Source organism: Salmonella sp. SAL00672 (assembly GCF_046552175.1).
Taxonomy (GTDB): Bacteria; Pseudomonadota; Gammaproteobacteria; order Enterobacterales; family Enterobacteriaceae; genus Salmonella; species Salmonella enterica.
Genome location: NZ_JBGDUQ010000001.1, coordinates 1 through 114,143 on the forward strand (window position 1 = coordinate 1; position 114,143 = coordinate 114,143).

The 114,143-nt window shown below is 51.2% G+C and carries 118 protein-coding genes and 2 tRNA genes; 69 read left to right on the forward strand and 51 right to left on the reverse strand.

What is annotated here, in order from left to right:
• Positions 1-124: 124 nt before the first annotated feature.
• Positions 125-212: transfer RNA gene (locus ACLJTG_RS00005), tRNA-Ser, on the reverse strand.
• A 235-nt stretch (positions 213-447) separates the two neighbouring features.
• Between ACLJTG_RS00005 and ghrA the strand changes: the two genes are divergently transcribed.
• The 4 genes from ghrA to ACLJTG_RS00025 all read left to right on the forward strand — a co-directional run bounded on the left by ghrA (position 448) and on the right by ACLJTG_RS00025 (position 3,369).
• Positions 448-1,386 (forward strand): glyoxylate/hydroxypyruvate reductase GhrA, encoded by a 939-nt coding sequence (gene ghrA, locus ACLJTG_RS00010; protein WP_000402551.1) that lies wholly within the window; start codon positions 448-450, stop codon positions 1,384-1,386.
• An 84-nt stretch (positions 1,387-1,470) separates the two neighbouring features.
• Positions 1,471-2,208, forward strand: a complete 738-nt coding sequence (locus ACLJTG_RS00015) for a phosphatase (protein WP_000283643.1) — start codon at positions 1,471-1,473, stop codon at positions 2,206-2,208.
• Positions 2,209-2,231: 23 nt separating this feature from the next.
• Positions 2,232-2,786, forward strand: coding sequence for a molecular chaperone (locus tag ACLJTG_RS00020; protein ID WP_001001883.1), 555 nt, complete (start codon positions 2,232-2,234; stop codon positions 2,784-2,786).
• A 100-nt stretch (positions 2,787-2,886) separates the two neighbouring features.
• Positions 2,887-3,369 (forward strand): DUF1097 domain-containing protein, encoded by a 483-nt coding sequence (locus tag ACLJTG_RS00025; RefSeq protein WP_001670718.1) that lies wholly within the window; start codon positions 2,887-2,889, stop codon positions 3,367-3,369.
• A 38-nt stretch (positions 3,370-3,407) separates the two neighbouring features.
• Here ACLJTG_RS00025 and csgG read toward each other — a convergent pair whose 3' ends face one another.
• From csgG to csgD, 4 genes are read right to left on the reverse strand one after another with little or no spacing between them, the layout of a single operon-like run.
• Positions 3,408-4,241, reverse strand: a complete 834-nt coding sequence (gene csgG, locus ACLJTG_RS00030; protein ID WP_001137620.1) for a curli production assembly/transport protein CsgG — start codon at positions 4,239-4,241, stop codon at positions 3,408-3,410.
• Between the two features lie 26 nt (positions 4,242-4,267).
• Complete coding sequence (csgF, locus tag ACLJTG_RS00035) at positions 4,268-4,684, reverse strand: curli production assembly/transport protein CsgF (RefSeq protein ID WP_001264073.1); 417 nt, start codon at positions 4,682-4,684, stop codon at positions 4,268-4,270.
• 26 nt (positions 4,685-4,710) lie between these two features.
• Complete coding sequence (gene csgE, locus ACLJTG_RS00040) at positions 4,711-5,106, reverse strand: curli production assembly/transport protein CsgE (RefSeq protein ID WP_000833307.1); 396 nt, start codon at positions 5,104-5,106, stop codon at positions 4,711-4,713.
• A gap of 4 nt (positions 5,107-5,110) precedes the next feature.
• On the reverse strand, positions 5,111-5,761 hold the full coding sequence (gene csgD / locus ACLJTG_RS00045; protein WP_000481519.1) for a biofilm master transcriptional regulator CsgD: 651 nt from the start codon (positions 5,759-5,761) through the stop codon (positions 5,111-5,113).
• Positions 5,762-6,515: 754 nt separating this feature from the next.
• Here csgD and csgB point away from each other — a divergent pair.
• The 6 genes from csgB to ACLJTG_RS00075 all read left to right on the forward strand — a co-directional run bounded on the left by csgB (position 6,516) and on the right by ACLJTG_RS00075 (position 10,355).
• Complete coding sequence (gene csgB / locus ACLJTG_RS00050; RefSeq protein WP_000791655.1) at positions 6,516-6,971, forward strand: curli minor subunit CsgB; 456 nt, start codon at positions 6,516-6,518, stop codon at positions 6,969-6,971.
• A gap of 41 nt (positions 6,972-7,012) precedes the next feature.
• The gene (csgA, locus tag ACLJTG_RS00055) at positions 7,013-7,468 is read left to right on the forward strand and encodes a curli major subunit CsgA (protein WP_000771416.1); all 456 of its coding nucleotides are present in this window, start codon (positions 7,013-7,015) and stop codon (positions 7,466-7,468) included.
• 61 nt (positions 7,469-7,529) lie between these two features.
• Complete coding sequence (csgC, locus tag ACLJTG_RS00060) at positions 7,530-7,856, forward strand: curli assembly chaperone CsgC (RefSeq protein ID WP_000557256.1); 327 nt, start codon at positions 7,530-7,532, stop codon at positions 7,854-7,856.
• A gap of 130 nt (positions 7,857-7,986) precedes the next feature.
• Positions 7,987-8,307, forward strand: a complete 321-nt coding sequence (locus ACLJTG_RS00065; protein ID WP_198898109.1) for a type 1 fimbrial protein — start codon at positions 7,987-7,989, stop codon at positions 8,305-8,307.
• A gap of 85 nt (positions 8,308-8,392) precedes the next feature.
• A complete protein-coding gene (gene ymdB, locus ACLJTG_RS00070) occupies positions 8,393-8,932 on the forward strand; it encodes an O-acetyl-ADP-ribose deacetylase (protein WP_000203941.1) in 540 nt (179 codons plus the stop codon).
• Entirely contained in the window at positions 8,868-10,355 is a 1,488-nt protein-coding gene (locus ACLJTG_RS00075; RefSeq protein WP_000976323.1) for a phospholipase D family protein, read from the forward strand. The genes ymdB and ACLJTG_RS00075 overlap by 65 nt, the downstream gene beginning before the upstream one ends.
• A 16-nt stretch (positions 10,356-10,371) precedes the next feature.
• Here ACLJTG_RS00075 and mdoC read toward each other — a convergent pair whose 3' ends face one another.
• Entirely contained in the window at positions 10,372-11,526 is a 1,155-nt protein-coding gene (gene mdoC / locus ACLJTG_RS00080) for a glucans biosynthesis protein MdoC (protein ID WP_000100055.1), read from the reverse strand.
• 271 nt (positions 11,527-11,797) lie between these two features.
• On the opposite strand from mdoC, the gene mdoG reads away from it, so the two are divergent.
• The 3 genes from mdoG (at position 11,798) to ACLJTG_RS00095 (ending at position 16,170) form a co-directional block, all read left to right on the forward strand.
• Positions 11,798-13,333: a glucans biosynthesis protein MdoG gene (gene mdoG, locus ACLJTG_RS00085; protein ID WP_001562609.1), complete on the forward strand. Its 1,536-nt coding sequence runs from the start codon at positions 11,798-11,800 to the stop codon at positions 13,331-13,333.
• Positions 13,326-15,869 (forward strand): glucans biosynthesis glucosyltransferase MdoH, encoded by a 2,544-nt coding sequence (gene mdoH, locus ACLJTG_RS00090; RefSeq protein WP_001044609.1) that lies wholly within the window; start codon positions 13,326-13,328, stop codon positions 15,867-15,869. Before mdoG ends, mdoH begins: the two co-directional genes overlap by 8 nt.
• A 73-nt stretch (positions 15,870-15,942) precedes the next feature.
• A complete protein-coding gene (locus ACLJTG_RS00095; protein ID WP_001217832.1) occupies positions 15,943-16,170 on the forward strand; it encodes a YceK/YidQ family lipoprotein in 228 nt (75 codons plus the stop codon).
• Here the strand turns inward: ACLJTG_RS00095 and ACLJTG_RS00100 are convergent, their stop codons facing one another.
• From ACLJTG_RS00100 to ACLJTG_RS00110, 3 genes are all read right to left on the reverse strand, one after another.
• Positions 16,171-16,545, reverse strand: coding sequence for a MysB family protein (locus tag ACLJTG_RS00100; RefSeq protein WP_000180050.1), 375 nt, complete (start codon positions 16,543-16,545; stop codon positions 16,171-16,173). It abuts the gene before it with no gap.
• Positions 16,546-16,626: 81 nt separating this feature from the next.
• A complete protein-coding gene (gene mdtG, locus ACLJTG_RS00105; RefSeq protein ID WP_000075053.1) occupies positions 16,627-17,841 on the reverse strand; it encodes a multidrug efflux MFS transporter MdtG in 1,215 nt (404 codons plus the stop codon).
• Between the two features lie 154 nt (positions 17,842-17,995).
• On the reverse strand, positions 17,996-18,916 hold the full coding sequence (locus tag ACLJTG_RS00110; RefSeq protein WP_000163977.1) for a Kdo(2)-lipid IV(A) acyltransferase: 921 nt from the start codon (positions 18,914-18,916) through the stop codon (positions 17,996-17,998).
• A 219-nt stretch (positions 18,917-19,135) separates the two neighbouring features.
• Between ACLJTG_RS00110 and ACLJTG_RS00115 the strand changes: the two genes are divergently transcribed.
• On the forward strand, positions 19,136-20,188 hold the full coding sequence (locus ACLJTG_RS00115) for a rhodanese-related sulfurtransferase (protein WP_001144623.1): 1,053 nt from the start codon (positions 19,136-19,138) through the stop codon (positions 20,186-20,188).
• Positions 20,189-20,239: 51 nt separating this feature from the next.
• Here the strand turns inward: ACLJTG_RS00115 and ACLJTG_RS00120 are convergent, their stop codons facing one another.
• The 10 genes from ACLJTG_RS00120 to mdtH form a co-directional block, all read right to left on the reverse strand.
• On the reverse strand, positions 20,240-20,815 hold the full coding sequence (locus ACLJTG_RS00120) for a YceI family protein (RefSeq protein ID WP_000739886.1): 576 nt from the start codon (positions 20,813-20,815) through the stop codon (positions 20,240-20,242).
• Entirely contained in the window at positions 20,812-21,384 is a 573-nt protein-coding gene (locus ACLJTG_RS00125; protein ID WP_001159796.1) for a cytochrome b, read from the reverse strand. The genes ACLJTG_RS00120 and ACLJTG_RS00125 overlap by 4 nt, the downstream gene beginning before the upstream one ends.
• Before the next feature lie 262 nt (positions 21,385-21,646).
• Positions 21,647-21,760 (reverse strand): YceO family protein, encoded by a 114-nt coding sequence (locus ACLJTG_RS00130; RefSeq protein ID WP_001253282.1) that lies wholly within the window; start codon positions 21,758-21,760, stop codon positions 21,647-21,649.
• 40 nt (positions 21,761-21,800) lie between these two features.
• Entirely contained in the window at positions 21,801-22,919 is a 1,119-nt protein-coding gene (solA, locus tag ACLJTG_RS00135) for an N-methyl-L-tryptophan oxidase (protein ID WP_000872776.1), read from the reverse strand.
• Positions 22,920-23,031: 112 nt separating this feature from the next.
• Complete coding sequence (gene bssS / locus ACLJTG_RS00140) at positions 23,032-23,286, reverse strand: biofilm formation regulator BssS (RefSeq protein ID WP_000414441.1); 255 nt, start codon at positions 23,284-23,286, stop codon at positions 23,032-23,034.
• A gap of 289 nt (positions 23,287-23,575) precedes the next feature.
• Positions 23,576-23,821 carry a DNA damage-inducible protein I gene (dinI, locus tag ACLJTG_RS00145; RefSeq protein ID WP_001217764.1) on the reverse strand — a complete coding sequence of 82 codons (246 nt, stop codon included), beginning with the start codon at positions 23,819-23,821 and terminating at the stop codon, positions 23,576-23,578.
• 73 nt (positions 23,822-23,894) lie between these two features.
• On the reverse strand, positions 23,895-24,941 hold the full coding sequence (gene pyrC / locus ACLJTG_RS00150; RefSeq protein ID WP_017466077.1) for a dihydroorotase: 1,047 nt from the start codon (positions 24,939-24,941) through the stop codon (positions 23,895-23,897).
• A gap of 103 nt (positions 24,942-25,044) precedes the next feature.
• A complete protein-coding gene (locus ACLJTG_RS00155) occupies positions 25,045-25,605 on the reverse strand; it encodes a lipoprotein (protein WP_000713057.1) in 561 nt (186 codons plus the stop codon).
• A gap of 124 nt (positions 25,606-25,729) precedes the next feature.
• On the reverse strand, positions 25,730-26,377 hold the full coding sequence (gene grxB / locus ACLJTG_RS00160; RefSeq protein ID WP_000780895.1) for a glutaredoxin 2: 648 nt from the start codon (positions 26,375-26,377) through the stop codon (positions 25,730-25,732).
• A 63-nt stretch (positions 26,378-26,440) separates the two neighbouring features.
• Positions 26,441-27,649, reverse strand: a complete 1,209-nt coding sequence (gene mdtH / locus ACLJTG_RS00165; protein ID WP_000092178.1) for a multidrug efflux MFS transporter MdtH — start codon at positions 27,647-27,649, stop codon at positions 26,441-26,443.
• Between the two features lie 236 nt (positions 27,650-27,885).
• Here mdtH and rimJ point away from each other — a divergent pair, with 236 nt between their 5' ends.
• The 4 genes from rimJ to murJ all read left to right on the forward strand — a co-directional run bounded on the left by rimJ (position 27,886) and on the right by murJ (position 31,917).
• The gene (gene rimJ / locus ACLJTG_RS00170; RefSeq protein ID WP_000468204.1) at positions 27,886-28,470 is read left to right on the forward strand and encodes a ribosomal protein S5-alanine N-acetyltransferase; all 585 of its coding nucleotides are present in this window, start codon (positions 27,886-27,888) and stop codon (positions 28,468-28,470) included.
• A gap of 35 nt (positions 28,471-28,505) precedes the next feature.
• The gene (locus tag ACLJTG_RS00175; protein WP_000873048.1) at positions 28,506-29,153 is read left to right on the forward strand and encodes a YceH family protein; all 648 of its coding nucleotides are present in this window, start codon (positions 28,506-28,508) and stop codon (positions 29,151-29,153) included.
• Between the two features lies 1 nt (position 29,154).
• A complete protein-coding gene (locus tag ACLJTG_RS00180; RefSeq protein WP_001259725.1) occupies positions 29,155-30,078 on the forward strand; it encodes a Gfo/Idh/MocA family protein in 924 nt (307 codons plus the stop codon).
• A 303-nt stretch (positions 30,079-30,381) separates the two neighbouring features.
• Positions 30,382-31,917 carry a murein biosynthesis integral membrane protein MurJ gene (gene murJ, locus ACLJTG_RS00185; RefSeq protein WP_001537775.1) on the forward strand — a complete coding sequence of 512 codons (1,536 nt, stop codon included), beginning with the start codon at positions 30,382-30,384 and terminating at the stop codon, positions 31,915-31,917.
• Positions 31,918-31,998: 81 nt separating this feature from the next.
• Here murJ and flgN read toward each other — a convergent pair whose 3' ends face one another.
• The 3 genes from flgN to flgA all read right to left on the reverse strand — a co-directional run bounded on the left by flgN (position 31,999) and on the right by flgA (position 33,470).
• Entirely contained in the window at positions 31,999-32,421 is a 423-nt protein-coding gene (gene flgN, locus ACLJTG_RS00190) for a flagella biosynthesis chaperone FlgN (protein WP_079951267.1), read from the reverse strand.
• Between the two features lie 4 nt (positions 32,422-32,425).
• Entirely contained in the window at positions 32,426-32,719 is a 294-nt protein-coding gene (gene flgM, locus ACLJTG_RS00195) for a flagellar biosynthesis anti-sigma factor FlgM (RefSeq protein ID WP_000020893.1), read from the reverse strand.
• Positions 32,720-32,810: 91 nt separating this feature from the next.
• Positions 32,811-33,470, reverse strand: coding sequence for a flagellar basal body P-ring formation chaperone FlgA (flgA, locus tag ACLJTG_RS00200; RefSeq protein ID WP_001194082.1), 660 nt, complete (start codon positions 33,468-33,470; stop codon positions 32,811-32,813).
• A 156-nt stretch (positions 33,471-33,626) separates the two neighbouring features.
• Between flgA and flgB the strand changes: the two genes are divergently transcribed.
• From flgB to flgL, 11 genes are all read left to right on the forward strand, one after another.
• Positions 33,627-34,043: a flagellar basal body rod protein FlgB gene (gene flgB / locus ACLJTG_RS00205; RefSeq protein ID WP_000887043.1), complete on the forward strand. Its 417-nt coding sequence runs from the start codon at positions 33,627-33,629 to the stop codon at positions 34,041-34,043.
• A gap of 3 nt (positions 34,044-34,046) precedes the next feature.
• The gene (gene flgC, locus ACLJTG_RS00210; RefSeq protein WP_001196448.1) at positions 34,047-34,451 is read left to right on the forward strand and encodes a flagellar basal body rod protein FlgC; all 405 of its coding nucleotides are present in this window, start codon (positions 34,047-34,049) and stop codon (positions 34,449-34,451) included.
• Positions 34,452-34,462: 11 nt separating this feature from the next.
• Complete coding sequence (gene flgD, locus ACLJTG_RS00215) at positions 34,463-35,161, forward strand: flagellar hook assembly protein FlgD (RefSeq protein WP_000020450.1); 699 nt, start codon at positions 34,463-34,465, stop codon at positions 35,159-35,161.
• A 26-nt stretch (positions 35,162-35,187) separates the two neighbouring features.
• Entirely contained in the window at positions 35,188-36,399 is a 1,212-nt protein-coding gene (flgE, locus tag ACLJTG_RS00220; protein ID WP_000010562.1) for a flagellar hook protein FlgE, read from the forward strand.
• Between the two features lie 20 nt (positions 36,400-36,419).
• Complete coding sequence (locus ACLJTG_RS00225) at positions 36,420-37,175, forward strand: flagellar basal body rod protein FlgF (RefSeq protein ID WP_000349278.1); 756 nt, start codon at positions 36,420-36,422, stop codon at positions 37,173-37,175.
• Positions 37,176-37,188: 13 nt separating this feature from the next.
• Positions 37,189-37,971, forward strand: coding sequence for a flagellar basal-body rod protein FlgG (gene flgG / locus ACLJTG_RS00230; protein WP_000625851.1), 783 nt, complete (start codon positions 37,189-37,191; stop codon positions 37,969-37,971).
• Positions 37,972-38,025: 54 nt separating this feature from the next.
• On the forward strand, positions 38,026-38,724 hold the full coding sequence (gene flgH / locus ACLJTG_RS00235) for a flagellar basal body L-ring protein FlgH (protein ID WP_001174897.1): 699 nt from the start codon (positions 38,026-38,028) through the stop codon (positions 38,722-38,724).
• A gap of 11 nt (positions 38,725-38,735) precedes the next feature.
• Complete coding sequence (locus ACLJTG_RS00240) at positions 38,736-39,833, forward strand: flagellar basal body P-ring protein FlgI (protein WP_001518955.1); 1,098 nt, start codon at positions 38,736-38,738, stop codon at positions 39,831-39,833.
• Positions 39,833-40,783 carry a flagellar assembly peptidoglycan hydrolase FlgJ gene (gene flgJ / locus ACLJTG_RS00245; RefSeq protein WP_000578685.1) on the forward strand — a complete coding sequence of 317 codons (951 nt, stop codon included), beginning with the start codon at positions 39,833-39,835 and terminating at the stop codon, positions 40,781-40,783. The genes ACLJTG_RS00240 and flgJ overlap by 1 nt, the downstream gene beginning before the upstream one ends.
• A 64-nt stretch (positions 40,784-40,847) precedes the next feature.
• Positions 40,848-42,509 (forward strand): flagellar hook-associated protein FlgK, encoded by a 1,662-nt coding sequence (flgK, locus tag ACLJTG_RS00250; protein ID WP_000096425.1) that lies wholly within the window; start codon positions 40,848-40,850, stop codon positions 42,507-42,509.
• A 14-nt stretch (positions 42,510-42,523) separates the two neighbouring features.
• Positions 42,524-43,477 (forward strand): flagellar hook-associated protein FlgL, encoded by a 954-nt coding sequence (gene flgL / locus ACLJTG_RS00255; RefSeq protein ID WP_001223032.1) that lies wholly within the window; start codon positions 42,524-42,526, stop codon positions 43,475-43,477.
• Positions 43,478-43,733: 256 nt separating this feature from the next.
• Here flgL and rne read toward each other — a convergent pair whose 3' ends face one another.
• The gene (rne, locus tag ACLJTG_RS00260; protein WP_000827458.1) at positions 43,734-46,937 is read right to left on the reverse strand and encodes a ribonuclease E; all 3,204 of its coding nucleotides are present in this window, start codon (positions 46,935-46,937) and stop codon (positions 43,734-43,736) included.
• A gap of 573 nt (positions 46,938-47,510) precedes the next feature.
• Between rne and rluC the strand changes: the two genes are divergently transcribed.
• From rluC to ACLJTG_RS00275, 3 genes are all read left to right on the forward strand, one after another.
• Positions 47,511-48,470, forward strand: coding sequence for a 23S rRNA pseudouridine(955/2504/2580) synthase RluC (gene rluC, locus ACLJTG_RS00265; RefSeq protein ID WP_000846319.1), 960 nt, complete (start codon positions 47,511-47,513; stop codon positions 48,468-48,470).
• A 155-nt stretch (positions 48,471-48,625) separates the two neighbouring features.
• Positions 48,626-49,369, forward strand: a complete 744-nt coding sequence (locus ACLJTG_RS00270; RefSeq protein ID WP_198898152.1) for a DUF3053 family protein — start codon at positions 48,626-48,628, stop codon at positions 49,367-49,369.
• Between the two features lie 205 nt (positions 49,370-49,574).
• Positions 49,575-49,799: a hypothetical protein gene (locus ACLJTG_RS00275; protein WP_000528428.1), complete on the forward strand. Its 225-nt coding sequence runs from the start codon at positions 49,575-49,577 to the stop codon at positions 49,797-49,799.
• 71 nt (positions 49,800-49,870) lie between these two features.
• On the opposite strand, the gene ACLJTG_RS00280 is transcribed toward ACLJTG_RS00275, so the two are convergent.
• Positions 49,871-50,455 carry a Maf family protein gene (locus ACLJTG_RS00280; protein ID WP_001137607.1) on the reverse strand — a complete coding sequence of 195 codons (585 nt, stop codon included), beginning with the start codon at positions 50,453-50,455 and terminating at the stop codon, positions 49,871-49,873.
• A gap of 197 nt (positions 50,456-50,652) precedes the next feature.
• Between ACLJTG_RS00280 and yceD the strand changes: the two genes are divergently transcribed.
• The 14 genes from yceD (at position 50,653) to ptsG (ending at position 63,182) form a co-directional block, all read left to right on the forward strand.
• Entirely contained in the window at positions 50,653-51,174 is a 522-nt protein-coding gene (gene yceD, locus ACLJTG_RS00285) for a 23S rRNA accumulation protein YceD (protein WP_001174492.1), read from the forward strand.
• 51 nt (positions 51,175-51,225) lie between these two features.
• The gene (gene rpmF / locus ACLJTG_RS00290; RefSeq protein WP_000290727.1) at positions 51,226-51,399 is read left to right on the forward strand and encodes a 50S ribosomal protein L32; all 174 of its coding nucleotides are present in this window, start codon (positions 51,226-51,228) and stop codon (positions 51,397-51,399) included.
• Positions 51,400-51,532: 133 nt separating this feature from the next.
• The gene (gene plsX, locus ACLJTG_RS00295) at positions 51,533-52,612 is read left to right on the forward strand and encodes a phosphate acyltransferase PlsX (protein WP_001518286.1); all 1,080 of its coding nucleotides are present in this window, start codon (positions 51,533-51,535) and stop codon (positions 52,610-52,612) included.
• Between the two features lie 79 nt (positions 52,613-52,691).
• Entirely contained in the window at positions 52,692-53,645 is a 954-nt protein-coding gene (gene fabH / locus ACLJTG_RS00300; protein ID WP_000288148.1) for a beta-ketoacyl-ACP synthase III, read from the forward strand.
• A gap of 15 nt (positions 53,646-53,660) precedes the next feature.
• On the forward strand, positions 53,661-54,590 hold the full coding sequence (gene fabD / locus ACLJTG_RS00305) for an ACP S-malonyltransferase (RefSeq protein ID WP_000191343.1): 930 nt from the start codon (positions 53,661-53,663) through the stop codon (positions 54,588-54,590).
• Positions 54,591-54,602: 12 nt separating this feature from the next.
• Positions 54,603-55,337 (forward strand): 3-oxoacyl-ACP reductase FabG, encoded by a 735-nt coding sequence (gene fabG / locus ACLJTG_RS00310; protein ID WP_000007236.1) that lies wholly within the window; start codon positions 54,603-54,605, stop codon positions 55,335-55,337.
• 155 nt (positions 55,338-55,492) lie between these two features.
• A complete protein-coding gene (gene acpP, locus ACLJTG_RS00315; RefSeq protein ID WP_000103754.1) occupies positions 55,493-55,729 on the forward strand; it encodes an acyl carrier protein in 237 nt (78 codons plus the stop codon).
• 85 nt (positions 55,730-55,814) lie between these two features.
• A complete protein-coding gene (gene fabF, locus ACLJTG_RS00320; RefSeq protein ID WP_198898113.1) occupies positions 55,815-57,056 on the forward strand; it encodes a beta-ketoacyl-ACP synthase II in 1,242 nt (413 codons plus the stop codon).
• Between the two features lie 123 nt (positions 57,057-57,179).
• Positions 57,180-57,989: an aminodeoxychorismate lyase gene (gene pabC / locus ACLJTG_RS00325; protein ID WP_000478653.1), complete on the forward strand. Its 810-nt coding sequence runs from the start codon at positions 57,180-57,182 to the stop codon at positions 57,987-57,989.
• A 2-nt stretch (positions 57,990-57,991) separates the two neighbouring features.
• Entirely contained in the window at positions 57,992-59,014 is a 1,023-nt protein-coding gene (yceG, locus tag ACLJTG_RS00330; RefSeq protein WP_000736459.1) for a cell division protein YceG, read from the forward strand.
• Positions 59,004-59,645, forward strand: a complete 642-nt coding sequence (gene tmk / locus ACLJTG_RS00335; protein ID WP_000535396.1) for a dTMP kinase — start codon at positions 59,004-59,006, stop codon at positions 59,643-59,645. The genes yceG and tmk overlap by 11 nt, the downstream gene beginning before the upstream one ends.
• On the forward strand, positions 59,642-60,646 hold the full coding sequence (holB, locus tag ACLJTG_RS00340; RefSeq protein WP_061376519.1) for a DNA polymerase III subunit delta': 1,005 nt from the start codon (positions 59,642-59,644) through the stop codon (positions 60,644-60,646). The genes tmk and holB overlap by 4 nt, the downstream gene beginning before the upstream one ends.
• 10 nt (positions 60,647-60,656) lie before the next feature.
• On the forward strand, positions 60,657-61,454 hold the full coding sequence (locus ACLJTG_RS00345; protein ID WP_000480274.1) for a metal-dependent hydrolase: 798 nt from the start codon (positions 60,657-60,659) through the stop codon (positions 61,452-61,454).
• A gap of 294 nt (positions 61,455-61,748) precedes the next feature.
• On the forward strand, positions 61,749-63,182 hold the full coding sequence (ptsG, locus tag ACLJTG_RS00350; RefSeq protein WP_000475705.1) for a PTS glucose transporter subunit IIBC: 1,434 nt from the start codon (positions 61,749-61,751) through the stop codon (positions 63,180-63,182).
• Between the two features lie 84 nt (positions 63,183-63,266).
• Here ptsG and fhuE read toward each other — a convergent pair whose 3' ends face one another.
• Complete coding sequence (fhuE, locus tag ACLJTG_RS00355; protein WP_023182047.1) at positions 63,267-65,441, reverse strand: ferric-rhodotorulic acid/ferric-coprogen receptor FhuE; 2,175 nt, start codon at positions 65,439-65,441, stop codon at positions 63,267-63,269.
• Between the two features lie 341 nt (positions 65,442-65,782).
• On the opposite strand from fhuE, the gene hinT reads away from it, so the two are divergent.
• From hinT to ACLJTG_RS00395, 8 genes are all read left to right on the forward strand, one after another.
• Complete coding sequence (gene hinT, locus ACLJTG_RS00360; RefSeq protein WP_001532068.1) at positions 65,783-66,142, forward strand: purine nucleoside phosphoramidase; 360 nt, start codon at positions 65,783-65,785, stop codon at positions 66,140-66,142.
• Positions 66,143-66,144: 2 nt separating this feature from the next.
• The gene (locus tag ACLJTG_RS00365) at positions 66,145-66,519 is read left to right on the forward strand and encodes a YcfL family protein (protein ID WP_000589563.1); all 375 of its coding nucleotides are present in this window, start codon (positions 66,145-66,147) and stop codon (positions 66,517-66,519) included.
• 13 nt (positions 66,520-66,532) lie between these two features.
• Positions 66,533-67,171 carry a penicillin-binding protein activator LpoB gene (lpoB, locus tag ACLJTG_RS00370; protein ID WP_079951262.1) on the forward strand — a complete coding sequence of 213 codons (639 nt, stop codon included), beginning with the start codon at positions 66,533-66,535 and terminating at the stop codon, positions 67,169-67,171.
• Entirely contained in the window at positions 67,152-67,976 is an 825-nt protein-coding gene (thiK, locus tag ACLJTG_RS00375) for a thiamine kinase (RefSeq protein WP_198898114.1), read from the forward strand. Before lpoB ends, thiK begins: the two co-directional genes overlap by 20 nt.
• 10 nt (positions 67,977-67,986) lie before the next feature.
• Positions 67,987-69,012 (forward strand): beta-N-acetylhexosaminidase, encoded by a 1,026-nt coding sequence (gene nagZ / locus ACLJTG_RS00380; protein WP_000529340.1) that lies wholly within the window; start codon positions 67,987-67,989, stop codon positions 69,010-69,012.
• Positions 69,013-69,036: 24 nt separating this feature from the next.
• Positions 69,037-69,579: an alpha/beta hydrolase YcfP gene (ycfP, locus tag ACLJTG_RS00385; RefSeq protein WP_000587943.1), complete on the forward strand. Its 543-nt coding sequence runs from the start codon at positions 69,037-69,039 to the stop codon at positions 69,577-69,579.
• A 253-nt stretch (positions 69,580-69,832) separates the two neighbouring features.
• Positions 69,833-71,137: an NADH-quinone dehydrogenase gene (gene ndh / locus ACLJTG_RS00390; protein WP_000211053.1), complete on the forward strand. Its 1,305-nt coding sequence runs from the start codon at positions 69,833-69,835 to the stop codon at positions 71,135-71,137.
• Positions 71,138-71,315: 178 nt separating this feature from the next.
• Complete coding sequence (locus ACLJTG_RS00395; protein WP_001043449.1) at positions 71,316-71,855, forward strand: glycine zipper 2TM domain-containing protein; 540 nt, start codon at positions 71,316-71,318, stop codon at positions 71,853-71,855.
• 73 nt (positions 71,856-71,928) lie between these two features.
• Here the strand turns inward: ACLJTG_RS00395 and comR are convergent, their stop codons facing one another.
• Entirely contained in the window at positions 71,929-72,564 is a 636-nt protein-coding gene (gene comR, locus ACLJTG_RS00400; protein WP_000205985.1) for a TetR family copper-responsive transcriptional repressor ComR, read from the reverse strand.
• Positions 72,565-72,805: 241 nt separating this feature from the next.
• On the opposite strand from comR, the gene bhsA reads away from it, so the two are divergent.
• Complete coding sequence (gene bhsA, locus ACLJTG_RS00405) at positions 72,806-73,063, forward strand: multiple stress resistance protein BhsA (protein ID WP_000800133.1); 258 nt, start codon at positions 72,806-72,808, stop codon at positions 73,061-73,063.
• 96 nt (positions 73,064-73,159) lie between these two features.
• On the opposite strand, the gene ACLJTG_RS00410 is transcribed toward bhsA, so the two are convergent.
• Both ACLJTG_RS00410 and mfd read right to left on the reverse strand, forming a co-directional pair.
• Positions 73,160-74,125, reverse strand: a complete 966-nt coding sequence (locus ACLJTG_RS00410) for a L,D-transpeptidase family protein (protein ID WP_000482969.1) — start codon at positions 74,123-74,125, stop codon at positions 73,160-73,162.
• A 147-nt stretch (positions 74,126-74,272) separates the two neighbouring features.
• On the reverse strand, positions 74,273-77,719 hold the full coding sequence (mfd, locus tag ACLJTG_RS00415) for a transcription-repair coupling factor (RefSeq protein WP_410958874.1): 3,447 nt from the start codon (positions 77,717-77,719) through the stop codon (positions 74,273-74,275).
• 337 nt (positions 77,720-78,056) lie between these two features.
• Between mfd and lolC the strand changes: the two genes are divergently transcribed.
• From lolC to cobB, 5 genes are read left to right on the forward strand one after another with little or no spacing between them, the layout of a single operon-like run.
• Positions 78,057-79,256 (forward strand): lipoprotein-releasing ABC transporter permease subunit LolC, encoded by a 1,200-nt coding sequence (lolC, locus tag ACLJTG_RS00420; RefSeq protein WP_001518787.1) that lies wholly within the window; start codon positions 78,057-78,059, stop codon positions 79,254-79,256.
• Positions 79,249-79,950, forward strand: coding sequence for a lipoprotein-releasing ABC transporter ATP-binding protein LolD (gene lolD, locus ACLJTG_RS00425; RefSeq protein WP_001033714.1), 702 nt, complete (start codon positions 79,249-79,251; stop codon positions 79,948-79,950). The genes lolC and lolD overlap by 8 nt, the downstream gene beginning before the upstream one ends.
• Positions 79,950-81,194, forward strand: coding sequence for a lipoprotein-releasing ABC transporter permease subunit LolE (gene lolE / locus ACLJTG_RS00430; protein WP_000168091.1), 1,245 nt, complete (start codon positions 79,950-79,952; stop codon positions 81,192-81,194). Before lolD ends, lolE begins: the two co-directional genes overlap by 1 nt.
• 28 nt (positions 81,195-81,222) lie before the next feature.
• A complete protein-coding gene (gene nagK / locus ACLJTG_RS00435; RefSeq protein WP_000291331.1) occupies positions 81,223-82,134 on the forward strand; it encodes an N-acetylglucosamine kinase in 912 nt (303 codons plus the stop codon).
• An 18-nt stretch (positions 82,135-82,152) separates the two neighbouring features.
• Positions 82,153-82,974: a Sir2 family NAD+-dependent deacetylase gene (gene cobB, locus ACLJTG_RS00440; protein ID WP_198898115.1), complete on the forward strand. Its 822-nt coding sequence runs from the start codon at positions 82,153-82,155 to the stop codon at positions 82,972-82,974.
• A gap of 81 nt (positions 82,975-83,055) precedes the next feature.
• Here cobB and potD read toward each other — a convergent pair whose 3' ends face one another.
• The 5 genes from potD to potA all read right to left on the reverse strand — a co-directional run bounded on the left by potD (position 83,056) and on the right by potA (position 88,544).
• Positions 83,056-84,102 (reverse strand): spermidine/putrescine ABC transporter substrate-binding protein PotD, encoded by a 1,047-nt coding sequence (gene potD / locus ACLJTG_RS00445; RefSeq protein WP_000759329.1) that lies wholly within the window; start codon positions 84,100-84,102, stop codon positions 83,056-83,058.
• A 24-nt stretch (positions 84,103-84,126) separates the two neighbouring features.
• Positions 84,127-84,906, reverse strand: coding sequence for a spermidine/putrescine ABC transporter permease PotC (gene potC, locus ACLJTG_RS00450; RefSeq protein ID WP_000580299.1), 780 nt, complete (start codon positions 84,904-84,906; stop codon positions 84,127-84,129).
• A 315-nt stretch (positions 84,907-85,221) separates the two neighbouring features.
• Positions 85,222-86,232, reverse strand: coding sequence for an SPI-2 type III secretion system effector SifA (sifA, locus tag ACLJTG_RS00455; RefSeq protein WP_021000188.1), 1,011 nt, complete (start codon positions 86,230-86,232; stop codon positions 85,222-85,224).
• A 328-nt stretch (positions 86,233-86,560) separates the two neighbouring features.
• The gene (gene potB, locus ACLJTG_RS00460; protein ID WP_000799391.1) at positions 86,561-87,424 is read right to left on the reverse strand and encodes a spermidine/putrescine ABC transporter permease PotB; all 864 of its coding nucleotides are present in this window, start codon (positions 87,422-87,424) and stop codon (positions 86,561-86,563) included.
• Entirely contained in the window at positions 87,408-88,544 is a 1,137-nt protein-coding gene (gene potA, locus ACLJTG_RS00465; RefSeq protein ID WP_000531607.1) for a spermidine/putrescine ABC transporter ATP-binding protein PotA, read from the reverse strand. The genes potB and potA overlap by 17 nt, the downstream gene beginning before the upstream one ends.
• 250 nt (positions 88,545-88,794) lie before the next feature.
• Here potA and pepT point away from each other — a divergent pair, with 250 nt between their 5' ends.
• Together pepT and ACLJTG_RS00475 are read left to right on the forward strand one after the other, a co-directional pair.
• A complete protein-coding gene (pepT, locus tag ACLJTG_RS00470; RefSeq protein ID WP_000359414.1) occupies positions 88,795-90,024 on the forward strand; it encodes a peptidase T in 1,230 nt (409 codons plus the stop codon).
• Positions 90,025-90,027: 3 nt separating this feature from the next.
• On the forward strand, positions 90,028-91,362 hold the full coding sequence (locus ACLJTG_RS00475) for a hypothetical protein (protein WP_080102160.1): 1,335 nt from the start codon (positions 90,028-90,030) through the stop codon (positions 91,360-91,362).
• A gap of 39 nt (positions 91,363-91,401) precedes the next feature.
• Here the strand turns inward: ACLJTG_RS00475 and ACLJTG_RS00480 are convergent, their stop codons facing one another.
• From ACLJTG_RS00480 to rluE, 9 genes are all read right to left on the reverse strand, one after another.
• Positions 91,402-92,523, reverse strand: a complete 1,122-nt coding sequence (locus tag ACLJTG_RS00480) for a cupin domain-containing protein (protein WP_000456509.1) — start codon at positions 92,521-92,523, stop codon at positions 91,402-91,404.
• A gap of 80 nt (positions 92,524-92,603) precedes the next feature.
• Positions 92,604-94,067, reverse strand: a complete 1,464-nt coding sequence (phoQ, locus tag ACLJTG_RS00485; RefSeq protein ID WP_001031687.1) for a two-component system sensor histidine kinase PhoQ — start codon at positions 94,065-94,067, stop codon at positions 92,604-92,606.
• Complete coding sequence (gene phoP / locus ACLJTG_RS00490; RefSeq protein WP_001537766.1) at positions 94,067-94,738, reverse strand: two-component system response regulator PhoP; 672 nt, start codon at positions 94,736-94,738, stop codon at positions 94,067-94,069. The genes phoQ and phoP overlap by 1 nt, the downstream gene beginning before the upstream one ends.
• A gap of 126 nt (positions 94,739-94,864) precedes the next feature.
• The gene (purB, locus tag ACLJTG_RS00495; protein WP_198898116.1) at positions 94,865-96,235 is read right to left on the reverse strand and encodes an adenylosuccinate lyase; all 1,371 of its coding nucleotides are present in this window, start codon (positions 96,233-96,235) and stop codon (positions 94,865-94,867) included.
• 3 nt (positions 96,236-96,238) lie between these two features.
• A complete protein-coding gene (gene hflD / locus ACLJTG_RS00500; RefSeq protein ID WP_001519653.1) occupies positions 96,239-96,880 on the reverse strand; it encodes a high frequency lysogenization protein HflD in 642 nt (213 codons plus the stop codon).
• Positions 96,881-96,966: 86 nt separating this feature from the next.
• Positions 96,967-98,073, reverse strand: a complete 1,107-nt coding sequence (mnmA, locus tag ACLJTG_RS00505) for a tRNA 2-thiouridine(34) synthase MnmA (protein ID WP_000004540.1) — start codon at positions 98,071-98,073, stop codon at positions 96,967-96,969.
• A gap of 53 nt (positions 98,074-98,126) precedes the next feature.
• Complete coding sequence (locus tag ACLJTG_RS00510; protein WP_000476069.1) at positions 98,127-98,588, reverse strand: NUDIX hydrolase; 462 nt, start codon at positions 98,586-98,588, stop codon at positions 98,127-98,129.
• 11 nt (positions 98,589-98,599) lie between these two features.
• Entirely contained in the window at positions 98,600-98,929 is a 330-nt protein-coding gene (locus ACLJTG_RS00515) for a lysozyme inhibitor LprI family protein (RefSeq protein WP_000825956.1), read from the reverse strand.
• Positions 98,926-99,591, reverse strand: a complete 666-nt coding sequence (gene rluE, locus ACLJTG_RS00520; RefSeq protein WP_023208616.1) for a 23S rRNA pseudouridine(2457) synthase RluE — start codon at positions 99,589-99,591, stop codon at positions 98,926-98,928. Before rluE ends, ACLJTG_RS00515 begins: the two co-directional genes overlap by 4 nt.
• Before the next feature lie 171 nt (positions 99,592-99,762).
• On the opposite strand from rluE, the gene icd reads away from it, so the two are divergent.
• Together icd and sopF are read left to right on the forward strand one after the other, a co-directional pair.
• A complete protein-coding gene (gene icd, locus ACLJTG_RS00525; protein WP_000444506.1) occupies positions 99,763-101,013 on the forward strand; it encodes an NADP-dependent isocitrate dehydrogenase in 1,251 nt (416 codons plus the stop codon).
• A 447-nt stretch (positions 101,014-101,460) separates the two neighbouring features.
• The gene (gene sopF / locus ACLJTG_RS00530; protein ID WP_000917268.1) at positions 101,461-102,585 is read left to right on the forward strand and encodes a type III secretion system effector SopF; all 1,125 of its coding nucleotides are present in this window, start codon (positions 101,461-101,463) and stop codon (positions 102,583-102,585) included.
• 456 nt (positions 102,586-103,041) lie between these two features.
• On the opposite strand, the gene ACLJTG_RS00535 is transcribed toward sopF, so the two are convergent.
• From ACLJTG_RS00535 to pagD, 6 genes are all read right to left on the reverse strand, one after another.
• Positions 103,042-103,248: a hypothetical protein gene (locus tag ACLJTG_RS00535; RefSeq protein ID WP_000787625.1), complete on the reverse strand. Its 207-nt coding sequence runs from the start codon at positions 103,246-103,248 to the stop codon at positions 103,042-103,044.
• 321 nt (positions 103,249-103,569) lie between these two features.
• The gene (gene envF / locus ACLJTG_RS00540) at positions 103,570-104,358 is read right to left on the reverse strand and encodes a putative envelope lipoprotein EnvF (protein ID WP_001033398.1); all 789 of its coding nucleotides are present in this window, start codon (positions 104,356-104,358) and stop codon (positions 103,570-103,572) included.
• A 489-nt stretch (positions 104,359-104,847) separates the two neighbouring features.
• Positions 104,848-105,087, reverse strand: coding sequence for a virulence protein MsgA (msgA, locus tag ACLJTG_RS00545; RefSeq protein WP_000289207.1), 240 nt, complete (start codon positions 105,085-105,087; stop codon positions 104,848-104,850).
• 190 nt (positions 105,088-105,277) lie between these two features.
• Positions 105,278-105,799 (reverse strand): RICIN domain-containing protein, encoded by a 522-nt coding sequence (locus ACLJTG_RS00550; protein WP_001532066.1) that lies wholly within the window; start codon positions 105,797-105,799, stop codon positions 105,278-105,280.
• Between the two features lie 414 nt (positions 105,800-106,213).
• On the reverse strand, positions 106,214-106,426 hold the full coding sequence (cspF, locus tag ACLJTG_RS00555; protein WP_001537306.1) for a cold shock-like protein CspF: 213 nt from the start codon (positions 106,424-106,426) through the stop codon (positions 106,214-106,216).
• A gap of 131 nt (positions 106,427-106,557) precedes the next feature.
• Positions 106,558-106,821: a virulence protein PagD gene (pagD, locus tag ACLJTG_RS00560; protein WP_012664625.1), complete on the reverse strand. Its 264-nt coding sequence runs from the start codon at positions 106,819-106,821 to the stop codon at positions 106,558-106,560.
• Positions 106,822-107,632: 811 nt separating this feature from the next.
• On the opposite strand from pagD, the gene pagC reads away from it, so the two are divergent.
• Positions 107,633-108,190: a virulence membrane protein PagC gene (gene pagC / locus ACLJTG_RS00565; protein WP_000789471.1), complete on the forward strand. Its 558-nt coding sequence runs from the start codon at positions 107,633-107,635 to the stop codon at positions 108,188-108,190.
• A 390-nt stretch (positions 108,191-108,580) separates the two neighbouring features.
• Positions 108,581-108,657, forward strand: a tRNA-Arg gene (locus ACLJTG_RS00570).
• A gap of 754 nt (positions 108,658-109,411) precedes the next feature.
• Here the strand turns inward: ACLJTG_RS00570 and ACLJTG_RS00575 are convergent.
• Positions 109,412-109,756, reverse strand: a complete 345-nt coding sequence (locus tag ACLJTG_RS00575) for a c-type lysozyme inhibitor (RefSeq protein ID WP_000977724.1) — start codon at positions 109,754-109,756, stop codon at positions 109,412-109,414.
• Between the two features lie 702 nt (positions 109,757-110,458).
• Between ACLJTG_RS00575 and ACLJTG_RS00580 the strand changes: the two genes are divergently transcribed.
• The 3 genes from ACLJTG_RS00580 to ACLJTG_RS00590 all read left to right on the forward strand — a co-directional run bounded on the left by ACLJTG_RS00580 (position 110,459) and on the right by ACLJTG_RS00590 (position 112,733).
• Positions 110,459-110,731, forward strand: coding sequence for a hypothetical protein (locus ACLJTG_RS00580; RefSeq protein WP_000927827.1), 273 nt, complete (start codon positions 110,459-110,461; stop codon positions 110,729-110,731).
• Between the two features lie 152 nt (positions 110,732-110,883).
• Positions 110,884-111,351, forward strand: coding sequence for an Hsp20 family protein (locus ACLJTG_RS00585; RefSeq protein WP_001218120.1), 468 nt, complete (start codon positions 110,884-110,886; stop codon positions 111,349-111,351).
• Between the two features lie 338 nt (positions 111,352-111,689).
• Positions 111,690-112,733, forward strand: coding sequence for a sialidase family protein (locus tag ACLJTG_RS00590; protein WP_079951259.1), 1,044 nt, complete (start codon positions 111,690-111,692; stop codon positions 112,731-112,733).
• A gap of 82 nt (positions 112,734-112,815) precedes the next feature.
• Here the strand turns inward: ACLJTG_RS00590 and ACLJTG_RS00595 are convergent, their stop codons facing one another.
• Both ACLJTG_RS00595 and ACLJTG_RS00600 read right to left on the reverse strand, forming a co-directional pair.
• Entirely contained in the window at positions 112,816-113,346 is a 531-nt protein-coding gene (locus ACLJTG_RS00595; RefSeq protein WP_000929980.1) for a cytochrome b, read from the reverse strand.
• A gap of 148 nt (positions 113,347-113,494) precedes the next feature.
• Positions 113,495-113,809 carry a TRL-like family protein gene (locus ACLJTG_RS00600; RefSeq protein ID WP_000182479.1) on the reverse strand — a complete coding sequence of 105 codons (315 nt, stop codon included), beginning with the start codon at positions 113,807-113,809 and terminating at the stop codon, positions 113,495-113,497.
• Positions 113,810-114,143: the final 334 nt, after the last annotated feature.

A 114,143-nucleotide genomic window follows, 5' to 3' on the forward strand; every position in this document is an offset into this window, starting at 1 on the left:
GGTGCGTTTGAACTCAGTCATCATCACGTTCTCCGGATTTAAGTCTGGAACGTGTCAACGCTATTCAGGACGGGTCATTATGTAAAAAAAAGCCCGTACATTCGTACGAGCTCTTTCTTAAATATGGCGGTGAGGGGGGGATTCGAACCCCCGATACGTTGCCGTATACACACTTTCCAGGCGTGCTCCTTCAGCCACTCGGACACCTCACCAAATTGTCGCTCCAGCATTACTGGAACGGGCGCTAATGTAGGGAAATATCTTTTCTACGTCAATCAACTTTTTTAAAAAAAAGCGCGTTTATACAAACTTCCACCAATCTGTGGTTTTAATAAGCGAAAACTGCTTTTTTTGCCCGCGCCGGGAAATTTGCTATGCTGCACATCCCGTTGAAAACGCTGATAACAGGCGCAATCACATTCCGCACAATACTGCTCAGGAGATAACATGGAGATAATTTTTTATCACCCGACATTTAACGCCGCCTGGTGGGTAAATGCGCTGGAGAAGGCTCTCCCACATGCGCGCGTTCGTGAATGGAAGGTCGGTGATAACAACCCCGCAGACTATGCGCTTGTATGGCAGCCCCCGGTTGAAATGCTGGCCGGAAGACGCTTAAAAGCCGTCTTTGCGCTGGGCGCGGGGGTGGATGCAATTCTGAGTAAATTAAATGCGCATCCGGAAATGCTGGACGCCTCCATTCCTCTATTCCGTCTGGAAGATACCGGAATGGGCCTGCAAATGCAGGAGTATGCCGTCAGCCAGGTATTACACTGGTTCCGTCGTTTCGATGATTATCAGGCGCTGAAAAATCAGGCGCTATGGAAACCGTTGCCGGAATATACCCGCGAAGAGTTTAGCGTCGGTATCATGGGCGCAGGGGTACTGGGCGCAAAAGTGGCAGAAAGTCTACAGGCGTGGGGGTTCCCGTTACGTTGCTGGAGTCGTAGCCGCAAATCCTGGCCTGGCGTGGAAAGTTATGTTGGGCGTGAAGAGCTGCACGCTTTCCTGAACCAGACGCGGGTGCTGATTAATCTGCTGCCGAATACGGCCCAAACGGTAGGAATTATTAATAGCGAATTGTTGGATCAATTGCCGGATGGCGCTTACGTGTTGAATCTCGCGCGCGGCGTGCATGTTCAGGAGGCGGATCTGCTGGCTGCGCTTGATAGCGGTAAGCTAAAAGGCGCGATGTTGGATGTCTTTAGCCAGGAACCGTTACCGCAGGAAAGTCCATTATGGCGCCATCCGCGAGTCGCCATGACGCCGCACATTGCGGCAGTCACCCGTCCAGCGGAAGCCATCGATTATATTAGCCGCACCATTACCCAGCTGGAGAAGGGAGAGCCGGTGACGGGGCAGGTGGATCGGGCGAGAGGATATTGACATCAACCCGGCGCGGGCCGGGTTTCGCTAAAAAACGCTGGCGATACCTGCTATCCTTGTCGGAAATGACTACAGGAGAGAGCAATGTATCCCGTTGACCTGCATATGCATACCGTCGCCAGCACTCATGCCTACAGTACTCTGAGCGATTATATCGCGGAAGCCAAACGCAAAGGTATTAAACTTTTTGCGATTACCGATCATGGTCCGGACATGGAAGATGCGCCGCATCACTGGCATTTTATTAACATGCGCATCTGGCCGCGTCTGGTTGACGGCGTGGGGATACTGCGTGGCATTGAGGCGAATATCAAGAACATTAACGGTGAAATTGATTGTTCCGGAAAGATGTTCGACTCGCTGGATCTGATTATCGCAGGCTTCCATGAGCCCGTTTTTGCGCCACATGATAAAGAAACCAATACCCAGGCGATGATCGCGACCATCGCCAGCGGCAAGGTGCATATAATTAGTCACCCCGGAAATCCAAAGTATCCAGTGGAGGTTAAAGCCATCGCGCAGGCGGCGGCGAAACACCATGTAGCGCTGGAAATCAACAACTCTTCTTTTCTGCATTCGCGTAAAGGAAGCGAAGATAATTGCCGCGCGGTCGCTGCCGCCGTACGCGATGCGGGAGGCTGGGTAGCGTTAGGCTCTGATTCCCATACGGCCTTTACGCTTGGCGATTTCACCGAATGCCGGAAAATTCTGGATGCGGTGAATTTTCCGGAAGATCGAATCCTGAACGTCTCGCCGCAGCGCTTACTGGCCTTTCTCGAATCACGCGGTATGGCGCCTGTACCGGAATTTGCCGAACTTTAATCGTTATTTATGGGAAGATATCAATGAATGAGTTTTCAATCCTGTGCCGTGTGCTGGGATCGTTGTTTTACCGCCAACCGCAAGATCCTTTACTGGTTCCGCTGTTTACGTTAATCCGTGAAGGTAAACTGGCGGCAAACTGGCCGCTGGAGCAGGATGACATGCTGGCGCGTTTACAGAAAAGCTGCGATATCACGCAGATTTCCACTGATTACAATGCGTTATTTGTTGGGGAAGAGTGCGCGGTAGCGCCATACCGCAGTGCGTGGGTCGAAGGCGCGGAAGAGTCTGAGGTGCGCGCTTTTTTAACGTCGCGAGGGATGCCGCTGGCCGATACGCCTGCCGATCACATTGGCACTTTATTGCTCGCGGCCTCCTGGCTGGAAGATCAGTCTGCCGAAGATGAAAGTGAAGCGCTGGAAACCTTATTTGCCGATTATCTGCTTCCCTGGTGCAATACCTTCCTCGGTAAAGTTGAAGCCCATGCCGTTACGCCATTCTGGCGCACTCTGGCGCCGCTAACGCGTGATGCGATAGGGGCCATGTGGGATGAACTTCAGGAAGAAGATGAAGAATAATGTGATGTAAATCACCATTAACTGCAACGAGTTTTACATCATTGCATAAAATGTGTGCGCGATCTCATTAATGTGCCGCTTTTCTGTTATGATGCGCGCCATGAACATACTTCTTTCTATTGCTATCACGACGGGCATCCTTTCTGGAATATGGGGATGGGTGGCCGTCTCCCTGGGGTTACTAAGCTGGGCCGGTTTTTTAGGCTGTACGGCTTATTTCGCCTGTCCGAAGGGCGGCTTTAAGGGATTGTTGATTTCCGCCTGTACGCTGTTAAGCGGTATGGTGTGGGCGCTGGTCATTATTCACGGTAGCGCGCTGGCGCCGCATCTGGAAATTGTCAGTTACGTGTTGACGGGGATCGTGGCATTCCTGATGTGTATCCAGGCAAAGCAGCTATTGCTTTCTTTTGTTCCGGGAACATTTATCGGCGCCTGCGCGACATTTGCAGGGCAGGGTGACTGGCGGTTGGTATTACCGTCGCTGGCGCTGGGGCTAATCTTTGGCTATGCCATGAAAAATAGTGGGCTATGGCTGGCATCACGCCGCGAGCAACATTCAGCGAATACGGCGGTCACAAAATAAAAAAGCGTGGGGTTCTTCCCCACGCTTTGTCGTATTGATCAGGATTCTGGCGGTACTGACAGCTCACGGTATTTCACCAGAATATCATTTTGCCTGTCCGCTTTATTCTGCAAATCCCACAGTCCGCGATCGATACCATCATTAATGAGGAAGATAACGCCGGTTTCAATGGCTGACATCAGACACAGCATCACCGGTTCGTTCGAGGTATAGCCGATTTCGCCTTCCAGTAAGCGCTGGTAATCAATAAAACGGAACACGCCTGCCTGTACTTCATAGGAAAGGATCGTTTTACTGGTGTTCACCGAAGAAAGGATCTCGCCCGTACTGACGTTAACCACGCGCAGGTTGACAGCAATCTGATCCAGCTGATACTGCGTATCGGCGCCAATACCGAAATATCTTGCGCCGACCCCGCCGGATTTGACGTTACTTTCATAACCAATAATAGAACCTTCCACCATAATATTTGCCGCCGTCAGCGACTGAAGCGGGATACGGTTATTCATCGCCACGGTGCCGTTTTCCTGGGCTGCGCGAATAATTTTCCGTTCATTCAAAAGATTCTGTAAGCCTTGTCGTTCCAGCGGGATAAACCAGCGCGAATCTTTCAGCGCGGTGACCAACATAGCGGTGGCGCTCTGCGGCACAGCCGTAGAAAAGTTACTTGCCGGGTAAGGTTTAAATTGGCCCGTTTCATCCTGAATGTTATATACCGAAACAAAGATCTTACCGGTGGGAGCAGGTAAGTGCGTCAAATCTTTGTAACTTTGTGCGCGGGGCATTAATGTCGGTTTCGCAGCTTGTTTCGGCGGGGCAGTTAAGCATCCACTCAACAATAAAACGGCAACCAAAATAAGTAAGCGCGGCATGATTTATATCCTTTAGTGACTGTAGCTTAAAAATCGGTTGACTGAGTTTGTAAACCTGACACTTCGATGGTCGAGGTTCTTCCCGTTTTTCTGTCCGTGACGTTGAGCTGGAGCTGTCCGTCGCGATTAGCGATATCGATAATAAAATCGTTGGTCACCATACGTCCTGGTTTCCCGGTATTAATATTGGTCAACAAGCCGCCCAGAATTTGCGATTGAATAGCCTGCGTAAAGTTATCCAACGCTGAGGGGGTTTCGATACCAAAATCGTTATCATAAGCGGGGTCTTTATATGAATTTTGCGCCTGGGCGCTATTCAATAAAAAGGAACCGTTATTGGGGTTTCCACCAAAGTTAGGATTACGGAACTGGAACGTCATATTTCCAGCCCAGGTTAATGGCGAAAAAAGCATGAGCAGCACTACTGCATGTTTAACACGCATGACAGCCTCCGGATAAAAATCATGTTTTAGAATTCATCACGCGCTAAATCACTCGTACTTAATAGCGTTTGATCTATTTGTCGGCGATTTAATGCTTCCTCTGTTTGCGCTAATGCGAAGACGACGGTTTTCTCGAAGTCTCTTTTCATTGGAAATAAAAAGGTCTGGAAAATAACGTCCTGATTTACCGTTATGGTGATCCAGCTTCCCCAACGCGCACTGGGTCTTTCATTAATGGTCAGATTGCCGGTGTATTCGCTTTCCCATTTGTCGCTGAATGCACGATAGAATTCATGTCCTATCGAAGAGACGGTATGGTCGGTTAACAATCCGGGAACCTCGACTTCAACTTCATTGGCATGCAGGTTTCCGGTAGCGAACAGTAACTCTGCTGCTACAATCCAGGTCAGATAGCGTTTCATGGCCTTACCGCCTGAGATTATCGTTTGCCCATGAAACTGCCTGGGTGCGATTTTTGACAGCTATCTTTTTGAAAAGATTATAAAGATGTGTCTTAACCGTATTCTCGCTGATAAATAGCGACCTCGCGATTTCATTATTAGAGGCACCAATACGTAACTTATTGAGGATCTCTTTTTCGCGATGAGTGAGTAATGCGGACTCGGTGCTGTTGTAGCGGTAATTTCCTGAGTGCGTAATCAGGTAACTGGCTAATTTTTGTGAAAAATAGCATTCGCCACGCAGAATACCCTGTAATCCGCTGACCACGTGTTCCTGGTCTTCAGTGGCGTAAAACACGCCGTTAATATGAGGCCAGTTTTCAATTTCACGGTAGGGATAATCGTCAGGGGTATTTAACAATAATGTTTTTATATTATTGTTTTTGCGGCTTAAATTATCCTGCCAATAGTGGATAAGCTTCTTATCCGCTTCCATCATATCCATTAAAACAATGCAACTGGCTGAGATATCTTCCAGAGAACGTTGAATATTATGCAGTTTTCCGGTTATGGCCAGCGATTGCTTTAAATGTTGCAATAATGCCGTAGCTTGCAGAGATGGCTTTGTGATCAACAATAGTGTGTGACCATGACTACTATGGACTTCATTAAACATGATGAAACTCCACTTTTTTTAATCGCACATCTGACAGCTGCCCCCATAAAATAAAGGCACCAGAAGTACTGACAGATGTTGCACTGCTGTGGGTTGAAATAGCCCATTATCCAGAAAGAGAAAAATATTTACGAAAATACTTTTAACTGTTTTCAATCTAGCCATTACAAATCTTAAAGCAAGTGTTAAACTTGTAACAATATGTAAAAATATATATTAAAATGTTGTTTTTGGTTTTTTTTGAAGTTTAGATTTGATAGTAAAGTTGTACATTTCGCTGTTATTGCATAGATTTAAAAAATCATACAAATTATAATAATTCATTGATTTTTAATCATTTTAATTATTATATGTTATGTTTTGATTTTATTTTTTCTTAAAATTTGAGACGTGGCATTAACCTGGACAGCACAAAGACAAAAAAAACGAAGTGTGTCACGTCTTGTGCGTATTGCCCCACATGGGAAGCATAAGAACATCCCCATGGCGGCATAACACACACCAACACTTCATTTTTTAGGTGCGCGATACACTATCTTCTGTGGCCAAAAATCAATTATAAAAAATCACATGGCTATCGTTTTATTAGCACTTTGGTATGAGCTTAAATAACAAAATACCACGCGTGGGTGAGTTATTAAAAATGTTTCCACGGACATACTCTTCATCGTAACGACGCGTTAACAAAAAACGCATGTCGCTAACAAGGTAATAGATAATTTTCGCTATGTACGACCAGGTCCAGGGTGACAGCATGAAAAACAAATTGTTATTTATGATGTTGACAATACTGGGTGCGCCTGGGATTGCAACCGCGACAAATTATGATCTGGCTCGTTCAGAGTATAATTTTGCGGTAAATGAATTAAGCAAGTCTTCATTTAATCAGGCGGCCATTATTGGTCAAGTCGGCACGGATAATAGTGCCAGAGTACGCCAGGAAGGATCAAAACTATTGTCCGTTATTTCACAAGAAGGAGGAAATAATCGGGCGAAAGTCGACCAGGCAGGGAATTATAACTTTGCGTATATTGAGCAAACGGGCAATGCCAACGATGCCAGTATATCGCAAAGCGCTTACGGTAATAGTGCGGCTATTATCCAGAAAGGTTCTGGAAATAAGGCCAATATTACCCAGTACGGTACGCAGAAAACAGCAGTTGTAGTGCAGAAACAGTCGCATATGGCTATTCGCGTCACCCAACGCTAATACCGTTACGACTTTTAAATCAATCCGATGGGGGTTTTACCATGAAACTTTTAAAAGTGGCAGCATTCGCAGCAATCGTAGTTTCTGGCAGTGCTCTGGCTGGCGTCGTTCCACAATGGGGCGGCGGCGGTAATCATAACGGCGGCGGCAATAGTTCCGGCCCGGATTCCACGTTGAGCATTTATCAGTACGGTTCCGCTAACGCTGCGCTTGCTCTGCAAAGCGATGCCCGTAAATCTGAAACGACCATTACCCAGAGCGGTTATGGTAACGGCGCCGATGTAGGCCAGGGTGCGGATAACAGTACTATTGAACTGACTCAGAATGGTTTCAGAAACAATGCCACCATCGACCAGTGGAACGCTAAAAACTCCGATATTACTGTCGGTCAATACGGCGGTAATAACGCCGCGCTGGTTAATCAGACCGCATCTGATTCCAGCGTAATGGTGCGTCAGGTTGGTTTTGGCAACAACGCCACGGCTAACCAGTATTAATTTAGCGTCTGCGCTAATAAAAAAACAGGGCATAAGCCCTGTTTTTTTTCGGGAGGAAATTATGCATACTTTATTGCTCCTTGCCGCACTTTCAAATCAGATTACGTTTACCACGACTCAGCAAGGCGATATTTACACGGTGATCCCTCAGGTCACATTAAACGAACCCTGCGTCTGTCAGGTGCAAATTCTCTCTGTGCGCGACGGCGTCGGGGGACAAAGCCATACACAGCAAAAACAAACGCTATCTTTACCTGCTAATCAACCGATTGAGTTGTCTCGTCTTAGTGTAAATATATCTTCAGAGGACTCGGTTAAAATTATTGTTACTGTTTCGGACGGACAATCACTGCATTTATCACAACAATGGCCGCCTTCTGCACAGTAGTTTTTGATGGTGGCGGAAATGGATTGGCTGACCTGGGTATAAAGAGGCGATAAAAGCGTCTCATCGTCTCGGCATGTCGCTATAAGGTAACGCCGAACCCTCGAGGATGACTAATCATTGAGGAGTTAACATGTCCGTAATCAAGAAAAATATCCCTGCCGTAGGCCTGTGTATCTGCGCTTTTTTTATCCATTCTGCGGTAGGGCAACAAACGGTACAGGGCGGCGTTATCCATTTTCGCGGCGCGATTGTTGAGCCACTGTGCGATATTTCTACTCACGCCGAAAATATTGATTTAACCTGCCTGCGCGAAGGTAAAAAGCAAATGCACCGGATTGACCTTCGGCAGGCATCTGGATTACCGCAGGATATTCAGTCCATTGCGACGGTACGGCTGCATTATCTCGATGCGCAAAAAAGCCTGGCGGTGATGAATATTGAGTACCGTTAACGGCGGTGTCATAGATATAAAAAGAGCGACTCTGTTGAAAGCCCTGCTGTACACTTTGCAGATAAGGTGAGACAAAGGGGGGGTTATGACATCACGTCTTCAGGTCATACAGGGTGATATCACTCAACTTAGCGTCGATGCGATTGTGAATGCCGCTAACGCATCATTAATGGGCGGCGGTGGCGTAGACGGCGCGATTCATCGCGCGGCGGGGCCGGCATTGCTGGACGCCTGTAAACTCATCCGCCAGCAACAGGGCGAATGTCAGACGGGACATGCGGTTATCACGCCTGCCGGCAAGCTTTCGGCAAAGGCGGTTATTCACACAGTGGGGCCCGTCTGGCGAGGCGGCGAACACCAGGAAGCTGAGCTACTCGAAGAGGCATACCGGAATTGTTTGCTGCTTGCCGAGGCGAATCACTTTCGTTCCATCGCTTTTCCGGCAATCAGTACCGGCGTTTATGGCTATCCACGCGCCCAGGCCGCTGAGATCGCCGTCAGGACGGTTTCAGATTTTATTACCCGTTACGCTCTGCCTGAACAGGTATACTTTGTCTGTTATGATGAAGAAACTGCCCGGCTTTACGCAAGATTACTTACTCAGCAAGGCGACGACCCTGCCTGATAAAACACGCCTGGAGCGTGCCGTTGAACCGCTATGCGCGCGCCATCCCGGAGAGTGCGGCATTCTCGCGCTGGATAACAGTCTGGACGCTTTTGCCGCCCGCTACCGCCTGACCGAAATGGCGGCGCGGACGCTGGATGTGCAGTATTATATTTGGGAAGACGATATGTCCGGGCGACTGCTCTTTTCGGTACTGCTGTCGGCGGCGAAGCGCGGCGTTCATGTTCGTCTGCTGCTGGATGATAACAATACGCCTGGTCTGGATGATACGTTGCGCTTGCTGGATAGCCATCCTAATATCGAAGTTCGTCTGTTTAATCCTTTCTCTTTTCGTACGCTACGCGCGCTGGGATATTTGACGGATTTTGCGCGGCTGAATCGGCGGATGCACAATAAAAGTTACACTGCCGACGGCGTAGTGACGCTGGTCGGTGGGCGCAACATCGGCGATGCCTATTTCGGCGCTGGCGAGGAGCCGCTATTTTCCGATCTGGACGTGATGGCCATTGGCCCGGTGGTCAATGATGTCGCCAATGATTTTGAACGTTACTGGCGCTGTAGTTCAGTGTCGACATTGCAGCAAGTATTATCCCTTTCTGAGCAGGAACTGACGCAGCGTATCGAACTTCCCGAATCCTGGTATAACGATGAGATCACCCGCCGTTATCTGCATAAGCTGGAAACCAGCCAGTTTATGGCGGATCTCGATCGCGGAACGTTGCCGCTGATTTGGGCAAAAACACGCTTGCTTAGCGATGACCCTTCTAAAGGCGAGGGGAAGGCGCAGCGCCATTCGCTTCTTCCGCAGCGATTATTTGACGTGATGGGGTCGCCGACGGAGCGTATCGACATTATTTCCGCTTACTTTGTTCCTACGCGCGCAGGCGTGGCGCAGTTGCTTAATCTGGTCAGGAAAGGCGTGAAGATCGCCATCTTAACTAACTCTCTGGCGGCCAACGATGTGGCGGTCGTTCACGCAGGGTACGCGCGCTGGCGCAAGAAATTACTGCGCTATGGCGTGGAGCTCTACGAACTGAAACCGACCCGCGAACATGAAACCGCCGTACATGATCGCGGACTCACCGGGAACTCAGGTTCCAGCTTACATGCTAAAACGTTCAGTATTGATGGTAGTAAGGTGTTTATCGGGTCGCTTAATTTTGATCCCCGTTCAACGCTTTTAAATACCGAAATGGGCTTTGTCATTGAAAGTGAAACGCTGGCGACGCTTATCCATAAGCGTTTTACACAGAGCCAACGCGATGCGGCCTGGCAACTGCGGCTGGATCGCTGGGGACGAATTAACTGGATCGATCGTCAGCAAGAAGAGGAAAAGGTGTTAAAGAAAGAACCCGCTACGCGTTTCTGGCAACGAGTTCTGGTACGGTTGGCGGCAATTTTACCTGTGGAATGGTTGCTGTGAACCCACGCGCGGAAAACTACCCGATCGTGGCGCGACTTTCTCGTTTTACCGGCGGTTTACCTGAAAAGAGAAATTTCAGGAGCGGGATGCGTAAATGAATTTCATACAGAATTAACGCAATACCCATAACAAATATCAGCCCGCACAAGAACCCGATCAGGTTGGAGGAGATATGCGGCGTAATATACGCGCCAAAGAAAAGCGTTAAGGGATGATGCACCAGATAGATAAACAGCGAAGCATTCACGAAATAGGTGACACGCGCGGACTGAAAGTTTAACAAGCGATGCCCCAGTGAAAATACCACGTTCACCATCCATAGCCCCATTACCATCGTAATCACGGATTCGGTTTCGTACATCCAGGCGTCGCCGCTCCCATAACGTTGATTCAGCAGATACGCGATAAAAGCAACGGCAGCGCCTAAAGTGCATCCGCGTGAGGGCGTGGTGAAGCGCGCTTTCAGATCGGGGTGAATGAAGGCCAACGCGCCGAGAATAAAAAACGGCACATAAAATAGCGTTTGCATCACAATAAAATTGAACATGCCGTCACTGAGGATTGCCGGATATACGATGAATATAATGCGCCTGATAGCAGCGTAAGCCACCCCCAGCAGGAAAAAAATAAGAGAAAGTTTGGCCAGCGAAATAGCGGCGGGACGAGGCTTGCTTGTTTCCTGCCTTTTTTGGAACCAGGTAAAAATCCCGATGCTGACGGTGGTTAATATCACCAGCACCAGTAAAAACCACAGATGTGAAATGAGTTCCCACGCTAACGTATTATATTTTTCATAGGCAGAGAGTGTAGGCCAGTTCTCTGTTTTCTCTTTGACATATTGCAACAGGATAAATTGCGGCAAGGTAAGCAAAGGGATTGCGGTAAGCATGGGAATACCCACACGTTCTACCCGTACTTTCCACCAGTGTTTTAATGGATAACGTAAAAATAACATGTACGAAAAATAACCAGAAATAACAAAAAACACCTGCATACGAAAAGCGTGGATAAAATCGTTAAACAGGGTTAGCCACCACGATGGCGCGGCGCTATTGACATGCCAACTGTGAGTGGAATAGATCAACGAGATATGAAAGGGAATCCCTAACAACATCAGCCATGCGCGGATAGAGTCAAGAAAATATTCACGCGGCGCGGGTACAGAGCTCATATAAGGTCACGTATTCTCAGATTTTTCACCTTATCCATAAGGCGAATTATAGTTACATTCGGTAGCAACCCTACACCAACTCCGACAACCTGTCTCCAGGATAAGCACGCAAAGTGAAAACAGGCGCGGGAGGTGCTTAATCCATGAGCCAGCGCGCTGAACAAAGCCTGGATTCAGTTGTCGTAATGCCTGATTATCCATTAAAATGGATCGGATCGATATAAGCACACAAAGGGGGAAGTGCTTACTTATTATGAAACATAAACGACAAATGATGAAAATGCGTTGGTTGGGCGCAGCTATTATGTTAACGCTCTACGCATCATCGAGCTGGGCGTTCAGCATTGATGACGTGGCAAAACAAGCTCAATCTTTAGCCGGGAAAGGCTATGAGGCGCCTAAAAGCAACTTGCCCTCCGTTTTCCGCGACATGAAATATGCGGATTATCAGCAGATCCAGTTTAACAGCGATAAAGCCTACTGGAACAACTTAAAGACCCCTTTTAAGCTCGAATTTTACCATCAGGGGATGTACTTCGATACGCCGGTCAAGATTAACGAAGTGACGGCGACGACGGTCAAAAGAATCAAATACAGCCCGGATTACTTCAATTTTGGCAATGTTCAGCACGATAAAGACACGGTAAAAGATTTAGGCTTCGCCGGGTTCAAAGTCCTGTACCCCATTAACAGTAAAGATAAGAACGACGAAATCGTCAGTATGCTTGGCGCCAGCTATTTCCGCGTTATCGGCGCAGGCCAGGTATATGGCTTATCTGCGCGCGGCCTGGCGATTGATACCGCCTTACCATCTGGTGAAGAGTTTCCCCGCTTTCGCGAGTTCTGGATTGAGCGTCCAAAACCCACCGATAAGCGTTTGACCGTCTATGCATTACTCGATTCTCCGCGCGCGACCGGCGCTTACCGTTTTGTGATCATTCCTGGCCGCGATACCGTGGTGGACGTGCAGTCAAAAGTCTATCTGCGCGATAAAGTGGGCAAGCTGGGCGTTGCGCCATTAACCAGTATGTTCCTGTTTGGGCCAAACCAGCCGTCGCCGACGACCAACTATCGTCCGGAACTGCATGACTCGAACGGCTTATCCATTCATGCGGGTAATGGCGAGTGGATTTGGCGTCCGCTGAACAATCCAAAACACCTCGCTGTGAGCAGCTATGCAATGGAAAACCCTCAGGGATTCGGCCTGTTGCAGCGTGGTCGCGAGTTCTCGCGCTTTGAAGATTTAGACGATCGCTACGACCTGCGTCCAAGCGCCTGGATTACCCCGAAAGGCGACTGGGGCAAAGGTAAGGTTGAACTGGTTGAAATTCCGACCAATGATGAAACCAACGATAACATCGTCGCTTACTGGACTCCGGATCAACTGCCGGAACCGGGTAAAGAGATGAACTTCAAGTACACTCTGACCTTCAGCCGCGATGAAGATAAACTTCATGCGCCGGATAATGCCTGGGTGCTGCAAACACGCCGCTCAACGGGCGACGTTAAACAGTCGAATCTGATTCGCCAGCCCGACGGCACTATTGCCTTTGTGGTGGATTTCGTTGGCGCCGACATGAAAAAACTGCCGCCGGATACGCCTGTCGCTGCGCAAACCAGCATTGGCGATAACGGTGAAATCGTTGACAGTAATGTACGCTATAACCCAGTCACTAAAGGCTGGCGTTTAATGCTGCGCGTGAAAGTCAAAGACGCGAAGAAAACCACGGAAATGCGTGCCGCATTGGTGAATGCCGATCAGACGCTAAGTGAAACCTGGAGCTACCAGTTACCTGCCAATGAATAAAACAACTGAGTATATTGACGCACTGCTGCTTTCTGAACGTGAGAAAGCGGCATTGCCGAAAACTGACATCCGCGCCGTGCATCAGGCGCTGGATGCCGAGCATCGGACTTACTCGCGAGAAGACGATTCACCGCAGGGTTCCGTAAAAGCCCGCCTTGAACACGCCTGGCCGGATTCATTGGCGAAGGGGCAGTTAATTAAAGATGATGAAGGGCGCGATCAGTTGCAGGCTATGCCAAAAGCGACGCGCTCTTCGATGTTTCCCGATCCCTGGCGAACCAACCCGGTTGGCCGTTTCTGGGATCGTCTGCGTGGGCGGGATGTAACGCCGCGCTATGTTTCTCGTCTGACAAAAGAAGAGCAGGCGAGCGAGCAAAAATGGCGTACCGTCGGCACTATACGCCGCTATATTTTGTTAATTTTGACTCTGGCGCAAACCGTCGTCGCGACCTGGTATATGAAGACCATTCTGCCTTATCAGGGATGGGCGCTCATCAATCCTATGGATATGGTGGGGCAGGATATTTGGGTCTCTTTTATGCAGCTCCTGCCCTACATGCTGCAAACCGGTATCCTGATTCTGTTTGCCGTGCTGTTCTGCTGGGTGTCAGCCGGATTCTGGACGGCGCTGATGGGCTTCCTGCAACTGCTTATCGGGCGCGATAAGTACAGCATCTCCGCGTCTACGGTTGGCGATGAGCCCCTCAATCCGGAACACCGGACGGCGCTGATCATGCCTATCTGTAATGAAGACGTTAGCCGCGTTTTCGCCGGTCTGCGCGCGACCTGGGAGTCCGTTAAAGCCACAGGCAACGCCGCGCATTTCGACGTCTATATCCTTAGCGACAGTTATAACCCGGATATCTGCGTGGCGGAGCAAAAGGCGTGGATGGAGCTTATCGCGGAAGTGCAGGGCGAAGGCCAAATTTTTTACCGTCGCCGCCGCCGCCGTATGAAACGCAAAAGCGGCAATATTGACGATTTTTGCCGCCGCTGGGGCAATCAGTACAGCTATATGGTGGTGCTGGACGCGGACTCAGTGATGAGCGGTGAGTGTCTGAGCGGGCTGGTGCGCCTGATGGAAGCGAATCCAAACGCCGGGATTATCCAGTCTTCGCCGAAAGCGTCGGGAATGGATACTCTGTATGCCCGCTGCCAACAGTTCGCGACCCGTGTTTATGGGCCGCTGTTTACCGCCGGGCTGCATTTCTGGCAGCTGGGGGAGTCGCACTACTGGGGGCACAATGCCATTATCCGCGTGAAGCCGTTTATCGAGCACTGCGCTCTGGCGCCGCTGCCGGGAGAAGGTTCGTTCGCCGGATCGATTCTTTCCCACGACTTTGTGGAGGCGGCGCTAATGCGTCGGGCAGGGTGGGGCGTCTGGATTGCCTACGATCTCCCCGGCTCCTATGAAGAGCTGCCGCCAAACCTGCTGGATGAGCTTAAACGCGACCGCCGCTGGTGTCACGGCAACCTGATGAACTTTCGTCTGTTCCTGGTGAAAGGAATGCACCCGGTGCATCGCGCCGTGTTCCTGACGGGGGTAATGTCATATCTGTCCGCGCCGTTATGGTTTATGTTCCTCGCGCTTTCTACCGCGCTGCAGGTCGTTCATGCGTTAACAGAGCCGCAATATTTCCTTCAGCCGCGCCAGCTTTTTCCGGTCTGGCCGCAGTGGCGTCCGGAACTGGCAATCGCGCTGTTTGCGTCAACGATGGTGCTGCTGTTCCTGCCGAAGCTGCTCAGTATTATGCTGATCTGGTGTAAAGGCACCAAAGAGTATGGCGGTTTCTGGCGCGTTACGCTGTCGCTGTTGCTGGAAGTGCTGTTCTCCGTGTTGCTGGCGCCGGTGCGTATGCTGTTTCATACCGTGTTTGTGGTCAGCGCGTTTCTCGGCTGGGAAGTGGTCTGGAACTCACCGCAACGCGACGATGATTCTACGCCGTGGGGAGAAGCCTTTATGCGTCACGGCTCTCAACTGCTGCTGGGGCTGGTCTGGGCGGTGGGTATGGCGTGGCTGGATTTACGCTTTCTGTTCTGGCTGGCGCCGATTGTCTTTTCGCTGATTCTGTCGCCATTTGTTTCGGTGATCTCCAGTCGTTCAACGGTAGGATTGCGCACCAAACGCTGGAAGCTGTTCCTGATCCCGGAAGAGTATTCGCCGCCTCAGGTGTTGGTCGATACCGATAAATATCTGGAGATGAATCGCCGCCGTATTCTGGACGATGGCTTTATGCATGCGGTATTTAACCCGTCGCTTAATGCGCTGGCGACCGCGATGGCCACCGCGCGTCACCGCGCCAGTAAGGTGCTGGAAATAGCCCGCGATCGTCATGTGGAGCAGGCGCTAAACGAAACGCCGGAGAAACTGAACCGCGATCGGCGTCTGGTTTTGCTCAGCGATCCGGTGACGATGGCGCGTTTACACTATCGGGTCTGGAATGCGCCAGAGAGATACTCTTCCTGGGTAAACCATTATCAGTCTCTCGTCCTGAATCCGCAGGCGTTGCAGGGACGAACATCGTCAGCGGGATAAGGTCTTCAGGTCTGGAGTGAGGTGAAAAATACCGGCGTGATGCCGGTATTTTTATAGTGAAATGAGGTATCAGGTGCGTATATTCGCGGTGAGCATAATGGTGATTACCCTGAGCGGCTGCGGCAGTATTATCAGCAGAACGATCCCCGGACAAGGACACGGCAACCAGTATTACCCTGGCGTGCAGTGGGATATGCGTGATTCCGCATGGCGCTATATCACTATCCTCGATCTGCCCTTCTCACTGATCTTCGATACACTGCTACTGCCGCTCGATATTCACCACGGGCCTTATGAGTAATTAACGCTCATCCCATTCGTCTGCCGCAGTACGGCCTTCCTCGGTATCAAGCGGGGGTTCAAGCTGGAATTCCCCTTCATCCCATTCATGCAAAGTATTCTCTTCCTGCCATTCCTGGCGGATCTCTATCTCATCATAATCGCCGTCAAACACGCTCTGTGCGGCTTCACCACTCAGCATCGGCAGACATTCGCCATCTTCACCTTCATCGGCGAAAAATTCGACCTGCCACATGATGTCCCCATCCTGCAGTACATATTTCTGAACGTTGAACTGCTGCACATTCGCTTCGTCTTGTTCGAGGCCTGGATGGTCAGCCAGAAATTCTTCCCGGGCTGCATCGATAGCTTCTTCCAGCGTGGCATACATGGTCATCAGTGTCTCCCTTTGATTTGATGAGGTATTTAGGGAAAGAATAGCTGATTCTGTAATATTGCAAGTATGAAAGCGCAAAAATTATTCTATTGCCAGTCTGCGCCGTCGTAAGCTGTTCCATGAATAGATAGCATTGAACAACACCACGCCTGCCGTGACGCAGAATACGGCGCGGAAGCCATAGCTCGCGGAAATTGCGGCGCCCATGAGAGGGCCGGTGACGTTGCCGATATCGCGGAAAGATTGGTTGTAACTGAATATGCGCCCGGCTATCTGGTTGGTAGAGTTGTAAACCAGCAGAGTTTGAACGGCTGGCAGCAGCGCGCCATCCGCCGCGCCAAGCAGAAACCGCAATAGCGCGAGCTGCCACGGCGTTTGCACAAAAGACATTGGAATCAGCAGCAGTACGGAAATAATCAGCGCGACGATAAGGATCTTTTCCGGGCCAATTCTGTCGCCAAGCTTGCCGAGCCGGGGGGCGCTAAGTAATGCCGCCACGCCGGGAACGGACGCTATCATTCCGCTAATGAACGCAATATTACTGACATTTCCCGCGAGTTCGCGCACATAGAGCGTCAGGATGGGCGCAATAGACCCCGTCGCCACCTGAATAATCAGCGTGGTGACAAACAGGCTTAACACCAGGCGGGGATTTTTTAACGAGGCGACCACTTCCCGAACGTGAAGCATCTCTTTTTTGCTCACCGGCAGGAAATTCTCGCGAATAAAAAAGAAGGTGAGCAGAAAACAGATAAACAAAACGCTGGCGGTAATAAAAAAGACCGGACGAAGGCCGTAATGGTCGGCGAGCAGACCGCCCGCAAGTGGGCCAAGAAGAGCGCCGCTGACGCCGCCAGTAGAGAGCGTCCCTAACGCCCAGCCGCTTTTATGGCGCGGCACCTGAGTGGCGATGAGCGCATTGGCGTTGGGAATAAATCCGCCCAACAGGCCTAATAACGCGCGGAGGATCAGAAATTGCCAGATATTTTGCGCCATGCCCATTAACAGCATCACAATGGCCATGCCGAGAGCGGAACGCAACAGCATGATCTTACGCCCTTTACGATCCGCCAGGCCGCCCCAAAAAGGGGAAGCGATAGCTGAAAAGAGGAACGTAATACTAAAGACCAGCCCGGACCACATGTTGAGCGCGCTATGGCCTGTTACGCCGAGTTGCTCAACGTAAAGAGGAAGAAAAGGCATGACCAGGCTGAATGCCGCGCCGGTTAAAAAACAGCCCAGCCAGGTAACGGTTAGATTGCGTTTCCAGTTTATGGGGACATCAGAGGGTGACATAGCGTTCCACAGTATGATGCGCGGTTTGCGCTATCATCAATTTAATTATGAGCGTACTAATTATAATTATGCGCCGACCTTACCAGCCTCGCAATGTGGGGAGCTTTTAAAGCTAAAAGAGGGGAAAAATTGCAGCCTGACGGCTGCAATCCTGTCAATAGCGCGACGGTACGCCTTCAGGGCGAGTTTTAAAGCGGCGATGCAGCCACATATACTGCTCTGGCGCCATCATAATGCACTGCTCAACAATTTTATTCATCCACGCGGCAGTCGCTTCTGCGCTCTCCAGCGGAGGCGAATATTCCGCAGGAAGAATGATCAGTTCGTAGCCTTTCCCATCGGGTTTACGGCGAGGCACGAAGGGGATAATACAGGCTTTAGACATGCGCGCGAGCATCCAGGTACCGGAGGTCGTGGCAGCCTGGTCGACAGCGAATAATGGTACAAAAACGCTGGCGCGCGGGCCATAATCGTGATCCGGCGCATACCAGATCAATTCGCCGCTTTTCAATGCCTTAACCATGCCTTTCAGATCTTTGCGATCCAACATCGATTTATTGGAGCGTAAGCGTCCCCAGGTCTGTAACCAGTCGAGCAACGGATTATCATTCGGGCGATAAACTCCGATCCCCGGGTTATGCATACCAAACATGCGGGCGCCAAACTCAAGGGTAAGAAAATGTATTCCTACCAGAATGAACCCCAGCCCCTGCGCCTTAACTTCACGGATATGCTCCAGACCGCTCGCTTCCATCCAGCGGTTCACTCGCCGATCGGGCCAGAACCAGGCCATGCCGGTTTCCATCACGCCCATACCGACGGATTCAAAGTTTTTGACCACCATAGTGTGGCGTTCCTGCGCGGTCATTTCCGGAAAGCATAATTCAAGGTTGCGATAGGCGATTTTTGCGCGGCGTTTCATTACGCGTCGCGCCAGGTGGCCCAATGCGCAACCCAATTTATAGATGACCGGGTAGGGGAGTTGCACGACCAACCAAAGCGCGCCTATACCCAACCAGGTTAACCAATAGCGCGGGTGCAGTAAGGCCACGGAGAACTTAGGCAACTTCGTCATTTCTATCCTGTCTTTCAACGAACAATTCCCCGTATTCTCGCATCTTTTTGCGTTGAGCAAAAATATGTAGCAGGAGAGTGGCGATTAAATCGACAATTGTTGTTAATTATTTAGTGTAAAGCAGGAAATGTAGCGCAAAATGTGTGGATGTAAATTGGCGAGACTTGCCTTATCATGCCTGCCCACTTTATTTTTTGCTGATTGCAGGATACGTACACCATGCCAGTGTTACACAACCGCATCTCTAATGACGAGCTGAAAGCCAAAATGCTGGCGGAAAGCGAGCCGCGTACGACAATTTCTTTTTATAAATATTTCACAATCGCCTCGCCGCAACAGACGCGGGACGCGTTGTATCAGGTGTTTACGGCGTTGGACGTTTTTGGTCGCGTTTACCTGGCGCATGAAGGCATCAATGCGCAAATCAGCGTGCCGCAAAGCAAGCTCGAGACGTTTCGTCAACAGCTTTATACGTTCGATCCCGCGCTGGACGGGCTGCGTTTAAATATCGCGCTGGAGGATGACGGAAAGTCATTTTGGGTGCTGCGTATGAAAGTTCGCGACCGTATCGTCGCTGACGGTATTGACGATCCGAGTTTTGACGCCAGTAATGTCGGCGATTATCTGAAGGCGGCAGATGTGAATGCGATGCTGGACGATCCTGACGCGGTCTTTATTGATATGCGCAACCACTATGAGTATGAAGTCGGCCATTTCGAAAATGCTCTGGAAATCCCGGCGGATACGTTTCGTGAACAGTTGCCAAAAGCGGTTGAAATGCTGCGGGAACATGCAGATAAAAAGATAGTGATGTACTGTACCGGCGGTATTCGTTGTGAGAAAGCCAGCGCCTGGATGAAACACAACGGTTTCAATAAAGTCTGGCATATTGAGGGTGGCATCATTGAGTACGCCCGTCGCGCGCGCGAGCAGGGGCTTCCCGTTCGCTTTATCGGCAAAAACTTTGTATTTGATGAGCGAATGGGCGAACGAATCTCGGATGAGGTTATCGCGCATTGCCATCAGTGCGGCGCGCCCTGCGATAGCCATACCAACTGCAAAAATGACGGTTGCCATCTGCTGTTTATCCAGTGTCCGCAGTGCGCCAGTAAATTTAACGGCTGCTGTAGTGAACAATGCTGTGAAGAGTTGGCCTTGCCGGAGGAAGAACAGCGCCGACGTCGCGCGGGTCGTGAGAACGGCAACAAAATTTTTAATAAATCGCGTGGTCGGCTTAATAGCAAACTGAGCATTCCCGATCCGGCTGAGTAATATTTTTCCGGATAGCGGCGTAAAGGCCGCTATCCGGCATTTCGCCAGGCGTTACTTCTGCTGAACGCCTTCTACTGAGATGATAAGCTCAACCTCTTGTGAGGCCGGGCCGAGATCGGTAGTTATATTGAAATCCTTCAGCTTAATTTTTCCTTCGGCCTCAAAGCCCGCGCGCTTACCGCCCCACGGATCGTCGCCCTGGCCCATCAGCTTCGCTTCCAGCGTCACCGGTTTAGTCACGCCATTGAGCGTCAGATTGCCGGTAATATCCAGTTCATCGCCCTCTTTTTTCACGCTGGTAGAGGTGAAGGTTGCCTGAGGGAATTTCGCAACATTAAGAAATTCCGCGCTACGCAGGTGTTTGTCACGTTCGGCATGGTTAGTGTCGACGCTATTGGTGTTAATGGTCACGTTCACTTTGTCTGCCGACGGATTTTTTTCGTCAAAAGTGAACGTGCCGTCGAAATCTTTAAAGGTGCCGTATAGCCAGCTGTAGCCCAGATGCTGGATGCGGAAATTGACGAACGCATGTTGGCCTTCTTTATCAATTTTATACTCCGCCGCCACGGCGGAACCGGTCGTGAATAACAAGGATGCGAGGGTGAATCCCAGCAGGTTTTTTTTCATTTTTGAGCTCCATAGTCAGATGACGACATTCCTGTCATACGTTTCAGAGTGTCGTCTTTATCGATGAAATGGTGTTTTAGCGCCATAACCCCATGCGAGAGCGAGATAATGACCAGCGACCAGGCAAACCACAGATGCAGTGTTCCGGCGATGTCAGCCTGCGCGCCCGCGTCCGTAAGCGTGGCCGGAATCTCAAACCAGCCAAAGACGCTAATCGGTTTACCGTCGGCGGTGGAAATCAGGTAGCCGCTAATGATTATCGCAAAGAGCAGGAGATACAGGAGGAGATGACCTGCGGCGGCGCCAATGCGCGTTAAACGGGAATAGCTGGTCAACGCAACGGGCGGCGGCGAATAAAGCCGCCAGATAATACGCACGATCAGCGCCATCATCAGTAACATGCCAATACTTTTATGTAATTCCGGCGCCTGGTGATACCAGCCGTCGTAATAACTGAGCGTGACCATCCATAAACCCAACGCAAACATGCCATAGACCACCAGGGCGGTCAGCCAGTGGAGCGCGGCGGAAACTACGCCATAACGTTGTGGAGTATTTTTAAATTGCATAAACACACCAATGAATATTTCACGAGAGAATGAAAATGGCGTGGAAAAGCGCCGAATGCAACTTATAAATAAGAATTTGAATGATATTTATTTTTATTTCAATAATTTTGATGTTGTTTGCGGTTCAGCTTCAGAAGTTTCGAGATATTTCCCCCTGATAACCGCACAACGGCAGGAGTTGGCATTATTGCCGTGCTTCAACATTATGAAATAAAAAGTGAGGAACTTTCAGGAAGTGTCAGTTAACGTCAATGAAAAGCAATCAGAAGAAAAGGAGATAAACAATATCCATCACCGCCAGCAGCGACCAAAGAATAACGTAAAGCATGAAATGTTCGCGAATATTATTCATCAGAAAATGAAAGAGACGACGCATAGCTTACCTTAATAAACAGCCCCTTTACGGGGCCGACAAATTATTGGCTAAAACGGGACAGCCGGAACGGCGTCAGATCAAAGGAGGGCGTTTTTCCCAACGCAAAATCTGCAGCGATTTCTCCTAACACCGGGGCGAATTTAAAACCATGTCCGCTGAGTCCAGTGATGACAAGCGTATTCTCATGGCCAGGCAGCGTATCGATAATAAAATCCTCGTCCGGCGAATTATCATAGGTACATGCCGCCCCATGTAAACAACCGCCGATACCCGGCAGTACGTTACGCAGGAAAGGAAATGCTTCCGCGCCATCGCTGGCAACGGCGGCAAAGGGCTTGCGCTCTTCCTGAGCCTGTATTCGCTGTCCGCCATTGTGTTTGCCGATTTTTAACTCGTCGTTCTCCGCCGGGAAGCCGTAATATTGATCGCCGTTGGGCATTTCGCCGGTAAAGGCCGGAAAGCGGTTTTTAGTGCTGTAACGTCCATCCGCCTTAAACCAGGCAAAAACTTTACGTACGGGCTGAACGGGCAGCTCCGGTACCAGCGCTTTGACCCAGGTGCCCGCGCTAATTAGCGCCTTGCTGGCGTGGTAGCTGCCTTCACTCGTCTCTATCGTCACACCGTTATCATCATGATGAATATGGCTTACCGGGCTGTTGAATAGCTGTGCGCAGCCAGCCTCTCGGGCCAGACGAAGCCATGTGGTAATGGCTAATTCGCTGCGCAGGAAACCGGAGTCAGCTTCAAACAGCCCGATATAATTATCGGGCACGCGAATTTCCGGCCAGCGCGTCATGAGGGCCGTCGCGTCCAGGCGCTCGACGTTCAATTGCCACTGTTGCGCGCTTCGTGCGACGTTGGCTAAGAAAGCGGAATCGGCCGGGCCGAGGTTGACGACGCCGGAGCGGACAAAAATAGGCTCTTCATTGTGTGTGGAGAGTTCATCCCAAAGCGTCTGGGCGCGAAGCACCAGCGGGACATATTTTTCGCCTTCACCATAAGCGTGGCGGATAAGACGGGTATCGCCGTGGTGGCTGCCCTGTTGATGAGGCGGCATATGCGCATCGGTCATCAGGACCTTTAGCCCGGCGCGGGTGGCGTAATAACCAGCGGCGGCGCCAACCGAACCGCTGCCGATAATAATAAGGTCGTATTTCATCAGCTTCTCTCTGCTATCGCGATGATTTCAGGGTAAATAACTGCGCTGAGATATACAAGCCAGAAATAAGTGAGGCACCTTACGGTGCCTGAGAGAGGGGGAGCGCGTCACGCTAATGGCGACGATACTCGTTTTCCTGGTAATCGCCTGATTCTATTTTGGCGATGCCGGCTTCTAATATTGAAATAAATTGCCTGGCTACATCTGTCGTTAACCAGAGCGTTTGACCAACTTCAGTCCCTTCCGGTTCCGGACGATTTGGGGTCTGGTAGTGTAAACGCAGCATCAGCGCATCATAGCTATCGACGGTGCTGATGTCCCATCCTACAAGCGGATGGGTCTGAATGACTTCATTATTCTTTTCCATCATGCCCCCCTGGTACGTGTTATAAGACAACGGTTCTCGAGGTTCAATGCGTGTTTTTCTTCTGAAGCAACTTCAGTATACCAATTAATAAGGCTATTCACTGCGTTTTTAAAGAGACCGGAGGATAAATTTCTCTTTTTAAGAATTATATGAACAATAAAGCGGCAGTTCATTCATATTTTTTTAGGATGTTGTGCAATTATTTTGACGGTCAGGCGAAATATTCATCAGTTGCGCAAATAAAAAAGCCGGGGCGACCCGGCAAACATACATCACTGCATATCATTTTTTATTCATTGATGAACCAGTCATCAGCGCTCTCCCAGGTCTCCTGGAGAATCTCGCTAATGCGTTCTTTTTCCTCTTTTGATGCGCCAATGACGGACAAGTTGTTGGCGGTAGCGTAACGCACGGTGACGTTACCCAAGTTCTCAGGAAAATGATGGCTAATACGACGGGAGAGTTCGCCCGCCAGCGCATCAATCGCACCGGCAGGCAGAGGTGACGTTTTGGCTATAGTGACTTCAATACGCATAATGGCCCCCTGTTGAATATACTGGATATATATACAGTTAAATCCAATATATAGCAACAGATAAGCGCATTTTTTATTTTTTTACTGACCAGCGTACTGTTTCACCCGCTAAAAAAGGCACCAGCGAATCATCAGCCAGCGCGATATTTTCCGGTACCTGTTGTTCATCGCGAACCAGTTCCACCCACCCCGTATTCACCGGCAGGCCATAGAATTGCGGGCCATTCAGTGAACAGAACGCTTCAAAGTGCGCCAGCGCGTTCATTTCCTCAAACACGGTGGCATAACTGCCAAGGGCGGAGGGGGCGTTGAAACAACCGGCGCAGCCGCAACTGGTCTCTTTACGATGACGTGAATGCGGCGCTGAATCCGTCCCCAGGAAGGCGCGCGTAAAACCACTGGCAACCAGTTCGCGTAACGCCTGCTGGTGAATATTGCGTTTCAGAATCGGCAGACAGTACAGGTGAGGACGAATGCCGCCGACCAGCATATCATTACGGTTAAACATTAAATGTTGAGGCGTAATGGTAGCCGCCAGGTAGTCGTTGCCGTCACGTACATACTGCGCGGCATCTTTGGTCGTGATGTGCTCAAAGACCACTTTAAGCGCGGTCAGACGCTGGCGTAGCGGTTCCATTACGGTGTCGATAAAACGCGCTTCACGATCGAATATATCAACATCCGCATGGGTCACCTCCCCGTGGACCAGCAATGGTATTCCGAGTTTTTCCATCCGCTCCAGTACCGGCATGATAGCGTCGACTGACGTTACGCCATGACTGGAGTTAGTGGTGGCATTGGCCGGGTAAAGCTTAGCCGCAGTAAATACGCCTTCATGGAAACCACGCTCCAGTTCATCGGCATCGAGCGAATCCGTTAAATAGCAGGTCATTAACGGCGTGAAATCATGCCCGGCGGGCACCGCATCGAGAATACGCTGGCGGTAGGCGATCGCTGCATCAACGGTCGTGATGGGGGACGCCAGGTTCGGCATCACGATAGCGCGACCATAAATTTCGCTGGTATAGGGTACGACCGTTTTTAACATGTCGCCATCGCGAAGGTGAACGTGCCAGTCGTCCGGGCGGCGGATCTTTAAAACCTGGGATGGTGCAGTCATTAATAAGCTCCGGCTGAGGAATAGTCTTTTTGCCGGAAACAAAGGATAAGCGGAAACGTTTTCGTTTGCACGTAAAAAAAGGGCGCGAGCGCGCCCTCCGAAATCAATTGGTGAAAGGAATAACGATTTCACCAGGTTTAACTTCAATGCCTTTCGCGAGTTTCTTCGCTAACGCTTCGCCTTTACTGCTGTCCTCACGCAACACGTAAGCGGGCCGCTGGTTAAAGTAGCTACGTAAAGACTGATTTAAATAAGGCAGGAGCGTTTGTAGCACCGATTGCATTTTCTCCGGCGTCACGGTGGCGTCTACTACTTCCATCTCCTGAAGATAGATGGCGCCTTTTTCTTTATCAAAGACCGGCAGGGCTTTTAGCTTGAGTTTCATCGTCGCTTTTTGACTGCCAAACAGGGAATTCATATCCAGCCTGGCATCGCCAGTAAGGGTGACTTTATTAGGCTCTTCCCGACCAATCTGGCTGACAAGGTTAGTCAATACGATATGCGCGTCGGCAATGCCGGGCAGACCAATATCTTTTGAGAAATTATTCCGTTTTTCAAGCGCTTGATTGATTTCTTGTTCGCTAATGGTGTATTGCGTAAGTTGATTACAACCCACTAACAGGCCGCTAACTACCAGCGCAGCGGCAAAAAAAAACTTTTTCATGGCGTTCCTTAGCATGTTGCCTGTGCCCTAATCTTGACACAAAGCAGCATGTCGCGCCAGCGGACATGGCGCCACTAGAAAAAGCTGAAAAAGGCGGCAAGAAAGGGTTGCCGCCTGGCGGGCGTTAGATAGCCATTGAGGAGAGTAAATTAATTTGCGTCTGCTTCGCCATATTATCGCGATAGTCCGCGACTTTTGTCGGCCAGTGGATACCGGCGACCAGCGTCAGATTACGCAGAAGCGGAAACAGATGAATATCATCTTCCGATAATTCGCCGTTAACGGCGTTAGGCTGTACGATGAGTTTATCCAGCAAACGTAAATCATCGCCGATCTTTTTAATCAGTCCGGCAGAGTGCGCAAGATGGTTGTCAAAACTGCCAGATGAGGCTTCTTTTTTGCGGATAAAATACTGGCGCGCCGCAGGGGTAGAAAATTCATCGAAAGCGGATTTTGCAAATCGCGGCAGCAGTAGCTGATTAACGTAACCGTTAACTTTGCGCAACCACTCTTCAATGGCTGTATTGCGTTTCCCGGTTAACAGCGGTTTGCCGTCGAGGTTGTCGACATAATGTACAATATCCATACTTTCAGGAAGGTAGCGACTATCATCTTTTTGCAGGATGGGTACCATCTTTTGACCAATCATCCGGGTGGGCGTCGCCTCGTCGTCATTTTGTAACACGTTAAGTTCAACGGGGATGTTCTTCAGGCCGAAAATCATGCGGGCTTTAACGCAGAAAGGGCAATGATCGTAAATATAAAGCTTCACGTTTCTCCTCCATTTGACTGTCGGTATCTGACCAGTATGGAGGAGATAGCGACAGGTATCAAATCAGGCGCCGGGTTCCAGCATCCGGCGCGGCGTGCGTTTATGACTAAATTGCCAGCCTAAAGCCAAAAAGGTGATGAAGCCGATAATACCGAGCATCATCCACGGTAGTTCAGGCTGCGCAAGCGCTTTCCCCATATCAAACAACCAGCCGCCGCCGATATAACCAATCGCGCCGCCAATGGCTAATCCCAGACGGCTAAAGCCCATATAGCTTCCCCGCGCCCTCGCGTCCGCGAGCGACGCGCTGAGCGTTTCGCGCGCTGGTTCGGCGATAACCGAGCCGATGTAGAAAGCGCAAATAAGCGTAAAAAGCTGCTGTAAATTGCCCACCATCCCGATGGGGAGCATGCTCAGCGACATGACGAGCAAACCGGCCATCAGCCGATGCTCCAGCCGAAAACGCTTTTCGCTCCAGCGGGCAATCGGGTAGAGCAACGTCAGCGAGAGACACGCTTCAATAGCGTACATCCATTTCACGGCAGCAGGCGAACCGGCGATATCGTTTACCATAATCGGCAGCATTAACATGACCTGTACCGCCAGCATATAGTAGCCCGCCAGCGTCAGCACGTAGGTGACAAACCTTTTATCGCTCATGACGCGGCGCATTCCTTCACGCACCGGCGTTCTGACCGTTGATAGCTTCCAGGCCGGAAGCAGCCATGCGTTGAAAAGGGCGCATAATATGAACAAAATAGCGCCCGTCGCGCAGACCAGGCGAAAATCGTATTGTAGCAACCAGCTTCCCAGCAGCGCGCCAATCACCGCGCCCGCGCTGTCCTGCATCATCAACAGAGAGAAGAAGCGGCCCCGTTGCTCCGGACGAATTAATTTGACCACCAGCGCTGAACGCGGCGGGTCGAAAAGCGTACCGCCGAGACCGGAAAGAAAGCAGGAAAACCACAAGAGCCAGGGCTCATGCGCGATACCCATGGTGGCAAAGCCTGCGGCGCGCATCAGCATACCGGTGACAATCATCGGTTTCGCGCCAAAGCGATCGGCGATGGCTCCGCCAAAAATGCCCAGACCTTGTTGAATAAACTGGCGCAGGCCGAGCGCGATCCCTACCATTACGGCAGCCCACCCCATTTGATCGACAAAGCGAATAGAGATGAGCGGGAAGACGACGAAAAAACCCAGCACCACCAACATGTTATCGATGAGAAGAAAATATTTACCCAGGTTCCTCGCCTGCGAGACGCGCGACATTTCCCCTCCCGGGAAATAAAAGATGAGCGTCTTCTATTCTGCGGCGGCGTTTCGTTTTTTCCTACCGTTAGCGGGACAATATTTTTTTATCAAAAGTCCTTTTTAATCGAGAGTTTTCATCAAAATGTGGCAGCAATTCAAAAAATGACGATTTGCGCTTTTCACAGAGCCTGGTTGCGCAGGTATAGTAATGTTACTGGCGTGCTGAAGACGTTACAGGAAGGAGTAGGTATAGAATGTTTGGCTATCGTAGTAACGTGCCAAAAGTGCGCTTAACCACCGATCGTCTGGTGGTACGTTTAGTGCATGAGCGTGATGCCTGGCGTCTGGCCGATTATTACGCGGAAAATCGTCATTTTTTAAAACCCTGGGAACCGGTCCGTGATGAAAGTCATTGTTATCCTTCAGGATGGCAGGCGCGTCTGGGAATGATCGGTGAATTTCACAAACAGGGCTCCGCCTTCTATTTCGCGCTACTTGATCCGGAAGAAAAAGAAATTATCGGCGTGGCGAATTTTTCCAATGTGGTGCGCGGTTCTTTTCATGCCTGTTATCTGGGCTATTCCATTGCGCAAAAGTGGCAGGGGCAAGGGCTGATGTTTGAAGCCTTAACCGCTGCGATTCGCTATATGCAGCGCACTCAGCATATCCACCGTATCATGGCGAACTATATGCCGCACAACAAACGTAGCGGCGCGTTGCTGGCGCGGCTTGGCTTTGAAAAAGAAGGCTATGCGAAAGATTATCTGTTGATTGATGGACAATGGCGCGACCATGTCCTGACGGCGTTAACCACGCCGTTATGGACGCCGGGGCGTTGAGCGGCTTACGGAATGAGAGGCAAAGGGAGAAAACGATGAAATATGAATTAACCGCCACTGAAGCGCGAGTGATTGGCTGTCTGCTGGAAAAGCAGGTGACAACGCCGGAACAGTATCCGCTTTCCGTCAACGGGGTGGTGACAGCCTGTAATCAGAAAACCAACCGTGAACCGGTGATGAACCTGACGGAACAAGAGGTGCAGGAACAGCTCGATAACCTGGTGAAACGCCACTTTTTGCGTACGGTCAGCGGGTTTGGCAACCGCGTCACCAAATATGAACAGCGCTTCTGTAATTCCGAATTTGGCGATCTGAAACTTAGCGCGGCGGAAGTGGCGCTCGTCACTACGCTGCTGCTGCGCGGCGCGCAAACGCCCGGCGAGTTGCGTAGCCGGGCGTCGCGGATGCATGAATTCAGCGATATGACGGAAGTTGAATCCACGCTGGAACGGCTTGCCAGTCGTGAGGACGGCCCGTATGTCGTCCGTCTGGCGCGTGAACCGGGTAAGCGCGAAAGCCGTTATATGCACCTTTTTTGCGGCGACGTCGATGAACTGTCTCTCCAGACGTCTGCGCCGGAAAGTGCGTCGGGCGATCTTCAGTCGCGCGTCGAAGCGCTGGAAAGCGAAGTGGCGGAGTTAAAGCAGCGGCTGGATTCTTTGTTAGCTCACCTGGGGGAGTAATGTGAGAACATTACGGATTGGCATTGTCGGATTAGGCGGTATTGCGCAGAAGGCCTGGCTGCCGGTATTAACCAACACCGCCGGATGGACGCTACAGGGCGCCTGGTCTCCTTCGCGGGATAAAGCCTTACGTATCTGCGAAAGCTGGCGCATACCGTATGTGGATTCGCTGGCGAATTTAGCGTCCGGCTGCGATGCGGTCTTTGTCCACTCCAGTACCGCAAGCCATTATGCCGTGGTCAGCGAACTTCTCAATGCCGGCGTCCATGTCTGCGTGGATAAACCGCTGGCGGAAAATCTACGTGATGCCGAACGGCTGGTGGCGCTGGCGGCGCAAAAAAAATTGACGCTGATGGTTGGCTTTAATCGCCGTTTCGCGCCGCTGTACCGCGAACTGAAGACGCGCCTCGGCACTGCGGCGTCACTGCGTATGGATAAACATCGTACCGATAGCATCGGGCCGCACGACTTACGTTTTACTTTGCTCGATGACTATCTGCATGTCGTGGATACCGCTCTGTGGCTGGCGGGCGGCGAGGCGCGCCTTGCCAGCGGCACGTTGCTCACCAGCGAGTCCGGCGAAATGTGCTATGCGGAACATCATTTTTCCGCCGACAAACTACAAATTACCACCAGTATGCACCGGCGCGCCGGAAGTCAGCGTGAATCGGTCCAGGCCGTCACCGACGGCGGGTTGTATGACGTGACGGATATGCGTGAATGGCGCGAAGAGCGCGGGCAGGGTATTCTCATCAAACCCATTCCGGGTTGGCAAACGACGCTTGAACAGCGTGGTTTTGTCGGATGCGCGCGACATTTCATTGACTGCGTACAAAATCAGACGGTTCCGGAAACGGCGGGGGAGCAGGCGATTTTGGCCCAGCGCGTCGTGGAGGCGCTGTGGCGGGACGCCATCAGCGAATAACCCTCTGTAACATCTGGCGGTAGTAATTCATCGTAATCCAGGTACTATACCCTCAATAATTCGAGTTGCAGAAAAGCTAACGCACATGCAGCTCGAAGTATGGCGGGTATATATGCCCACTCTACATAATACCTCTTTTCACAGTGAATAATGGCAAACCGTGGGGAGTCTGTAAGGCCTGATAAGACGTTTTAACGTCGCCGTCAGGCGCGGTGATACAGCCGGATACGGCAGAAGTTGCGTTATCCGGTCGATGGATCAGCCATGCAGGAGTTTTACGCCAGGGTCTGGAATACAAAAGAAATGAATTTATTGAAATCGCTGGCTGCCGTCAGCTCGATGACTATGTTTTCACGCGTGTTGGGCTTTGCCCGTGATGCGATTGTCGCCAGAATTTTTGGCGCAGGGATGGCGACCGACGCCTTTTTTGTGGCGTTTAAACTCCCCAATCTACTACGCCGGATCTTTGCCGAAGGCGCTTTTTCTCAGGCCTTTGTGCCTATCCTGGCGGAATATAAGAGCAAGCAGGGTGAAGAAGCGACGCGGATCTTTGTCGCTTACGTTTCCGGCCTGTTGACGCTGGCATTGGCCGTCGTGACGGTGGCCGGTATGCTGGCCGCCCCGTGGGTGATTATGGTAACCGCGCCGGGTTTTGCCGATACTGCGGATAAATTCGCGCTGACGACGCAACTGCTGCGGATTACGTTTCCCTATATTCTGCTGATCTCGCTGGCTTCACTGGTTGGCGCCATTCTCAACACCTGGAATCGCTTCTCTATTCCCGCTTTTGCGCCGACATTTCTTAATATCAGCATGATCGGTTTTGCATTATTCGCCGCGCCATACTTTAATCCGCCGGTGCTGGCGTTAGCCTGGGCAGTCACCGTCGGCGGCGTGCTGCAACTGGTGTATCAACTTCCGTATTTGAAAAAGATCGGTATGCTGGTGCTGCCGCGCATTAACTTTCGCGACACCGGGGCGATGCGGGTGGTCAAACAGATGGGGCCGGCGATTTTGGGCGTTTCCGTCAGTCAGATCTCCCTTATCATCAATACCATTTTCGCCTCGTTTCTGGCCTCCGGCTCGGTCTCATGGATGTACTATGCCGATCGGTTGATGGAGTTCCCGTCCGGCGTGCTGGGCGTGGCGTTGGGGACCATCCTGTTGCCGTCATTGTCGAAAAGTTTTGCCAGCGGCAATCATGATGAGTACTGCCGCCTGATGGACTGGGGGCTGCGTTTGTGCTTTTTACTGGCGTTGCCGAGCGCGGTAGCGTTAGGCATTCTGGCGAAGCCGCTGACGGTCTCGCTGTTTCAGTACGGTAAATTCACCGCCTTTGATGCGGCGATGACGCAGCGGGCGTTAATCGCCTATTCGGTGGGGCTGATTGGCTTGATCGTCGTAAAAGTGTTGGCCCCGGGCTTCTATTCTCGCCAGGATATTAAAACGCCGGTGAAAATCGCGATAGTGACGTTAATCATGACTCAGTTAATGAACCTGGCGTTTATTGGACCGCTGAAACACGCCGGGCTGTCGCTCTCTATTGGTCTGGCGGCATGTCTCAATGCGTCGCTGCTGTACTGGCAACTGCGCAAACAGAATATCTTTACGCCACAACCGGGTTGGATGTGGTTCCTGATGCGTCTGATCATTTCCGTACTGGTGATGGCCGCCGTATTGTTCGGCGTGTTGCATATTATGCCGGAGTGGTCGCAAGGGTCGATGTTATGGCGTTTGCTGCGTTTGATGGCGGTAGTGATCGCGGGTATCGCGGCCTATTTCGCCGCGCTTGCCGTGCTGGGCTTTAAAGTGAAAGAGTTTGTTCGCCGGACGGCGTAAATTCAGTGCCTGATAGCGCTGTGCTATCAGGCCTACAAGGCATTCAGGCCGGAAAGGCGCAACGTCGCCATCCGGCAATGATTAGATAGAAATTTTTTTACCGCCGCGGTGAGAGACGGAAGTCTGACCGTCAGCCCCGTACAAGCTCGGCTCCTGGTGAGGTTTCAGCACCTCCAGCGCCTGTTGATTACGCTCGATTTGCCCTTCCAGCAGCCAGCCGTTGTGCTGGTTGAGGTCGCGAAGATGCTGCGTTTTTTCGGTAATCGCCTGCCAGCGCTCTGCAATGTCATCGTTTGCGCTACGCTGCGCATTCTGCTCCAGACGGCGCTGTTGTTCCAGATAATCCAGCGTCGCCAGCAACGAGCTTTTTTCTTCTGTAATACGCTGTAGCTGGCTGCCGTTAATCTGGCCTACGGAAAGCTGTTGTTGCTCGGCGTCCATCACCGTCTTCAGGTCATTCAGGACGGTGGTCATCTGGTCAAGTATTTCTGACAAACGAGTCATACGCTTATTTACTCTGTAAGTAGCTCTGCGCCTCGCGAATGAGCGAGTCTGCTATTTTTCCCGTATCCATTTTTAACTCACCGTTACGGATAGCCGTTTTTAATGCTTCGACGCGTTCCATATTAATGTCGCTGACGCCTGGCTGCATGAGCTTCGCTTGCGCGTCGCTTAACGTTACGCTGGCGCTCGTCGCGGCGGACGTTTTTTCCTGACGCGTTTTTTGTACCGGCGTGTCGCTGGTTTCGCGCGTCTGGACAGTGCTAACGGGTTTCAAAGGTGAGGTACGGTCAATGCTCATTTATTTATCCTCATCGAGGGTTACGTTGTAGCGGCCAGCTACCATCATGGTTGAATATCTCATCGGCAGCCGCGACAAAATCTTTACACAATTATAGGTTAATAAGAATATTCCCATCAGAATCGACGGTTCCACTCACGATTTGACCCGATGTCATGCGCACGCGCGCATTTTGCGCGACGGCGGCATTATTCATCGCCTGACCTTCCGCATTGACGCTGAACCCCTCGCCATTGGCGATGACCTGTACTCGTTGCCCCGCTTTGACGCGCCAGGCCTGACGTATCATCGTAAGCTGTACCGGCTGCCCGGGAGCGAGATCGCGCAAACTGACGGCATCCTGAATCTGACGGATATCCAGTACCGTCCGCGGCGGTAACTGATCCAGCCTGCCACGTTTTAGCGTGACGTTGGCCGGCGTCAATTTTCCGCCGCGCGCGATGGGCGCGGCAACGGCGACATAATTGCCGGTCGCTTGCACATTCACCTGCAAATAACGTTTTTCATTGGCGCAGCGCGCCACCACATTGACGTTGCCCCACAGCTTCGCGCTGCCCGTCATGCTGAAGGCTGGCTGCTCGCAGCTCGGTAGCAGATTGGGCGATGAACGGAGCGTGACAACCACCTCGTCGCTGAAGCCAGCCAGACGCTGGGAAAACCACGTGGTCAGCTGGGCGTTGATGTCCTGCGCCATTGTCAGGGGGCTGAACAGCAAAGCCGCCACGGCGAATCCTCGTTTTAACGTTTGCATGGTACTTCCCCCTGGTTGATGTCATGACAGGATTCTACCCGTGTGAAGCAAGCATCAACGCAATAAATAGCGACGCATTTTGCGTTTATTCCGGCGATAACGCGCGCGTGAAGGCATTTAAGCTGTCGGCTGAATTTTGCCATTTGCGGAGGAGATATGCTCGACAGGCTCGATGCCGCCTTACGATTTCAGCAGGAAGCGCTAAATCTGCGCGCGCAACGTCAGGAAATATTAGCGGCGAATATCGCCAATGCCGATACGCCGGGGTATCAGGCGCGCGATATTGATTTTGCCAGTGAGTTAAAAAAGGTGATGGTGCGTGGACGGGAAGAAACCGGCGGCGTCGCGTTAACGTTGACTTCCTCTCACCATATTCCCGCCCAGGCGGTCTCTTCTCCCGCAGTGGATCTGCTTTATCGCGTACCCGATCAGCCTTCTTTGGATGGTAACACCGTAGATATGGACAGGGAACGTACGCAGTTTGCGGATAACAGCCTCAAATATCAGATGGGGCTTACCGTTCTGGGTAGCCAACTCAAAGGCATGATGAATGTGCTACAGGGAGGAAACTAATTCGTGGCGCTGTTAAACATTTTTGATATTGCCGGATCGGCGCTTGCCGCGCAGTCCAAGCGGTTGAACGTTGCGGCCAGTAACCTGGCGAATGCGGATAGCGTCACCGGCCCGGACGGACAGCCTTATCGCGCCAAACAGGTGGTTTTTCAGGTGGACGCCGCGCCGGGTCAAGCCACTGGCGGGGTAAAGGTCGCCAGCGTGATTGAAAGTCAGGCACCGGAAAAGCTGGTTTATGAGCCAGGCAATCCGCTGGCGGACGCTAATGGTTACGTCAAAATGCCCAACGTCGATGTGGTCGGCGAAATGGTCAACACGATGTCAGCCTCGCGCAGCTATCAGGCAAATATCGAAGTCCTGAATACCGTAAAAAGCATGATGCTTAAAACGCTGACATTAGGCCAGTAAAGGAGGCGCGTATGTCTATTGCCGTAAATATGAATGACCCGACCAACACGGGCGTCAAAACGACGACCGGCAGCGGGTCGATGACCGGAAGCAACGCTGCCGATCTGCAAAGCAGTTTCCTGACCTTACTGGTCGCGCAATTGAAGAACCAGGACCCGACTAACCCATTACAAAATAATGAGTTAACGACACAGTTGGCGCAAATCAGTACCGTGAGCGGCATTGAAAAACTGAATACGACGCTGGGGGCTATTTCCGGGCAAATCGATAATAGTCAGTCCCTACAGGCGACCACGCTGATTGGACATGGCGTTATGGTGCCTGGCACCACAATTCTGGCGGGTAAAGGCGCGGAAGAAGGGGCCGTGACGTCCACGACGCCGTTTGGCGTGGAATTGCAACAGCCTGCGGACAAAGTGACGGCAACCATTACCGATAAAGATGGCCGGGTGGTACGGACGCTGGAGATCGGTGAGTTGCGAGCCGGGGTACACACCTTTACCTGGGATGGTAAGCAAACGGACGGAACAACGGTACCGAATGGTTCTTACAACATTGCGATTACCGCCAGCAATGGCGGGACGCAACTGGTGGCGCAGCCGCTGCAATTCGCTCTGGTACAGGGCGTGACGAAGGGCAGTAACGGCAACCTGTTGGATCTGGGTACCTATGGCACCACCACACTCGACGAAGTTCGGCAAATAATCTAAGCCCTTACACTTATCAGGAGTCAGTCATGTCTTTTTCTCAAGCGGTTAGCGGCCTGAACGCTGCGGCCACCAACCTTGATGTTATCGGTAATAACATCGCCAACTCCGCCACCTATGGCTTTAAGTCCGGTACGGCATCATTTGCCGATATGTTCGCCGGTTCCAAAGTGGGGCTGGGCGTAAAAGTGGCGGGGATTACCCAGGATTTTACCGACGGTACGACAACGAACACCGGGCGCGGGCTGGATGTCGCGATTAGCCAGAACGGTTTTTTCCGCCTGGTAGACAGCAACGGTTCCGTGTTCTATAGCCGCAACGGCCAGTTCAAACTGGACGAGAACCGTAACCTGGTCAATATGCAGGGGATGCAGTTGACCGGCTATCCGGCCACCGGTACGCCGCCGACCATTCAGCAGGGGGCGAATCCTGCGCCGATCACCATTCCGAACACGCTGATGGCGGCGAAATCGACCACCACCGCGTCAATGCAGATCAACCTGAACTCAACGGACCCTGTACCGTCTAAAACGCCCTTTAGCGTGAGTGATGCGGATTCGTATAACAAAAAAGGCACTGTCACCGTTTATGACAGCCAGGGTAATGCCCATGACATGAACGTCTATTTTGTGAAAACCAAAGATAATGAATGGGCCGTGTACACCCATGACAGCAGCGATCCTGCAGCCACAGCGCCGGCGGCACCATCAACCACTCTGGTATTTAACGCAAACGGGACACTGCAATCCGGCGGTACGGTGAACATCACCACCGGTACGATTAATGGCGCGACAGCGGCCACCTTCTCCCTCAGCTTCCTTAACTCCATGCAGCAGAACACCGGGGCTAACAACATCGTCGCCACCAATCAAAACGGCTATAAGCCGGGCGACCTGGTGAGCTACCAGATTAACAACGACGGCACCGTAGTTGGCAACTACTCCAACGAGCAGGAGCAGGTGCTGGGGCAGATTGTGCTGGCTAACTTCGCCAACAACGAAGGTCTGGCATCCCAGGGCGATAACGTCTGGGCGGCGACGCAGGCTTCCGGGGTTGCGCTGCTGGGGACTGCCGGTTCCGGCAACTTCGGTAAGCTGACGAACGGCGCGCTGGAAGCCTCTAACGTGGATTTGAGTAAAGAGCTGGTGAATATGATCGTCGCGCAGCGTAACTACCAGTCGAATGCGCAGACCATCAAAACCCAGGACCAGATCCTCAATACGCTGGTTAACCTGCGCTAAGCGCCTGACGGGATAGCTTAATGGATCACGCAATTTATACCGCCATGGGGGCGGCCAGCCAGACGCTTAACCAGCAGGCGGTAACGGCCAGCAACCTAGCTAATGCCTCAACGCCGGGCTTTCGCGCGCAGCTTAACGCGCTACGCGCGGTGCCCGTTGATGGCCTCTCTTTAGCAACGCGCACGCTGGTTACGGCGTCGACGCCCGGGGCGGATATGACCCCGGGTCAGTTGGACTACACCTCCCGTCCGCTGGATGTCGCGTTACAGCAGGACGGCTGGCTGGTAGTGCAAGCGGCGGATGGCGCTGAAGGATATACCCGTAACGGGAATATCCAGGTGGGTCCGACCGGGCAGTTAACCATTCAGGGACATCCGGTTATCGGCGAAGGCGGCCCGATTACCGTTCCTGAAGGGTCGGAAATCACCATTGCGGCAGACGGCACGATCTCCGCGCTCAATCCCGGCGACCCGCCAAACACGGTGGCGCCCGTTGGGCGACTGAAGCTGGTCAAAGCGGAAGGCAATGAGGTGCAGCGGAGCGATGACGGTTTATTCCGCCTTACCGCCGAGGCACAGGCTGAACGCGGGGCGGTACTGGCCGCCGACCCGTCAATTCGCATTATGTCGGGCGTGCTGGAGGGCAGTAACGTCAAGCCGGTTGAAGCGATGACCGACATGATCGCCAACGCACGTCGTTTTGAAATGCAGATGAAGGTTATCACCAGCGTAGATGAGAACGAAGGGCGAGCTAACCAACTGCTGTCGATGAGTTAATACAGGACATTTTATGATCAGTTCATTATGGATCGCCAAAACCGGTCTGGACGCGCAGCAAACCAATATGGATGTGATTGCCAATAACCTGGCAAACGTCAGCACCAATGGTTTTAAGCGTCAGCGCGCGGTATTTGAAGATCTGTTGTATCAGACCATCCGCCAGCCGGGTGCGCAGTCGTCCGAGCAGACGACGCTGCCTTCCGGGCTGCAAATCGGTACCGGCGTGCGTCCGGTCGCCACGGAGCGCCTGCACAGTCAGGGGAACCTGTCGCAGACCAACAACAGTAAAGATGTGGCGATTAAAGGGCAGGGCTTTTTCCAGGTCATGCTGCCGGACGGTACGTCTGCCTATACCCGCGACGGCTCTTTCCAGGTGGATCAGAATGGTCAACTGGTGACGGCGGGCGGTTTTCAGGTGCAGCCGGCAATCACCATTCCGGCCAACGCGTTAAGCATCACGATTGGCCGCGACGGCGTGGTCAGCGTGACCCAGCAGGGGCAGGCCGCGCCGGTTCAGGTCGGGCAGCTTAACCTGACCACCTTTATGAACGACACCGGGCTGGAAAGCATCGGCGAGAACCTCTATATAGAAACGCAATCGTCCGGCGCGCCGAACGAAAGCACGCCGGGGCTCAACGGCGCGGGGTTGTTGTATCAAGGGTATGTCGAAACGTCGAACGTTAACGTGGCGGAAGAGCTGGTGAACATGATTCAGGTTCAACGCGCCTATGAAATTAACAGTAAAGCAGTATCGACGACCGATCAGATGCTGCAGAAACTGACGCAACTCTAAGGGGCCGCCGGTGGGGGATACGCCACCGGCTCCCTGATTTTGAAGATGAAGGTAATGCAAAAATACGCGCTTCACGCTTACCCAGTTATGGCCCTGATGGTCGCGACGCTGACAGGATGCGCCTGGATACCCGCTAAACCGCTCGTGCAGGGGGCGACCACGGCGCAGCCGATACCTGGCCCGGTACCGGTGGCGAATGGCTCCATATTTCAGTCTGCGCAGCCGATTAATTATGGCTATCAGCCGCTTTTTGAAGATCGTCGACCGCGTAATATCGGCGATACGCTCACGATTGTGTTACAGGAAAACGTCAGCGCCAGTAAAAGCTCGTCGGCAAATGCCAGCCGCGACGGCAAAACCAGCTTTGGTTTTGATACGGTACCGCGTTATCTGCAGGGATTATTCGGTAATTCCCGCGCGGATATGGAGGCCTCCGGCGGCAACTCTTTTAATGGTAAAGGCGGCGCGAATGCCAGCAATACCTTTAGCGGCACGCTGACCGTGACCGTCGATCAGGTTCTGGCCAATGGCAATTTACACGTCGTGGGGGAAAAACAGATCGCGATTAATCAGGGAACGGAATTCATCCGCTTCTCCGGCGTGGTAAATCCACGCACCATCAGCGGCAGCAACTCTGTTCCCTCGACACAGGTGGCGGATGCGCGGATTGAATATGTCGGGAACGGCTATATTAACGAAGCGCAAAATATGGGCTGGCTGCAACGTTTCTTCCTTAATTTGTCGCCGATGTAAGCGAGGTGTATGTGTTTAAAGCTCTTGCAGGAATCGTTCTGGCACTGGTTGCCACTCTGGCGCACGCCGAGCGTATCCGGGATCTGACCAGTGTCCAGGGAGTACGGGAAAACTCGCTGATCGGCTACGGGCTGGTGGTCGGGCTGGACGGTACGGGCGACCAGACGACCCAGACGCCATTTACCACCCAGACGCTGAATAACATGCTGTCACAACTGGGGATTACGGTCCCCACCGGCACCAACATGCAGTTGAAAAACGTGGCGGCGGTGATGGTGACGGCGTCGTATCCGCCTTTTGCGCGACAGGGACAAACGATCGATGTCGTCGTTTCCTCAATGGGGAACGCTAAAAGTCTGCGTGGCGGGACGTTATTAATGACGCCGTTAAAAGGGGTGGACAGCCAGGTGTATGCTCTGGCGCAGGGCAATATTCTGGTCGGCGGCGCGGGCGCTTCCGCAGGCGGCAGTAGCGTGCAGGTTAACCAGCTTAATGGCGGGCGCATCACTAATGGCGCGATTATCGAACGCGAGTTGCCGACTCAGTTCGGCGCTGGCAACACCATTAATCTGCAATTGAACGACGAAGATTTTACGATGGCGCAGCAAATTACCGACGCCATCAACCGCGCCCGCGGTTACGGCAGCGCCACTGCGCTTGATGCGCGAACGGTACAGGTGCGCGTGCCCAGCGGCAACAGCTCGCAGGTGCGTTTTCTGGCGGACATTCAAAATATGGAAGTCAACGTGACGCCGCAGGATGCAAAAGTCGTGATCAACTCGCGTACCGGTTCGGTGGTCATGAATCGGGAAGTCACGCTGGATAGCTGCGCTGTGGCGCAGGGCAATTTGTCAGTGACAGTCAATCGCCAGCTCAACGTCAACCAGCCGAATACGCCATTTGGCGGCGGGCAGACCGTGGTGACGCCACAGACTCAGATAGATTTGCGTCAGAGCGGCGGATCGCTACAGAGCGTGCGTTCCAGCGCCAATCTGAACAGCGTAGTGCGCGCGCTGAATGCGCTTGGCGCGACGCCGATGGACCTGATGTCGATTTTGCAGTCCATGCAGAGCGCGGGCTGTCTACGCGCCAAACTGGAAATCATCTGATGATCGGAGACGGTAAATTGCTGGCCAGCGCGGCCTGGGATGCGCAATCTCTGAACGAACTGAAAGCGAAAGCGGGCCAGGACCCGGCGGCGAATATCCGTCCTGTGGCCCGTCAGGTGGAAGGGATGTTTGTGCAGATGATGCTGAAAAGTATGCGCGAGGCTTTACCCAAAGATGGTTTATTCAGCAGCGATCAGACGCGTCTGTATACCAGCATGTATGACCAACAGATCGCCCAGCAGATGACCGCCGGTAAGGGATTGGGGCTGGCGGATATGATGGTTAAACAGATGACGGGCGGGCAGACGATGCCTGCGGATGATGCGCCGCAAGTACCGCTTAAATTCTCCCTGGAGACGGTAAACAGCTATCAAAATCAGGCGCTGACCCAACTGGTGCGCAAAGCCATACCGAAAACGCCGGACAGCAGCGATGCGCCGCTCTCCGGCGACAGTAAAGACTTTCTGGCCCGGCTTTCGCTCCCGGCGAGGCTGGCCAGCGAACAAAGCGGGGTGCCGCATCATCTGATTCTGGCGCAGGCGGCGCTGGAGTCCGGCTGGGGGCAACGGCAAATCCTGCGGGAGAATGGCGAACCCAGCTATAACGTATTTGGCGTGAAAGCGACCGCCAGTTGGAAAGGGCCGGTGACGGAAATCACCACCACTGAATACGAGAATGGCGAAGCGAAAAAAGTGAAAGCGAAATTCCGCGTCTATAGCTCGTATCTGGAGGCATTATCGGATTATGTCGCGCTGTTAACGCGTAACCCACGCTACGCTGCCGTGACCACTGCCGCCACGGCAGAGCAGGGCGCAGTGGCTCTGCAAAACGCCGGATACGCCACTGACCCGAATTACGCGCGTAAATTGACCAGCATGATTCAGCAGTTGAAAGCGATGAGTGAAAAGGTCAGCAAAACCTACAGCGCGAATCTCGACAATCTCTTTTAAATTGCTCAAGTCCACGTAGTCGCTGCCGATAACAACGAGTATTGAAGGATTAAAAGGAACCATCATGTCCAGCTTGATTAATCACGCCATGAGCGGACTTAACGCCGCGCAGGCCGCGTTAAATACGGTCAGTAATAACATCAACAATTATAACGTTGCGGGTTATACCCGGCAGACAACTATTCTGGCGCAGGCAAACAGTACGTTAGGGGCTGGCGGCTGGATAGGTAATGGCGTTTACGTTTCAGGCGTACAGCGCGAATATGATGCGTTTATCACTAATCAGCTACGCGGCGCGCAAAACCAGAGCAGCGGCTTAACCACGCGCTATGAACAAATGTCGAAAATCGACAACCTGCTGGCCGATAAATCCAGCTCACTGTCTGGCTCGCTGCAGAGTTTTTTTACCAGCCTGCAAACGTTAGTCAGTAACGCGGAAGATCCTGCGGCGCGTCAGGCGCTGATTGGTAAAGCGGAAGGGCTGGTAAACCAGTTCAAAACCACCGATCAGTATCTGCGCGATCAGGATAAACAGGTCAATATCGCGATTGGCTCCAGCGTGGCGCAAATCAACAATTACGCGAAGCAGATAGCTAACCTGAACGATCAAATCTCCCGTATGACGGGCGTAGGCGCGGGCGCATCGCCGAACGACCTGCTCGATCAACGTGATCAGTTGGTTAGCGAGCTTAACAAGATCGTTGGCGTCGAGGTGAGTGTACAGGACGGCGGCACCTATAACCTGACGATGGCCAATGGCTATACGCTGGTGCAGGGGTCGACGGCGCGTCAGTTGGCGGCGGTTCCCTCCAGCGCCGACCCGACGCGAACGACTGTCGCTTATGTCGATGAGGCCGCCGGTAACATCGAAATTCCGGAAAAGTTGCTGAACACCGGTTCGCTCGGCGGATTACTGACGTTTCGTTCTCAGGATCTGGATCAGACTCGTAATACGCTGGGCCAGTTGGCGTTGGCGTTTGCCGATGCGTTTAACGCGCAGCATACCAAAGGTTATGACGCCGACGGCAATAAAGGGAAAGACTTCTTTAGCATTGGCTCGCCGGTGGTATATAGCAACAGTAATAATGCCGATAAAACGGTATCGCTAACCGCTAAGGTGGTCGACAGCACGAAGGTTCAGGCAACGGATTATAAGATTGTTTTTGACGGTACAGACTGGCAGGTTACTCGCACTGCGGATAACACCACTTTCACGGCGACAAAAGATGCTGACGGAAAACTGGAGATTGACGGTCTGAAAGTGACGGTAGGGACTGGCGCACAGAAAAACGACAGTTTTCTTCTCAAGCCGGTCAGCAATGCTATCGTCGACATGAACGTTAAAGTGACAAATGAAGCCGAGATTGCGATGGCGTCTGAGTCAAAACTCGATCCTGACGTGGATACTGGCGACAGCGATAACCGCAATGGTCAGGCATTGCTGGACTTACAAAACAGCAATGTAGTGGGCGGCAACAAAACTTTTAACGATGCTTACGCCACGTTGGTCAGCGATGTGGGTAACAAAACGTCAACGCTGAAAACCAGCAGCACCACGCAGGCGAATGTGGTTAAACAGCTTTATAAACAGCAACAGTCGGTTTCCGGCGTTAACCTCGACGAAGAGTACGGCAATTTGCAGCGTTATCAGCAGTATTATCTGGCGAATGCGCAAGTATTGCAGACCGCGAATGCGCTGTTTGATGCGTTATTGAATATTCGCTAAAGGAGAAGGATGACATGCGTATCAGTACCCAGATGATGTACGAACAAAATATGAGCGGCATCACTAATTCTCAGGCCGAATGGATGAAGCTGGGCGAGCAGATGTCTACCGGTAAGCGCGTTACCAACCCATCTGACGATCCGATCGCCGCGTCGCAGGCGGTAGTACTCTCTCAGGCGCAGGCGCAGAATAGCCAGTATGCCCTGGCGCGTACGTTTGCCACCCAAAAAGTGTCGCTGGAAGAAAGCGTACTCAGTCAGGTGACGACGGCGATTCAAACCGCGCAGGAAAAAATCGTCTATGCCGGAAACGGCACGTTAAGCGACGATGACCGCGCGTCGCTGGCGACGGATTTACAGGGCATCCGCGATCAGCTGATGAACCTGGCAAACAGCACTGACGGCAATGGTCGCTATATCTTTGCCGGGTATAAAACGGAAGCGGCGCCATTCGACCAGGCGACAGGTGGTTATCATGGCGGCGAGAAAAGTGTTACCCAGCAGGTGGATTCCGCACGCACGATGGTAATTGGCCATACGGGTGCGCAAATTTTTAATAGCATCACCAGCAATGCGGTGCCGGAACCGGATGGCTCGGACTCCGAAAAGAATCTGTTTGTCATGCTCGATACGGCAATTGCCGCACTCAAGACCCCGGTGGAAGGCAATGACGTGGAAAAAGAAAAAGCCGCTGCCGCCATTGATAAAACCAATCGCGGCTTAAAAAATTCGCTTAATAACGTCCTGACCGTTCGTGCGGAACTGGGAACGCAACTGAGCGAACTCAGTACGCTGGATTCACTGGGAAGCGACCGTGCGCTGGGACAGAAGCTGCAGATGAGCAACCTGGTAGATGTGGACTGGAACTCGGTCATTTCTTCCTACGTCATGCAACAGGCGGCATTACAGGCGTCCTATAAAACGTTTACCGACATGCAGGGAATGTCGCTTTTCCAGTTGAACCGGTAACGCCTCTTTTTGAAACATATCACGAAACTGGATATGTTTTGTCTGCCCGCGCCATCCACCCCGGCGCGGGCATTTTTTTAGTCGTCATTGAGTTAGTGGTCATATTGTCGCGCCCGTAGCGACGCCATCCGTACGTATTATCCCGCCCGATCTCATAAACGCCTGGAGTGACTAAAAGACGCCATGGGGTGAGGCATCGCCCTGTAAGGGGCATAAAAAAGCCGACCTGGCGGTCGGCTTTGTATCAGCATTTACATCATTCTACCGGCTGTGGGCGTGTCGCCGGGGCGCTGGCGTGACGTGTGGCGCTGTGTCCGCCTGCTGCGCCTTTACCTTCAAAGTGGAAGGAAGGGCGCTGCCAGTCGCTATGGTGCGGGGTTTCCGGCACATATTCCGGCGCTGGCGCACGCGTCATCGGCGCGCTGGCGTGGTTATGATCGTCAACGCAGACAACGTCCTGCGGTTTTTCCACCACCTGGGCCGGTGCGATAACGGTTTCTTCTGCCGTGTGCTCCACAACAGCCGCTTCCGCTTTTGTCTCTTCTTCTGGCTCGACAACGACAACATCAGCTACGTTTTCAGCCACCGTAATGGACGCGTCGGCGGTTTCTGCTACCGGTTCGGCGTCAGCAATAACCTCTTGCGCTTCCGGCGTATCGCTTTCGGCAATCAGTTGCGGCTGTTCATCAACTGGCGCGGCAATGACTTCCGGATGCGTTGTCTCGACCTCGACGACTTCCGACGTCTGTGGTTCGGCGACGGTTTGCGGCTCAACGGCAACGTTTTCTACCGCCTGTACTGACGCTTGTGGTTCGAGCGCTACGGTCGCAGCGATAACCTGCTGTTCAGCGACAACCGGTTGTGGCAGCGCCAGATCTGCTTCACGCTGCTCTTCAACAACCTGCGTTTCCTGAGGACGGACAATCGGGTAGCGGATCCAGACTTTACCGGACGCCATTTCCGGCGACGCGCAGGCGACGGTTAACGGCATCGGCGATTGTGTCGGGTAGCGCTCGTCACGATAGCGACGGCGACGCTGACCGCTTACGCGCAGGTGGCGCGGAGAACGGCGGGAGCGACGCGGCATACCGGTATTATCGCGAGGTTCTACGCTATCATCCTGCTCCGGCGCGATATCGGCGACGACAGGTAAATCAACTTTCGCCAGCTCGGTACGCGGCGCTGGAACGGGCTGTTCAACGTTTTCAACCGGGCGTGGTTCGTCGACGACGACCGGCGTGTCAACCGTTTCAACCACTGCGCTGTTGGTAAAGCGGACTTTCTGATTAAGCTGACGCTGCTTGCGGCGCGGCTGAACCTGCTGAACGCGTTCTTCCTGCTCGGTCTCCTGGACAGGCTGTTCTTCGCGGTTAAGCGCTTTTACTTCCTGCTGCGCCTGGCGCTTGTCATCATTGCGGCGGCGGCTGCGTTCGCGACGCGGCGTCTGTTGCTGTTCATCGCCGGTTTTCACTTTTTCCGCCGTTTCCTGCTGGCGGGTATCGCGCGCTTCCGCATTTTGCTGCTGCGTCTGGCGACGGTTACGACGATTATCGTCGCGGCTCTCGCCGCCGTCACGTCCGGCACGGTTATCACGGGTGTCGCGGCGTTCGTTACGATCGCGACGGTTGTTCTGCCGTGGCTTGCGACGATCCTGCTGACGCTCCGCTTTTTCTTCCGCTTTCGGCGCGGCTGTTTCGACGGCTTTCGTTTCTTCACCGCTGAACAGTTGTTTCAGCGCGTTAAGGAAGCGGCTAAACAGACCCGGCTGGGCAGGCTGCGCGGCGGCAACATTATCCTTTTTCGCCGTGGCGACGCTAACCGCCGGTTCGACAGGCGTCGGCGCCGGAGGCACATCTGGCATAGCGAATGTCGCCAGCGCAGGCTGTTCCGGGCGTTTACGCTCGGCGTACTCTTCTTCAGAAGGCAGCGCCATCGCTTCTTCGTGCAGCTTCGGCAGCATGTAGCTCAGGGTCGGCGTTTCTTCCCCTTTGCGTACGCGCAGCACGGAATAGTGCGGCGTTTCCATCTGATCGTTCGGGACGATGACACAGCGGACGCCATCCTGACGCGTCTCAATAGCGTTAACTGCCGTCCGTTTTTCGTTAAGCAGATAAGAGGCGATCGGCACCGGAACAATGGCATGGACTTCCTGCGTATTCTCTTTCAGCGCTTCTTCTTCAATCAGGCGCAGAATGGACAGCGACAGAGATTCGTTATCGCGCACGGTGCCGGTACCGCTACAGCGCGGACACACGTGATGGCTGGATTCGCCCAGCGACGGGCTCAGGCGCTGACGCGACATTTCGAGCAGGCCGAAGCGGGAAATATGGCTAATCTGAATACGCGCCCGGTCCTGACGCACCGCTTCACGCAGGCGGTTTTCTACCGCGCGCTGGTGACGTACCGGCGTCATATCGATAAAGTCGATAACGATCAGGCCGCCCAGGTCGCGCAGACGCAGCTGGCGGGCAATTTCATCGGCTGCTTCCAGGTTGGTATTAAACGCCGTTTCTTCGATATCGCCGCCGCGAGTCGCGCGGGCGGAGTTGATATCGATGGCGGTTAACGCTTCGGTACTGTCAATGACGATGGAGCCGCCGGAGGGCAGGCGCACTTCACGCTGGAACGCTGACTCGATCTGCGATTCGATCTGGTAATGGCTGAACAACGGGATTTCACCGGTGTACAGCTTAATTTTGCTGCTAAAATCCGGGCGGCCCAACGCGGCGATATGCTGACGCGCCATTTCCATCACTTTTGGATTGTCGATCAGGATTTCACCAATATCCTGACGCAGATAGTCGCGAAACGCGCGTACGATGACGTTGCTTTCCTGATGGATCAGGAACGGCGCGGGACGGCTTTCAGCGGCTTTCTGAATGGCCTCCCAGTGTTTCAGGCGGAAGCTTAAATCCCACTGCAACGCTTCGGCGGATTTACCCACGCCCGCGGTACGCACGATAAGCCCCATCCCTTCAGGAAGTTCCAGGCTGGCCAACGCTTCTTTTAACTCGGTACGATCGTCGCCTTCAATGCGACGGGAAATACCACCCGCGCGCGGGTTATTCGGCATCAGTACCAGGTAGCTGCCCGCCAGACTGATAAAGGTGGTTAACGCCGCGCCTTTGTTGCCGCGCTCTTCTTTATCGATTTGAACAATGACTTCCTGGCCTTCGCGTAACACGTCTTTAATGTTCGGGCGACCATGAGCGCTGTAGTTAGCGGGGAAATATTCGCGGGCAATTTCTTTTAACGGGAGGAAACCGTGGCGTTCTGCGCCGTAATCAACAAAAGCCGCTTCCAGGCTCGGTTCAATACGGGTAATTTTGCCTTTATAGATGTTCGCTTTTTTCTGCTCGTGTCCGGGGCTTTCTATATCCAGATCGTACAGACGCTGCCCATCTACAAGGGCGACGCGCAACTCTTCCTGCTGAGTCGCGTTGATTAACATTCTTTTCATCGTAACTTACTCATTATTCTTACGTTGACGACTAAGCTGCGGGCATGGTGACGCCTTACCGGGCATGAACCGATGGCCTCGTGACTATTTCGCGTCGCCAACCTCACGGTTATCGTCAGCTCAAAGAGGCGCAGAGTGTCGGTTGCCTGTATTTCATACGGAAACACAGCGCAATTATCAGGGAAGCAGCCTGGGCATTACTCTCCAGAGAAGATCCTATCTACCGGTAAGGACTGCAACCCGCAGCCCGCTAACTGTCTGAAAAATCAATACGTCTTACGCCATTGCTGCGTTGATGATCGGTCAGACAAAATGGGTTATTCCGCTAAACTTTTTGTTTTAACAAGTTTCGGTGCGGAAACCGCATCATTATTCCACTGCTAACCTTGTTATAGCAAGATGACTTTTACCATTTATCACCCGCTTACTCACAGTTTTTTCACCAGCGCGAGCCAATCGCTTTAATAACCAGCAAAACCGCAGTGAAAAATGTTCATCCACTGGCGTAGACGTCTCTATAAGCATAGAAAAATGTGTGGCGCGAATCTCACAGGCTATTTAGAATCGCCCCCCATGAAAACAGAAACGCCATCCGTAAAAATTGTTGCTATCGCCGCTGACGAAGCGGGGCAACGCATTGATAACTTTTTGCGCACCCAACTGAAAGGGGTACCAAAAAGTATGATTTATCGCATCTTGCGTAAAGGCGAGGTGCGGGTGAACAAAAAACGCATTAAACCGGAATACAAACTGGAAGCGGGCGATGAAGTCCGCATTCCGCCGGTTCGCGTTGCTGAACGCGAAGAAGAGGCCGTGTCGCCGCATTTGCAAAAAGTGGCGGCGTTGGCGGACGTCATTTTGTATGAAGACGACCATATTCTGGTGCTGAATAAGCCATCCGGCACCGCCGTACACGGCGGGAGCGGGTTAAGTTTTGGCGTCATCGAAGGGCTGCGGGCGTTGCGTCCGGAAGCGCGATTCCTGGAACTGGTGCATCGTCTTGACCGAGATACCTCCGGCGTGCTGTTGGTGGCGAAAAAACGCTCCGCGCTGCGTTCGCTGCATGAACAACTGCGCGAAAAGGGAATGCAGAAAGATTATCTGGCGCTGGTGCGCGGCCAGTGGCAATCGCACGTTAAAACCGTACAGGCGCCATTATTAAAGAACATTCTGCAAAGCGGCGAACGCATTGTTCGCGTGAGCCAGGAAGGCAAACCGTCAGAAACGCGCTTCAAGGTGGAAGAGCGCTATGCCTTCGCCACGCTGGTGCGCTGTAGCCCGGTCACGGGCCGTACGCATCAGATTCGCGTACATACCCAATATGCCGGTCACCCTATTGCGTTCGACGATCGCTACGGCGACCGTGAGTTTGATCAACAGCTTACCGAAGCGGGAACCGGTCTTAAACGTCTCTTTCTGCACGCCGCGGCGCTGAAGTTCACGCATCCGGGAACGGGCGAAGTCATGCGCATTGAAGCGCCAATGGATAACGCCCTGAAGCGCTGTCTACAGGTGCTGCGTAACGCAAAATAGTTCCTCTCTCGGGCAGGTTATCTGCCCGAATCTCACTTTTCTCATAATATTTTTGTTTTGCTGTATCCGACGCATTTTTACCGTTGTGTACTGTTTATTCTTGCGATCCGGATTTCGGCGTGTTTAAGGACGAACAGATGGCCAATACTAGCTGGATGCGCTCATTTACTCAGCGTTGGGGAAAATACGTTATCGTGCCGTTCGTTATCGCGATGTTGGTCGGTTGCGAAGGGAAGGGCGATAGTTCACGACGGGCTTTCGTTGAGTATTTGAATACGCAAATCATTACGTCTCCCGTGGTGGGCGTCTGTGAGTTGACGCCAGCCCAACGTCAGGCTTTTGGTCATTACGCCGATGACTACGATGTACTATTAGCTGCCTACGGGCAAATCTTTGCTGTGGTGTATGAGACCGGCCAGGAGGATAAGATCACCGGTGTTATTCAGTCTGAGCGTGATAATCTGGTTTTCCTGAACGAGCTACGTGTGGCTCGTGACGTAAACAATCGATTTATCCTTCGGTTGAAAAATGTGAGTAGTGAAAACAGAAAAAAATATTCTGCTTTAAAGCTCCCCTCTGATGTGAAGCCTGTCTTTGACGCTGCGTGGAATAAAACCGTAACACCGCTGGATGAGACGATGACTCGCTATTATTTTCTGCGCGGAAAGCGGCTCGACCAGCTGGTCGCAATGGGCGAGTTTCTGCAAAAACAGGGAAATAAAGTCCGCTTTGAAACGGATGGAAAAGCGGTTTTTGTCGACCTGGCAGCAAAAGAACACTTTCAGGATCAAAAATTTAATTTTTTCATTACGCAGAATGATATAAACCATCTTACTCAGCAGATGGTTGAATTTATACATAGTCAACAAGATGCGGCTGACGCTGGCGGCGTTAATTAAAGGAATGTGTCGTGAGGTGAAGCAATGTTCGGGGGAGGGCGTAAACTCATCGCGAGATGGAATTTAACGAGTCGCAAAGGGAAGGTTTCAGGACAGTAAACGTCCTGAGAGTTGCTCGCGAGAAGAAGTTTGTAAGCCGCTTTTTACACCGTAGAGCGCGTCAGGCGAGTATTGAGAACATGTGTTTTTACAAAACTGAACTGAGATGGGGAATTCATTAACGCGCACGTATACCGCTGTTGATACCCTATGGGATAAAACGCACCGTACATCGGTTCGTAATGCCAATGCTTTTTTTCTGGTCGGTGAATGGATTGACCAGGAAACGGGCCCGCACGAAGAGAGTGAAGATCGGCAGGCGCTAAATTGTTCACAACAAGCGCTTTCCAGTTGGTTAGAACTGGAAGCGGTCGAAACTGCTCCCCAATAAACGGGAGATAACTACCAACACGTGCAGAAACGGCTTTTAGGGGTATTTGAAAAGCCTACAGAGTAGGCCGTTTACTGCTGTAGCGGGTTGAAGCCCTCCCGTCGCAGCATCTGGCACAGGGCAATAAGCGGCAAGCCGATCAGCGTGTTCGGATCACGACCCTCTAAGCGCTCAAATAATGCAATGCCTAAACCTTCGCTTTTAAAACTTCCCGCGCAGTGCAGCGGATGCTCTTTACGGACATAGTCGTCTATTTCCGCTTCGCTTAAATGGCGAAAATGAACGTCAAAAGGCTCCACTTCGGTTTGTAATTGCCCGGAGGCGGAGTTATACAGTGCCAGTCCGGTATAAAACGTCACAATATTTCCGCTGGCTTTGGCTAATTGCTGACGCGCTTTTTCTTCCGTCAGCGGTTTGCCGGTGATTTCGCCGTCCAGAACACAAATTTGGTCGGAGCCAATAATCAAATGATTCGGGAAACGCGCGGCGAGCGATTGCGCCTTCGCCTGCGCCAGCCGCAGCACCAACTGACGCGGCGCTTCGCCCGGCATGGGGGTTTCATCAACATCCGGCGCGGCGCATTCGAAAGGAATCGTCAGCTTTTCCAGCAGCGCGCGACGCCAGGGAGAGGTAGACGCAAGGATGAGACGGGGCATATTTTTTCCCTCAGATATAGCGTAATGATGAGAGCCATCTTAAACTATGCTCTTCGGTCTTCAAGCCTGTCATACTGACTCGTCTTGAGCGAAAATAAGTCTGTAACCCGCAATGTGTGCGAATTATTGGCAAAAGGCAACCGCAGGCTGCCTTTTTCTTTGACTATATGACGTTACGAAGTTAATATGCGCGCCCTATGCAAAAGGTAAAATTACCCCTGACTCTTGATCCGGTTCGTACCGCTCAAAAACGCCTTGATTACCAGGGTATCTATACCCCCGATCAGGTTGAGCGCGTTGCCGAATCTGTAGTCAGTGTGGACAGTGATGTGGAATGCTCCATGTCGTTCGCTATCGATAACCAGCGTCTCGCCGTTTTAACCGGCGATGCGGTCGTTACGGTGTCGCTCGAATGCCAGCGTTGCGGGAAACCGTTTACCCATCAGGTTCACACAACGTATTGTTTTAGCCCTGTCCGTTCCGACGAGCAGGCTGAAGCACTGCCGGAAGCGTATGAGCCGATTGAGGTAAACGAATTCGGCGAAATCGATCTGCTGGCGACGGTTGAAGATGAAATCATCCTCGCCTTGCCGGTAGTTCCGGTGCATGATTCTGAACACTGTGAAGTGTCCGAGGCGGACATGGTCTTTGGCGAACTGCCTGATGAAGCGCAAAAGCCAAACCCATTTGCCGTATTAGCCAGCTTAAAGCGTAAGTAATAGGTCTTCCCCGCGGACGCAGGGATAAACCGTAATTGAGGAGTAAGGTCCATGGCCGTACAACAGAATAAACCAACCCGTTCCAAACGTGGCATGCGTCGTTCCCATGACGCTCTGACCGCAGTCACCAGCCTGTCTGTAGACAAAACTTCTGGTGAAAAACACCTGCGTCACCACATCACTGCCGACGGTTACTACCGCGGCCGTAAGGTCATCGCTAAGTAATCGCGCGATACTCGATGCCTTTTGCATCACAGGCGTGCCTGTGGTGTAAAAGCCGAAGAGTACAAGCGTGATAAAGCTTAGTGAGGATTTCTCCGCGTAAGCGGAGAACACCGAACCAGGCAGCGACGATACCTTGACACGTCTAACCCTGGCGTTAGATGTCATGGGGGGCGATTTTGGTCCTTCCGTGACGGTGCCTGCAGCATTGCAGGCACTGAACGCTAATTCGCAGCTCACTCTTCTTTTAGTCGGGAATCCCGATATTATCACGCCATTACTTGCCAAAGCTGACTTTGAACAACGTTCGCGTCTGCAGATTATCCCTGCACAGTCAGTTATTGCCAGTGATGCCCGGCCTTCGCAGGCGATCCGCGCCAGTCGCGGGACATCCATGCGTGTGGCCCTGGAGCTTGTGAAAGAAGGCCGAGCCGAAGCTTGCGTTAGCGCCGGTAATACCGGGGCGCTGATGGGGCTGGCGAAATTATTGCTCAAGCCTCTTGAGGGGATTGAGCGTCCGGCGTTGGTGACGGTATTACCGCACCAGCAAAAGGGCAAAACGGTAGTGCTTGATTTGGGTGCCAACGTCGACTGTGACAGTACCATGCTGGTGCAGTTTGCCGTGATGGGCGCCGTTTTGGCGGAAGAGGTCGTCGGGATCAAAAATCCCCGCGTGGCGCTACTCAATATCGGGGAAGAAGAAACCAAAGGCCTCGACAGTATTCGCGAAGCCTCTTTAATGTTAAAAACAGTCCCAACCATCAATTACATCGGCTACCTTGAGGCGAATGAGTTACTGACGGGAAAAACCGATGTACTGGTGTGTGACGGCTTTACAGGCAATGTCACACTTAAAACGATGGAGGGGGTTGTCAGAATGTTCCTTTCACTGCTGAAATCACAGGGCGAGGGGAAAAAACGGTCGTGGTGGCTGCTGTTATTAAAACGTTGGTTACAAAAAAGCCTGACGAGGCGATTCAGTCACCTCAACCCCGACCAGTATAATGGCGCCTGTCTGTTAGGATTGCGCGGCACGGTGATAAAAAGTCATGGTGCGGCCAATCAGCGAGCATTTGCAGTCGCGATTGAACAGGCAGTGCAGGCGGTGCAGCGACAAGTTCCTCAGCGAATTGCCGCTCGCCTGGAATCTGTATACCCAGCCGGATTTGAACCGCTGGACGATGGCAAAGGCGTAAACCTGCGGGCGCACAGATAATATCGCTGTCTCCCCGGCGCCGCCAGCGTGCCAGACGTTTACAGGTAACGGTATATAACCGAAAAGTGACTGAGCGTACATGTATACGAAGATTATTGGTACTGGCAGCTATCTGCCCGAACAAGTGCGGACTAACGCCGATCTGGAAAAAATGGTTGAGACCTCTGACGAGTGGATTGTCACTCGTACAGGTATTCGTGAACGCCATATCGCCGCGCCGAATGAAACTGTCGCGACGATGGGCTTTACCGCTGCGAATCGCGCGATTGAGATGGCGGGGATCGATAAAGACCAAATTGGCTTGATTGTGGTGGCTACCACATCAGCAACGCATGCATTTCCAAGCGCGGCATGTCAGATTCAAAGTATGCTCGGTATTAAAGGTTGCCCGGCGTTTGATGTCGCGGCAGCGTGCGCAGGTTTCACCTACGCGTTAAGCATCGCCGACCAGTACGTTAAATCCGGCGCGGTTAAACACGCGCTGGTGGTCGGTTCCGATGTATTAGCCCGCACTTGCGATCCTGGCGATCGCGGTACGATCATTATTTTCGGCGATGGCGCAGGCGCGGCCGTACTGAGCGCTTCTGAAGAACCGGGTATTATCTCCACTCATCTTCATGCCGATGGCCGTTACGGTGAATTACTGACCCTGCCGAATGCCGATCGCGTAAATCCGGATAACCCGATTTACCTGACGATGGCGGGCAATGAAGTCTTTAAAGTGGCGGTCACTGAACTGGCGCATATTGTCGATGAGACGCTGGCGGCTAATAACCTGGATCGCTCAGAACTCGATTGGCTGGTGCCGCATCAGGCTAACCTGCGTATCATTAGCGCGACAGCGAAAAAACTCGGCATGTCGATGGACAATGTCGTCGTCACGCTGGACAGGCACGGCAATACCTCCGCGGCTTCTGTGCCGTGCGCGCTGGATGAAGCCGTGCGTGACGGGCGAATTAAAGCCGGTCAGCTGGTATTGCTTGAAGCCTTCGGGGGTGGATTCACCTGGGGCTCCGCGCTGATTCGTTTCTAGTATAAGGATTTAAACATGACGCAATTTGCATTTGTGTTCCCCGGTCAGGGTTCTCAGAGCGTTGGGATGTTGGCCGAGATGGCGGCAAATTACCCTATCGTAGAAGAAACGTTTGCTGAAGCTTCTGCGGCTCTGGGATATGATCTGTGGGCGCTCACCCAGCAAGGTCCAGCGGAAGAACTGAATAAAACCTGGCAGACGCAGCCGGCGTTATTAACCGCTTCCGTCGCGCTTTGGCGCGTTTGGCAGCAGCAGGGCGGTAAAATGCCTGCGTTAATGGCAGGTCACAGCCTGGGCGAATATTCCGCGCTGGTTTGCGCTGGCGTCATCAACTTTGCTGATGCCGTTCGTCTGGTGGAAATGCGTGGTAAATTCATGCAGGAAGCGGTTCCGGAAGGTACTGGCGGCATGTCTGCGATCATCGGTCTGGATGATGCCTCTATTGCTAAAGCCTGTGAAGAATCTGCCGAAGGGCAGGTTGTTTCGCCGGTTAACTTTAACTCGCCGGGACAGGTGGTTATCGCCGGGCATAAAGAGGCGGTAGAACGCGCGGGCGCAGCCTGTAAAGCCGCTGGCGCGAAACGCGCGCTGCCGCTGCCGGTGAGCGTACCGTCGCACTGCGCGCTGATGAAACCAGCGGCAGATAAGCTGGCGGTTGAATTAGCCAAAATTACCTTTAGCGCGCCAACGGTGCCGGTAGTGAACAACGTTGACGTGAAATGTGAAACCGATGCCGCCGCTATCCGCGATGCGCTGGTTCGCCAGTTGTACAATCCGGTACAGTGGACGAAGAGCGTGGAATTTATCGCGGCGCAGGGCGTTGAACATCTTTATGAAGTGGGTCCAGGTAAAGTCCTCACTGGTCTGACGAAACGTATTGTCGACACCCTGACAGCGTCGGCGCTGAACGAGCCGGCGGCGCTGTCTGCGGCACTTACGCAATAAAAGAGGAAAACCATGAGCTTTGAAGGAAAGATTGCGCTGGTGACTGGTGCAAGCCGTGGCATAGGCCGCGCAATTGCAGAGACTCTCGTTGCCCGCGGCGCGAAAGTTATCGGGACTGCGACCAGTGAAAATGGTGCGAAGAACATTAGCGACTATTTAGGTGCTAACGGGAAAGGTTTGATGTTGAATGTGACCGATCCTGCATCTATTGAATCTGTTCTGGAAAATATTCGCGCAGAATTTGGTGAAGTGGATATCCTGGTTAATAATGCCGGTATCACTCGTGATAATCTGTTGATGCGAATGAAAGATGATGAGTGGAACGATATTATCGAAACCAATTTATCATCCGTTTTCCGCCTGTCAAAAGCGGTAATGCGCGCTATGATGAAAAAGCGTTGTGGTCGCATTATCACTATTGGTTCTGTGGTTGGTACCATGGGAAATGCAGGTCAGGCAAACTACGCTGCGGCGAAAGCGGGCCTGATCGGTTTCAGTAAATCACTGGCGCGTGAAGTTGCGTCCCGTGGTATTACTGTCAATGTTGTGGCTCCGGGTTTTATTGAAACGGACATGACGCGTGCGCTGTCTGACGATCAGCGTGCGGGTATCCTGGCGCAGGTGCCTGCGGGTCGCCTCGGCGGCGCTCAGGAAATCGCCAGTGCGGTTGCATTTTTAGCCTCTGACGAAGCGAGTTACATCACTGGTGAGACTCTGCACGTCAACGGCGGAATGTACATGGTTTAATCACGATTGAAAAATATTTGCGTTATTAGGGCGAAAGGCCGCAAAATAACGTAAAATCGTGGTAAGACCTGCCGGGATTTAGTTGCAAATTTTTCAACATTTTATACACTACGAAAACCATCGCGAAAGCGAGTTTTGATAGGAAATTTAAGAGTATGAGCACTATCGAAGAACGCGTTAAGAAAATTATCGGCGAACAGCTGGGCGTTAAGCAGGAAGAAGTAACCAACAATGCTTCTTTCGTTGAAGACCTGGGCGCAGATTCTCTTGACACCGTTGAGCTGGTAATGGCTCTGGAAGAAGAGTTTGATACTGAGATTCCGGACGAAGAAGCTGAGAAAATCACCACCGTTCAGGCTGCCATTGATTACATCAACGGCCACCAGGCGTAAGTGAACATCTCCAGGCGGTCGTTCGACCGCCTGAGTTTTATCTTTTTGTCCCACTAGAATCATTTTCCCTCCCTGGAGGACAACCGTGTCTAAGCGTCGTGTAGTTGTGACCGGACTGGGCATGTTGTCTCCTGTCGGCAATACCGTAGAGTCTACCTGGAAAGCTCTCCTTGCCGGTCAGAGTGGCATCAGCCTGATCGACCATTTCGATACTAGCGCCTATGCAACGAAATTTGCTGGCTTAGTAAAGGATTTTAACTGTGATGACATTATCTCGCGCAAAGAACAGCGCAAGATGGATGCCTTCATTCAATATGGAATTGTCGCTGGCGTACAGGCCATGCAGGATTCTGGCCTTGAAGTGACGGAAGAGAACGCAAGCCGTATTGGCGCCGCTATCGGCTCCGGTATCGGTGGTCTCGGTCTGATCGAAGAAAACCACAGTTCGCTGGTAAAAGGCGGACCGCGTAAGATTAGCCCGTTCTTTGTCCCGTCGACGATTGTTAACATGGTAGCAGGCCATCTGACTATCATGTATGGCCTGCGTGGGCCAAGCATCTCTATTGCGACTGCCTGTACTTCAGGCGTGCATAACATCGGCCATGCCGCGCGTATCATCGCCTATGGCGATGCGGACGCGATGGTGGCAGGTGGCGCAGAAAAAGCCAGTACGCCGCTGGGTGTAGGTGGTTTTGGCGCAGCGCGCGCGCTGTCGACCCGCAACGATAACCCACAGGCGGCGAGCCGTCCGTGGGATAAAGAACGCGATGGTTTTGTACTGGGCGACGGTGCCGGTATGTTGGTGCTTGAAGAGTACGAACATGCAAAAGCGCGTGGTGCGAAAATCTATGCTGAAATCGTCGGCTTTGGTATGAGCAGCGATGCTTACCATATGACGTCGCCGCCGGAAAATGGCGCAGGCGCTGCGCTGGCGATGGTTAACGCGTTGCGTGATGCCGCGATTGAGCCTGCTCAGATTGGCTACGTCAACGCGCACGGCACGTCGACGCCTGCCGGCGACAAAGCTGAGACGCAGGCGGTTAAGGCAGTCTTTGGCGATGCTGCAAGCCGAGTGATGGTGAGCTCGACCAAATCGATGACCGGCCATCTGTTGGGCGCCGCAGGCGCAGTAGAGTCTATTTTCTCTATTCTGGCGCTACGCGATCAGGCCATTCCGCCAACCATTAATCTGGATAACCCGGACGAAGGTTGCGATCTGGACTTCGTGCCGCATGAAGCACGCCAGGTCAGCGATCTGGAGTACGCTCTGTGTAACTCCTTTGGTTTTGGCGGAACTAACGGTTCCTTGATTTTTAAAAAGATCTAAGTTAGGTCAGAGACAGACATTAATAAAAAGGTCCGCTTGTCGGGCCTTTTTTATCAGGCATATCACCTCTTGTTCTGCGTTATTCATCCTGCCACACTAGCAGGCGACGGATAAGGAGCCACTATGTTTTTAATTAATGGCCATGCGCAGGATCAACTTGCTGTAAGCGACCGGGCGACGCAGTTCGGCGATGGCAGTTTTACGACCGCACGTATTGTTGATGGCAACATTTGCCATCTGGAAGCGCATCTTCAGCGCTTGCAGGTTGCCTGTGAAAAATTACGGATCGCTTTTAGCCATTGGGCGACCCTTCGGCAAGAGATGACAATGTTGGCCACAGGGCATGATTCAGGCGTGTTGAAAGTGATCATTAGCCGTGGCAGCGGCGGCCGGGGATACAGCGCCATGAATTGTCAGGCAGCTACCCGAATCCTCTCCGTTTCTGCTTATCCCGCTTATTATTCTCAGTGGCGTAAGCAAGGCATCACTCTTACCCTTAGTCCCATACCGCTTGGGCGCAATCCTTATCTTGCCGGATTAAAACATCTGAACCGCCTCGAACAGGTGTTGATTCGCTCTCATCTTGAGCAGACGGACGCCGATGAGGCGCTGGTTCTTGACAGCGAGGGATGGGTTACGGAATGCTGTGCGGCTAATTTGTTCTGGCGTACAGGCGACATTGTTTTTACGCCGCGTCTGGATCAGGCTGGGGTGAACGGCATTATGCGACAATTTTGTTTACGCCAACTGGCGCAATCTCCTTTCCAGGTTCTTGAAGTACAGGCGAGAGAGGAGGCAGTCAGGCAGGCGGATGAGATTATCATTTGCAACGCGCTAATGCCGATTATTCCCATACGCGCCTATCACGGGACGTCGTATTCTTCGCGAACACTGTTTCAATTTTTAGCCCCATTTTGTGAGCATCCGAATTAGTTATGAAAAAATTGTCAGGCGTTTTCCTTCTGCTGTTGGTTGTGCTGGGTATTGCCGCGGGCGTGGGGATGTGGAAAGTTCGCCATCTGGCGAACAGCACGTTACTTATTAAAAACGAGACTATCTTTACGCTCAAGGCGGGAACGGGGCGGCTGGCGCTTGGCGACCAGCTTTATGATGAAAAAATCATTAATCGCCCCCGGGTATTTCAGTGGCTGCTGCGCGTGGAGCCTGAGTTATCGCACTTTAAAGCGGGAACTTACCGTTTTACGCCGGGGATGACCGTACGGGAGATGCTTGAGTTGCTGGAGAGCGGCAAAGAAGCGCAATTCCCGTTGCGGTTTGTGGAAGGGATGCGCCTTAGCGATTACCTGAAACAGCTACGAGAGGCGCCGTATATTCGCCATACATTGCCGGATGATGACTACGCCACTGTCGCTCAGGCATTAAAGCTTGCGCACCCGGAATGGGTAGAAGGGTGGTTCTGGCCCGATACCTGGATGTATACCGCCAACACCAGCGATGTCGCTATTCTCAAGCGAGCGCACCAAAAGATGGTGAAAGCTGTCGATACTGTCTGGAAAGGCCGGGCCGAGGGGCTGCCTTATAAAGATCAGAACCAACTGGTGACAATGGCCTCGATTATTGAAAAAGAGACGGCTGTCGCCAGCGAACGCGATCAGGTGGCCTCAGTCTTTATTAATCGCCTGAGAATCGGTATGCGCCTTCAGACCGATCCCACCGTGATTTACGGGATGGGGACGAGTTATAATGGTAACTTGTCGCGTGCGGATCTGGAAAAGCCGACGGCTTATAACACGTATACCATCACCGGGCTGCCGCCAGGACCGATCGCATCGCCCAGCGAAGCGTCATTGCAGGCGGCGGCGCATCCGGCGAAAACGCCGTATCTCTATTTTGTGGCCGACGGTAAAGGCGGTCACACATTTAACACCAATCTTGCCAGCCATAATCGGTCAGTGCAGGAGTACCTGAAAGTGCTTAAGGAAAAAAATGGGCAGTAATTATATCGTCATCGAGGGCCTGGAAGGCGCCGGAAAAACCACTGCGCGCGACGTGGTGGTGGAGACCCTTGAGCAACTGGGTATTCGTAATATGATTTTTACCCGAGAGCCGGGCGGGACGCAACTTGCCGAAAAACTAAGAAGTCTGGTGCTGGATATCCGATCGGTAGGCGACGAAGTGATTACCGATAAAGCGGAAGTGCTGATGTTTTATGCCGCTCGCGTACAGCTCGTCGAAACGGTAATCAAACCCGCGCTGGCGCAAGGCATATGGGTGATCGGCGATCGCCACGATCTCTCGACCCAGGCGTATCAGGGGGGAGGGCGCGGCATTGATCAAACCATGCTGGCGACACTACGCGATGCCGTGCTGGGCGATTTTCGCCCTGACCTGACGCTGTATCTGGATGTCACGCCGGAAGTCGGGCTAAAACGCGCCAGAGCGCGCGGCGATTTGGATCGCATTGAGCAGGAATCTTTTGATTTCTTTAACCGGACTCGCGCGCGCTATCTGGAACTGGCGGCGCAAGATTCGCGTATCCGCACCATTGACGCGACCCAGCCGCTGGATGCCGTCATGCGCGACATTCGCGCCACGGTGACGAAGTGGGTGCAGGAGCAAGCGGCATGAAATGGTATCCATGGTTACGGCCCGCCTATGAAAAACTGGTAGAAAGTTACCAGGCGGGACGTGGGCACCATGCGCTACTGATTCAGGCCTTACCTGGCATGGGCGACGAGGCGCTGTGCTATGCGCTGAGCCGTTATCTGTTATGCCAGCAGCCTGAGGGCCACAAAAGCTGTGGGCATTGCCGTGGCTGTCAGCTTATGCAGGCTGGCACGCATCCGGACTATTACACGCTGACGCCGGATAAAGGCAAAAGCAGCCTCGGCGTAGATGCGGTACGCGAGGTCAGCGAGAAATTGTACGAGCACTCCCGTCTGGGTGGCGCGAAGGTGGTGTGGATTGCGGATGCGGCGCTATTAACCGACGCCGCTGCCAATGCGTTGCTCAAAACGCTGGAAGAGCCGCCGGAGCAAACCTGGTTTTTCCTTGCCAGCCCGGAGCCTGCTCGTCTGTTGGCGACATTACGCAGCCGCTGCCGGCTGCATCATCTGGCGCCGCCGTCCGAATCGTATGCGATGTCATGGCTGTCGCGAGGAGTGACGGCGTCACAAGAAGCATTGCTCACGGCGCTACGCCTGAATGCGGGGTCGCCCGGCGCCGCGCTGGCGCTGTTGCAGTCTGAACGCTGGGCGCAGCGTGAGGCGCTGTGTCAGGCGTTAATGGACAGTTTACATACGGGCGACTGGTATGCGTTATTAACGGCGCTCAATCATGAGCAAGCCCCGGCGCGCCTGCACTGGCTGGCGACGCTGCTGGTAGACGCGCTGAAACGTCAGCACGGCGCGTCGTACCTGACAAACGTTGATGCGGACGCGGTTGTTGCCGCGCTGGCGGGGCCGCTATCCCCGGCGCGTATTCAGGCAATCCTGAACGATGTTTGCCATTGTCGTGATCAATTACTTCATGTGACCGGATTAAACCGCGAACTGGTATTAACCGATCTCATTCTCCGCATCGAGCATTACCTGCAACCAGGCACCTTGTTGCCTGTTCCTCATCTTTGAGAGAGACATTATGTTTTTAGTCGACTCACACTGCCATCTTGATGGTCTGGATTATCAATCTTTACATAAGGACGTGGACGATGTGCTGGCGAAAGCCGCCGCGCGCGATGTGAAGTTCTGTTTAGCGGTGGCGACGACGCTGCCGGGGTATCGCCATATGCGCGAGCTGGTGGGCAAGCGCGATAATGTGGTCTTTTCCTGCGGCGTGCATCCGTTAAATCAGGATGAAGTATATGACGTAGAAGAACTGCGCCTCCTTGCTGCAGAAGACGATGTGGTGGCGATGGGCGAGACCGGGCTTGATTACTTTTACACGCCTGAGACCAAAATCCGCCAGCAGGCGTCTTTTATTCATCATATCCAGATTGGCCGCGAATTGCATAAACCGGTGATTGTCCATACTCGCGACGCGCGTGCCGATACGCTGGCTATCCTGCGCGAAGAAAAAGTGACGGATTGCGGCGGCGTACTACACTGTTTTACAGAAGACAGAGAAACGGCCGGCAAATTGCTGGATCTGGGGTTTTATATCTCTTTTTCCGGCATCGTAACGTTCCGTAACGCTGAACAGTTGCGTGATGCGGCGCGCTATGTGCCGCTGGATCGGTTATTAGTCGAGACCGATTCTCCTTATCTGGCGCCGGTGCCGCATCGCGGTAAAGAGAACCAGCCTGCGATGGTACGCGACGTCGCAGAATATATGGCGGTATTGAAAGGGGTTGCCGTTGAAGAACTGGCGCAGATCACCACCGATAACTTTGCTCGCCTGTTCCATATTGACGCGTCTCGCCTGTCATCAATCCGTTAAACGAGTTTTTTTAAAGCTCGTAATTAATAAGCAAAGCGCGTAAAGTTCACCGCCACAAAAGGGGCGGTGAACGAGCTTATGGAAACATTCGGAAACTCATTTTGGCAGAATGTGATACTTTTTAGGCTATCTGGCGCTGAAACGTGATAGCCGTCAAACAAAATCAGACGTATTTATTTTACTCTGTGTAATAAATAAAAGGGCACTTAGATGTCCTGTCCACGGCGGGGTTCTCCCCCCTCGCCAATGCGTGAGAACGTAGAAAAGCACAAATACTCAGGAGCACTCTCAATTATGTTTAAGAATGCATTTGCTAACCTGCAAAAGGTCGGTAAATCGCTGATGCTGCCGGTATCCGTACTCCCTATCGCAGGTATCCTGCTGGGTGTCGGTTCCGCTAACTTCAGCTGGCTGCCAGCCGTTGTATCGCACGTTATGGCAGAAGCGGGCGGATCTGTTTTTGCCAATATGCCGCTGATTTTCGCTATCGGCGTGGCGTTGGGCTTCACCAACAACGACGGCGTTTCGGCTCTGGCGGCGGTAGTAGCGTATGGCATCATGGTGAAAACCATGGCTGTGGTTGCGCCGCTGGTTCTGCATTTACCTGCTGAAGAGATCGCCGCTAAACACCTTGCTGATACGGGTGTTCTCGGGGGGATTATCTCCGGTGCGATCGCAGCGTATATGTTTAACCGCTTCTACCGTATCAAACTGCCTGAGTATCTGGGCTTCTTTGCGGGCAAACGCTTCGTGCCGATCATTTCGGGTCTGGCCGCTATTTTTACCGGTGTGGTGCTGTCTTTCGTATGGCCGCCAATCGGTACGGCTATCCAGGCGTTCTCGCAGTGGGCGGCTTATCAGAATCCGGTTGTCGCGTTTGGTATTTACGGTTTTATCGAGCGTTGCCTGGTGCCGTTTGGTCTGCATCATATCTGGAACGTTCCTTTCCAGATGCAGATCGGCGAATACACCAACGCAGCGGGTCAGGTATTCCACGGCGACATTCCGCGCTATATGGCGGGCGACCCGACGGCGGGTATGTTGTCTGGCGGCTTCCTGTTCAAAATGTACGGTCTGCCGGCTGCGGCCATTGCTATCTGGCACTCTGCTAAACCGGAAAACCGCGCAAAAGTGGGCGGTATCATGATTTCCGCCGCGCTGACCTCGTTTTTGACGGGTATTACCGAGCCTATCGAGTTCTCCTTCATGTTCGTGGCGCCGATCCTGTACATTATTCACGCGATTCTGGCAGGTCTGGCATTCCCGATCTGTATCCTGCTGGGGATGCGTGACGGTACGTCGTTCTCCCACGGTCTGATCGACTTTATCGTGCTGTCCGGTAACAGCAGCAAATTGTGGCTGTTCCCGATTGTTGGCGCCGGTTATGCGATTGTGTACTACACCGTGTTCCGCGTGCTGATCAAAGCGCTGGATCTGAAAACGCCGGGTCGTGAAGACACTACTGATGACGCAAAAGCGGGCGCGACCAGCGAAATGGCGCCGGCTTTGGTTGCGGCGTTTGGCGGTAAAGAGAACATTACTAACCTGGATGCCTGTATCACGCGTCTGCGCGTGAGCGTAGCCGATGTAGCGAAAGTGGATCAGGCTGGCCTGAAGAAACTGGGCGCGGCAGGCGTTGTCGTCGCGGGTTCCGGCGTTCAGGCTATTTTCGGTACGAAATCCGATAACCTGAAAACGGAAATGGATGAGTACATCCGTAACAGCTAAGCAGTAATGATGTTGGGGAGAATTAAGGCAGCCATTCGGCTGCCTTTTTTAATGGCGCTTTACATGCCGCTCTCCGACAGTCTGTCAGAACTGATAATTGGCGGTGAGGCTGACGTTACGCGGTGCGCCGTAAACAATGGAACCATCAATATTGGTGTCGTAGGTTTTATCAAACAGGTTGTTGATGTTTCCCTGTACGGAGAAATTTTTCGTCACCTGATAGCGGGTAAACAGATCGACCAGCGCATAGCTGCCCTGTTCGGCGCGGAAAGTGCCGTACGGCGTCGTGGTATCTTTGTAAACCCGATTCTGCCAGTTCACGCCGCCGCCGACCGTCAGCTCCGGTATCGCCGGCAGACGATAGCGGGTGAATAACTTCACGCTGGTGCGCGGAAGATTAGGGTTCACGGCGTTACCTTCATTGTCCTCGGCAACATACCGGGTAGCCCCGAAAGTCATCTGCCAGTTATCGGTAATTGCGCCGTTCACTTCAAATTCGACGCCTTTGCTCACCGTTCCGTCAGTAGACTTCCAGGCAAACTCCCCATTACTGCCAGGGATGGGAATAGTGGTTGCCTGAGCGACGTTATCCTGCTCAATGCGGAACACGGACAACGTGGTGGTGAGGCGGCTGTTCATCCAGTCGGACTTCAGGCCCGCTTCATAGTTATTACCGGTAATCGGAGCCAGATATTGACCCGCTTTGTCGCGTTTATTCTGCGGCTGAAAGATAGAGGTATAACTGGCATAAGCGGACCAGTTGTCGTTGATATCATAAATCAGCCCGGCATACGGCGTGGTATGGTTTTTCTCCATGCTGTAGGTCAGTGTATCAACACGCCAGTTGGTATAACGAGCGCCAAGAATCAGATGCAGCGGATCGGCCAGCGAAATGCGCGTAGCGGCATACAGCGATTTCATATGCGTGGTATCGTCCTGCGCCAGATTTTGTGGCGCCCAGTGAGTTTGGGGGAAATTACCGTTAAAGGCGCTGAAGTTGCCAATGTCGTCCGGAAAGACGTTCGCCCAGGCGCTAAAATAGCGGTTATTCTGCTTACTATAACTACCGCCAAACATCATATTGTGCTGACGGCCAAACAGCTCATAAGCGCCATCGGCAAAGAGATCTATGGCATCTACTTTGCGCTTGCCGCTGTTCCAGCCCGTACCGCCGACCACGGGGTAGCTTGCGCCATAAGGACTCACCAGCGTACCTGTCTCTTTATCCACTAACGCATCGATATACATCATTTTACTGTCGAATTTGACCTCAGTATGGGTCGCATTCAGGGTCGCCTGCCAGCTTTCGGCAAAACGCTGCTTAAGCGTGACGAAGAATTTATTTATCTCTTTATTGTTATAAGCCCAGTCCGGGGCGGTACTACGCGCGCGGTCATAGCTATTTTTGCTGCCATCGGTGTTCCAGCGCGGCAGACCGCCCCAGGTCGGGCTGTTGACATCAATTTTTTGATATTCATAACCGGCTGAAAGGCTGGTGGTTGCACCCAGATCGGCATCGACAATTCCGGAAAAGAACGCTTTCTCACTGTTATAGCGGTCCAGCCAGGAATCATTATTCTGATAACCCGCCACGATGCGCCCACGGACATTGCCGTCTGCGGTGAGCGGACTTTGCAGATCCATGACGTAACGCTGCTTATTCCAGCTACCGTATTCTGTGGAGACGTTACCTTTGAACTCCCGACTGGTGGCGTGTTTACGGATCATATTAATTGAGGCCGAAGGATTGCCGGTTCCGGTCATCAGCCCATTCGCGCCGCGAACCACCTCCACGCGCTCATACAGCGCGGTATCCGTTAGCGCATCGCCCAGATTCCAGCGGGACTCAAAATACGTTGGAATACCGTCAACCATATAGTTGTCAATTTCAAACCCGCGCGAGTAATAGCTGATGCGATCGGAGTCAGCCTGGCTTCCGCTGATCCCTAGCGTATTGGTCATCACTTCGCCCAGGGTTTGCAACTGCTGGTCTTCCATACGCTGCTGGCTGACAATACTGACCGACTGCGGGATATCGCGCTGAGTCATCGGCATTTTGGTGCCCGCTGCGGTCGTTTTCACGCTGTAATCCTGTTCTTCGCGGTTTACGGCGTCAGCGGTCGTCGCGCCTTCGACAATAACGGTATCCTCAGCCGCGAAGGCGGCAGGCATAAATGCCATCGCCATACCCATAGCTAACAGCGACGGTGCGGCGGTGGACGGAAGGTGTTTGTCCCGGCGGTATTGAATGAAAGACATCTGAAAATCCTTGCTTGTTATTGGGGTAAGTTCAGGACGTATGACGTTGAACCTTTTCATTCTTTGCTAGTTAATGTGTATAAAAATGCAAATGAGAAATATACGCATTTGTATTAAATGTGTAAAACGGTATAACCAGGGAAACTAGAAATATTTTTTAAGCGTACAAAGGCGTCATGGCAGGGGGATATGGCGGTAAGTCCAGCATGTAGTCATTTTTCGCTTAATATATCGTGGGTTAAAGTTGAAAGAGCGTCGGTAACTCGCTCATACTCTATACTCGCAGTATGGCTCGGCGTAGCATGTGCGCTGCAAGGGCTATTATGAAAAAGGAAAACGTCGTGGCAGAAGAAACTATATTCAGCAAAATTATTCGTCGTGAAATCCCTTCGGATATCGTTTATCAGGATGAGCTGGTCACCGCCTTTCGTGATATTTCACCGCAGGCGCCGACGCATATCTTGATTATTCCCAATATCCTGATCCCAACCGTCAATGACGTGACGGCGGAACATGAACAGGCGTTAGGTCGGATGATCACCGTGGCGGCGAAAATCGCCGAACAAGAAGGCATTGCCGAAGATGGGTATCGTTTAATCATGAATACTAACCGTCATGGGGGCCAGGAGGTTTATCATATCCATATGCACCTACTGGGCGGCCGCCCGCTAGGCCCGATGCTGGCGCATAAAGGCTTGTAAGTATGATCAAAGGATGCATCGCGGTTTCTCTGGGCTTGCTGCTGCTTACCGGCTGCCGGTCACACCCTGAAATTCCGGTAAGCGACGCGCAGTCGCTGGTGATGGAGTCCACGGTTCTGGCGGCGGGCGTCACCGCAGAGCCGCCTGAACTGACGGCGTCTGATATCCAGCCATCAGCCTCTTCCCGCGTCTATAACGAAAGGCAAGAGCCCATAACCGTTCATTATCGGTTTTACTGGTATGACGCGCGGGGGCTGGAGATGCATCCGCTGGAGGCGCCGCGTAGCGTAACCATACCCGCGCGTTCGTCGGTAACGCTATTTGGCAGCGCCAATTATCTGGGGGCGCATAAGGTCAGGCTTTATCTTTATTTGTGAGGAGTGAATTTTGATGACAAAAATGCATCGCTACGCCGCCATTGCTGCGCTGGCGATATTTCTCTCCGGGTGTATGGCGCAACGTCAACCTGCGCCAGTTGAAGAGGTAAAACCAGCGCCAGAACAACCCGCGCAGCCACCACAGCCTCCTGTTGTGCCGTCTGTGCCAACCATTCCACAGCAACCGGGGCCGATCGAACATGAAGATCAAACGGGCCAGCCAGCGCCTAAGGTGCGCCACTATGACTGGAACGGCGCGATGCAACCGCTGGTCAGCAAAATGTTGCAGGCTGATGGCGTGACGGCTGGAAGCGTATTGCTTGTCGACAGCGTGAATAACCGGACGAATGGGTCGTTAAATGCGAACGAGGCAACGGAAACGTTACGTAATGCGCTGGCGAACAACGGTAAATTTACGCTGGTCTCCGTACAGCAACTCTCGATAGCAAAACAGCAGTTAGGGTTGTCTCCGCAGGATAGTCTGGGAACGCGCAGTAAAGCTATTGGCATTGCGCGCAATGTCGGGGCGCAATATGTACTTTACTCCAGCGCATCCGGTAACGTTAACGCGCCTGCATTACAGATGCAGTTAATGCTGGTGCAAACTGGCGAGATAATCTGGTCAGGTAAAGGTGCGGTCCAACAACAATAATCCCTTAACGCGCGACGAGATCCTGTCGCGCTATTTTCCCCAGTATTGTCCCGCCGTCGCCACATCGCAGGGGCTAAGCGGCGGGAGCTGTATTATTGCCCACGATACTCACCGTGTCGTGCTGCGCCGTCATCACGACCCTGACGCTCCACCAGCCCATTTTTTACGTCATTACCGCGCCTTATCCCAATTGCCGGCCAGTCTTGCGCCGCGAGCGCTTTTTTATACGCCAGGCTGGATGGCGGTAGAATATCTGCATGGTGTGGTAAATTCCGCTCTGCCAGATGCCGACGAACTGGCGGCCTTACTGTATCATTTGCATCAACAGCCGCGTTTTGGCTGGCGTATCGCGCTATCGCCACTATTGGCGCAGTACTGGTCGTGTTGCGATCCGGCAAGGCGTACGCCGTTTTGGTTGCGGCGGCTCAAACAGTTGCAAAAAAACGGTGAACCTCGCCCGCTGCGGCTCGCGCCTTTGCATATGGATGTCCATGGCGACAATATAGTATTAACGTCCGCTGGGTTGAGACTGATTGACTGGGAGTATGCCGGCGACGGCGATATTGCGTTGGAGCTGGCGGCAGTATGGGTTGAGGATGAACGCCAGCACCGACAACTGGCAGACGCTTATGCCGCGCGCGCGCGAATCGACGCCCGGCAGCTATGGCGACAGATACGATTATGGCACCCCTGGGTCATTATGCTAAAAGCAGGGTGGTTCGAATACCGCTGGCGACAAACCGGCGAGCAACAATTTATCAGGCTGGCCGATGAAACCTGGCGCCAGCTACGTATGAAAGGATAAGGAGAGCAGTGTGGGCCCAGTAATGTTGAATGTCGAAGGATGTGAGCTGGATGCGGAGGAGCGCGAGATACTGGCGCATCCGCTGGTTGGCGGGCTTATTCTGTTCACGCGTAATTACCATGACCCGGAACAGCTGCGCGAATTAGTGCGCCAGATTCGGGCGGCATCGCGTAACCATCTGGTGGTGGCCGTCGATCAGGAAGGCGGGCGCGTACAGCGTTTCCGTGAAGGGTTTACCCGCCTGCCCGCGGCGCAATCTTTTTTTGCGCTGCATGGGCTGGAAGAGGGGGGGCGACTGGCGCAGGAGGCAGGGTGGCTGATGGCCAGCGAAATGATCGCGATGGATATTGATATCAGTTTTGCGCCAGTGCTGGACGTCGGGCATATCAGCGCGGCAATTGGCGAGCGTTCTTATCATGCCGATCCAGCAAAAGCGTTGGCAATGGCAACGCGCTTTATTGACGGCATGCATGACGCCGGGATGAAAACGACCGGTAAGCATTTCCCCGGCCACGGCGCGGTCACGGCGGACTCCCACAAAGAGACGCCGTGCGATCCACGTCCTGAAACGGACATCCGTGGCAAAGATATGTCGGTGTTCCGCACGCTGATTAGCGAGAATAAACTGGATGCGATTATGCCTGCCCACGTGATCTACCGCGCTATCGATCCGCGTCCGGCAAGCGGTTCGCCGTACTGGCTGAAAACGGTGCTGCGTCAGGAGTTAGGCTTTGATGGCGTCATTTTCTCCGACGATCTGTCGATGGAGGGCGCGGCGATTATGGGCAGCTATGCTGAGCGCGCTCAGGCGTCGCTGGATGCGGGTTGCGATATGATTCTGGTCTGCAATAATCGTAAAGGCGCAGTCAGCGTGTTGGATAATCTGTCGCCGATCAAAGCAGAACGTGTTACACGTTTGTATCATAAAGGTTCATTTTCACGCCGGGAGCTCATGGACTCAGCACGCTGGAAAACAGCCAGCGCCCAGCTCAACCAGTTACATGAACGCTGGCAGGAAGAAAAAGCAGGTCATTAACTCGAGTTTTCGTGAGGGTGCCAGATGATTATTTATTTACACGGTTTTGATTCAAATAGTCCGGGCAACCATGAAAAAGTGTTGCAATTACAGTTTATCGACCCGGATGTTCGGCTGGTAAGCTACAGTACGCGGCATCCTAAGCACGATATGCAGCATCTGCTGAAAGAAGTGGACAAAATGTTGCAGTTGAATGTGGACGAGCGCCCTTTAATCTGTGGCGTGGGGCTGGGCGGTTACTGGGCGGAGCGGATTGGCTTTTTGTGCGATATCCGTCAGGTGGTTTTTAACCCGAACCTGTTCCCCTATGAAAACATGGAGGGGAAAATCGATCGCCCGGAAGAATATGCGGACATCGCTACAAAGTGCGTGACCAACTTTCGCGAAAAAAATCGCGATCGTTGTCTGGTGATCCTCTCGCGTCATGACGAAGCGCTGGACAGCCAACGCTCAGCGCAAGCGCTTCACCCGTTTTATGAAATTGTGTGGGATGAGGAACAGACTCACAAATTCAAAAATATTTCGCCGCATTTGCAACGTATCAAAGCGTTTAAAACGCTGGGGTAACGCCCCCGGCAATATGGCGTTATCAGTGACCGGATAACCAGCCTTGCGGCTGGTTTTTTTATGCTCAATTCTCGCAAACTGTCTATCTTTTCAGCATGAAAACTTGATGCACATCAATTTTGGTATGACCAATGCACCGTTCATGCTATTCTCATATCAGAAGCTTATTCTCATTAACGTAACTTGTTGTTAATTAAAGGCTATACTAATAACTTTTAATTAACAATTGGTTAATAAATTTAAGGGGGTCACGTTGACTACACCATTAAAAAAGATCGTGATTGTCGGCGGCGGCGCTGGCGGGCTGGAAATGGCGACGCAGTTAGGCCATAAACTGGGGCGCAAGAAAAAAGCGAAAATCACGCTGGTAGACAGAAATCACAGCCATCTGTGGAAACCATTGCTGCACGAAGTGGCGACTGGCTCTCTGGACGAAGGCGTGGATGCGCTGAGCTATCTGGCTCATGCGCGTAATCATGGTTTCCAGTTCCAACTGGGGTCGGTGATGGATATCGATCGCGAAGCGAAAACCATCACCATTGCCGAGTTGCGTGATGAAAAGGGCGAACTGCTGGTGCCGGAGCGCAAAATCGCGTATGACACGCTGGTGATGGCGCTGGGCAGCACCTCTAATGATTTCAACACGCCGGGCGTGAAAGAGCACTGTATCTTCCTCGATAACCCGCATCAGGCGCGCCGTTTTCACCAGGAGATGCTGAACCTGTTCCTCAAGTATTCGGCTAACCTGGGCGCGAACGGTAAGGTCAATATCGCCATCGTTGGCGGCGGTGCGACGGGGGTTGAGCTGTCGGCTGAACTGCATAATGCGGTAAAACAGCTGCATAGCTATGGTTATAAGGGGCTGACCAACGACGCGCTGAACGTGACGTTGGTTGAGGCTGGCGAGCGTATTCTGCCTGCGTTGCCGCCGCGTATCTCCAGCGCCGCGCATAATGAACTGACCAAACTGGGCGTTCGCGTGCTGACGCAAACTATGGTCACCAGCGCCGACGAAGGCGGTCTGCATACGAAAGAAGGTGAATATATTCAGGCCGATCTGATGGTGTGGGCGGCGGGTATCAAAGCGCCAGATTTTATGAAAGAGATTGGTGGTCTGGAAACGAACCGCATTAACCAACTGGTGGTGGAACCGACGCTGCAAACCACGCGCGATCCTGATATTTATGCGATTGGCGACTGCGCTTCCTGCGCACGTCCGGAGGGAGGTTTTGTGCCGCCTCGCGCTCAGGCGGCGCATCAGATGGCTACCTGCGCGATGAATAACATTCTGGCGCAGATGAATGGCAAACCGCTGAAAGCTTACCAGTATAAAGATCATGGATCGCTGGTCTCTCTGTCCAACTTCTCTACCGTGGGTAGTCTGATGGGGAACCTGACCCGCGGTTCAATGATGATTGAAGGACGTATCGCCCGCTTCGTGTATATCTCGCTATACCGTATGCACCAGATAGCGCTGCATGGATACTTTAAAACCGGCCTGATGATGCTGGTGGGCAGTATTAACCGCGTCATTCGTCCGCGTCTGAAACTGCATTAATTTCTCTGCGCCTCACCGGCTGCTCGCGCCGGTGAGCGCTTCTCCATCACTCGCTTCGGAGTTGTCCGAATCCTTCAGCTTTACCGCCTCATCCCGCATTTTTCATCCTCATTCCGATTGGCTTTGTTCGCATACTGGTTGCAAAATTGTTACCAATAGCAACGAAGGAGGAACTCCCGTGAATAAATCAATGTTGGCGGGTATAGGGATTGGCGTAGCGGCTGCGCTGGGTGTGGCGGCAGTGGCCAGTCTCAACGTATTTGATCGTGGTCCGCAATATGCGCAGGTGATATCGGCTAAACCGATTAAAGAGACGGTAAAAACGCCGCGTCAGGAGTGCCGTAATGTCACGGTCACGCATCGCAGACCGGTTCAGGACGAAAACCGTATTGCCGGCTCGGTGCTTGGCGCAGTAGCAGGCGGCGTGATTGGACATCAATTTGGCGGCGGTCGTGGTAAAGATGTGGCGACGGTCGTCGGGGCGCTGGGCGGCGGTTATGCTGGCAATCAAATCCAGGGATCAATGCAAGAAAGTGATACTTACACTACCACGCAGCAACGCTGTAAGACGGTGTATGACAAATCTGAAAAGATGCTTGGCTACGACGTGACCTACAAAATTGGCGATCAGCAGGGCAAAATCCGCATGGATAAAGACCCCGGAACGCAAATTCCCCTCGACGGCAATGGCCAACTGGTTCTGAATAACAAAGCATAAAAAAGCTGTACTCTGCAAGTTAGCCCCTCATTCGCTCAGGCTGAGGGGCTTTTTTTATCCGATGACCCGTCGTTCAGGGCTTGAGCAGTTCAGGCCAGATGCGCAGAGTCGTACGCGTAATTTGCATCAGTTGTTCGAAGGTGGCTCCCTCGCGGGCGCTGATCGACATTCCCTGTAAAATACAGTTTATATATTCCGCGAGCGCCTGCGGGTTACAGTGCGCCGGAATTTCACCGCGCTCCTGACGTTGGCGCAGAAACTGTATGAGCGTCTGTTCCTGCATGGCGTGGCGTGATTTTACCGTGCGGGCGATATCGCGCGAGGAGGCGGCGAGGGTGGCGGACGTATTAATCATAAAGCAGCCAGCCGGCGTGTCTGTACTGGTAAAGCAGGCGGCAATTTCTGTGAAGTAATCTTCCAGCGCCGATTCCACGCTTTTCTCTTCACAAAAGAGCTGGGCTTCGTGCTTTGAGGCAAAGCGAGTGATGTAGCGATCCAGTACAGCGCGAAATAATCCTTCTTTATTAGTGAATTCCGCATAGAGAGTAGGCGCTTTCGCCCCGGTAGCCTCTACGAGATCGGCAAGCGAAGTTGCTTCATAGCCGTGCTGCCAGAAGAGAGTCATGGCCTTATCAAGCGCAGCTTCCCTGTCGAACACTTTTGGTCGGCCACGGCTTTTCTTCGCGCAACTCGTGGTATCCGTTGTCATGATGCCGTTGTACCTGTTTAAAGAGCAGTCTCTCTATTATAAAAACAAACCACTTCTGGCTCCAGAGTATTCATTAGAAAAATAAATCAATTCTATTCACATGAAAAATAACATCTTTATAAATTATATAACGATCATTATAAAAAGAGGTTGACGTGTGATGTAGATCACATCTATGATTAACTTATCGATCGTTAAGTTAATGCTTACGACACCCATTCATCTGCTAAAGGTCATCACTATGAAAAACGTAAAAAACCTCATCGCTGCTGCGGTACTAAGTTCGCTCTCATTCGCCAGCTTCGCCGCCGTTGAAGTTCAGGCAACGCCAGAAGGTCAACAGAAGTTCGGCACCATTTCCGCGAATGGCGGCACGAATCTGGGCTCGCTGGAAGATCAGCTGGCGCAAAAAGCGGAGGAGATGGGGGCGAAGTCTTTCCGTATTACCTCTGTTACCGGCCCGAATACCCTCCACGGTACGGCGGTAATCTATAAGTAAGCATTAACCCTCATTAATGCCGCTGCGATTGCCACAATAAAAAAAGAAAGCCTCGCGATGCATCGCGAGGCTTTTTTGTCGGTCAGCTATTCACGCTTACAGCGACTGCGGTTTCGCCTCTGATTGACGGGTTACATCCACCGGCATTCCGGAACGCACTTCCATAACATGTTCCATCACCGCAGCATCGGTCTGCGGCGCGTCCTTAAAGGCCTGCATCGGGCCATTCAGCACAATCGGCAGCACCTGTGGATCGTCGCCTATATTTTTAGACAGCGGCTGATGAACTTCCACCAGTCGCACGCCGCCTGGCTCCACCGAGGCTTTAATCGGCGTATTGATTATATTCACTTTGGTTCCCGGCGTGACCTGACGGAACAATGTCTCTATATCACCGTCGCGCAGACGGATACAGCCGGAACTGACGCGCATACCAATGCCAAAATCGGCATTCGTGCCATGTAACAGATAGACGCCGCCGTAGGCCGCTAAACGAATCGCGTGATGCCCCATTGGGTTATCGGGACCGGCAGGCACCACGGCGGGGAGATCGATGCCTTGCGCTTTATAACGGGCGCGAATATTGGCGGTCGGCGTCCAGGTTGGATTGGCGCGTTTATCCGAAATGGTCGTCACCATCGTTGGCGTCAGGGTATCGCCGCCCAGTTGGCCAATCCCGATAGGGTAGACCGTGACCGTATTTTTCCCCGGTTGATAATAGTAAAGCCGTAATTCCGCGAGGTTAATGACGATACCTTCACGTGGCGCGTCCGGTAGCAGCGTTTGCAGCGGAATCGTCAGCACGCTGCCTGCGCGTGGTACGTAAGGATCAATGCCGGGGTTGGCCTGTAACAGGGCTAAAAAGCCCACGTTATATTTTTTGGCGATCGCCTCCAGCGAGCCGCCGTCGTCTTCAACGACATGGAATTTATTTTCTCCCACCAGTCGACTGCCGGGGGGCGGAAGAGGCCACGTATTCGCCTGCGCGGGAAGGGCAAGCATGATGGTCGCGGTAAGCGCAAGCAACGCCCACCAGCGAGAGAGTCGCGTATTGTTGAACATTATAATAAACCCATGATTATTATGTGGTTATTTTTATAAAAGAGGAAATAAGAATTATGGCGGCTGGCTGTGTCTGGAACTGCAGGGAAGTGCAAAGAATTTGTAAAGATTAGGCCGGACGCAGAGTAATGACGCCCGGCCTGACGCTTATGCAATAGCGTTTTCTTCCAGTTGCTGCATAAACTGGCGTACCCATTCTATACGCGTTTTACGTTCGCTTAAATCCTGAATAAACTTGAGGCGCGTCGGGCCATCCAGACGGAAATGCTGCGGCTGTTTTTGCAGCAACCCGATAAGCCAGGCGGGGTCAACGTGGTTTTTCTCGGCGAACTCAATCGTTCCGCCTTTCTCGTTACCCTCCAGTTTTCGGATGCCGAGCTTTTGCGCCTGTTGGCGCAGGCGGGCGATATCCAGCAGATTACGCGCCGGATCGGGCAGCAGGCCGAAGCGGTCGATCAATTCCACTTTGATCTCTTCCAGCTCGTTTTCGTTCTTCGCGCTGGCAATGCGTTTATAGAATGACAGCCGGGTATTAACATCCGGAATAAAATCATCCGGCAGTAACGACGGCATTCGCAGCTCGACTTCCGTTTGCTGACTGGTGAGATCTTCCAGCGAGGGTTCGCGGCCTGCTTTCAGCGCATCAACGGCGTTTTCCAGCAATTCCATGTAGAGTGAGAAGCCAATGGTTTCCATTGAGCCGCTTTGCTCTTCGCCAAGCAGCTCGCCCGCGCCGCGGATCTCCAGATCGTGAGTCGCCAGCGCAAACCCGGCGCCTAAATCCTCCAGCGACGCAATCGCCTCCAGCCGTTTTTGCGCATCGGTGGTCATGGCCTTAGGATGTGGCGTCAACAGCCAGGCGTAGGCCTGGTGGTGCGAGCGCCCAACGCGGCCACGCAACTGGTGCAACTGCGCGAGGCCGAAATGATCCGCGCGTTCAATGATGATCGTGTTAGCGGTGGGAATGTCGATCCCCGTTTCGATAATGGTAGTACACACCAGCACGTTAAAACGTTGATGGTGGAAATCATTCATGACCCGTTCCAGCTCACGTTCGCGCATCTGCCCGTGGCCTATAGCGATTCGCGCTTCCGGCACCAGTTCCGCCAGCCGCTCTGCGGCTTTCTGAATATTTTCGACGTCATTGTACAAATAGTAAACCTGACCGCCGCGCAGGATTTCACGCAGAATCGCTTCCCTTACCACCAGGCTATCATACTCGCGGACAAAGGTTTTTACCGCCAGACGACGGGCAGGGGGGGTGGCGATAATGGAGAGATCGCGCATACCGCTCATCGCCATATTCAGCGTCCGCGGGATCGGCGTCGCCGTGAGCGTCAGAATATCGACATCGGCGCGCATCGCCTTAATTCGCTCTTTGTGGCGCACGCCGAAACGGTGCTCTTCATCGACAATCAGCAGGCCGAGGTCGCGCAGTTTCACATCGCTTTGTAGCAGTTTATGCGTACCGATCAGAATATCGATCTTACCCTCGGCGGCTTCCGCCAGGATTTGTGTCTGCTCTTTGGCGCTGCGAAAGCGGGACAGCATCTCAATGCGTACCGGCCAGTTGGCGAAACGGTCGCGGAAGTTATCATAGTGTTGCTGCGCCAGCAGCGTAGTCGGCACCAGTACCGCTACTTGTTTATGGTTTTCCACTGCCAGGAACGCGGCGCGCATCGCCACTTCGGTTTTGCCGAAGCCGACGTCGCCGCACACCAGCCTGTCCATCGCCAGCGGTTGGCACATATCGCTCAATACGGCGTTAATCGCCTGTGCCTGATCGGGCGTCGTTTCAAACGGGAAGCTGTCGCAGAATAACTGATACTGCTCACGATCATGCTTAAAGGCAAACCCCTCTTTTGCCGCCCGTTGCGCATAAATATCCAACAGTTCCGCTGCGACATCGCGCACTTTTTCCGCCGCTTTCTGCCGGGCGCGCGACCAGGCGTCGCCGCCCAGTTTATGCAGCGGCGCACTTTCTTCCGCGCCGCCGGCATAGCGGCTAATCAGATGCAATGAGGAGACCGGCACATACAGTTTGGCGTCATTGGCGTAGGTGAGCATCAGATACTCACCCTTGATGCCGCCAGCCTCCAGAGTGGTCATGCCGGCATAGCGTCCGACGCCGTGCTCCAGATGCACTACCGGTTGACCGACGTGGAGCTCCGCCAGGTTACGAATCAACGTATCCGGGTTGATCGTACGACGGGAATCCAGGCGGCGACGCGCGACCCGTTCACCCAGGAGATCGCTTTCGCAAATCAGCGCCAGATTGCGTTGGGTGTCGATAAAACCATGTTCTGCGGAGCCAATCATCAGATAGCGTCCCGCATCCTGCGCCTCGTCCAGGCGTAATATCCGCTTCGGCGCGATTTTTATGCGGGCCAGGAGCTCTCCCAGCGCTTCGCGGCGTCCTTCGCTTTCCACAGAAAAAATCACCGGACCGCTGAAAGATTCGAGGAACTTACGCAGCGCGTCCAGCGGCGCTTTCTGCTGCGCCTGGATAGCCAAATCCGGTAATTTCTGGAAACCGAGATTGGTATTGGCGGCTTTTTCCGGCAGGTGGTCGGTTTTAAGCTGGAGGCGAGGCCAGCGTTTAAGCTCGGAAAAGAGCTCATCCACCCGTAGCCAGAGGGCTTCCGGCGGCAAAAGCGGGCGCATAGGATCGACGCCACGATTTTCAAAACGCGCCAGCGTATCGGCCTGAAAGCGTTCGGCGCTGGTTTCCAGCGAGCCGGTATTCACCACCAGAGTATTGGCGGGGAAATAGCTAAATAATGGCGGTAACGGTTCGCTGAAAAAGAGCGGCTGCCAGTATTCGATCCCGGCGGGCAGAGTGCCTTTGCTGACCTGCTGATAGATGTGCTCGGCGTCGCGTTTTACCTCAAAGGTATCGCGCCACTGGCTACGGAAAAGCTCAATAGCGGCTTTGTCGGTAGGAAATTCGTGCGCGGGCAACAAATTGATGGCCTCAACCTCCTCCAGCGTACGCTGGGTATCCGCGTCAAACAGACGCAGGCTGTCGATTTCATCATCAAAAAAGTCGAGGCGATAAGGCTGTTCGCTGCCCATCGGAAAGAGATCCAACAGCGCGCCGCGCGTCGCGTATTCGCCATGCTCCATCACCTGATCGACATGCCGATAACCGGCGCTGTCAAGCTGCGCGCGCAGAGCGTCGCGGGACAACCGCTGGCCTTTTTTCATCACCAGCGCATGACCATGCAGATAGCTATGCGGACAAACGCGCTGCATCAGGGTGTTTACCGGTACAATCAAGACGCCGCGCTGCATCGACGGCAACTGGTAGAGCGTGGACAGGCGCGAAGAGATAATTTCCTGATGCGGGGAGAAGCTGTCATACGGTAGCGTTTCCCAGTCCGCCAGGTTCATCACCATCTGATCGGTAAACTGGCGGATTTCATCATGCAATCGCAGAGCATTTTGCATGTCAGGCGCTATGAGTACCACCGGACCGGCATGGCGTTCGGCTATCTCCGCCACCAGCGTAGCGCAGGCGGCACCGGTAAGTTCGCCCAACTGGCGCTGATCGCCCGCTTTTGTCGGCAGCGTGTAACGTTGTTTTTCAGGCATAACGGTTGTCAGTATCTCTTTTTGTTTTACGCCGCACTCTACGCGTCACCCTTCAGGCTGCTTCATGGTTGGCTGCGCGCCGGGACAGCATGAAGGACTCAGGTATTCAGGGGCATATGACTGATAAGCAATGTTCTTTATTATCCGCGATCGTTGTTTATTAGCAAATTGAATCCGCCGGATAACGCGCCGAACAGGTAAAGTATGAACATGTAAGTGACTTGATTTGTCGGCCTTTTTCAGAATAACGCTGACGAACTCTTACGGTTCAGACATTTACGCATTCCGCTTTCGCTTATATACTCGGGACTTTGCTAACAGCAACCAGACGGATTACATGTATCAACCTGTCGCTCTATTCATCGGCCTGCGTTACATGCGCGGGCGTGCAGCAGATCGCTTCGGTCGCTTCGTTTCCTGGCTTTCCACTATCGGCATTACCCTGGGGGTGATGGCGCTGGTCACGGTATTGTCGGTGATGAACGGTTTTGAGCGCGAACTGCAAAATAACATTCTTGGTTTGATGCCTCAGGCCATCCTCTCTGCTGAACATGGTTCTCTTAACCCGAATCAGATGCCGGAAAAAGCGGTGAATCTGCAAGGCGTTAACCGTATTGCGCCGCTGACGACGGGCGATGTCGTACTGCAAAGCGCGCGTAGCGTTGCGGTTGGCGTGATGTTAGGTATCGATCCGGCGCAAAAAGATCCATTAACGCCGTATCTGGTCAATGTGAAGCAAAGCGAATTACAGCCGGGTAAGTATAATGTCATCCTCGGCGAGCAGCTCGCCGGACAGTTAGGGGTCAACCGCGGCGATCAGATTCGGCTAATGGTGCCATCTGCCAGCCAGTTTACGCCAATGGGACGCCTGCCCAGTCAGCGTCTGTTTACGGTGATTGGCACATTTGCCGCCAATAGCGAGGTCGATGGCTATGAAATGCTGGTCAATATTCAGGACGCGTCCCGTTTAATGCGCTATCCGGCAGGCAATATTACCGGCTGGCGTCTGTGGCTGGATGAACCGCTGCAAGTCGATACCCTCAGCCAACAGACGCTGCCGCAAGGCACGAAGTGGCAGGACTGGCGCGAACGCAAAGGCGAGTTGTTCCAGGCTGTGCGCATGGAAAAGAACATGATGGGATTGTTGCTGAGCCTCATCGTGGCGGTCGCGGCTTTTAACATTATTACTTCGTTGGGCCTGATGGTCATGGAGAAGCAGGGCGAAGTGGCGATTTTACAAACTCAAGGGCTGACGCCGCGACAAATTATGATGGTCTTTATGGTGCAGGGCGCCAGCGCCGGGATTATCGGCGCGCTGTTGGGCGCCGCGCTGGGCGCATTGCTTGCCAGCCAACTGAATAACCTGATGCCGATCATCGGCGCGTTTCTGGATGGCGCTGCGTTGCCCGTGGCGATAGAGCCGTTACAGGTGATCGTTATCGCGCTGGTGGCAATGGCCATCGCGCTGCTTTCTACGCTTTATCCTTCCTGGCGCGCTGCCGCCACTCAACCCGCTGAGGCTTTACGTTATGAATAAGATCCTGTTGCAATGCGACAACCTGTGCAAACGCTATCAGGAAGGCACCGTACAAACCGACGTGTTGCACGATGTCAGCTTCAGTATCGGCGAAGGCGAAATGATGGCGATCGTCGGCAGTTCCGGTTCGGGTAAAAGTACGTTGCTGCACCTGTTAGGCGGGCTGGATACGCCTACCTCTGGCGATGTGATTTTTAGCGGCCAGCCGATGAGCAAACTCTCTTCTGCGGCAAAAGCGGAATTACGTAACCAGAAACTGGGGTTTATCTATCAGTTTCATCATCTCCTGCCGGATTTTACGGCGCTGGAAAACGTGGCGATGCCATTATTGATTGGCAAAAAGAAACCGGCGGAGATTGACGCTCGGGCGCGAGAAATGCTGCACGCTGTAGGGCTGGAGCATCGCGCAACCCATCGACCTTCGGAACTTTCCGGCGGTGAGCGCCAGCGTGTCGCGATAGCGCGCGCGTTGGTGAATAACCCGCGTCTGGTACTGGCGGATGAGCCGACCGGTAATCTGGATGCGCGTAATGCCGACAGTATTTTTGAGCTTCTGGGCGAGTTAAATCGTCTGCAGGGAACCGCGTTTCTGGTGGTGACTCACGATTTGCAACTGGCGAAACGTATGAGCCGCCAACTTGAGATGCGCGATGGCCGCCTGACGGCGGAACTGAGCCTGATGGGGGCTGAGTAATGGCGTCGCCTTTATCATTGTTAATTGGCTTACGTTTCAGCCGTGGACGGCGGCGCGGCGGTATGGTTTCGCTCATTTCCGTCATTTCTACCATCGGTATCGCGCTGGGCGTGGCGGTATTGATTGTCGGTTTAAGCGCGATGAACGGTTTCGAACGCGAGTTGAATAACCGTATTCTGGCGGTGGTTCCACACGGGGAGATTGAAGCGGTCAATCAGCCGTGGACCAACTGGCGTGAAGCGCTGGCAAAAGTGCAGAAGGTGCCAGGCATTGCCGCCGCCGCGCCGTATATCAATTTTACCGGCCTGGTAGAGAGCGGGGCCAATTTGCGCGCCATTCAGGTTAAAGGCGTCGACCCTAAGCAAGAGCAGCAGCTTAGCGCGTTACCGTCATTTGTGCAAAATCACGCCTGGGATCATTTCAAAGCGGGCGAACAGCAGATCATTATCGGTAAAGGCGTCGCCGATGCGCTGAACGTGAAACAGGGCGACTGGGTATCCATCATGATCCCCAATGCGAATGCCGACCATAAGCTGCTCCAGCCCAAACGCGTGCGTTTGCATGTCATCGGGATTCTGCAACTGAGCGGCCAGCTCGATCACAGCTTCGCCATGATCCCGCTTGAGGATGCGCAGCAGTATCTGGATATGGGGTCCAGCGTTTCCGGTATCGCGCTTAAAGTCCATGACGTGTTTAATGCGAACAAACTGGTGCGTGACGCGGGTGAGGTGACTAACAGCTATGTCTACATTAAGAGCTGGATCGGCACCTACGGCTATATGTATCGCGATATCCAGATGATTCGCGCCATTATGTATCTGGCGATGATTCTGGTGATCGGCGTGGCCTGTTTTAATATCGTTTCCACCTTAGTGATGGCGGTAAAAGACAAAAGCGGCGACATTGCGGTATTAAGAACGCTGGGGGCGAAAGATGGTTTGATTCGTGCCATTTTCGTCTGGTACGGGCTACTGGCGGGCTTGCTGGGCAGCTTGATTGGCGTGGCGATCGGCGTTGTCGTTTCGCTTCAGCTTACCGCCATTATTAATGGGATTGAAAAGGCGATCGGGCATCAGTTTTTGTCCGGCGATATCTATTTTATCGACTTCCTGCCATCCGAATTACATTGGCTGGACGTTGTTTACGTACTGGTCACGGCGTTGTTGTTAAGCTTACTGGCGAGCTGGTATCCGGCGCGGCGGGCGAGCAACATTGACCCTGCGCGAGTATTGAGCGGCCAGTAATCGCGGAATATAAAAACAAGGAGCGGTGATGTATTACGGGTTTGACATTGGCGGAACAAAGATTGCGTTAGGCGTATTTGACTCAACGCGGCGGCTGCAGTGGGAAAAACGGGTTCCCACGCCCCATACCAGCTATAGCGCCTTTTTAGACGCCGTGTGCGAACTGGTCGCGGAAGCCGACCAGCGATTTGGCGTAAAAGGGTCGGTAGGGATTGGCATACCCGGTATGCCGGAAACCGAAGACGGCACGCTGTACGCCGCGAATGTCCCGGCAGCCAGCGGTAAGCCGTTGCGCGCCGATCTCAGCGCCCGACTGGATCGCGATGTGCGTCTGGACAATGACGCTAACTGTTTTGCCTTGTCCGAAGCCTGGGATGATGAATTCACGCAATATCCTTTGGTTATGGGGCTTATCCTCGGCACCGGCGTCGGCGGTGGCCTGGTGCTAAACGGGAAGCCGATTACCGGTCAGAGCTATATCACCGGCGAGTTTGGCCATATGCGTTTGCCGGTTGACGCGCTAACGTTGATGGGGTTTGATTTTCCTCTCCGCCGTTGTGGATGCGGTCAGATGGGCTGCATTGAGAATTATCTGTCCGGGCGCGGGTTTGCGTGGCTATATCAGCATTATTATGATCAATCGCTGCAGGCGCCGGAGATTATCGCGTTGTGGGAGCAGGGCGATGAGCAGGCGCACGCGCATGTTGAGCGCTATCTGAATTTACTGGCGGTTTGTCTGGGGAATATACTGACGATTGTCGATCCCGATTTATTGGTGATCGGCGGCGGACTATCGAACTTTACGGCAATAACAACGCAACTGGCGGAAAGACTGCCGCGCCATCTCCTCCCTGTTGCCCGCGCGCCGCGCATTGAGCGTGCGCGGCATGGGGATGCAGGTGGGATGCGCGGTGCTGCTTTTTTACATCTTACCGACTAATCAAAAAAAGAGGTTGTTATGCAGTCGCGTCGGTTTCATCGATTAAGCCGCTTTCGTAAAAATAAACGTCTGTTGCGTGAACGTCTGCGCCAGCGGATCTTTTTCAGAGACAGAGTGGTGCCGGAAATGATGGAAAACCCAAGAGTATTAGTCCTTACAGGTGCAGGAATTTCTACAGAGTCTGGTATTCGTACGTTTCGCGCGGCGGATGGCCTTTGGGAAGAGCATCGGGTTGAAGACGTGGCAACGCCGGAAGGATTCGCCCGTAATCCGGGGCTGGTGCAGACATTTTATAATGCCCGCCGTCAGCAGCTTCAACAGCCGGAAATACAACCCAATGCGGCGCATCTGGCGTTAGCGAAGCTTGAAGAAGCGCTTGGCGATCGCTTTTTGCTGGTGACGCAAAACATCGACAATTTGCATGAACGCGCGGGCAATCGCAACATCATTCATATGCATGGCGAGCTGTTGAAGGTGCGCTGTTCGCAAAGCGGCCAGATTCTGGAATGGAACGGCGATGTGATGCCGGAAGATAAATGTCACTGCTGTCAGTTCCCGGCGCCGCTACGTCCGCACGTGGTGTGGTTTGGCGAGATGCCGCTTGGCATGGATGAAATTTATATGGCGCTGTCGATGGCGGATATTTTTATCGCCATTGGCACATCTGGTCATGTCTATCCGGCTGCGGGTTTTGTGCATGAAGCAAAACTGCACGGCGCACATACGGTGGAACTGAATCTTGAGCCAAGCCAGGTCGGCAGCGAGTTTGAAGAGAAGCACTACGGCCCGGCAAGCCAGGTTGTGCCGGAATTTGTTGATAAATTCCTGAAAGGGCTGTAGTGCTGTTTGCCCGGTAACGCCTTATCCGGCCTACATTTCACGTTACGTTCATCTGTAGGCCCGACAGGCGCTTTGGCTGAATTAGCGTCCTGCTTTTAGCTTCTGATAATACTCTTCATAAATGGCGCTGGCGTCGCCGACATCGTTTTGCCACTCGCCTTTGCTGATGGTTTGCGCATCCGGATAGAGCGACTTATCATTGGCGACCTCCGGGCTTAACAGCTTACGCGCCGCCAGGTTGGGGGTAGGGTAGCCGATGGTTTCTGCCACCTCTTTCGCGACGTCAGGACGCAGCAGGAAGTTGATTAGCTTCAGCGCGCCCTCTTTATTTTTCGCGTTCGCCGGAATAGCCAGGCTGTCCATCCAGAAAATACCGCCTTCCTTCGGCCAGACGACCTCCAGCGGCGTGCCAGCCTGACGAGCAACGAAGGCCGAACCGTTCCACACCATACCCAGGTTGACTTCCCCTTCCATATACGGATTCGCCGGATTATCGGAGTTGAAGGCCGCTACGTTCGGCATCAGTTTTTTCAACTCTTCATATGCCGCTTCGATCTCTTTCGGATCGGTAGTGTTACCGGAATAACCTAGCTTGCGCAGCGCCATCTGGAAGACTTCTCGCGCATCGTCGGTTAAAAGCAGGCTGTTTTTATATTCCGGTTTCCACAAGTCAGCCCAGCTGGTAATGGTTTTTGGATCGATAGCATCGCTGTTCACGCCAATCGCCGTTGCGCCCCAGATATACGGGACAGAATAATCGTTGTTGGGGTCAAACGGTTTGTTGAGCATTTCCGGATCGAGGTTGTGGAAATTGGTTAATTTCGACTTATCGATCTTCTGGATCATGCCTTCTTTGCGCATTTTGTCGACATAGTATGTAGAAGGAACAACCAGGTCATACGCGCCATCTTTATAGGTTTTGAGTTTGGCATACATGGTTTCGTTCGACTCGTAGGTCGAATAAATCACCTTAATGCCGGTCTCTTTAGTGAACTGTTCCAGCAGGCCCGGCGGTACATACTCAGTCCAGTTATAGAAATAGAGCGTGTCGTTGTCGGAGGCATGAGCGGCACTCATACCCAGCGCCAGGGCGCCCGCCGCGAGCAGGTGGCGTGACCATTTTTTCATTTAACGTCCCCTGAATTACGGGCCTTATCGGCCCTTGGTTTTATCACGAGCAATAAGCTGGCTGGCAATGACCATTACCAGAGACAGCACCAATAAAACGGTCGCCAGCGCGTTCACTTCTGGTGAAACGCCGACTTTTACCATGGAATAAATCTTTAAGGGTAAAATTTCATAGCCCGGCCCGGTGACAAACGACGAGACCACTACATCGTCCATCGACAACGTAAAGCTCAGCAACCAGCCCGCCGCCACCGCCGGCATCGCCAGCGGCAGAATGATTTTGCGTAAAATCGTTACCTCACTGGCCCCCAGGTCTTTTGCGGCTTCCAGCATTCTGACATCAAAGCCTTTCAGGCGCGAATAGACCGTGACGACCACAAACGGCAGGCTAAAGGTGATGTGCGAGAACAGCAACGACCAAAAGCCCAGTTGAATGCCGAGTAACATAAACAGCACCAGCAGGGAGATCGCCATCACGATATCCGGCGACATCATTACTACAAACAGCATCCCGCTGACGAATGGCTTCCCGCGAAAGCGGTAGCGATAAAGCGCCACCGCGGTTAACGAGCCAATCAACGTGGCGAAGGTCGCTGAAAAAATCGCCATCGTCAGTGAATGTTGAGCGGCCTGCAACAGACTGTCGTTATTGACCAGGAGTTCGTACCATTTAGTGGTAAAGCCCTGCCAGTTAATGCCGAACCGCGAACTGTTGAAGGAGTTCACGATCAGAATAATGATGGGAATATACAGATACGCATAGATGGCAGTCATGAAACCGCCACGGAGCAGCCGACCGATCATTCAAGTTCCACCTTCTTATTCAGAGGATGGGGTGCTTTTAGAGTATTGAAAATGATCAATTTTTTCTCTTCTCCAAAATCTCTCCAAAACGTCTCGCGGTTATCAGCAGCCAGGAAGAAGCAAGCTGCCGCTTGAAGCCGCGAATTTTACAACAAATTGCCAGACGAGCGGGAAAAAAAGGCCATTTAAATGACTATTCTCATCCGATCCGGTCATATGCGGCATTATTGCACCAGGCAAGAGGTTACTCTGTAGGCAAACATGGAGTACGTGAGTAAACCCTGAACGTGACGTTTGAGAAAGCGTCGTCTGATTTTATAAAAAACAACATAAACAGCCGCTTTGTTGTTCTGAGCGAACGTGTAGCGTGGTTAACTGTTCTTCCGCCATTTTTTGTATAGCCTGGGGATCTATTCTAAAAATGGCGTGAAAAACCTGATCAGAGAGGGTTTCGATTATCTCAGCTAACATACTTTGGCTGGTGCTGGGATCCGTTACGAGGAACGCCTGAAACGTCTTATCCGCTAGTAAAACCTCTTTTACCATTTTTTCAATAGGTATGTGGGTATGCGGTGGTGGTATTTCAAGCTGTTTTAATCCACACATCGCCATTGTTTCTAAAAATGCGTTTTGCTGAGTACTTTCGGATATATTCGCATGGTGTAAAATGCGCGTTGTCTTTTCAATCCCAGACTGAATTTTCGCTGCCAGGTAGGTTGCCTTTTCTTGCGCTTTCCACCCATCTAAATGTCCTTTTCTCAATTCAGTATATAAATACCCCTCTATGTTGTCTAATGGAACCGATAATATCGGCGCGCCAGCAGGATTGAGACATAATGTCGAAGGGAGGGGGTAGTCTACGATTTCGCTATATCTTCTCTTAATCATGGCCGTCATTTGTGGATGCGATTTTAAAGTATCCGGGCGATTTTTCATTAAAAAATAAAGATTCCCCATGACTTCACAGCTAAAGGTATCGGTATTTTGAGTGATACGTAACAATTCGTTCTCTTCGTTTTGATCCATGATACGAAGAATCATGATGGCATCATTTTCATGAGGATTATAAACCTGAAATCTATCTCTTTGCGATGCGCAGGCTAACTCTTTCAACTCAAAAAAAATCTCTGTAAGCCGCTCTCGTGTGGGGGCGCGTTCGGCAAACAACATCTCATGTAGACAACGGTCCGCTTTTTCTTTGCCAGTAGAAAAAAAGAAGTCTTTAATTTTTTCCCATAAAACTTTCCACCATGCTTCTTTCGTATTCCTTGGGGAGTTGGTAAGGATTTCACTTTTTAAAAAACCATTCCCTATAGTAATCGGCATATTAATCTCACTTAAACTGGAGTAAAAATGACTACATAATTGATTAAATCGACCCTTTTTATCTCAACTGCGGGCGCATCGGATATAATATAATTTTTAAAAGAGACTGACAATCAGTATAAAACCTGAGAGCTTCGCGTATAAACGCATTACTGTCTGTGATAGCGTCGCTACAGGTAAAAATAAAAGAAGGCCTGGCGCGGATGATGTTGTAGATTTGCAATACTGGCGGCAACTGCTTTCATGCGTTTTTTATGCCGGAGGCATGAAGTTTACCCTTGAATAAACTTCATGCCTGGATGCGTGTGGATTTGTTAGCGTTGCGCAATTAATCGCTTATATCACTCACCTTCTTATTCAATAAGCGGGAAGCCCGCCAGTAAATCAATAGCATGAGTCCCATCACAATGGTCAGCGTAATGCTGGTAGCCGCGCCAAACGGCCAGTCGCGAATATTCAGGAACTGTACCTTAATGACGTTACCAATCAGCAGGTTTTTCGCGCCACCCATTAAATCGGAGACGTAGAACAGGCCCATTGCCGGTAGCATCACGAGCAGGCAACCGGCGACAATGCCCGGCATGGTTAATGGAATAATGATGCGGATGAACGTTTGCATTTTACTGGCGCCGAGATCGCGTGCGGCCTCCAGTAGTGGTTTGTCGAGCTTCTCAATGCTGGAGTAGAGCGGCATGACCATAAATGGCAGCAAAATGTAAACCAGGCCGATAATAACGGCGCTCGGGGTGAACATGATGCGAATCGGTGTATCAATCACGCCCAGCCACAGCAGGAATTCATTGAGATAACCTTTAGTGCTCAGGAATATTTTCAGCCCATAGATGCGGATCAGTGAGTTGGTCCAGAAAGGAACAATCAGCAAAAACAGCAATAACGGACGTATCTTTTCCGGTAACTTCGCCAGAAACCAGGCAAAAGGATAGCCCAGCACCAGGCAGGAGAGGGTGGCGATCAGCGCCATATTCAGAGAGTGCAGGAGCACTTCAAAATAGAGCGGATCGAGCAGGCGCGCGTAGTTATCCAGCGTAAAGACCATCTTGACGAAACTGGCGTCGTCACGGGTCAGAAAGCTGGTGCCAATGATCATCAGGTTGGGCAGAAAAACAAACAACACAAGCCAACCGACGATAGTGACAATCACTACATTCTGGAATTTACTTGTGTTCTTCATCAGCCAGTACGACCTCCCAGCTTTCTACCCAACTAATGGCCATTTTTTGGTCAAGTGAATGGTCGAAGTCAGGATCGTCTTCGTTGAAGAATTCGCTGACCATCACCATTTTGCCATTTTCCAGTTCAACCACCGACTCCAGCGTCATACCTTTATAATTGCGCTCGCGCACGTAGCCGATAAGCCCTTCGATGTGGTTATCATCGTTGATCTCTTCGACGCGTAGATCTTCCGGTCGCAGCAGGACGTTCAGTTTTTGGCCTGGTTCGACAGCGAAATTGACGTATATATTGCACTCCCGACCTTCTACGCTGGCGCGGACGCGCTGTTCATCAAGCCGTTCAATGACGGTTGCGTCAAAGCGGTTAATTTCGCCGATAAAACCGGCGACAAACAGGTTTTTTGGCTCTTCATAGATTTCACGCGGCGTGCCGTCTTGCTCAATCACGCCATTACGCATTACCACGATACGATCGGACATGGTGAGCGCTTCTTCCTGATCGTGAGTGACAAAAACAAACGTGATACCGAGTTTACGCTGTAATGCTTTAAGCTCGTTCTGCATTTGCTTGCGCAATTTATAGTCCAGCGCGGAAAGCGATTCATCCAGTAATAACAGGCGAGGTTTATTCACCACCGCGCGAGCGATAGCCACACGCTGCTGCTGTCCGCCGGAAAGCTGGTGCGGTTTACGTTGTGCAAACTCTTCAAGCTGCACCATACGCAGCGCATCGGTCACGCGAGGCGCTATCTCGGCGGCTGGCGTTTTTTGCATTCGTAAGCCAAACGCGACATTTTCAAACACCGTCATATGCGGAAATAAAGCGTAGCTTTGAAATACGGTATTTACATAACGATTTTCGGCGGGAACGTGGGTGATATCCTGGTTATCCAACATGATATGCCCGGCATCAACGGTTTCCAGGCCGGCAATCAGGCGAAGAACGGTTGTTTTACCGCAGCCGGAAGGGCCAAGCAGCGTGAGGAATTCGCCATTGTTAATGGTCAAATCCAGCTGTGAAATGACCTCTTTGCCATCGAAACTTTTGCTAATTCCCGACAAAAGCACCAGCGGTGAAAGCGAACGCGGTTGATTATTCAATTTCTTACTCTGTCCCATGTAAACGCAACGGATGGCTGACCGCTGCGGGGTTTGTGGTTAACCACCTTAATCACTCTTAATGAGGGCGGTCATTCTACGGCAAACCACTGTGATCGCCAATCCTTGTTGCGAATTACTGACTTAGCTTTATAGTCAGAAAGCGTGTCAAAGTGAAATATTCTTGTTTGCAGGGATAAAAGTGACCTGACGCAATATTTGTCTTTTCTTGCTTATTAATAATGTTGTCACGAAAAGTGAGGGTGACTGCATGGATAAACTACTTGAGCGTTTTTTACACTACGTATCGCTGGATACCCAATCAAAGTCGGGTGTTCGGCAGGTTCCCAGCACTGAGGGGCAGTGGAAGTTACTACGTTTGCTCAAACAGCAGCTCGAAGAGATGGGGCTGGTTAACATTACATTAAGTGAAAAAGGGACGTTGATGGCGACGCTCCCGGCCAATGTTGAGGGGGATATTCCCGCCATTGGTTTTATCTCCCATGTGGATACCTCTCCGGATTTCAGCGGTAAAAACGTTAACCCGCAGATTGTCGAGAATTATCGCGGCGGCGATATAGCATTAGGGATTGGCGATGAGGTGTTGTCACCCGTGATGTTCCCGGTACTGCATCAATTACTGGGACAGACGCTGATTACTACCGATGGTAAGACATTGCTGGGCGCGGACGATAAAGCCGGCGTTGCGGAGATCATGACCGCGCTGGCGGTGCTGAAAGGTAATCCTATTCCCCACGGTGAAATTAAAGTGGCGTTTACGCCTGACGAAGAGGTAGGGAAAGGCGCGAAGCACTTCGATGTTGAGGCCTTTGGCGCGCAGTGGGCCTATACGGTCGACGGCGGCGGCGTGGGCGAACTGGAGTTTGAAAACTTCAATGCCGCCTCGGTGAATATCAAAATCGTCGGCAATAACGTGCATCCCGGTACGGCAAAAGGCGTGATGGTCAATGCGCTGTCGTTGGCGGCGAGGATTCACGCGGAAGTGCCGGCGGATGAAGCGCCTGAAACCACCGAAGGTTACGAAGGGTTTTATCATCTGGCCAGCATGAAAGGCACCGTTGACCGGGCCGAAATGCACTACATCATTCGCGATTTCGACCGTAAGCAGTTTGAAGCGCGTAAACGCAAAATGATGGAGATTGCCAAAAAAGTCGGTAAGGGGCTGCATCCGGACTGCTATATCGAACTGGTGATTGAAGACAGTTATTACAATATGCGCGAAAAAGTAGTTGAACATCCGCATATTCTCGATATCGCCCAGCAGGCCATGCGCGACTGTCATATTACGCCGGAGATGAAACCGATTCGCGGCGGTACAGACGGGGCGCAACTGTCGTTTATGGGTCTGCCATGTCCTAATCTCTTTACCGGCGGATATAACTATCATGGTAAACATGAGTTTGTGACGCTGGAGGGGATGGAAAAAGCGGTACAGGTGATTGTGCGTATCGCGGAGCTGACGGCTAAGCGCGGGCAGTAGCGAATGTTACGCATTGTGGTGAAGCGTTTTATTATTTATGGCGGGATATTTTCCGCCATAAATTTTTCTGCCTGGAGCGCCGAATATACGCCTTCCTGGTCCCAGCGCCAGCAACAATCTGCAGCATGTTTTATGACTGGCGATGAAACCTGCATGACGTTTATTGATGATGCGGTGAGGCTGGCCTCGCAGCAATATGGCAAACGCTCAATACAGCTTGTTCGTAGCCTGCTATTACAAAGCGATATTTATCAATGGCTGGGTAAACCGGAGTTAACGCCGCAAATGCTGCTGCGAGCGTGGGCAATCATGAAAACATTTCCGGCGGGCACTTATCCGGGCGATCGGGCCGATATGTTTGAACACCTGGCGGCCTTTTATGTTTACGGTGACGATCGCCATATAGAGTATTCACCGACAGAGCAGTGGCGATACGAGATCAAGGTTGATTACCGTCAGCGGATAGCCTGGCAAGAGCAGGCATTAACGTGGCGTCTTAAAGACAAAAAGGCATCGACGGAAGCATTGGTTTATACCTTAAACAGGATGCGCGACGCTTATTCTGATGCGCTGGAGGTGCGGGATGTCGAATGTGATAGTGCGCGTAAAGCCTATTATTTGGCGAAGATAGACGCAACGGAGCAGCAGTGGCTGGGCGTTATTTTACGGGATAAAACCTGGGATAATCGTGAGCGCGTCGCCTCTTTTTTGCAGCAGAAAGCGGATATTGCTTATAATGCAGGGCATATTAGCGAGGCGATTAATGCGCTAAGTCAGGCGCTAAAAATTGAGCAAACGCTTTATGGCGCCGAATTCGGCGAAATGACGGTTGACAGCAATAATCTTGCTGGCTTTTATGCACAGGGCCATCATTATAAGGAAGCGAAAGATCTCTACCTTAAACTTATCGCGTATTACCAGAGCCGTTTAACGCCAATGGCGACGGTAATATCACGATTACGCTTTTATTTGCCCGAAAACATCGACCTGGACAGTACCTCCCTCTATCTCCCATTGCTGGCAGAATATAAACGTCGGCAGTCTGACGTATCAATGGTGTTGTATGGTATTTCGCTGATTTATCAGAGTAATCAAGAACTTGAACAAGCAAAAGACTTTGCGGAACGCGCCTTTACGCTTGATGCCGTAGCTTATCCAGCAAAGATGCAGTATGAACGATTACAGCAACTGGCTAATATTGCCGAAGGTCTTGGAGATAACGCGCAGGCGCGGCGCTATCGGCAAATGTCATTTCGCCATCGAATGGCCCACTCGCTTTATCCGGGCGATCCGCAATATAACGATGTCGCCAACCCTGGCGGCGATCGTTGTGGATAGTTTGCGTCAGCCCGGCGGTCGCCGGGCATTGCGATGTTCTTATCCTTCGAAGAACCAGTACCCGCTATTCACCAGCGCCGCCAGCATCGCGAGGAAAGAAGGGTCTTCCAGCGCATCGCCGAAGTTTTCAGCGGTCAGTGCAATATGACTGGCGAGCGCCTCCAGAGCGGGGCGATGCGGAGAGTCTATTTTTTCGCCATTCGCATAGACCTCATCGCCGATACGCAATACGCGAAGCCCGCCGAGACGTACTAATACCTCGCCTTGCTTTAAGGCATCGTAAATTTCATCAGGCTGATACGGCGGCTCCGGCGGCGCAATATCCAGTTCGTGGCGTGACTGAGAGAGAAACTCGCCAAGCCACTGTTGGAAATGCGCGGGTTGATTGATCAAATCGAGCATCATATTACGCAGTTTATCCATCTCCTGCGGCAGGATATCCGCCGCATGCTTGCGGGACGGTATATCCGGATCGCTGTAGTATGTGTTGCCCAACTCCCGTTGCAGGACGTAATCGGCAAAACCGCTGATCAGCTCACGGCTATTGGGCGCGCGAAAACCGACCGAATAGTTCATGGCGTTTTCCAGCGCATAGCCTTCATGCGGGAATCCTGGCGGAATATACAGAATGTCGCCCGGCTCCAGCTCTTCATCGATAATGGCCTCGAACGGATCGACTTGTAACAGGTCGGGATGCGGGCAGTGCTGACGCATTTGCAGCTTTTCGCCCACGCGCCAGCGACGGCGACCGGTTCCCTGGATAATAAACACATCATACTGATCCAGATGCGGGCCAACGCCGCCGCCGGGAACGGAAAAGGAGATCATCAGATCGTCGATACGCCAGTCCGGCAGAGCGCGGAACGGGCGCATCAAGGCGGCGGTGGGTTCGTGCCAGTGGTTTACCGCCTGTACCAGCAGCGACCAGTTGCTCTCACCCAGATGATCGTAGCTTTCGAAAGGGCCATGGCTGACCTGCCATTTGCCATCCTGATGGCTAACGAGACGGCTGTCGATTTCGCTTTCCATCGCCAGCCCCGCCAGCTCATCCGGCGAGAGCGGATCGATAAAGTTGCTAAACCCACGTTTTAAGACCACCGGGCGTTTTTGCCAGTGGCGTTCAAGAAAGTCGGGCCAGTTAAGAGTTAATTGGTATTCCATGTTAAGTATCCGCAGGCTGGTATCTGACACCGATTATAACGGATGCTTAACGAGATGCGTGGAAGAACGCACAGAAATGTTTATTCCTCTTTCTGTGTGGGATGCTGTCGGCCAAAAACGACCTCCATACGGGCACCGCCGAGCAGACTGTCGCTGGCAATGATCTGCCCGGCGTATTGTTCCGTAATCTCGCGCGCGACAGCCAGCCCCACGCCTTGTCCTGGTCGTAGGGTATCGGCGCGCTGACCGCGATCAAACACCAGGGAACGTTTGCTGTGGGGAATGCCTGGGCCGTCATCTTCGACGAAAATATGCAAATGATCGTCGGTCTGGCGAGCCGAAATCTCGACAAACTCCAGGCAATATTTACAAGCGTTGTCCAGTACGTTGCCCATTACTTCGACAAAGTCGTTTTGCTCGCCAACAAAACTGATCTCTGGTGAAATATCCATACTGATATTCACCCCTTTACGCTGATAAACTTTATTGAGCGCGGAGATCAGGTTATCTAACAACGGCGCGACGGGATGCAGTTCGCGGCTTAACAATACGCCGCTACCGCGCATACTGGCGCGATGCAGATAATAGCCGATCTGCTGGGAAATCCGGCTGATCTGTTCCAGCATCACCGGTTCAGCTTTGCTGACGCTCATCTTTTCGTTGCGTAAAGAGCGTAACGTACTCTGCAAAACCGCGAGCGGCGTTTTTAAACTGTGCGTCAGGTCGGTCAGGGTCGTGCGGTATTTGTTATAACGTTCACGCTCGCTTTTGAGCAGTTGATTAAGGTTGCGCACAAGGCTGGTCAGCTCACGCGTCGTCTCCGGATTGAGCATTTCGCGGTGATGATCTTCAAGCTCGCGGACTTCCCGCGCCAGCGCCTCGATAGGGCGTAAGCTCCACCAGGCGGCGATCCACAGTAAAGGAATGACTAACAGTAAATTGGCGGCCAGCACGTATACGAACCAGCTCCACACCATATATGAGCGTTTTAGTTCTATCGGAATGGTATCGACCACCACGATGGTTAACTGCGGCATCCGCGCCGTGGCAGGATAAATATTTACCGCTACCGAGTGGGTCATCTCCGCATCATCGTCATCTTCACGTACTTCTTTGAGTTTTTCCTGCGCGGAATGGTCCTCGCTCAACAGCGTGCTGGTAGCGTCTACGTTGGTTTCAATTTCATGGAAGCCGTTCGTTTTTAACCATTCCGGTTGAATGCTTTTAATCAGCCAGGGGATATTGCGCTGCGTCCATAATAATTTGCCCGTTTCATCGTAAATCAGCGTCATGGTCGGGCTTTGCATGTCCAGATTTTCAGGCAGCTCAACGCTGATTTTATTATTTTCCCATTTGGCGAGGGTGTAAAACAGGTTGCTTTCGCCGCGCAGCAGACGAAAGGTGGTTTTATCAAAACTTACGCTATAGCCGACCAGCGCCACTATGCCATATGCCAAAGAAAGCACCAGCACGACGCCGGCTGTCGCCAGCAAAAAACGAACCCGCAGCGACAGCGGCAGAAAATGGCGAGCAAATTTATTCATTAGCGCAATTCAAAAAGATATCCTTGTCCGCGTACGGTGGTAATGACATCGTGCGGATACTGGGCCTGTATTTTTTTCCGCAGACGCCCCATGAGAACATCAATGGTATGACTTTCCCGCAGTTCCGCATCCGGATACAGCTGAAGCATCAGCGAATCTTTGCTGACCACTTTACCGTTGTTACGGATAAGCGTTTCCATAATGGTGTATTCGAACGCCGTGAGTTTGATGACCTCTTCATTGACGGATAATTCCCGGCGTGAGAGATCCACCTGGAAAGGCGGGATGTTGATCACCTGGGAGGCCAGACCGCTATTACGGCGCATTAACGCCTGCATACGCGCCATTACCTCTTCGATGTGGAATGGCTTCGTCACGTAGTCATCGGCCCCTGAGCTGAGAACCTCGACTTTATCCTGCCAGCCTTCGCGCGCGGTTAACACCAGAACCGGCAGTGAAACATCACTGCTGCGCCAGCGGCGTATCAAGGAAAGGCCGTCTTCATCCGGCAGACCTAAATCGACAATAGCGATATCCGGAAGGTGTTCATTAAGGTAGTAATCAGCTTCCCTGGCATCTTCTGCGGCATCGACCTGGTGACCTGAATCCTGGAGCTGAACCTTCAGGTGGTGGCGTAATAATGCATTATCCTCTACAACCAGTACGCGCATCATCTCTTCTCCCTTGTGTTAACAATAAGAACAGTCTAGCGTTGATTATGGTGCTTTGGGGATAAACAGTTAATAAACCAGACAAATAGTCACCCTCTTTCTGAAGAAAAGAGGGTGAGGCAGACATTATTTAAGTTCGTCGACCAGAGTCACAGCGCGACCGATATAATTTGCCGGCGTCATGGCTTTAAGGCGCGTTTTTTCTGCTTCCGGCAGGGCCAGACTATCAATAAACTGTTTCATTCCTTCGGCATCAACACGCTTGCCACGGGTCAACTCTTTCAGTTTTTCATATGGTTTTTCAATACCATAGCGGCGCATGACGGTCTGGATCGGTTCGGCTAATACTTCCCAGTTGTGATCCAGTTCGTCAAGCAGATGATCGCGGTTTACTTCCAGCTTGCTGACGCCCTTCAGGGTGGACTGATAAGCGATAAGCGCATAGCCGATGCCGACACCCAGGTTACGCAGGACGGTTGAGTCGGTCAGATCGCGCTGCCAGCGGGAAACCGGCAGTTTGTTTGCCAGATGGTGCAACACTGCGTTAGACAGACCGAGGTTGCCTTCTGAGTTTTCAAAGTCAATGGGGTTAACTTTATGCGGCATGGTAGAAGAACCGATCTCCCCGGCGATGGTTTTCTGTTTGAAATGGTTCAACGCAATATAGCCCCAGACATCGCGATCGAAATCGATCAGGATGGTGTTAAAGCGCGCGATACAGTCAAACAGTTCCGCAATATAATCATGCGGTTCAATCTGGGTGGTGTAAGGATTCCACTGGATGCCCAGCGAGGTGACGAACTCTTCGCTGAACTGATGCCAGTCAACTTCCGGATAGGCGGCGATATGCGCGTTATAGTTGCCTACGGCGCCGTTAATTTTACCGAGGATCTCCACCTGGTTGAGCTGGCGGAACTGACGATCCATACGATACGCCACGTTCGCCATCTCTTTACCCAGAGTGGAAGGCGTTGCCGGCTGGCCATGGGTGCGGGAGAGCAGAGGAATGTCGCGATACTGCGTGGCGAGATCTTTAACCGCGTTAATCACCTGACGCCAGTAAGGCAGGATCACTTCATCGCGCGCGGTTTTGAGCATTAACGCGTGCGACAGGTTGTTAATGTCCTCAGAAGTGCAGGCAAAGTGGATAAATTCGGAAACGTCATGTAGCGCCGGGATCGCGGCGACTTTTTCTTTAAGAAAATACTCAACCGCTTTCACATCGTGATTCGTGGTGCGCTCAATGGTTTTAATGCGCGCGGCATCTTCTTCATTGAAGTTTGCCACAAGCGTATCCAGGTAACCGTTTGCGTCGGCAGCAAAAGCAGGAACTTCCTTGATCGCTGCGTGCGCGGCTAATTTCTGCAGCCAACGTACTTCGACTTGTACACGAAATTTCAGCAAACCGTATTCGCTAAAAATTCCGCGCAGCGCGCTGACTTTATCGCCGTAGCGTCCATCGACAGGGGAAACGGCGGTCAGTGAGGATAATTCCATAGATCATAACTCCGGGGTTAAATGAGCAAGAATTTGTTTTGCCTGAGTCGTCAGGCGATGACGAGAAAACATAAGCTGTAGGCGACCACCGCCTACCTGATGCCAGAGCACGGCTGCACGGATGCCTGCCAGTAGCGAGGCGCGGACTTTGGCCTGCACCTGCGGACTTTGCAGAACGGCCGGGGAGCCCGTCACCTGAATGCGCGGGCCCAATGGGCTAATCACATCCACGTAGATGCCCGCCATGGCGCTCATTAACGTGTCTGACTGTAAATCAAAATGGTCAAGCTGGCGCTGCAGGCCGTTAATGCGATCGCCTAACGTATTCAACGCGCCTTTGGCGGATGACAGCTTGCGCTCCAGCACCATCAGGCTAAGCGTATAACGCGTCAGTTCGGCGTTAAGTCCTTGTCGGCTGCTGGCATTCAGCACGCCGAGCAGTGTTTCCAGACCAAGACGCAGGTTAGCTTCGCTGCCGCCGAACACGCCCAGAGTAGAACTGGGATTCATATCAATGACACTGTTGAGTGAAACGTGCAACGCGTCGGCATCACAGTGCCCCTGGTGCGCCAGTTGTTGCACCAGGCGTGCCGACTGGCAAATGCCAGACAGCGCGAGGGTGATGTCATAATAATTCTTTGCCACAATCACTGCTTCCTTGTATCAAATAAAATACACTTCATCTTTTAAGCCGCTTTGAGGCGACTTGAATGGTGTTGTGTATTGAATAATCAGACCGTCAGCGGCAGTCGCTGCTCGATAATGCCGCCGCCCAGGCAGACTTCGCCGCTGTAAAAGACAGCGGACTGGCCCGGCGTAACGGCGGCAACCGGCTCGTCAAAAATGACCTCGATACGATCGTCATCCAGCGCGTTAATCGTGCACGGAATATCGGTCTGGCGGTAGCGGGTTTTTACCGTACAGCGCAGGGTGCCGGTGAACGGTTCGCGATCGACCCAATGTAGCTGCTGGGCGATGAGGCCTACCGACATCAGACGTGGGTGCTCATGCCCCTGGGCGACAATTAACACATTGTTTTCAACGTCTTTATCCACCACATACCAGGGGTCTTCGCTACCGTCTTTGGTGCCGCCGATTCCCAGCCCTTTACGCTGACCGAGCGTATGATACATCAGACCCTGATGCTCGCCGATTTCATCGCCGTCAACGGTAATGATTTTCCCCGGCTGCGCAGGCAGATAGCGCCCTAAAAAGTCGCGGAATTTGCGCTCGCCGATAAAGCAGATACCGGTAGAATCTTTTTTCTTGGCGGTTACCAGCCCCAGATCTTCGGCGATTTTACGCACCTGCGGTTTTTCCAGCTCGCCAACCGGGAACAGACTTTGCGCAATCTGCTCATGGCCAAGCGTATAGAGGAAGTAGCTCTGATCTTTGTTGCCGTCGAGCCCGCGCAACAACCGGCTTTTGCCGTTTACATCCGCGCGGCGAACGTAGTGACCGGTGGCGATATAGTCGGCGCCTAAATCTTCTGCGGCAAATTCAAGGAAGGCTTTAAATTTGATCTCTTTATTGCACAGAATATCCGGGTTCGGCGTACGGCCCGCTTTGTACTCTTCAAGGAACAGTTCAAAGACGTTATCCCAATATTCTGCGGCAAAATTAACGGTATGCAGTTCAATGCCAAGCTTGTCGCACACGGCCTGCGCGTCAGCCAGATCGGCTGCCGCGGTACAGTATTCCTCACCATCGTCCTCTTCCCAGTTCTTCATGAACAGGCCTTCTACCTGATAACCCTGTTGTTGCAACAGCCAGGCGGAAACGGAGGAGTCGACACCGCCGGACATGCCGACGATCACTTTTTTTGGGCTTTCTGACATTGGAATACTCGCGACATTGAACTTCAAGGCGGCGTATTCTACCACGCAGCCCTTTACTTGACACCCTCTGTAAACGGCCAGTTAAATTCGCCCACTATAGATAAGGGGTAACATTGTCCCGTTTGATAACTGCGAATGCTTTCAGCCACCAGCGGAGAACGTAAATTCGGCGCGTTCAGAATCTCGTCGGCGCTCACCCAACGGCAGCAATCGATGTCATTGTCATGGGGTTCGGTCGCGCAAATATGATCAAGCTTGATAGCGAATAAAAAGCGCAGGAACGGGGTCTTATCCGGCGCAATCCACTGATGCATACGGATAAAATACTGTGGTTGCGCCGTGATGCCAGTCTCTTCCCACAGTTCACGCGCGGCGGCCTGCGCCAGCGTTTCATCTGCCTCCAGGTGTCCGGCAGGTTGATTCCATAACGATTTACCGTTGATGGTCTCTTCCACCACCAGAAATTTATCTTCGGCATGTACGATGCAGGCAACGGTCACGTGCGGCTTGAACATAGGCATCCTTATTAAAGCGGTTTATCAATGTGGTCATAGATCGCGTCAAGCTGTTTCAGACGCTCGTTATAAGCTTTTGTCAGGCAGGTGACGTCGGCCTTGCACTGCTGACGCTGTTTAAGCCAGCTCTGCTGGGCGTCCTGCAGCGCGCCGCGACTGCCCATCGCGAACAACCCTTTCAGAAACTGATATTTGGTGTGCATTTCCACGTCTTTATCATTCAGCGTCAGGTGCGCGCAGATAGCCTTTTCATCCGCAGCCTGCGCTTTCTGGCAGTCGAAGCTGGCCGCATTAACGGATAACGGTGTTAATAAAGCAAAAGCTATGAGAAGCCGTTTCATCTGTCTTTCTCCTGTGCGATCTCGCGCCACTGTCCATTATCGAGGCCGTTGAGCGTGTAGTCGCCCATGCTGTAACGAATTAATCGTAGAGTGGGATGACCGACATGCGCTGTCATGCGTCTTACCTGGCGGTTGCGGCCTTCATATAAGGTGACTTTTAGCCAACTGGTGGGAATATTCTTCCGTTCGCGAATCGGCGGGGTGCGCGGCCACAGCCAGTCAGGCTCCGCGACCATCTCAATACCGGCGGGCAGGGTAGGGCCATCGTTGAGCGTGACGCCAGTACGAAGCGCCTGCAGCGCTGCATTATCCGGGATGCCTTCTACCTGAACATAGTAAATCTTGCCGGTACGTTTGCCCGGTTGCGTGAGGCGCGCCTGCAGCGCGCCGTCATTAGTCAGCACCAAAAGCCCTTCGCTGTCGCGGTCCAGGCGGCCTGCGGCATAAACGCCTTGCACAGGAATAAAATCTTTTAACGTGCGGCGACCTGCTTCATCCGTGAACTGCGGCAACACATCGTAAGGTTTATTGAACAAAACCACGCGTTTTGGCTGGTTTTCTTTCCGTGATTTAGATGCTTGTCGTGAGCTGAATCGCTTAACGTAGTGATTTCTAAAAGAAGTTTTTTGCATGGTGTTTTCAGAACTTATTAATTGCCGCATTATAGCGCAATAATGAGTGTCTTTCATGGCGGCAAACAATAGGGTAGTATTGACATGCTCATTACAAAACATTAACAAAAAATTGCTCTAACGCAGTCGTGCAGCAGGACGCCATTGCACATGCAGCGCGATGACAGACGAGCAAACCAGAAGCGCTCGAAGGAGAGGTGAATGGAAAGCAAAGTAGTTGTTCCGGTGGAAGGTAAGAAGATCACCCTGCAAAACGGCAAACTCAACGTTCCTGAGAATCCGATTATCCCGTTTATTGAAGGCGATGGTATCGGTGTTGATGTCACTCCAGCCATGCTTAAAGTGGTCGATGCCGCCGTCGAGAAAGCCTATAAAGGCGAGCGTAAAATTTCCTGGATGGAAATTTACACCGGAGAAAAATCCACACAGGTTTACGGCCAGGATGTCTGGCTCCCCGCTGAAACCCTTGATTTGATTCGTGATTACCGCGTAGCGATTAAAGGTCCGTTGACCACGCCGGTTGGCGGCGGTATTCGCTCTCTGAACGTTGCCCTGCGTCAGGAGCTTGACCTGTACGTTTGTCTGCGTCCCGTTCGTTACTATCAGGGCACGCCAAGTCCGGTGAAACATCCGGAGCTGACCGATATGGTCATCTTCCGTGAAAACTCTGAAGACATCTACGCCGGAATTGAATGGAAAGCTGACTCTGCAGACGCTGAGAAAGTGATCAAGTTCCTGCGCGAAGAGATGGGCGTGAAGAAAATTCGCTTCCCGGAGCACTGCGGTATCGGTATCAAACCGTGTTCTGAAGAAGGCACTAAACGTCTGGTTCGCGCGGCGATTGAATACGCTATTACCAACGATCGCGATTCCGTTACGCTGGTACATAAAGGCAATATCATGAAGTTCACCGAAGGCGCGTTTAAAGACTGGGGCTACCAGTTGGCGCGCGACGAGTTCGGCGGTGAGCTTATTGACGGCGGTCCGTGGCTGAAAATTAAGAACCCGAACACGGGTAAAGAGATCGTGGTTAAAGACGTTATCGCCGATGCGTTCCTGCAACAGATCCTGTTGCGTCCGGCGGAATACGACGTTATCGCCTGTATGAACCTGAACGGTGACTATATTTCCGATGCCCTGGCGGCTCAGGTTGGCGGTATCGGTATTGCACCGGGTGCGAATATCGGCGACGAATGCGCGTTGTTTGAAGCGACTCACGGGACTGCGCCGAAATATGCGGGCCAGGATAAAGTCAACCCAGGCTCCATTATTCTGTCTGCGGAGATGATGCTGCGCCACATGCAGTGGTTCGAAGCCGCAGACCTGATTGTTAAAGGTATGGAAGGCGCGATTGCCGCGAAGACCGTGACCTATGACTTCGAACGTCTGATGGACGGCGCTAAGCTGCTGAAATGTAGTGAGTTTGGTGACGCGATTATCGCGAATATGTAATAACGATAATTGTTAAAAACAAAAACGGGGACTTAACGTCCCCGTTTTTATTATTAGTATTCGAACGGTTATCAAAACTTTATCAAAACTCCCTCAATTCAGACCGCAATAGTAGTTCATCCTTTACCCCGATCGTCATGATAACCTGAGACCCCCCTGAAAGCTGATAGTTACCGATTTTGATTGTAGTGGTTTTCTTAATAATGTGTGATTTGGCTATTTTTTGAAAGTGCCTTACCAGATTTATTGTTATTATCAGGATAATTTTTTAATAAAAAGTGATGGTTTATTGACTACAATAGTGGGTAGGTTAAGTATTTTATAAAATTATTAGCATGCTTTATTTGCTCTTCTACAAGGCTGCTAAGAAGTGTTGAAATATCAGCCTGATAAAGAATACGTCAGCGAAAGTGAATGCTATATTAGTCATAAAAATTCAGGAGACATATGCTCAAACCTATCTGCCATAGTGGAAGTATAAAGGTTCCGGAATATCTGGAAACAGATAAGGAAAAAAATGCCGGACGTACTCCACTATCTTCAGACATTCAACAAGTTAGAAATGTTGTTGAAGATGTTCCGCCATTTCCAGAAAGCAGAACGGCGAGAGGTTCTGTAAGCGCAGCGTACAGGCTTTCTTTTGACGAAGTGTTTTGCGGTCTCAGCAATGAAGAGCGTAAAAAGGTGTATGGTCGCCTTTTTGGAAAACAAGTACTTGCGCATATTCATTCCAGGTGTCAGCGCGACGCTGACATAATAAGAGAAAAAGCGCTCAGGCGGATAAGTCGTGAGTGTGGTACCGAAATAGATTGCACTCTCTTGCTAAATAAGATGGTGGATATTTTACAAAATGCCCGGCTGACAATAAATTTTAATGCGGCAAAAATTGACTTTGTCTCTCTCTTAAAAAATAAAGAATATCTGAACTCTTATGCATTAGGTTGCAGACCAGGAGATTTACCTGCTTATAATGTCGGACGTGATTCAGTTGAAACTAAAGCATTTGAACTGGAGAGGCTTGCAGATTCACCTTATGCCCCATATGGTCAGACAGGCGGTTTTTCCGTAGCATATACTCCCAACAGTAGAACTTTTAGCCCTACAAGCAGACCAATTTATGCTGCACTGGACTTTCTGAACGGTGAAAATGGAGGTGCCAGCGCCTATGGAAAATCATTTTTTGAATTAAATGATAATGTAAAAACAAATTGTACATTATCACCTTTTGATATCTACGGCCACAGATTTGGCCTGGATACGAGTAAATTATCTACATTTTGGCATATGGAGAACCTGATTGCATCCTGTCAAAATGATTTTTTTGGTTATAATTGCTTTAAGAGTTTGGTTAAAATGGCTAAGGACGAAAAATTTTTAGCTCATTCTAATTATGGTAAAGGCTATGAAGGGAATTATATAGAGGCTCATATTCATGGTGATGTATGTTTATTCAGAGATATAAAACACGTTTATTTGTCTTTGCAAGAAAACTCTTACTCGAAAAGTCAACTATATGATTATGCAAAACAAATAAACCAGGCGCTTAATAGAGACTGCATAATATTATATTGACAAGCTTATTATCAGTCTCTTTAAAAGAGCTTTAAATGATCATGAGCGCATACTTCTTGAGGTAGGCAGTAACTGCTTTTATATTTATTATCTCAGGACCGTTCTGGCAGATACCTGTGTGGCACTTTAGTGTGGTCTGGCAAAATAGAGGAATATGGACCAGCAGAAGCGCCTGCTGGCTGCTTTTCACTTAAAATGCTGGACTTCACCGGTGCTTCAGATGAAGCGACCTTCACAGTCATCAAGTGGCCTGTATTACCACAGGAGTGATTTACTGGCTATCGATATTCCTGCTCATATCAATGACAGTATTTCGCTCTTTCCCGTACATTGCTCTCCCGACCAGCTCACGGTCCAGTACATGACAGTCCTTTTCCACTTCGCTACGCCTAATTTTTTTTAGTTGCTCTGTTTTATTGCGCTGAATTTGTACCTCAAAACAATAATTTTAAATACTTATTTGAATATTTTTTTTATGATTTTTTCACGAAATGAGTAAAAAACAAAATGAAGAATGATATAAATAATTAATGCAATAAAAAATGATATCACACCAATTGATGGTCCTGTTTTGTATACGAATAACATGCATAAAAATATAGCAAATAGATCAAGGGAAATATCCGCGATGAAATCAGTAATTATTTTGAAAAAATTCTTCATATTACCTCTTTAAAATATCTATTTTATTCATCATTTTTAGGTCGGGCAGTGCTCGAAATTCTCACGTACAACGTATACGCTCCGGTTTCTGCGCGCTGCCCGGCTTCACACTGGCTCCAACAAGTACGCCCGCTGGAATAGATTCCTGGCGTCACATAACTTCACCTGGTTATCCACAAAAGACTCAATAAATAAACATCTTGAGTACGAAAAATTACAGTGTCAGAGAATGAAATAGCGATTCGCTGTCTTCAAGCAGTGCCTTAGTACCTGGCACGCGCTCTTTCGCGCTATAATTTTTATCAATGTTTGTATCGTCTGCTATTTTTTAAATGTCTGCTGTATTTCGTTCATCTTTTCAGCTGCTTTTTTACGCTGACTTTCAATGTCTTTTCTCGATTGTTCAACAAGTTGCTGTGCTTTTTCGGCTTCTTTTTTTGGGTCGAAAGGTTCTTTGATCTCATATCCGGCAATAGAACCATCCTTATTTAAGGTCATTACCGCACGTGCTGTATTTTTAGCAGTGATGGTAATGTCATAGACGAATTCGCCATTATGAGCTATCTCTGCTCGTACAACGATATCGCTATCTTCCGTAACGGAAATGATGCCACTGGCGTTAGCACGTTTAATTGTTTCCTGAATACGCTCTGGTATAATGCTGAAATTGATCGAGTCGAATTTGAATAAAGCCTCTTTTAGTGCTTCTTGTTTTTGCTCCTCTGTTATAGTGCCAAAGATGGTTAAGTTGACAGGCGAAGGTCCCCCCCAGTAGCCGTTGTTAAATTTAAACATCTCTACTTTAGCAGGGGTGTTAACGCTTTGTCGAATGAATGAATACCCGCCCTTGAAGAAACGGACTTCAATAATCGCAAGATTGGCTCCACCTTTTGCGTTGATATTGGCAATAGCTTTTTGCATTTCGGCTTTGTCGTAAAAGAACATTGATTGCTGGTGCTCTTTTTGCTGGATTTTTTGCATGTATTTCTCTTGATTTTTTTCAGCTTCCGCCATGGCATCTTTATCGTTATCACAGGCGCTAATTAGAGTTGCCGCGATGAAGGTAATCGGAAGTAAGAGATTTTTATATGTAACATGTATTTTATTCATGTGAAGTATTTCCCTTTTTTATATAAAATAGATAGTCTTGACTGGTCGAGACTATCCTGGAAACATAGTAATAATGCGTGTGCATATCTGCAGTAAGTTTTAGTTATGCTGGTTTTATTTCGGATTTTTACCTGTTACTTTTTGTTCGTAAATAGGTATTTTACGTATTGATGATAAGTTTAGAACCTATCCCAGTAGGCGTAATCGTTAAAGCCAGTTTGGCGAATAAAAGAGTCTAATGGGATAGGCTCTTAATAAACAACAAAACCAAACGTACTTTCAGATTTCAGGCTGGAATGCGCACAGCTGATTGTTGATAAGGGCTACTCATACCGACAGGCCAGTGAAGCGATGAATGTCGGTTCCACATACCGGTCTGAGGTATCAACAACAACATGTTCTGAGTGGTAGCGTTTGCGTTATATCGTCACAGACAGCGCCTCAGGGCGCTGTTTTCGATCGGACATGTCGCTTTCGCAGGAGGGGACGTTATTCGGCGACCAGCCACATATCAGCCTCTTCAAACATCTCTTCCAGCATACGGTGCAGCCGTTCTTTCTCGGTTTTTGTACAGTCACTGTTTAATGCGTTCGCCTGCATTGGCTTAACTTTCACTTGCGCATCGGGAAAAAGTTGATGTACGCGTTTTGTGAGTTCATTGAGGATGATTTCGCGTGCGCCTGGCAAACCTTCAACATTTCGCTTGTCATAAACGAGTTCGACGTACATCGCCATTTCCTTTTTACTGGTTGGATGACCAGTATTTAAGCTGGGTATATAACTGGTGTCAAGGTTTAGCCGCCGTTTTGTCATCCTGACGTTGCGGACGTAAAGTAAATTGATCGCACGTGGAAGTAAAGGTCGCTAACCTGTTGTCGTGTCAAGAGGTTAGCGGCACTCTCTTCACAGCGGTGTCCTGCTACCTGATGGTAAATTCCAGGGCGCGACTAAAATCGCAATCGGCCAACACAACAGGGTCGCCTTTTCTGACAATAATGCTATTTGTGCCCAGGCATTTTCGGCTCTGTTTCCCCTTAATTTTGTTATCATCAGTGAGCCAGCGCTGGTTATCATTACCCGTGCATGAATAAAGAATGATTGGTGTGCCTTCTTTTGTACCTTGTCCTGCGGCATCCAGACATTTCTCACCCTGCGTGATTCTGTCTCGGTGAAATGAGAAAAGCTGAGATTGCACATGCTTACACTCCCGCAGCGTCAAACGATTCTGTTGATCTGGGCCTGTATCAAGGCACAGACCATCAGTTGTCCGAATTTGTTCCGCGTCATTTATGTAATAACCACCGGAATTAATCTGGTTTTGTGTAATGACCGGGAACGACAAATTAATACTATAAGGTGTGGGTAAGCCGTTCGTCGTACATCCACATAAAATAGAGGAGAGGCAGAGAACCAGTGTGGTTTTTCCTGAAAGCAAAGTCATTCAATTATTACCCTAAAAATAAATAGCGTTACAACTATATTGGCAATTTATACCCACTGAATATGACGTAGCATTGAGCGGCAATAGAGATAATTCCGATAGAATCACATAAATACTTCGGTTAAATGCGCGCAGCCAGCCACTCCTGTGACGATGGGTATATAGCGTTAAATACTTTTGCAATATTACATGCTATCACAGTGAAAAACGGCTGTACATTTCTTCACGTTAAACAAAGTGAGAAGGGGGGGCACCCGGTATATGATAAAAGAGGTCACAGGAGTCATTAGCAAAATAAATCTTTTAGATTTTCGCCACTGAAAACATTCTGCAGCCTTTCAGGCAAAGCCTCATAGCAGGCTGCGGAGGTAGACGTACTCGCTAAATTTTTCTGAAAAAATGCCGGGTGACGAATTATGAAAGATAAACGTTGGCGGCGGTAGGTCCGCGGAGGCCATTAATACGACAAAACTCAACGCGTATACCGGGGATAAGCGCTTCTGTTTCGTGTTGGCGACATGCTGAGATGTGGACCTGAACATCTTTGCGTCCATCGGAGGGGGTGATGAGACCTTTACCGCTCTTACAATCAAAGGTTTTGACAATTCCTGTCATTTTACGAGACAAACAAATTCCTTAATGGGGATAACGAGGCGCACTATACACGTCAGGAAAAATAATGCCAGCTATATTTGATGACAATCAAGATTTCCGGGTGGCTAAAAGTAGTCGTTCGGCATCATTGTAGATAAATAACATTATGTTCTGGAGAGAGTATTCCCTTTCCTGGCGTCATTGACTGGGGCGGACATCATGGGTTTTGTCGTCGGGCAGGACGGTGAACTAATCTGCCTGGCTTGCTTTTTATCAGTATTTGTAGGTGGTTGCGGGGTTTTACTACCAAAATCGTAGATAAAAATATCCCATGATGCCTGTTGTAAACCAGAACAATGGCCTGAACTGGCCAAAACATGGAATGAAAAAATAAGTAATGACCAAAGCATAAAAGCATGATGTTTCATAGCACCTCCTGTTATATATAATGACTTGTGAAGTTCATCTCCTGAATTATGGAACGTCATTGACATTTTTTATTCAACGAAGAGTTAACCACTCTTAATAATAATGGGTTTTATAGCGAAATAGACTTTTTTATCGCGTGTTCAATATTTGCGTTAGTTATTATTTTTTTGGAATGTAAATTCTCTCTAAACACAGGTGATATTTATGTTGGAATTGTGGTGTTGATTCTATTCTTATAATATAACAAGAAATGTTGTAACTGATAGATATATTAAAAGATTAAATCGGAGCGGGAATAAAGCGTGCTAAGCATCATCGTGAATATGATTACAGCGCCTGCGATGGCATATAACCGTATTGCGGCTGGAGCGTCACGTGAGGACTGTGAAGCACAATGCGATATGTTCTGATTATATGGCGAGTTTGCTTAATGACATGTTTTTAGCCGAACGGTGTCAAGTTTCTTAATGTGGTTGTGAGATTTTCTCTTTAAATATCAAAATGTTGCATGGGTGATTTGTTGTTCTATAGTGGCTAAACACTTTATGGTTTCTGTTAAATATATATGCGTGAGAAAAATTAGCATTCAAATCTATAAAAGTTAGATGACATTGTAGAACCGGTTACCTAAATGAGCGATAGAGTGCTTCGGTAGTAAAAATATCTTTCAGGAAGTAAACACATCAGGAGCGATAGCGGTGAATTATTCGTGGTTTTGTCGATTCGGCATAGTGGCGATAACTGAATGCCGGATCGGTACTGCAGGTGTTTAAACACACCGTAAATAATAAGTAGTATTAAGGAGTTGTTATGAAAAATATTATTTTATCCACTTTAGTTATTACTACAAGCGTTTTGGTTGTAAATGTTGCACAGGCCGATACTAACGCCTTTTCCGTGGGGTATGCACAAAGTAAAGTTCAGGATTTCAAAAATATCCGAGGGGTAAATGTGAAATACCGTTATGAGGATGACTCTCCGGTAAGTTTTATTTCCTCGCTAAGTTACTTATATGGAGACAGACAGGCTTCCGGGTCTGTTGAGCCTGAAGGTATTCATTACCATGACAAGTTTGAGGTGAAGTACGGTTCTTTAATGGTTGGGCCAGCCTATCGATTGTCTGACAATTTTTCGTTATACGCGCTGGCGGGTGTCGGCACGGTAAAGGCGACATTTAAAGAACATTCCACTCAGGATGGCGATTCTTTTTCTAACAAAATTTCCTCAAGGAAAACGGGATTTGCCTGGGGCGCGGGTGTACAGATGAATCCGCTGGAGAATATCGTCGTCGATGTTGGGTATGAAGGAAGCAACATCTCCTCTACAAAAATAAACGGCTTCAACGTCGGGGTTGGATACCGTTTCTGAAAAGCATAAGCTATGCGGAAGGTTCGCCTTCCGCACCGCCAGTCACAAAACAGGGCTTCTTTACCAGTAACACGTACCTGCCTGTCTTTTCTCTCTTCGTCATAGTGACGCTGTACATAACATCTCACCAGCATAAGCACAGATAAGGGGTTGTGGTAAGCAATCAAGGTTGCTCAGGTAGGTGATAAGCAGGAAGGAAAATCTGGTGTAAATAACGCCAGATCTCACAAGATTCACTCTGAAAAATTTTCCTGGAATTAATCACAATGTCATCAAGATTTTGTGACCGCCTTCGCATATTGTACCTGCCGTTGAACGACTACTGAAAAGTAGCAAGGTATGTATTTTATCCAGGAGAGCACCTTTTTTGCGCCTGGCAGAAGTCCCCAGCCGCCACTAGCTCAGCTGGATAGAGCATCAACCTCCTAAGTTGATGGTGCGAGGTTCGAGGCCTCGGTGGCGGTCCAATGTGGTTATCGTATAATGTTATTACCTCAGTGTCAGGCTGATGATGTGGGTTCGACTCCCACTGACCACTTCAGTTTTGAATAAGTATTGTCTTGCAATCCTGTTACAGAATAATTTCATTTATTACGTGACAAGATAGTCATTTATAAAAAATGCACAAAAATGTTATTGTCTTTTATTACTTGTGAGTTGTAGATTTTTCTTATGCGGTGAATCCCCCTTTGCGGCGGGGCGTCCAGTCAAATAGTTAATGTTCCTCGCGAACCATATTGACTGTGGTATGGTTCACCGGGAGGCACCCGGCACCGCAATTTTTTATAAAATAAAATTCACACCCTATGGTTCAGAGCGGTGTCTTTTTACATCAGGTGGGCAAGCATAATGCAGGTTAACTTGAAAGATACGATCAATAGCAGAAACCAGTGATTTCGTTTATGGCCTGGGGATTTAACCGCGCCAGAGCGTATGCAAGACCCTGGCGCGGTTGGCCGGTGATCGTTCAATAGTGCGAATATGAATGGTTACCAGCCGCTGCGAATTCTACCTGGGTCACTTAATAAAGCAAAACATTTAAACGCTCAACAACGACAATTCAGACAGTTCGAACTTTTCTTTAAAAATAGGATTAACCATGCTTAAAAGTGGTTACTAATTAGCCATTATACTACGGTAGTGATTCACATATTCTTTAACGTTACGTTACAGGAAGGTTGAAGTGGAAATGCCTGATGAGTCTTCAGGCATTTCTTAAGGTTAGTTAGCTAAGGAACAGTTACTGAGAACAGGTTTATCATCACCTTCCACCAGTTCAGCCGTTTTGCCTTTGGTATAAAGTTTATAAGTATAATTTTTGTCTATGGCTTCGTAATTTGCTCCGGAGGCCATTTTCATTAACCGCATCGGGATCATCTCGTTTACCTGACTGATAATCGCATAGGCGTTTCCAGCCTCGGTGTTGACGTAAATCACCTCCATAACCTGGTTATCATTACAGGTGTATATAGATTTAGAAATCTCCTGCGAAGCTGCTATAGAGATGGTACTGGCGCTAAGCGCAGCGAGAAAGAGGGTAAATGGGATCAATTTACGTTTCATCATTAGTATCCTTTGTGCATAAAATTGTCGTTAATTCCCTGAAGAACGGGAGATAAAGCGGCATCAATACGATGAATGCTGTAGTATTCCTGTTTACTGACGAAAAGTGCGCCAGAAAAGCGTATTATAATTTATCCATCACTGACATATGTGATGAGTAGACAAATCTTAAAATCATAAACTATAGGCTGCAAATCATTATGGTGCGATAGAAAATGATTGTCACCACTGCTCAATACTATGGCATAAAAACCGAAGAAAACGGTACTGTTCACTGTCTCGTTTCATACGGTATCTGTCAGTGAAACTATTTCTTCAAATGATGGTCTTTTTATTATCGATCAGATAATGGCATCAACAGGGGTTATTCAGGAGTATATGTGAAAAAGTGGCTTATAGGAGGGATATTGATCGCAAGTTTTCTGACCGGTTGTCTGATGTGGCACAACATTGATAAATGGTTTAATAAAGATATCGAATTTTTCTACGTCGGAGACGATAGCTAAAATTCCAGTCAGTTGGCAACGGGAGTCATATCTTCAGGTATGGCGCCCGGAGTAGCCGGGCGCAAATTGTAGGTGTATAAATGTCATTTCATTAAAATTTTAGCGACAACATGGACAGTCACTACCGCGTGCTAGAGGCCCTCTGAAGTCACAAGATGAATAAGCCAGTTTTTTGTTTCAGCGGTGACTGAAACATATTTTGCTCCTGGTGGGCTTACCGCCAGTTGCTGAAAAAGACAACGATGATGTAACTGTTGCAGAGACTGACGAATACGACGACCGTGAATTTTATTTTTGGCGACCATATTTCCTCCCAAAAGGCCGCCCGAAGGCGGCGCTGGGTTTGATAATGGAGAAGGGCGTTGGTCACTGCCATAACCAACCTGTATACATTAATGCAATTGATAATCATTATCAATTGTACTGGTGGAGAAAAATTGTAAAGATGAAGGGACAGCGGAAATGGCAATGAACGGGATGAGATTTTTCGTTAACCACTTAAATTCGTGACTAAAAAAAGGCTTTTATAGACTTGAAAATGTTTTTCCCGTCCCTATGTAGTCAGTGGACAAGCAATGCTTGCCTTGATGTTGAACTTTTGAATAGTGATTCAGGAGGTTAATGATGGCACTCAGAACCTTGTCAGCACTTCCCGTGTTTGCTGATTCTCTTTTCTCTGACCGTTTCAACCGTATTGATAGACTTTTCAGTCAATTAACAGGAGATACGCCAGTCACTGCGACGCCAGCTTACGATCTGCAAAAGCGCGATGCGAATAACTATCTGCTTACCGTGAGCGTTCCTGGCTGGAAAGAGGAAGAGCTTGAAATTGAAACGGTTGGCGGCAACCTGAATATTACGGGTAAACACACTGAAGAGACGGTAGAGGATCAGACGCACTGGATTTATCGTGGTATTCGTAAGGCGGATTTCCAGTTGAGTTTTTCTTTGCCTGAACATGCTAAGGTGAATAATGCGAAACTGGAACAGGGCCTCTTGTTGGTCGAGATTTACCAGGAGATCCCTGAAAGCGAGAAACCGAAAAAAATTGCCATAGAAAGCAAACCAAAGGCGATTGAACATAAATCATAAAAGCATTAATGGAGGCCCGTTTAGACGGGCCTTCATTGTCTGTAGCGAAAAGTATCCCGTCATGCTTGTAGGCACAGATCGCTAAATATTATAGCCCTGACCTCTATATTATCCCGTGCCACTGACCTCGTCGCCATTGGACGGCGGTAAGTTGGAATTATCCGCGAGGTCAGTCCAATTTTTGTCCACTCTCGACATTCTGCCTGTTATGGGCGCGATATCTGAACATAAATTCGTATAGCGGTTGATCGTTTTCACCGCGTTGATGCTATTTCTGCTAACACTACTTTCATACATAAAAAAGCTGATGCTTTTTACCTTATTTAATCGAGGCAGGTATGAAATTAGCGCTCGTCAATCGGCAGGTCATTTTACCGGAAAGCGGAACCGAGTCCTTCCAGTGCCATGCCTCTACGCTTGTTCGCTTACCGTGCGGTACGCTCGTGGCCGCATGGTTCGCGGGGTTGCGCGAAGGAAGCGAAGATACAGCCATCTGGCTATCTCGCTATGAACATAATATCTGGACAACACCGCAGCGAGTGGCGGCACGCGAGGGGGAAGCGCACTGGAATCCGGTGTTATTTTACCCGTCGGATAAATTGTGGTTATTTTATAAAGTAGGCAGCGACGTACACGTGTGGAAAACCTGGTTTATCACCTCCAGCGATCGAGGATTTACCTGGAGTACGCCAGCTCCGTTGGTTAACGATGATATTTTGCCGCGCGGTCCCGTAAAAAATAAACTCCTGCTGGCATCAAATGGCGCCTGGATTGCGCCAGGGTCGATTGAGAGTCCTGAACGGTGGAGGGCATTTGTGGATCGATCCTCTGACGAAGGAAAACACTGGAATATCTCTTTTGTTCCGCTGGAGCCTGATAACGCTATTCCCGGGACAAACGTAGCGTTGTGGGATGGTGTAAAAAAGGGGGTGTTGTGGGAATGTTGTCTGGAAAACCTCTTGCGCTGGGATGGCGTTATTCAGCCTACGTTGTGGGAGTCTTCTCCGGGGCATATCCATATGTTGTTACGAAGCACACGCGGGGCAATTTTTCGCAGTGATTCAATCGACTATGGCGCTACCTGGTCTGTTGCCCGCGCGACATCTTTACCGAATAATAATAGTGGTATCGATCTGGTTAGTATGCAGGACGGTACGCTGATTCTTGCGTTAAATCCGGTCAACGGCAACTGGGGAAAGCGCTATCCGCTTTCACTGATTGCTTCCCAGGATAATGGCGAATCATGGCTACCGCTACTGGACCTGGAAAGTGACCACGGTGAGTATTCTTATCCCGCTATTATTAGCGAGGGCGGCGTCGTACATATCACCTACACGTGGAACCGGAAAAATATCGTATATTGTCGATTACAAACGGTGTAAGGCGCTATCAGTCGAAAACGATAGCGCTGGAATAATAATGCCTTGCCCAGCGTGCTCTCTCACGCCGGGATGGCCGAAATAGTCATGATTTACCGGGTAACATCCTTGAAAATGTATCATCTTTTTGTATGTAATGGTGAAACAACGCCGCTGCTGCATGCATGGCAATCAGGAAATAGCCGATATTGGCCAGCATTTCATGAATACGCTTTATATCCGATTTTAGGGCGCTATCTGGCGTCAAAAATACCGGTACAGTAAAACCAAAAAAGCTCCAGCTTTTCCCGCCTGATGCCATCATCGCGACGCCCAGCAGCGGTAAGGCGAGAAAAGTGAGATAAAGCGCGATATGCATTAATTTAGCGGCTACGTGCTGCCAGTGAGGAGGGGGAGGCGTAATGACCGGATCCGGGTATTTGTGTTTAAGATATAACCGTAAAAACATCAGCGCCCAGACCAGAACGCCCATATCATAGTGCGTGTCTTTCATAAACAGGTAAACGCTGGAGCCTTTTGGCGCCCACCCCCGTAACTCAATAGCAGCATATGCGATGCCTGTCAGGAGCAGTGTTAACCAGTGAAGCGTTATTTGCAGTCTTGAGAAATGTGCCATTATTATTATCCTTTATTAACAACTGCTTGTAGAGTATGCGTAAAATCTTAACAGAACCTTAAAGCGGGGGCTGAGTCGCAAGGAACAGACAGAGATAGCGGCACGTAAAATGGGATAAAAAGCCGGCGGCATCGCCGGCTTACTGTTGTTATTGTCCTCTTACGACAACACAGGTTTTACCATAAAACGGATATGAGCCTGTAGTTTCATAATCAACACTCGACACTAAAGAAATATCGCCCGCTTTTTTCGCTGAATCAATAGATGCGTCGCCGGTATTTACAATACCCAATACCGTTTGCGCACACGCTTTACCGGTTTTGGTTGCCGGGAGACTCGTGGCAGTAATTGGCCCTTTAACATCCGTATATAAGCCAATCCCTGTCGGTGATGGTCCTGTAGCACACCCCGTTAAAAGAGAACCAATAAAGATAATTGAAAAAATATGTTTTTTATTTGTCATGGGATTAGTCCATTATAAATTAATAGAAAACTTACCGTCCGAAAATGTCCGGACAGTCATTTAAAAAGTGGTGTATATTAAATATGCGATATTACTCTTTGCACCCTCCTGTTGATGTCGTACCTGATGGACAAATATCCGTTGAAGCCGGATATATTCCCCATGCCGTGTTTTTATAACTTGTGCATCCTGTCAGCAATGAGAACAGTACGGCTAAAAAAATCATCACGAGCCCTGGCGGCGTTAACATTTTTCGGTTGGACTCCATAGCATGTCATTTCATCGGGTTGCCATATGACTGGCGTTCTGCTGGTAAGTTTCATTAACGCCCGGT

Excerpts from the sequence above, each read along its gene's own strand:
- ghrA (WP_000402551.1), top strand. The coding sequence starts at position 448 with ATGGAGATAATTTTTTATCACCCGACATTTAACGCCGCCTGGTGGGTA.
- ACLJTG_RS00015 (WP_000283643.1), top strand. The coding sequence starts at position 1,471 with ATGTATCCCGTTGACCTGCATATGCATACCGTCGCCAGCACTCATGCC.
- ACLJTG_RS00020 (WP_001001883.1), top strand. The coding sequence starts at position 2,232 with ATGAATGAGTTTTCAATCCTGTGCCGTGTGCTGGGATCGTTGTTTTAC.
- ACLJTG_RS00025 (WP_001670718.1), top strand. The coding sequence starts at position 2,887 with ATGAACATACTTCTTTCTATTGCTATCACGACGGGCATCCTTTCTGGA.
- csgG (WP_001137620.1), bottom strand. The coding sequence starts at position 4,241 with ATGCCGCGCTTACTTATTTTGGTTGCCGTTTTATTGTTGAGTGGATGC.
- csgF (WP_001264073.1), bottom strand. The coding sequence starts at position 4,684 with ATGCGTGTTAAACATGCAGTAGTGCTGCTCATGCTTTTTTCGCCATTA.
- csgE (WP_000833307.1), bottom strand. The coding sequence starts at position 5,106 with ATGAAACGCTATCTGACCTGGATTGTAGCAGCAGAGTTACTGTTCGCT.
- csgD (WP_000481519.1), bottom strand. The coding sequence starts at position 5,761 with ATGTTTAATGAAGTCCATAGTAGTCATGGTCACACACTATTGTTGATC.
- csgB (WP_000791655.1), top strand. The coding sequence starts at position 6,516 with ATGAAAAACAAATTGTTATTTATGATGTTGACAATACTGGGTGCGCCT.
- csgA (WP_000771416.1), top strand. The coding sequence starts at position 7,013 with ATGAAACTTTTAAAAGTGGCAGCATTCGCAGCAATCGTAGTTTCTGGC.
- csgC (WP_000557256.1), top strand. The coding sequence starts at position 7,530 with ATGCATACTTTATTGCTCCTTGCCGCACTTTCAAATCAGATTACGTTT.
- ACLJTG_RS00065 (WP_198898109.1), top strand. The coding sequence starts at position 7,987 with ATGTCCGTAATCAAGAAAAATATCCCTGCCGTAGGCCTGTGTATCTGC.
- ymdB (WP_000203941.1), top strand. The coding sequence starts at position 8,393 with ATGACATCACGTCTTCAGGTCATACAGGGTGATATCACTCAACTTAGC.
- ACLJTG_RS00075 (WP_000976323.1), top strand. The coding sequence starts at position 8,868 with ATGATGAAGAAACTGCCCGGCTTTACGCAAGATTACTTACTCAGCAAG.
- mdoC (WP_000100055.1), bottom strand. The coding sequence starts at position 11,526 with ATGAGCTCTGTACCCGCGCCGCGTGAATATTTTCTTGACTCTATCCGC.
- mdoG (WP_001562609.1), top strand. The coding sequence starts at position 11,798 with ATGATGAAAATGCGTTGGTTGGGCGCAGCTATTATGTTAACGCTCTAC.
- mdoH (WP_001044609.1), top strand. The coding sequence starts at position 13,326 with ATGAATAAAACAACTGAGTATATTGACGCACTGCTGCTTTCTGAACGT.
- ACLJTG_RS00100 (WP_000180050.1), bottom strand. The coding sequence starts at position 16,545 with ATGACCATGTATGCCACGCTGGAAGAAGCTATCGATGCAGCCCGGGAA.
- mdtG (WP_000075053.1), bottom strand. The coding sequence starts at position 17,841 with ATGTCACCCTCTGATGTCCCCATAAACTGGAAACGCAATCTAACCGTT.
- ACLJTG_RS00110 (WP_000163977.1), bottom strand. The coding sequence starts at position 18,916 with ATGACGAAGTTGCCTAAGTTCTCCGTGGCCTTACTGCACCCGCGCTAT.
- ACLJTG_RS00115 (WP_001144623.1), top strand. The coding sequence starts at position 19,136 with ATGCCAGTGTTACACAACCGCATCTCTAATGACGAGCTGAAAGCCAAA.
- ACLJTG_RS00120 (WP_000739886.1), bottom strand. The coding sequence starts at position 20,815 with ATGAAAAAAAACCTGCTGGGATTCACCCTCGCATCCTTGTTATTCACG.
- ACLJTG_RS00125 (WP_001159796.1), bottom strand. The coding sequence starts at position 21,384 with ATGCAATTTAAAAATACTCCACAACGTTATGGCGTAGTTTCCGCCGCG.
- ACLJTG_RS00130 (WP_001253282.1), bottom strand. The coding sequence starts at position 21,760 with ATGCGTCGTCTCTTTCATTTTCTGATGAATAATATTCGCGAACATTTC.
- solA (WP_000872776.1), bottom strand. The coding sequence starts at position 22,919 with ATGAAATACGACCTTATTATTATCGGCAGCGGTTCGGTTGGCGCCGCC.
- bssS (WP_000414441.1), bottom strand. The coding sequence starts at position 23,286 with ATGGAAAAGAATAATGAAGTCATTCAGACCCATCCGCTTGTAGGATGG.
- dinI (WP_001217764.1), bottom strand. The coding sequence starts at position 23,821 with ATGCGTATTGAAGTCACTATAGCCAAAACGTCACCTCTGCCTGCCGGT.
- pyrC (WP_017466077.1), bottom strand. The coding sequence starts at position 24,941 with ATGACTGCACCATCCCAGGTTTTAAAGATCCGCCGCCCGGACGACTGG.
- ACLJTG_RS00155 (WP_000713057.1), bottom strand. The coding sequence starts at position 25,605 with ATGAAAAAGTTTTTTTTTGCCGCTGCGCTGGTAGTTAGCGGCCTGTTA.
- mdtH (WP_000092178.1), bottom strand. The coding sequence starts at position 27,649 with ATGTCGCGCGTCTCGCAGGCGAGGAACCTGGGTAAATATTTTCTTCTC.
- rimJ (WP_000468204.1), top strand. The coding sequence starts at position 27,886 with ATGTTTGGCTATCGTAGTAACGTGCCAAAAGTGCGCTTAACCACCGAT.
- ACLJTG_RS00175 (WP_000873048.1), top strand. The coding sequence starts at position 28,506 with ATGAAATATGAATTAACCGCCACTGAAGCGCGAGTGATTGGCTGTCTG.
- murJ (WP_001537775.1), top strand. The coding sequence starts at position 30,382 with ATGAATTTATTGAAATCGCTGGCTGCCGTCAGCTCGATGACTATGTTT.
- flgN (WP_079951267.1), bottom strand. The coding sequence starts at position 32,421 with ATGACTCGTTTGTCAGAAATACTTGACCAGATGACCACCGTCCTGAAT.
- flgM (WP_000020893.1), bottom strand. The coding sequence starts at position 32,719 with ATGAGCATTGACCGTACCTCACCTTTGAAACCCGTTAGCACTGTCCAG.
- flgA (WP_001194082.1), bottom strand. The coding sequence starts at position 33,470 with ATGCAAACGTTAAAACGAGGATTCGCCGTGGCGGCTTTGCTGTTCAGC.
- flgB (WP_000887043.1), top strand. The coding sequence starts at position 33,627 with ATGCTCGACAGGCTCGATGCCGCCTTACGATTTCAGCAGGAAGCGCTA.
- flgD (WP_000020450.1), top strand. The coding sequence starts at position 34,463 with ATGTCTATTGCCGTAAATATGAATGACCCGACCAACACGGGCGTCAAA.
- flgE (WP_000010562.1), top strand. The coding sequence starts at position 35,188 with ATGTCTTTTTCTCAAGCGGTTAGCGGCCTGAACGCTGCGGCCACCAAC.
- ACLJTG_RS00225 (WP_000349278.1), top strand. The coding sequence starts at position 36,420 with ATGGATCACGCAATTTATACCGCCATGGGGGCGGCCAGCCAGACGCTT.
- flgG (WP_000625851.1), top strand. The coding sequence starts at position 37,189 with ATGATCAGTTCATTATGGATCGCCAAAACCGGTCTGGACGCGCAGCAA.
- flgH (WP_001174897.1), top strand. The coding sequence starts at position 38,026 with ATGCAAAAATACGCGCTTCACGCTTACCCAGTTATGGCCCTGATGGTC.
- flgJ (WP_000578685.1), top strand. The coding sequence starts at position 39,833 with ATGATCGGAGACGGTAAATTGCTGGCCAGCGCGGCCTGGGATGCGCAA.
- flgK (WP_000096425.1), top strand. The coding sequence starts at position 40,848 with ATGTCCAGCTTGATTAATCACGCCATGAGCGGACTTAACGCCGCGCAG.
- flgL (WP_001223032.1), top strand. The coding sequence starts at position 42,524 with ATGCGTATCAGTACCCAGATGATGTACGAACAAAATATGAGCGGCATC.
- rne (WP_000827458.1), bottom strand. The coding sequence starts at position 46,937 with ATGAAAAGAATGTTAATCAACGCGACTCAGCAGGAAGAGTTGCGCGTC.
- rluC (WP_000846319.1), top strand. The coding sequence starts at position 47,511 with ATGAAAACAGAAACGCCATCCGTAAAAATTGTTGCTATCGCCGCTGAC.
- ACLJTG_RS00270 (WP_198898152.1), top strand. The coding sequence starts at position 48,626 with ATGCGCTCATTTACTCAGCGTTGGGGAAAATACGTTATCGTGCCGTTC.
- ACLJTG_RS00275 (WP_000528428.1), top strand. The coding sequence starts at position 49,575 with ATGGGGAATTCATTAACGCGCACGTATACCGCTGTTGATACCCTATGG.
- ACLJTG_RS00280 (WP_001137607.1), bottom strand. The coding sequence starts at position 50,455 with ATGCCCCGTCTCATCCTTGCGTCTACCTCTCCCTGGCGTCGCGCGCTG.
- yceD (WP_001174492.1), top strand. The coding sequence starts at position 50,653 with ATGCAAAAGGTAAAATTACCCCTGACTCTTGATCCGGTTCGTACCGCT.
- rpmF (WP_000290727.1), top strand. The coding sequence starts at position 51,226 with ATGGCCGTACAACAGAATAAACCAACCCGTTCCAAACGTGGCATGCGT.
- fabH (WP_000288148.1), top strand. The coding sequence starts at position 52,692 with ATGTATACGAAGATTATTGGTACTGGCAGCTATCTGCCCGAACAAGTG.
- fabD (WP_000191343.1), top strand. The coding sequence starts at position 53,661 with ATGACGCAATTTGCATTTGTGTTCCCCGGTCAGGGTTCTCAGAGCGTT.
- fabG (WP_000007236.1), top strand. The coding sequence starts at position 54,603 with ATGAGCTTTGAAGGAAAGATTGCGCTGGTGACTGGTGCAAGCCGTGGC.
- acpP (WP_000103754.1), top strand. The coding sequence starts at position 55,493 with ATGAGCACTATCGAAGAACGCGTTAAGAAAATTATCGGCGAACAGCTG.
- pabC (WP_000478653.1), top strand. The coding sequence starts at position 57,180 with ATGTTTTTAATTAATGGCCATGCGCAGGATCAACTTGCTGTAAGCGAC.
- yceG (WP_000736459.1), top strand. The coding sequence starts at position 57,992 with ATGAAAAAATTGTCAGGCGTTTTCCTTCTGCTGTTGGTTGTGCTGGGT.
- tmk (WP_000535396.1), top strand. The coding sequence starts at position 59,004 with ATGGGCAGTAATTATATCGTCATCGAGGGCCTGGAAGGCGCCGGAAAA.
- holB (WP_061376519.1), top strand. The coding sequence starts at position 59,642 with ATGAAATGGTATCCATGGTTACGGCCCGCCTATGAAAAACTGGTAGAA.
- ACLJTG_RS00345 (WP_000480274.1), top strand. The coding sequence starts at position 60,657 with ATGTTTTTAGTCGACTCACACTGCCATCTTGATGGTCTGGATTATCAA.
- ptsG (WP_000475705.1), top strand. The coding sequence starts at position 61,749 with ATGTTTAAGAATGCATTTGCTAACCTGCAAAAGGTCGGTAAATCGCTG.
- fhuE (WP_023182047.1), bottom strand. The coding sequence starts at position 65,441 with ATGTCTTTCATTCAATACCGCCGGGACAAACACCTTCCGTCCACCGCC.
- ACLJTG_RS00365 (WP_000589563.1), top strand. The coding sequence starts at position 66,145 with ATGATCAAAGGATGCATCGCGGTTTCTCTGGGCTTGCTGCTGCTTACC.
- lpoB (WP_079951262.1), top strand. The coding sequence starts at position 66,533 with ATGACAAAAATGCATCGCTACGCCGCCATTGCTGCGCTGGCGATATTT.
- ycfP (WP_000587943.1), top strand. The coding sequence starts at position 69,037 with ATGATTATTTATTTACACGGTTTTGATTCAAATAGTCCGGGCAACCAT.
- comR (WP_000205985.1), bottom strand. The coding sequence starts at position 72,564 with ATGACAACGGATACCACGAGTTGCGCGAAGAAAAGCCGTGGCCGACCA.
- bhsA (WP_000800133.1), top strand. The coding sequence starts at position 72,806 with ATGAAAAACGTAAAAAACCTCATCGCTGCTGCGGTACTAAGTTCGCTC.
- ACLJTG_RS00410 (WP_000482969.1), bottom strand. The coding sequence starts at position 74,125 with ATGTTCAACAATACGCGACTCTCTCGCTGGTGGGCGTTGCTTGCGCTT.
- mfd (WP_410958874.1), bottom strand. The coding sequence starts at position 77,719 with ATGCCTGAAAAACAACGTTACACGCTGCCGACAAAAGCGGGCGATCAG.
- lolC (WP_001518787.1), top strand. The coding sequence starts at position 78,057 with ATGTATCAACCTGTCGCTCTATTCATCGGCCTGCGTTACATGCGCGGG.
- lolD (WP_001033714.1), top strand. The coding sequence starts at position 79,249 with ATGAATAAGATCCTGTTGCAATGCGACAACCTGTGCAAACGCTATCAG.
- lolE (WP_000168091.1), top strand. The coding sequence starts at position 79,950 with ATGGCGTCGCCTTTATCATTGTTAATTGGCTTACGTTTCAGCCGTGGA.
- nagK (WP_000291331.1), top strand. The coding sequence starts at position 81,223 with ATGTATTACGGGTTTGACATTGGCGGAACAAAGATTGCGTTAGGCGTA.
- cobB (WP_198898115.1), top strand. The coding sequence starts at position 82,153 with ATGCAGTCGCGTCGGTTTCATCGATTAAGCCGCTTTCGTAAAAATAAA.
- potD (WP_000759329.1), bottom strand. The coding sequence starts at position 84,102 with ATGAAAAAATGGTCACGCCACCTGCTCGCGGCGGGCGCCCTGGCGCTG.
- potC (WP_000580299.1), bottom strand. The coding sequence starts at position 84,906 with ATGATCGGTCGGCTGCTCCGTGGCGGTTTCATGACTGCCATCTATGCG.
- sifA (WP_021000188.1), bottom strand. The coding sequence starts at position 86,232 with ATGCCGATTACTATAGGGAATGGTTTTTTAAAAAGTGAAATCCTTACC.
- potB (WP_000799391.1), bottom strand. The coding sequence starts at position 87,424 with ATGAAGAACACAAGTAAATTCCAGAATGTAGTGATTGTCACTATCGTC.
- potA (WP_000531607.1), bottom strand. The coding sequence starts at position 88,544 with ATGGGACAGAGTAAGAAATTGAATAATCAACCGCGTTCGCTTTCACCG.
- pepT (WP_000359414.1), top strand. The coding sequence starts at position 88,795 with ATGGATAAACTACTTGAGCGTTTTTTACACTACGTATCGCTGGATACC.
- ACLJTG_RS00475 (WP_080102160.1), top strand. The coding sequence starts at position 90,028 with ATGTTACGCATTGTGGTGAAGCGTTTTATTATTTATGGCGGGATATTT.
- ACLJTG_RS00480 (WP_000456509.1), bottom strand. The coding sequence starts at position 92,523 with ATGGAATACCAATTAACTCTTAACTGGCCCGACTTTCTTGAACGCCAC.
- phoQ (WP_001031687.1), bottom strand. The coding sequence starts at position 94,067 with ATGAATAAATTTGCTCGCCATTTTCTGCCGCTGTCGCTGCGGGTTCGT.
- phoP (WP_001537766.1), bottom strand. The coding sequence starts at position 94,738 with ATGCGCGTACTGGTTGTAGAGGATAATGCATTATTACGCCACCACCTG.
- purB (WP_198898116.1), bottom strand. The coding sequence starts at position 96,235 with ATGGAATTATCCTCACTGACCGCCGTTTCCCCTGTCGATGGACGCTAC.
- mnmA (WP_000004540.1), bottom strand. The coding sequence starts at position 98,073 with ATGTCAGAAAGCCCAAAAAAAGTGATCGTCGGCATGTCCGGCGGTGTC.
- ACLJTG_RS00510 (WP_000476069.1), bottom strand. The coding sequence starts at position 98,588 with ATGTTCAAGCCGCACGTGACCGTTGCCTGCATCGTACATGCCGAAGAT.
- ACLJTG_RS00515 (WP_000825956.1), bottom strand. The coding sequence starts at position 98,929 with ATGAAACGGCTTCTCATAGCTTTTGCTTTATTAACACCGTTATCCGTT.
- rluE (WP_023208616.1), bottom strand. The coding sequence starts at position 99,591 with ATGCGGCAATTAATAAGTTCTGAAAACACCATGCAAAAAACTTCTTTT.
- icd (WP_000444506.1), top strand. The coding sequence starts at position 99,763 with ATGGAAAGCAAAGTAGTTGTTCCGGTGGAAGGTAAGAAGATCACCCTG.
- sopF (WP_000917268.1), top strand. The coding sequence starts at position 101,461 with ATGCTCAAACCTATCTGCCATAGTGGAAGTATAAAGGTTCCGGAATAT.
- ACLJTG_RS00535 (WP_000787625.1), bottom strand. The coding sequence starts at position 103,248 with ATGAAGAATTTTTTCAAAATAATTACTGATTTCATCGCGGATATTTCC.
- envF (WP_001033398.1), bottom strand. The coding sequence starts at position 104,358 with ATGAATAAAATACATGTTACATATAAAAATCTCTTACTTCCGATTACC.
- msgA (WP_000289207.1), bottom strand. The coding sequence starts at position 105,087 with ATGTACGTCGAACTCGTTTATGACAAGCGAAATGTTGAAGGTTTGCCA.
- ACLJTG_RS00550 (WP_001532066.1), bottom strand. The coding sequence starts at position 105,799 with ATGACTTTGCTTTCAGGAAAAACCACACTGGTTCTCTGCCTCTCCTCT.
- pagD (WP_012664625.1), bottom strand. The coding sequence starts at position 106,821 with ATGAAACATCATGCTTTTATGCTTTGGTCATTACTTATTTTTTCATTC.
- pagC (WP_000789471.1), top strand. The coding sequence starts at position 107,633 with ATGAAAAATATTATTTTATCCACTTTAGTTATTACTACAAGCGTTTTG.
- ACLJTG_RS00575 (WP_000977724.1), bottom strand. The coding sequence starts at position 109,756 with ATGATGAAACGTAAATTGATCCCATTTACCCTCTTTCTCGCTGCGCTT.
- ACLJTG_RS00585 (WP_001218120.1), top strand. The coding sequence starts at position 110,884 with ATGGCACTCAGAACCTTGTCAGCACTTCCCGTGTTTGCTGATTCTCTT.
- ACLJTG_RS00590 (WP_079951259.1), top strand. The coding sequence starts at position 111,690 with ATGAAATTAGCGCTCGTCAATCGGCAGGTCATTTTACCGGAAAGCGGA.
- ACLJTG_RS00595 (WP_000929980.1), bottom strand. The coding sequence starts at position 113,346 with ATGGCACATTTCTCAAGACTGCAAATAACGCTTCACTGGTTAACACTG.
- ACLJTG_RS00600 (WP_000182479.1), bottom strand. The coding sequence starts at position 113,809 with ATGACAAATAAAAAACATATTTTTTCAATTATCTTTATTGGTTCTCTT.